Origin of the sequence: Halomonas sp. M20, assembly GCF_020622265.1 — a bacterium.
GTDB lineage: Bacteria > Pseudomonadota > Gammaproteobacteria > Pseudomonadales > Halomonadaceae > Modicisalibacter.
This window is the reverse complement of the sequence record NZ_JACNMQ010000001.1, coordinates 514,701-630,043: the sequence shown is the minus strand read 5'-3', so window position 1 is coordinate 630,043 and position 115,343 is coordinate 514,701. Positions and strand designations below refer to the sequence as shown.

General features: G+C 58.4%; 88 protein-coding genes, 3 pseudogenes and 1 riboswitch (2 of these 92 cut by a window edge). Of the genes and pseudogenes, 31 read left to right on the top strand and 60 right to left on the bottom strand.

Features of this window, described 5'->3' with window-relative positions; all coding sequences use genetic code 11:
• Together H7850_RS02935 and H7850_RS02930 are read right to left on the bottom strand one after the other, a co-directional pair.
• Nucleotides 1-1,130, bottom strand: the 5' portion of a protein-coding gene (locus H7850_RS02935; protein ID WP_227367891.1) for a Na(+)-translocating NADH-quinone reductase subunit A. 220 nt of this gene lie to the left of the window's left edge; only the first 1,130 of its 1,350 coding nucleotides appear in the window; the start codon lies at nt 1,128-1,130; its stop codon lies off the left edge, out of view.
• 295 nt (nt 1,131-1,425) lie between these two features.
• The gene (locus H7850_RS02930) at nt 1,426-2,880 is read right to left on the bottom strand and encodes a glyceraldehyde-3-phosphate dehydrogenase (protein ID WP_227367890.1); all 1,455 of its coding nucleotides are present in this window, start codon (nt 2,878-2,880) and stop codon (nt 1,426-1,428) included.
• Between the two features lie 215 nt (nt 2,881-3,095).
• Here H7850_RS02930 and mfd point away from each other — a divergent pair, with 215 nt between their 5' ends.
• The gene (gene mfd, locus H7850_RS02925) at nt 3,096-6,545 is read left to right on the top strand and encodes a transcription-repair coupling factor (protein ID WP_227367889.1); all 3,450 of its coding nucleotides are present in this window, start codon (nt 3,096-3,098) and stop codon (nt 6,543-6,545) included.
• Between the two features lie 130 nt (nt 6,546-6,675).
• A complete protein-coding gene (locus tag H7850_RS02920) occupies nt 6,676-7,773 on the top strand; it encodes a L,D-transpeptidase family protein (protein ID WP_227367888.1) in 1,098 nt (365 codons plus the stop codon).
• 130 nt (nt 7,774-7,903) lie between these two features.
• On the opposite strand, the gene H7850_RS02915 is transcribed toward H7850_RS02920, so the two are convergent.
• The 23 genes from H7850_RS02915 to H7850_RS02805 all read right to left on the bottom strand — a co-directional run bounded on the left by H7850_RS02915 (nt 7,904) and on the right by H7850_RS02805 (nt 41,589).
• Nucleotides 7,904-8,167 carry an Lpp/OprI family alanine-zipper lipoprotein gene (locus tag H7850_RS02915; protein ID WP_227367887.1) on the bottom strand — a complete coding sequence of 88 codons (264 nt, stop codon included), beginning with the start codon at nt 8,165-8,167 and terminating at the stop codon, nt 7,904-7,906.
• Nucleotides 8,168-8,245: 78 nt separating this feature from the next.
• Complete coding sequence (locus H7850_RS02910; protein ID WP_227367886.1) at nt 8,246-8,797, bottom strand: L,D-transpeptidase family protein; 552 nt, start codon at nt 8,795-8,797, stop codon at nt 8,246-8,248.
• Nucleotides 8,798-8,986: 189 nt separating this feature from the next.
• Nucleotides 8,987-9,364 (bottom strand): GtrA family protein, encoded by a 378-nt coding sequence (locus H7850_RS02905; protein WP_227367885.1) that lies wholly within the window; start codon nt 9,362-9,364, stop codon nt 8,987-8,989.
• Nucleotides 9,361-10,410, bottom strand: a complete 1,050-nt coding sequence (locus tag H7850_RS02900) for a glycosyltransferase family 2 protein (protein WP_227367884.1) — start codon at nt 10,408-10,410, stop codon at nt 9,361-9,363. Before H7850_RS02900 ends, H7850_RS02905 begins: the two co-directional genes overlap by 4 nt.
• A gap of 48 nt (nt 10,411-10,458) precedes the next feature.
• Nucleotides 10,459-12,063, bottom strand: coding sequence for a hypothetical protein (locus H7850_RS02895; protein ID WP_227367883.1), 1,605 nt, complete (start codon nt 12,061-12,063; stop codon nt 10,459-10,461).
• A gap of 94 nt (nt 12,064-12,157) precedes the next feature.
• Nucleotides 12,158-13,879, bottom strand: a complete 1,722-nt coding sequence (locus H7850_RS02890; RefSeq protein ID WP_227367882.1) for a DUF6311 domain-containing protein — start codon at nt 13,877-13,879, stop codon at nt 12,158-12,160.
• 135 nt (nt 13,880-14,014) lie between these two features.
• Nucleotides 14,015-15,133 (bottom strand): DUF4214 domain-containing protein, encoded by a 1,119-nt coding sequence (locus H7850_RS02885; protein ID WP_227367881.1) that lies wholly within the window; start codon nt 15,131-15,133, stop codon nt 14,015-14,017.
• A gap of 329 nt (nt 15,134-15,462) precedes the next feature.
• A complete protein-coding gene (locus tag H7850_RS02880; protein WP_227367880.1) occupies nt 15,463-17,307 on the bottom strand; it encodes a DUF4214 domain-containing protein in 1,845 nt (614 codons plus the stop codon).
• A 653-nt stretch (nt 17,308-17,960) separates the two neighbouring features.
• The gene (locus H7850_RS02875; protein WP_227367879.1) at nt 17,961-20,138 is read right to left on the bottom strand and encodes a DUF4214 domain-containing protein; all 2,178 of its coding nucleotides are present in this window, start codon (nt 20,136-20,138) and stop codon (nt 17,961-17,963) included.
• A gap of 294 nt (nt 20,139-20,432) precedes the next feature.
• A complete protein-coding gene (locus H7850_RS02870; RefSeq protein WP_227367878.1) occupies nt 20,433-22,955 on the bottom strand; it encodes a glycosyltransferase family 4 protein in 2,523 nt (840 codons plus the stop codon).
• Nucleotides 22,956-23,006: 51 nt separating this feature from the next.
• A complete protein-coding gene (locus H7850_RS02865; RefSeq protein ID WP_227367877.1) occupies nt 23,007-24,038 on the bottom strand; it encodes a glycosyltransferase family 4 protein in 1,032 nt (343 codons plus the stop codon).
• Nucleotides 24,035-25,645, bottom strand: a complete 1,611-nt coding sequence (locus tag H7850_RS02860) for a class I SAM-dependent methyltransferase (protein WP_227367876.1) — start codon at nt 25,643-25,645, stop codon at nt 24,035-24,037. Before H7850_RS02860 ends, H7850_RS02865 begins: the two co-directional genes overlap by 4 nt.
• A gap of 12 nt (nt 25,646-25,657) precedes the next feature.
• Nucleotides 25,658-26,884 (bottom strand): ABC transporter ATP-binding protein, encoded by a 1,227-nt coding sequence (locus tag H7850_RS02855; RefSeq protein WP_227367875.1) that lies wholly within the window; start codon nt 26,882-26,884, stop codon nt 25,658-25,660.
• A gap of 11 nt (nt 26,885-26,895) precedes the next feature.
• Nucleotides 26,896-27,699, bottom strand: coding sequence for an ABC transporter permease (locus tag H7850_RS02850; RefSeq protein WP_227367874.1), 804 nt, complete (start codon nt 27,697-27,699; stop codon nt 26,896-26,898).
• Between the two features lie 5 nt (nt 27,700-27,704).
• Nucleotides 27,705-28,937, bottom strand: coding sequence for a glycosyltransferase family 4 protein (locus H7850_RS02845; protein ID WP_227367873.1), 1,233 nt, complete (start codon nt 28,935-28,937; stop codon nt 27,705-27,707).
• Entirely contained in the window at nt 28,934-30,178 is a 1,245-nt protein-coding gene (locus H7850_RS18220) for a glycosyltransferase family 4 protein (protein ID WP_319799258.1), read from the bottom strand. Before H7850_RS18220 ends, H7850_RS02845 begins: the two co-directional genes overlap by 4 nt.
• Nucleotides 30,179-30,194: 16 nt before the next feature.
• Nucleotides 30,195-31,667, bottom strand: a complete 1,473-nt coding sequence (locus H7850_RS02835) for a mannose-1-phosphate guanylyltransferase/mannose-6-phosphate isomerase (RefSeq protein ID WP_227367872.1) — start codon at nt 31,665-31,667, stop codon at nt 30,195-30,197.
• Between the two features lie 219 nt (nt 31,668-31,886).
• On the bottom strand, nt 31,887-33,425 hold the full coding sequence (locus H7850_RS02830; protein ID WP_227367871.1) for a TolC family outer membrane protein: 1,539 nt from the start codon (nt 33,423-33,425) through the stop codon (nt 31,887-31,889).
• 6 nt (nt 33,426-33,431) lie between these two features.
• A complete protein-coding gene (locus tag H7850_RS02825; RefSeq protein ID WP_227367870.1) occupies nt 33,432-34,820 on the bottom strand; it encodes an HlyD family type I secretion periplasmic adaptor subunit in 1,389 nt (462 codons plus the stop codon).
• Nucleotides 34,817-36,604 carry a type I secretion system permease/ATPase gene (locus H7850_RS02820; RefSeq protein WP_227367869.1) on the bottom strand — a complete coding sequence of 596 codons (1,788 nt, stop codon included), beginning with the start codon at nt 36,602-36,604 and terminating at the stop codon, nt 34,817-34,819. Before H7850_RS02820 ends, H7850_RS02825 begins: the two co-directional genes overlap by 4 nt.
• A 197-nt stretch (nt 36,605-36,801) precedes the next feature.
• Nucleotides 36,802-38,076 carry a serine hydroxymethyltransferase gene (glyA, locus tag H7850_RS02815; RefSeq protein ID WP_227367868.1) on the bottom strand — a complete coding sequence of 425 codons (1,275 nt, stop codon included), beginning with the start codon at nt 38,074-38,076 and terminating at the stop codon, nt 36,802-36,804.
• A 199-nt stretch (nt 38,077-38,275) separates the two neighbouring features.
• Nucleotides 38,276-40,828, bottom strand: a complete 2,553-nt coding sequence (locus H7850_RS02810; protein ID WP_227367867.1) for an ABC transporter permease — start codon at nt 40,826-40,828, stop codon at nt 38,276-38,278.
• A 44-nt stretch (nt 40,829-40,872) separates the two neighbouring features.
• Nucleotides 40,873-41,589 carry an ABC transporter ATP-binding protein gene (locus H7850_RS02805; protein WP_227367866.1) on the bottom strand — a complete coding sequence of 239 codons (717 nt, stop codon included), beginning with the start codon at nt 41,587-41,589 and terminating at the stop codon, nt 40,873-40,875.
• On the opposite strand from H7850_RS02805, the gene H7850_RS02800 reads away from it, so the two are divergent.
• A complete protein-coding gene (locus tag H7850_RS02800) occupies nt 41,588-42,253 on the top strand; it encodes an arylesterase (protein WP_319799257.1) in 666 nt (221 codons plus the stop codon). The genes H7850_RS02805 and H7850_RS02800 overlap by 2 nt on opposite strands.
• Before the next feature lie 4 nt (nt 42,254-42,257).
• Here the strand turns inward: H7850_RS02800 and H7850_RS02795 are convergent, their stop codons facing one another.
• Nucleotides 42,258-43,145, bottom strand: coding sequence for a DMT family transporter (locus tag H7850_RS02795; protein ID WP_227367865.1), 888 nt, complete (start codon nt 43,143-43,145; stop codon nt 42,258-42,260).
• A gap of 113 nt (nt 43,146-43,258) precedes the next feature.
• On the opposite strand from H7850_RS02795, the gene H7850_RS02790 reads away from it, so the two are divergent.
• On the top strand, nt 43,259-44,278 hold the full coding sequence (locus H7850_RS02790; protein WP_227367864.1) for a zinc transporter ZntB: 1,020 nt from the start codon (nt 43,259-43,261) through the stop codon (nt 44,276-44,278).
• An 18-nt stretch (nt 44,279-44,296) separates the two neighbouring features.
• Here the strand turns inward: H7850_RS02790 and H7850_RS02785 are convergent, their stop codons facing one another.
• Nucleotides 44,297-44,566: a SelT/SelW/SelH family protein gene (locus H7850_RS02785; protein ID WP_227367863.1), complete on the bottom strand. Its 270-nt coding sequence runs from the start codon at nt 44,564-44,566 to the stop codon at nt 44,297-44,299.
• A gap of 98 nt (nt 44,567-44,664) precedes the next feature.
• Between H7850_RS02785 and H7850_RS02780 the strand changes: the two genes are divergently transcribed.
• From H7850_RS02780 to H7850_RS02760, 5 genes are all read left to right on the top strand, one after another.
• Nucleotides 44,665-45,978: an MFS transporter gene (locus tag H7850_RS02780; RefSeq protein WP_227367862.1), complete on the top strand. Its 1,314-nt coding sequence runs from the start codon at nt 44,665-44,667 to the stop codon at nt 45,976-45,978.
• Nucleotides 45,979-46,083: 105 nt separating this feature from the next.
• On the top strand, nt 46,084-46,515 hold the full coding sequence (locus H7850_RS02775; RefSeq protein ID WP_227367861.1) for a PAS domain-containing protein: 432 nt from the start codon (nt 46,084-46,086) through the stop codon (nt 46,513-46,515).
• Nucleotides 46,516-46,618: 103 nt separating this feature from the next.
• Nucleotides 46,619-46,813 carry a PA3496 family putative envelope integrity protein gene (locus H7850_RS02770; protein ID WP_227367860.1) on the top strand — a complete coding sequence of 65 codons (195 nt, stop codon included), beginning with the start codon at nt 46,619-46,621 and terminating at the stop codon, nt 46,811-46,813.
• Nucleotides 46,814-47,008: 195 nt separating this feature from the next.
• Nucleotides 47,009-48,670, top strand: coding sequence for an energy-dependent translational throttle protein EttA (gene ettA / locus H7850_RS02765; RefSeq protein WP_227367859.1), 1,662 nt, complete (start codon nt 47,009-47,011; stop codon nt 48,668-48,670).
• Between the two features lie 159 nt (nt 48,671-48,829).
• Nucleotides 48,830-50,167 (top strand): DUF2254 domain-containing protein, encoded by a 1,338-nt coding sequence (locus tag H7850_RS02760; RefSeq protein ID WP_227367858.1) that lies wholly within the window; start codon nt 48,830-48,832, stop codon nt 50,165-50,167.
• Between the two features lie 144 nt (nt 50,168-50,311).
• Here H7850_RS02760 and lpxL read toward each other — a convergent pair whose 3' ends face one another.
• From lpxL to H7850_RS02700, 12 genes are all read right to left on the bottom strand, one after another.
• Nucleotides 50,312-51,226 carry an LpxL/LpxP family Kdo(2)-lipid IV(A) lauroyl/palmitoleoyl acyltransferase gene (gene lpxL, locus H7850_RS02755; RefSeq protein ID WP_227367857.1) on the bottom strand — a complete coding sequence of 305 codons (915 nt, stop codon included), beginning with the start codon at nt 51,224-51,226 and terminating at the stop codon, nt 50,312-50,314.
• Nucleotides 51,227-51,255: 29 nt separating this feature from the next.
• Nucleotides 51,256-52,404, bottom strand: a complete 1,149-nt coding sequence (gene alr / locus H7850_RS02750) for an alanine racemase (protein WP_227367856.1) — start codon at nt 52,402-52,404, stop codon at nt 51,256-51,258.
• 169 nt (nt 52,405-52,573) lie between these two features.
• The gene (locus H7850_RS02745) at nt 52,574-54,049 is read right to left on the bottom strand and encodes a TolC family outer membrane protein (protein WP_227367855.1); all 1,476 of its coding nucleotides are present in this window, start codon (nt 54,047-54,049) and stop codon (nt 52,574-52,576) included.
• A gap of 252 nt (nt 54,050-54,301) precedes the next feature.
• Nucleotides 54,302-55,276, bottom strand: a complete 975-nt coding sequence (gene rpoS / locus H7850_RS02740) for an RNA polymerase sigma factor RpoS (protein WP_227367854.1) — start codon at nt 55,274-55,276, stop codon at nt 54,302-54,304.
• A 128-nt stretch (nt 55,277-55,404) separates the two neighbouring features.
• A complete protein-coding gene (locus H7850_RS02735; protein WP_227367853.1) occupies nt 55,405-56,670 on the bottom strand; it encodes a peptidoglycan DD-metalloendopeptidase family protein in 1,266 nt (421 codons plus the stop codon).
• A 6-nt stretch (nt 56,671-56,676) separates the two neighbouring features.
• Nucleotides 56,677-57,606 (bottom strand): DUF368 domain-containing protein, encoded by a 930-nt coding sequence (locus H7850_RS02730; protein ID WP_227367852.1) that lies wholly within the window; start codon nt 57,604-57,606, stop codon nt 56,677-56,679.
• A complete protein-coding gene (locus tag H7850_RS02725; RefSeq protein WP_227367851.1) occupies nt 57,603-58,277 on the bottom strand; it encodes a protein-L-isoaspartate(D-aspartate) O-methyltransferase in 675 nt (224 codons plus the stop codon). Before H7850_RS02725 ends, H7850_RS02730 begins: the two co-directional genes overlap by 4 nt.
• Nucleotides 58,255-59,010, bottom strand: a complete 756-nt coding sequence (gene surE, locus H7850_RS02720) for a 5'/3'-nucleotidase SurE (protein ID WP_227367850.1) — start codon at nt 59,008-59,010, stop codon at nt 58,255-58,257. The genes H7850_RS02725 and surE overlap by 23 nt, the downstream gene beginning before the upstream one ends.
• 94 nt (nt 59,011-59,104) lie before the next feature.
• Nucleotides 59,105-60,157, bottom strand: a complete 1,053-nt coding sequence (gene truD, locus H7850_RS02715; RefSeq protein ID WP_227367849.1) for a tRNA pseudouridine(13) synthase TruD — start codon at nt 60,155-60,157, stop codon at nt 59,105-59,107.
• On the bottom strand, nt 60,154-60,663 hold the full coding sequence (gene ispF, locus H7850_RS02710; protein WP_227367848.1) for a 2-C-methyl-D-erythritol 2,4-cyclodiphosphate synthase: 510 nt from the start codon (nt 60,661-60,663) through the stop codon (nt 60,154-60,156). The genes truD and ispF overlap by 4 nt, the downstream gene beginning before the upstream one ends.
• A gap of 26 nt (nt 60,664-60,689) precedes the next feature.
• Nucleotides 60,690-61,421 carry a 2-C-methyl-D-erythritol 4-phosphate cytidylyltransferase gene (ispD, locus tag H7850_RS02705; protein ID WP_227367847.1) on the bottom strand — a complete coding sequence of 244 codons (732 nt, stop codon included), beginning with the start codon at nt 61,419-61,421 and terminating at the stop codon, nt 60,690-60,692.
• Entirely contained in the window at nt 61,418-61,732 is a 315-nt protein-coding gene (locus H7850_RS02700; protein WP_227367846.1) for an FtsB family cell division protein, read from the bottom strand. Before H7850_RS02700 ends, ispD begins: the two co-directional genes overlap by 4 nt.
• 168 nt (nt 61,733-61,900) lie before the next feature.
• Here H7850_RS02700 and H7850_RS02695 point away from each other — a divergent pair, with 168 nt between their 5' ends.
• Nucleotides 61,901-62,212: an NGG1p interacting factor NIF3 gene (locus tag H7850_RS02695; RefSeq protein WP_227367845.1), complete on the top strand. Its 312-nt coding sequence runs from the start codon at nt 61,901-61,903 to the stop codon at nt 62,210-62,212.
• Between the two features lie 72 nt (nt 62,213-62,284).
• Here the strand turns inward: H7850_RS02695 and H7850_RS02690 are convergent, their stop codons facing one another.
• The gene (locus H7850_RS02690; RefSeq protein ID WP_227367844.1) at nt 62,285-62,842 is read right to left on the bottom strand and encodes an NUDIX hydrolase; all 558 of its coding nucleotides are present in this window, start codon (nt 62,840-62,842) and stop codon (nt 62,285-62,287) included.
• Between the two features lie 72 nt (nt 62,843-62,914).
• Between H7850_RS02690 and H7850_RS02685 the strand changes: the two genes are divergently transcribed.
• Complete coding sequence (locus H7850_RS02685; RefSeq protein ID WP_227367843.1) at nt 62,915-63,556, top strand: CoA pyrophosphatase; 642 nt, start codon at nt 62,915-62,917, stop codon at nt 63,554-63,556.
• A gap of 22 nt (nt 63,557-63,578) precedes the next feature.
• Entirely contained in the window at nt 63,579-64,226 is a 648-nt protein-coding gene (locus tag H7850_RS02680) for a 2OG-Fe(II) oxygenase (RefSeq protein ID WP_413614139.1), read from the top strand.
• A 49-nt stretch (nt 64,227-64,275) separates the two neighbouring features.
• Here H7850_RS02680 and H7850_RS02675 read toward each other — a convergent pair whose 3' ends face one another.
• The 5 genes from H7850_RS02675 to H7850_RS02655 all read right to left on the bottom strand — a co-directional run bounded on the left by H7850_RS02675 (nt 64,276) and on the right by H7850_RS02655 (nt 69,721).
• Complete coding sequence (locus H7850_RS02675) at nt 64,276-65,181, bottom strand: hypothetical protein (protein ID WP_227367842.1); 906 nt, start codon at nt 65,179-65,181, stop codon at nt 64,276-64,278.
• A gap of 464 nt (nt 65,182-65,645) precedes the next feature.
• On the bottom strand, nt 65,646-66,260 hold the full coding sequence (locus tag H7850_RS02670) for an undecaprenyl diphosphate synthase family protein (RefSeq protein WP_227367841.1): 615 nt from the start codon (nt 66,258-66,260) through the stop codon (nt 65,646-65,648).
• 161 nt (nt 66,261-66,421) lie between these two features.
• Nucleotides 66,422-67,630, bottom strand: a complete 1,209-nt coding sequence (locus H7850_RS02665) for a CynX/NimT family MFS transporter (RefSeq protein ID WP_227367840.1) — start codon at nt 67,628-67,630, stop codon at nt 66,422-66,424.
• Between the two features lie 49 nt (nt 67,631-67,679).
• Nucleotides 67,680-69,050 (bottom strand): heavy metal sensor histidine kinase, encoded by a 1,371-nt coding sequence (locus H7850_RS02660; protein ID WP_227367839.1) that lies wholly within the window; start codon nt 69,048-69,050, stop codon nt 67,680-67,682.
• On the bottom strand, nt 69,050-69,721 hold the full coding sequence (locus tag H7850_RS02655; RefSeq protein ID WP_227367838.1) for a heavy metal response regulator transcription factor: 672 nt from the start codon (nt 69,719-69,721) through the stop codon (nt 69,050-69,052). Before H7850_RS02655 ends, H7850_RS02660 begins: the two co-directional genes overlap by 1 nt.
• Before the next feature lie 184 nt (nt 69,722-69,905).
• On the opposite strand from H7850_RS02655, the gene H7850_RS02650 reads away from it, so the two are divergent.
• Nucleotides 69,906-70,409, top strand: a complete 504-nt coding sequence (locus tag H7850_RS02650) for a GlcG/HbpS family heme-binding protein (RefSeq protein WP_227367837.1) — start codon at nt 69,906-69,908, stop codon at nt 70,407-70,409.
• A 27-nt stretch (nt 70,410-70,436) separates the two neighbouring features.
• Nucleotides 70,437-70,850, top strand: coding sequence for a hydroxyisourate hydrolase (gene uraH / locus H7850_RS02645; RefSeq protein WP_227367836.1), 414 nt, complete (start codon nt 70,437-70,439; stop codon nt 70,848-70,850).
• A 222-nt stretch (nt 70,851-71,072) separates the two neighbouring features.
• Here uraH and H7850_RS02640 read toward each other — a convergent pair whose 3' ends face one another.
• Nucleotides 71,073-72,470 (bottom strand): solute carrier family 23 protein, encoded by a 1,398-nt coding sequence (locus H7850_RS02640; RefSeq protein WP_227367835.1) that lies wholly within the window; start codon nt 72,468-72,470, stop codon nt 71,073-71,075.
• Nucleotides 72,471-72,740: 270 nt separating this feature from the next.
• Between H7850_RS02640 and H7850_RS02635 the strand changes: the two are divergent.
• Nucleotides 72,741-72,863 (top strand): annotated as a pseudogene (locus H7850_RS02635) (hypothetical protein); the annotation flags it as partial.
• Between the two features lie 73 nt (nt 72,864-72,936).
• On the opposite strand, the gene H7850_RS02630 reads toward H7850_RS02635, so the two are convergent.
• The 3 genes from H7850_RS02630 to H7850_RS02620 form a co-directional block, all read right to left on the bottom strand.
• The gene (locus H7850_RS02630; RefSeq protein WP_227367834.1) at nt 72,937-73,740 is read right to left on the bottom strand and encodes an enoyl-CoA hydratase-related protein; all 804 of its coding nucleotides are present in this window, start codon (nt 73,738-73,740) and stop codon (nt 72,937-72,939) included.
• A gap of 161 nt (nt 73,741-73,901) precedes the next feature.
• Nucleotides 73,902-74,786: an N-acyl homoserine lactonase family protein gene (locus H7850_RS02625; RefSeq protein ID WP_227367833.1), complete on the bottom strand. Its 885-nt coding sequence runs from the start codon at nt 74,784-74,786 to the stop codon at nt 73,902-73,904.
• A 333-nt stretch (nt 74,787-75,119) separates the two neighbouring features.
• Nucleotides 75,120-75,806 (bottom strand): winged helix-turn-helix transcriptional regulator, encoded by a 687-nt coding sequence (locus H7850_RS02620; RefSeq protein ID WP_227367832.1) that lies wholly within the window; start codon nt 75,804-75,806, stop codon nt 75,120-75,122.
• Between the two features lie 214 nt (nt 75,807-76,020).
• Between H7850_RS02620 and H7850_RS02615 the strand changes: the two genes are divergently transcribed.
• The 3 genes from H7850_RS02615 to H7850_RS02605 are packed head-to-tail and all read left to right on the top strand — an operon-like array spanning nt 76,021 to nt 78,775.
• Entirely contained in the window at nt 76,021-76,539 is a 519-nt protein-coding gene (locus H7850_RS02615; protein WP_227367831.1) for a carboxymuconolactone decarboxylase family protein, read from the top strand.
• Complete coding sequence (locus H7850_RS02610) at nt 76,532-78,022, top strand: cytochrome-c peroxidase (RefSeq protein ID WP_227367830.1); 1,491 nt, start codon at nt 76,532-76,534, stop codon at nt 78,020-78,022. The genes H7850_RS02615 and H7850_RS02610 overlap by 8 nt, the downstream gene beginning before the upstream one ends.
• Nucleotides 78,023-78,058: 36 nt before the next feature.
• Nucleotides 78,059-78,775: a hypothetical protein gene (locus H7850_RS02605; protein ID WP_227367829.1), complete on the top strand. Its 717-nt coding sequence runs from the start codon at nt 78,059-78,061 to the stop codon at nt 78,773-78,775.
• A 251-nt stretch (nt 78,776-79,026) separates the two neighbouring features.
• Here the strand turns inward: H7850_RS02605 and H7850_RS18215 are convergent.
• The 5 genes and pseudogenes from H7850_RS18215 to H7850_RS18310 all read right to left on the bottom strand — a co-directional run.
• Nucleotides 79,027-79,251: pseudogene (locus H7850_RS18215) on the bottom strand (cupin domain-containing protein); the annotation flags it as partial.
• A 12-nt stretch (nt 79,252-79,263) separates the two neighbouring features.
• Nucleotides 79,264-79,392 (bottom strand): hypothetical protein, encoded by a 129-nt coding sequence (locus H7850_RS18210; protein ID WP_319799256.1) that lies wholly within the window; start codon nt 79,390-79,392, stop codon nt 79,264-79,266.
• Between the two features lie 643 nt (nt 79,393-80,035).
• Nucleotides 80,036-80,362 (bottom strand): hypothetical protein, encoded by a 327-nt coding sequence (locus tag H7850_RS02595; protein WP_227367828.1) that lies wholly within the window; start codon nt 80,360-80,362, stop codon nt 80,036-80,038.
• Between the two features lie 94 nt (nt 80,363-80,456).
• Entirely contained in the window at nt 80,457-80,666 is a 210-nt protein-coding gene (locus H7850_RS02590; protein WP_227367827.1) for an addiction module protein, read from the bottom strand.
• Between the two features lie 461 nt (nt 80,667-81,127).
• A pseudogene (locus H7850_RS18310) lies at nt 81,128-81,291 on the bottom strand (IS30 family transposase); the annotation flags it as partial.
• Between the two features lie 150 nt (nt 81,292-81,441).
• On the opposite strand from H7850_RS18310, the gene H7850_RS02580 reads away from it, so the two are divergent.
• The 5 genes from H7850_RS02580 (at nt 81,442) to H7850_RS02560 (ending at nt 99,409) form a co-directional block, all read left to right on the top strand.
• Nucleotides 81,442-92,361, top strand: coding sequence for an Ig-like domain-containing protein (locus tag H7850_RS02580; protein WP_227367826.1), 10,920 nt, complete (start codon nt 81,442-81,444; stop codon nt 92,359-92,361).
• Nucleotides 92,362-92,424: 63 nt separating this feature from the next.
• Nucleotides 92,425-94,596 (top strand): type I secretion C-terminal target domain-containing protein, encoded by a 2,172-nt coding sequence (locus H7850_RS02575; RefSeq protein WP_227367825.1) that lies wholly within the window; start codon nt 92,425-92,427, stop codon nt 94,594-94,596.
• Between the two features lie 119 nt (nt 94,597-94,715).
• Nucleotides 94,716-96,092 carry a TolC family protein gene (locus tag H7850_RS02570; protein WP_227367824.1) on the top strand — a complete coding sequence of 459 codons (1,377 nt, stop codon included), beginning with the start codon at nt 94,716-94,718 and terminating at the stop codon, nt 96,090-96,092.
• On the top strand, nt 96,089-98,224 hold the full coding sequence (locus tag H7850_RS02565) for a type I secretion system permease/ATPase (RefSeq protein ID WP_227367823.1): 2,136 nt from the start codon (nt 96,089-96,091) through the stop codon (nt 98,222-98,224). Before H7850_RS02570 ends, H7850_RS02565 begins: the two co-directional genes overlap by 4 nt.
• Nucleotides 98,225-99,409, top strand: a complete 1,185-nt coding sequence (locus tag H7850_RS02560) for an HlyD family type I secretion periplasmic adaptor subunit (protein WP_227367822.1) — start codon at nt 98,225-98,227, stop codon at nt 99,407-99,409.
• Nucleotides 99,410-99,494: 85 nt separating this feature from the next.
• Here the strand turns inward: H7850_RS02560 and H7850_RS02555 are convergent, their stop codons facing one another.
• The 6 genes from H7850_RS02555 to H7850_RS02530 all read right to left on the bottom strand — a co-directional run bounded on the left by H7850_RS02555 (nt 99,495) and on the right by H7850_RS02530 (nt 106,907).
• A complete protein-coding gene (locus H7850_RS02555) occupies nt 99,495-100,268 on the bottom strand; it encodes an enoyl-CoA hydratase/isomerase family protein (protein WP_227367821.1) in 774 nt (257 codons plus the stop codon).
• A gap of 42 nt (nt 100,269-100,310) precedes the next feature.
• A complete protein-coding gene (locus H7850_RS02550; protein WP_227367820.1) occupies nt 100,311-101,159 on the bottom strand; it encodes a 3-hydroxybutyryl-CoA dehydrogenase in 849 nt (282 codons plus the stop codon).
• 32 nt (nt 101,160-101,191) lie between these two features.
• Complete coding sequence (locus H7850_RS02545; protein WP_227367819.1) at nt 101,192-102,820, bottom strand: acyl-CoA synthetase; 1,629 nt, start codon at nt 102,818-102,820, stop codon at nt 101,192-101,194.
• A gap of 14 nt (nt 102,821-102,834) precedes the next feature.
• Entirely contained in the window at nt 102,835-104,628 is a 1,794-nt protein-coding gene (locus H7850_RS02540) for an acyl-CoA dehydrogenase (protein WP_227367818.1), read from the bottom strand.
• Nucleotides 104,629-104,768: 140 nt separating this feature from the next.
• Nucleotides 104,769-106,169 carry an MFS transporter gene (locus tag H7850_RS02535; protein WP_227367817.1) on the bottom strand — a complete coding sequence of 467 codons (1,401 nt, stop codon included), beginning with the start codon at nt 106,167-106,169 and terminating at the stop codon, nt 104,769-104,771.
• Between the two features lie 93 nt (nt 106,170-106,262).
• Entirely contained in the window at nt 106,263-106,907 is a 645-nt protein-coding gene (locus H7850_RS02530; protein WP_227367816.1) for a class I SAM-dependent methyltransferase, read from the bottom strand.
• A gap of 37 nt (nt 106,908-106,944) precedes the next feature.
• Here H7850_RS02530 and H7850_RS02525 point away from each other — a divergent pair, with 37 nt between their 5' ends.
• The 8 genes from H7850_RS02525 to H7850_RS02490 all read left to right on the top strand — a co-directional run.
• Nucleotides 106,945-107,325 carry a VOC family protein gene (locus H7850_RS02525; protein ID WP_227367815.1) on the top strand — a complete coding sequence of 127 codons (381 nt, stop codon included), beginning with the start codon at nt 106,945-106,947 and terminating at the stop codon, nt 107,323-107,325.
• Nucleotides 107,326-107,388: 63 nt separating this feature from the next.
• Nucleotides 107,389-108,327 carry a lysophospholipid acyltransferase family protein gene (locus tag H7850_RS02520; protein ID WP_227367814.1) on the top strand — a complete coding sequence of 313 codons (939 nt, stop codon included), beginning with the start codon at nt 107,389-107,391 and terminating at the stop codon, nt 108,325-108,327.
• Between the two features lie 64 nt (nt 108,328-108,391).
• On the top strand, nt 108,392-109,639 hold the full coding sequence (locus H7850_RS02515) for a PQQ-dependent sugar dehydrogenase (RefSeq protein WP_227367813.1): 1,248 nt from the start codon (nt 108,392-108,394) through the stop codon (nt 109,637-109,639).
• A 74-nt stretch (nt 109,640-109,713) separates the two neighbouring features.
• Nucleotides 109,714-110,073: a DUF4870 family protein gene (locus tag H7850_RS02510; protein ID WP_413614136.1), complete on the top strand. Its 360-nt coding sequence runs from the start codon at nt 109,714-109,716 to the stop codon at nt 110,071-110,073.
• A 52-nt stretch (nt 110,074-110,125) separates the two neighbouring features.
• Nucleotides 110,126-110,267, top strand: a riboswitch (TPP riboswitch).
• Between the two features lie 61 nt (nt 110,268-110,328).
• Nucleotides 110,329-110,997: a thiaminase II gene (gene tenA, locus H7850_RS02505; protein WP_227367811.1), complete on the top strand. Its 669-nt coding sequence runs from the start codon at nt 110,329-110,331 to the stop codon at nt 110,995-110,997.
• A gap of 71 nt (nt 110,998-111,068) precedes the next feature.
• The gene (gene thiC, locus H7850_RS02500; RefSeq protein ID WP_227367810.1) at nt 111,069-112,958 is read left to right on the top strand and encodes a phosphomethylpyrimidine synthase ThiC; all 1,890 of its coding nucleotides are present in this window, start codon (nt 111,069-111,071) and stop codon (nt 112,956-112,958) included.
• 182 nt (nt 112,959-113,140) lie between these two features.
• Nucleotides 113,141-114,244, top strand: coding sequence for a L,D-transpeptidase family protein (locus tag H7850_RS02495; protein ID WP_227367809.1), 1,104 nt, complete (start codon nt 113,141-113,143; stop codon nt 114,242-114,244).
• Nucleotides 114,245-114,459: 215 nt separating this feature from the next.
• Nucleotides 114,460-115,343 carry the 5' portion of an aminotransferase class V-fold PLP-dependent enzyme gene (locus H7850_RS02490; protein ID WP_227367808.1) on the top strand. The gene runs 241 nt beyond the window's last position, so only the first 884 of its 1,125 coding nucleotides appear in the window; it begins with the start codon at nt 114,460-114,462; its stop codon lies beyond the right edge, outside the window.

The following is a 115,343-nucleotide window of genomic DNA, read 5'->3' as shown; positions in this document are numbered from 1 at the left end:
ATGGCACGCTCGGAACCGTTGGTCGAGGTGTCCGGCGCGTACTTGGGAAGGCCCAGGAACTGGGAGATGTAGATACCCATGACCGAATGGCGGTTGCGACCGGGCGACAACCAACCCATGAAGGCGCGCTTGTTGTTCTCTTCGAGCAGCGAGAACTGGGAATGAAAACGCCCCAGGAAACGGCGCGAGCCTTCTGCGGTAAAACCACCGAATACCGAACCGGAAATCACACGGGTTTCTTCAGGTTCGATGATTTCATTCTCGAGTAGTTCCGCGCTGCTGGCACCGACCCGAGTCCGAAGCAGACGTGGCTGCTGGGCGCGAGGGCCGCCAACCGCGACTATCCGCCGCAGATCCAGTCGCCCTTCGGTGAACAGGGTGCCGATCGCCATGACATCCTGATAGCCGACGTACCAGACCTGGCGCTTCAGGCCCACCGGGGAGAGGAAGTGGATATGCGTACCCGGCAGCCCCGCCGGATGCAGACCGGCAAAGCTTTCGACCTGGACCCCATCGACATCGCTTCCCGGTAAATCCACGTCAGGTGCCTGACACAGATACACCTTACCTGGCGTCAGATGCTTGAGCACCTTGAGACCACTGGCAAACGCCTGGGGGTTTTCGTTGATGATGATCGCAGGATCCGCAGACAGCGGATGTGTGTCGATGGCAGTGACGAAAATATCCGCCGGTACCGCCTCGAGCTCAGGAGTACGCGAGAAGGGACGCGTGCGCAGCGCTGTCCAGAGTCCGGACTCGACCAGCTGATCTACTACCACTTGACGTTCGAGCGTGGCCAGAGCATTGGCCCCGTGCGCCTTGAACTCGATCGCCTCTTCAGCATCATCGAGGCGAATCACCACCGACAGCAGCATGCGCCGCTCACCGCGATTGATAGCGACCACCTCCCCGGCGCCAGGCGAGGTGAAGCGTACTCCAGGAATTTTCTTGTCGGTAAACAGAAGTTGGCCCTGTTTGACCCGATCTCCTTCCTTGACCTCCATCGTCGGCTTCATACCGACATAGTCAGGCCCCAGAATCGCCACATGACGAACGGGCGTGGCTTCATGGATACGCTGCTCCGGATCCCCGACGATCGGGAGATCCAGGCCTCGTTTGACTTCGATCATAGTCTCGCCCAGTTATCTGTTCTGATAGTAGAAATAACGATAAATACAGTGAGCATCAGCTCTAGCCTGCGGTCATGTCATGCCGTATTCCGCCTGAAATGATTGGGCGGCTTCGTTTTTCTTATATCAGAGGGTTGTCTTGTACGGCTCACACTTGGAGGAACCGCAGCAAAAAGTCGCTCTCATTATAAAGAGGCACGACTGGAAAGACCACATGATCAAAGGTCGGGTTTGAAGGATAGAACAGGGTCTAAACGACCGATCGCCCCCATGAAGGGGGGCGATGAAGAGGCATTTAGTCGCGAGCGACCGGCAGGTATTTGAAACGAACATTGGACATGTATTGCAAGAGCCGCACGACCTGGCAGCTATAACCGAACTCGTTGTCGTACCAGACATACAGCACTGCATTGGTATCGTCGACGATGGTCGCCTTGGCGTCCACGATGCCCGCATGACGATTGCCGACAAAATCCGAGGAAACCACTTCGGGAGAGTCGACATAGTCGATCTGCTTGTGCATCGGCGAATGCAATGCTATCTGGCGCAGATAGTCGTTGACGCTGTTGGTATCCGCGCTCTTCTCCAGGTTGAGATTGAGAATCGCCATGGAGACGTTGGGTGTCGGCACACGAATGGCATTGCCGGTCAGCTTGTTGGAAAGCTCGGGTAGCGCCTTGGCCACTGCCTTGGCAGCCCCGGTCTCGGTCAACACCATGTTCAGCGGCGCACTACGACCGCGACGATCACCCTTGTGGTAATTGTCGATCAGATTCTGATCGTTGGTATAGGAGTGCACCGTCTCCACGTGGCCATGCTTGATGCCGTACTCGTCATTGATTGCCTTGAGTACCGGCACGATGGCGTTGGTGGTACACGAGGCAGCAGAAATGATGCGCTCGCCGTCATCGATATCGCTGTGATTGATGCCATAGACGACGTTCTTGAGATTGCCCTTGCCTGGCGCCGTGAGCAGCACCTTGGTGACACCCTTGCACTGCAAGTGCTGGGAAAGTCCCTCTTCATCCCGCCACTTACCAGTATTGTCGACCACGATGGCATTGTTGATGCCATAGGCGGTGTAATCGATTTCCGTAGGGGAATCCGCGTGGATGACCTTGATGTAGTTGCCATTGGCGATCAGGGCACTGTTTTCCTGGTCGACGCTGATCGATCCACCGAATGGACCATGCACCGAGTCGCGACGTAGAAGGCTTGCACGCTTCTCGAGGTCGTCACCAGAGCCACGCACGACGATGGCACGCAGTCGCAGCAGATTACCGCCGCCCGCCTTCTCGATCAGAATGCGCGCCAGAATGCGGCCGATACGACCGAAGCCATAAAGCACCACGTCCTTAGGCTCGCCTCCCATGCCGTTGGCGCTGTGCCCGCCGACGATGTCCGAAAGCTCTTCTTTCAGATACGCTTCGACATCATCGCGACCGCTATTCTTGAAAGCGACTGCCAACCGGCCAAGATCGATGTGCGCCGGGGCCAGATCGAGTTCGGTCATTGTCTTGATCAAAGGGAAGGTATCGCGAACGGAGAGTTCGGTTCCTTCGACCCGCTTCACATAGCGGTGATTCTTGAGGATACGCAGAACCGAACGATTGATCAGTGAACGGCCGTAGAGCGATGGCACGACGTTATACTTGCGATAGAGTTTGCCGAGCAGCGGAATCATCTCTTCTGCAAGCGCTTCATTGTCCTGCCATTCCTGGAAATAGTTATCGAGCTTTTCCTGACTCACGGGGCCTTACCTCACTGATGCATGAATAATTTGACGGCTATTATCCTTATCCCCTGGGGATGACCGCAATCGCTGTATGGTCGCAGGTGCTGTAGGCCCACTACAGAAACCAGGATTTGACTACAAGCGGCGATTAGCGCAAGAGCGCTTTCTCGCTACCGCTTCAAGACTGTTATCATTCTACTCACCCTCAAAGCCTTGCGTTCAAATCGTCGATGTCGAATTTTTCTCCGTTAGCGCCACCTCAACCCGCCGGATCACGCGAAACCCTTTATTGGCACGCCCCGGAAGGCTGCGCCACCGCCCTGGCACTGGCCCGGCTGGCTGATAGCGCACCGCTTCTGGTGGTTACCCGAGACACCGCCGCCGTACAGCGCCTGGAAAGTGCCCTGCGTTTTTTTGCCAGCGTGCCGGTACTGCCCTTCCCTGACTGGGAAACGCTGCCCTACGACAGTTTTTCACCCCACCAGGATATTGTATCCGAGCGCCTGCGCACCCTGCGCCGGCTTCAGGAGTCCAAGGATGGCATCGTGCTGGTGCCGATCAACACTCTGATGCAGCGCTTGCCCCCGAGCGACTATATAGCCGGTCGGGTGCTGACCTTAAGCGTCGGCATGACCATCGACCGTGAAGGCTTTCGTGAAAAGCTCTCCCGAGCGGGCTATCGCGCCGTGGAAACAGTCTACGAGCCTGGCGAATACGCCCTGCGCGGCGCTCTGATCGACCTGTATCCCATGGGCAGCACGGCCCCACTGCGCATCGATCTTTTCGATGACGAGATCGACACCCTGCGCTATTTCGACCCGGATACCCAGCGCAGCGGTGACAAGGTCGAGGGAGTCGAGCTGCTGCCGGCGCATGAATATTCGCTGTCACGCTCCGCCATCGCCTGTTTTCGGGAAGGTTTCGAGACGCTCTTCGACGTCGACCCGCGCCAATGCCCGCTCTACAACGATGCTCTGAAAGGCATTCCCGCCCCGGGGCTCGAACAGTATCTGCCGCTGTTTTTTGAGGAGACCGCGAGTCTGTTCGATCACTTGGCGGAAGGCACCCAGGTGGCCATGCTACCGGAGGTATTCGAGGCAGCAGAGCATCACTGGGCAGCCATTCAGAGCCGCTACGAGAACTTGGGGGTCGATCCCACGCGGCCCCTGTTGCCGCCGGCCCGGGCGTTCATTCCGGTACCGGACGTGTTTGCGGCAATCAAGGCCAAGCCCCGGGTCGCCCTGGTCACGGAGGACGAACATGCCCATGCCCACCGCCCCTTGACCCAGGCTCCGCCACGCGTCGCCATCAATGCCCGAGCCCAGAAGCCGCTGGCGACCCTTGAAGAATTTCTATCCTCTCACCGGGATACCCGAGTGCTGTTCATTGCCGAGTCTCGCGGCCGTCGGGAAGCGCTGGAAGAAACCCTTGGCGTACTGCAGCTGGAATTGCCCCATGTCGACGGCTGGCAGGAGTTTCTGGACGGTGACACGCCGCTTGCCATCACCGAAAGCGAGCTTGATGAAGGTTTATGGCTTGCGGACCCAGCCCTGGTCATCGTGACCGAAACGGAGCTGTTCGGTGAAGTAGTGCGCCAGACCCGACGCCGTGAGAAAGCCACCGATGACAACGAACTGGCGGTACGCCATCTTTCCGAGCTTCGCGTGGGCGCTCCAGTGGTACACCAAACCCACGGCGTGGGCCGCTATCAAGGGCTTGAGGCTCTCGATGCAGGCGGTCGGGCGGCGGAATTCGTGGCGCTGGAATACGCTAACGGGGCCAAGCTCTATGTGCCCGTGGACAACCTGCATCTCATCTCCCGCTACGCCGGCGCCTCTGATGAGCTGGCACCCTTGCACAAGCTGGGCTCGGACACCTGGGACAAGGCCAAGAAAAAGGCCGCGGAGAAGGTTCGTGACACTGCCGCTGAGCTGCTCGATGTCTATGCCCGACGGGAGGCTCGGGAAGGTTTTGCCTGTGCCGAACCCGGGGAAGAGTACCAGCGCTTCGCTGCCAGCTTCCCTTTTGAAGAGACACCGGATCAGCGTGCCGCCATCCATGCGGTGATCGGCGACATGATCGCTCCTCGCCCCATGGATCGAGTGGTCTGCGGCGATGTCGGGTTCGGCAAGACCGAAGTCGCCATGCGCGCCGCTTTCCTGGCAGTTCACTCCGAGCGCCAGGTGGTGGTGCTGGTGCCCACCACCCTGCTGGCTCAGCAGCACTTCGACAATTTCCGCGACCGCTTTGCCGACACCGCCGTACAGATCGAACTTATCTCGCGCTTTACCGGCGGCAAGGGCCAGGCCGAGTCCATGAAACGTATCGAGGATGGGCGTGCCGACATCGTCATCGGCACCCATAAACTGCTATCGAAGTCGATCAAGCTGCCCAACATGGGGCTACTCATCATCGACGAAGAGCATCGTTTCGGGGTGGCGCAGAAGGAGCGTCTAAAGAGCCTGCGCGCCGAGGTGGACATTCTCACCCTGACTGCAACACCGATCCCTCGCACCCTGAACATGGCCATGAGCGGCATGCGAGATCTGTCGATCATCGCTACCCCACCGGCCCGGCGCCTGTCGGTAAAAACCTTCGTTCAACAGCGCAACGAACCCATCATCAAGGAAGCGATCCTGCGGGAGATCCTGCGCGGCGGTCAGGTCTATTTCCTGCACAATGAGGTCAAGACCATCGAGCAGGCGGCCCAAAAGGTGCGAGACATGGTGCCGGATGCTCGGGTCGCAGTGGCCCATGGCCAGCTTCCCGAACGCTCTCTGGAGCGCATCATGTCGGAGTTCTATCACAAGCGCTTCAACGTGCTGGTGTGCTCGACCATCATCGAGACCGGTATCGACGTGCCCAGTGCCAATACCATCCTCATCGAGCGCGCCGATAAGTTCGGCCTGGCTCAGCTTCATCAATTGCGCGGGCGTGTGGGCCGGAGCCATCACCAGGCCTACGCCTATCTGCTGACGCCGCCGCCCAAGGCGATCACCAAGGACGCCCTGAAACGGCTCGAAGCCATCAGCCAGGCGGAAGACCTGGGAGCCGGCTTCACCTTGGCCAGCCACGACATGGAGATTCGTGGCGCCGGCGAACTGCTTGGCGATGAGCAGAGCGGGCAGATGGAGACCATCGGCTACAGCCTCTACATGCAGATGCTCGACCGGGCAGTGAAAGCGATACGCGCCGGCAAGACCCCCAACATCGAGGCGCCGCTGGACGAAGGGGTGGAAGTCAGCCTCAATTTGCCTGCGTTGATTCCCGACGATTATCTGCATGATGTGCAACAGCGCCTGGTCATGTACAAACGTATCAGCAATGCGGAGAACGAAGCGGATCTCAGGGAGCTGCAGGTCGAGATGATCGATCGCTTTGGCCTGCTGCCGGCGCCGGTCAAGACACTGTTCCGCCAGACCCAGCTGCGCCAGCGTGCCGAACGCTTAGGGATCGTGCGCCTGGAGGCAGGCCCGGAGCGCGGTCGTGTGATCTTCGGCAGCGCGCCGATGGTGGAGCCGATGACCCTGGTGGATCTGATTCAGCGCGATCCGGTGCATTACCGGCTGGATGGCGCGGACACGCTGCGCTTCGAGCTCGAGATGGAAACGCCCGAGGCGCGTCTGCAAGCCATCGACTCTCTACTCGATACATTGAATCGCAAGGCGCAGGCGGCGTGAAAGCGCGCCTCGCCAGTGCCGACGGCAACACGACGAGATAACGGTTTCCCTGTCAAGAATCAGGTTGGCGAAATATACTCAACAAGATGGCGACTGCCACTGAATCATCGGATTGGACAGGTCACACACTATGCGCTTAATACAGACATCGTCGCGAATTGGATTGGTCTTCAGCCTGCTTGCATCGCCTTCTTTCTTGCTGGCTGCGGAAGACGCGAATACAAGAACAGATATCAACGAGGATACGACTCGGCAAGCGGGCATCGAACACTATTTGCTGCAAGACAACAGTGATGTGGTCGGTCAGGTGCAAACGGTCAAGGCGCGCCAGGACGACACCTTGATCGACATCGGCCGACGCTTTGGCATCGGCTACGAAGAGATGCGGCGTGCCAACCCGGACGTCAGCGTGTGGCTTCCCGGCGAGGGTACGGAGGTTCTCATTCCAACCCGTTTCATCCTGCCACCGGGCCCGCGGGAGGGTGTGGTGGTCAATATTGCCGAGATGCGACTCTATTACTATCCACCGACCAAAGAAGGAGAAACTCCCGAGGTCGAAACCTACCCGGTAAGCGTCGGGCGCATGGACTGGAAGACACCGCTGGGTGAGACGACGATCACTGCCAAGGCCAAGGATCCTGCCTGGTATCCGCCCGCATCGATCATCAAGGAGCATGCGGAGGATGGACGATCACTGGGACGTGTCGTCCCTCCCGGCCCTGACAATCCGCTGGGTAGGCACGTGCTGCGCTTGAATATCCCCGGCTATCTCATTCATGGCACCAACCGCCCGGAGGGGGTCGGAATGCAGGTGACCCATGGCTGCATCCGCATGCTGCCAGAGGATATCGACAGCCTGTTTTCTCGCTTGCCGGTAGGCACGAAGGTGCGCCTGATCAACTCCTCCATCAAGACCGGCTGGTCGCAAAGTGGCATTTTAAACGTCCAGACATACCCTTCTCTGGATGAGAAAGACACACCCACAAAACGCATCGATGACGCCTTTACAGCGGTGACGACGGTCGTCGAAGGCAAGCGGTATCCGGTAGATTTTGCACGCCTGAAACGCGTGGCTGAAAACGCCACCGGCATGACCGAATCGCTGGTGCTGGTGGAGCCTCCTTTCGAGATAGAGCGCAGAATCAACGATCCTCTCTACGACAATCTCGAACTTCGCGAATCGCTCTATAGCCATCTTGAGATGGGTACAAAAAACGACGACGCCTGAACCCGGCGCCACTCTTTTTTAGAAATGCTACTTCCAGAAATTACTCTGAAACAAGAAAGCCCTGCTTAGGCAGGGCTTTCTTGGTGCAATCCACGTCACGGCATCTCGGTGAGATACCATGATATAAGGATCACTTACGCATGGAGCGCTCGAACATGCGGTCCATTTCCTGCTTGTTTTGCTGGCTCTGCTGCAGAGCCTGCTGAGCAGTACGCTGAGCCTGCTGAGCGGTGCTCATTGCTTCCTGAGCAATAGTGCGAGTTTCCTGGCTCTTCATTTCAGACTGGCTCATCTGACCGCTTTTTTCTTCGCTAGCATTGGACGAGCAGCCTGCCATGACGGCCAGTGCCAAACCAGCAGCAGCGATCTTAAGCGTAGTGCGAGTAGTTTTCATACTGTTCTCCTTGGATCTTCCTTGGGTTACTTACTTTTCCTGCGTAGGCAGGCTTTCTTGCAACTTCTCTTTCACAACCTAGCGGATGATAACTTTCGTGCCAAGTTTCACCAAGTCCGTCAGGCGTTCTATTTGCTGGTTGGTCACTGCAACGCAGCCATCCGTCCAGTTAAAACGCCGGTGAAGAACTGGATCACTTTCCCCTAAACCGTGAATACCGATGTTGCCACCGAGCACCGTATCCTGAGGCGGTGCCCCGTGGCGCCGATAGTACGATAGGTAATCATAGAATTCATCATCGCTCAATATGTCCGCTTCTCGCGCCTCACGGGCATGGGCAAGCGTAGGATAATCGAGACCCAGGAAAATATTGAAGCGACTATCGAGGTTGATCCAGTTGACGTGGAACTCTCCCGTCGGGGTTGCTCTATCGCCACTGAAACGCAACCTTCTGGCGCCACCGCGCCCAAGGGAAACCGGCGAGAACCGCTCGATTTCCTGATCACCGCGATAGACGTGCAAGGTCGATGCTTGATCGTCCACTAGCAGCCAGATGGCTTGATCGTCGGAACCAGCATATAACCCTGGGATATGTAGCAACAGTAATAAGAACAGCAGTAACCTGCGCATCGGTTAATTCTTCACGACTCTTTTGTATAGTTTGAACGGCATTTAATCACTCAAGAAGGCTTGATAACAATACGCCAGCCCCTGGTAAATAACGCAGCATACAGATTCCCATGAGCAGATGCTCGACAAATCGCGTAGCGTCCACGCTATCGGAAATCCGTTTTTAAATGCTTCACAAAAAACAGACTCTCAAGCGAAGGCCCAGAACCGTGCGGCCACATACATCAACAATGGCACCGTAAAGGTCGCAATCACGATGGCTAGAAAGCCATCGACGGGCGTCGAGGCAATCAACGCGCCCAGCACCCCATTGTTCAAGGCAAAACCCGCCAAGGCGAGCACGAAGAAGCGATCCCCGCGCCCCGCCTTGCGAAAGGTAAATCGCCGATGCCCCCAGAACGACACCTGAAAAGCCACCAGAAAGGCTACCAGGTTAGCCAAAAAAGGAGAGGTATTCGGCCACAACCAGAGCGCCAGACCAGCTACAGAAAGATGCACCAAGGTCGCAAGGCCACCTACCCCGCCAAAGCGCAATAAGGTTCCCGATTCATTGATCAGCCATTTCATCGGTTCATGCTGCTCCCTACCACATCGCGATTTACAGGCTCATGTGGCTCGCTGGTGGAAACATTATCTTGAGGACTGATCTCGGCGACCAAATAAAGTGGACGCTGCTTAGTTTCCATAAATAGACGCGCCACGTACTCGCCGAGGATGCCAACAGACAGCAGCTGCATACCGCCAAAAAACAGCACAGCCGACATCACCGATGCATAGCCTGGGGTGTCACGACCAAAGAGCAGAGCTTTGACGACAATCACCAGGATATAGATGAACGACAAGAGCGCGATACCGCCGCCAATATAGCTCCACATGCGCAGTGGCCAGGTCGAGAAGCTTACCAGGCCATCCAGTGCAAAGTTCCAGAGCTTCCAGTAGTTGAACTTGCTCGCGCCGGTCTGGCGCGATGGTTGTTGGTAGGGAATACCAATTGAACGAAACCCCACCCAGGAATACAGCCCTTTCATGAAGCGATTACGCTCGGGCAATTGCTTGAGCGCATCGACAATGCACCGGTCCAACAAGCGAAAATCACCGGCACTCGGTGGAATTTCCGTATGCGATAACCGGTTGAACACCCGATAGAACAATCCTGATGTCTGGCGTTTGGCTGCGGTTTCCTCGTTATCCTCATGACGCAAGCCATACACCATGTCATAGCCTTGCTCGCGCCACAGGCGCACGAATTCCAATATCGTCTCGGGAGGGTGTTGCAAATCCACGTCGATGGGTACGACCGCTTCGCCGCGAGCATGCTCGAGCCCCGCGGTCATGGCGATTTCCTTGCCGAAGTTACGCGTGAAGGAAAGATAGCGTATGCGCCCGTCTCTGGTTGACGCCTCGCGCAGCTTCTGCAAGGTGGCGTCTTTCGAACCATCATCGACGAAAAGAATTTCCAGTTCGGGAATGTGACCCTCAAGAACGTTAAGCACCGCCTCGATGAAAGGATCGATGGAATCCTCCTCATTCATCACCGGTACAACCAAGCTGAGCAACCAGGAAACGTCCTCGCACCCTTGCGTCGAGGACGCCCGCTCGAAATCTTTATCCATTACTCTCTCTAGCATTGAGATTAGCCTGTACTGGAGGTTGTCCTCTCTTCACAGCAGGCATAATTTGAAGGTTTTAAGCATGGCGCTGCGCTGGCATTCAGGACTCGGATCGTCATTTACCAGAATGACCATATCGCCTGCCTGTGCTTCCGCATAGCCCGAACGCCGCGCCACTTCTGCCGCGTCCAGTCGAGCACCATGAACAACTTCGAAGTGCCTAGCGCCCTGCTTCACCAGCAAAAAATCAAGCAAGCGCTGATGTTCAAGTTCTCCAGGACTCACCGCCTTGTACACCCTACCCGACCATTCCTGCTCTTCCAGCACTGAAGCGACCGCCCTGCGCTGGCTATCAGCATCAGCCACCCAATCCGGGGCCAGGCTACGCGTACCCGCATACCACGCGTCGGCAGTTTGCAGCGCTACTGCCACAAATGCCACTAACCACCATCCCATCACACGCCATCGCCGTGCGCCAGTTCGCCAAGCGCCCCACCACAGACCGGTCAGAACGATCAGAAGAAATGCAAAGGGTGCAGCAAAACGACCGGTCACGCGAAAACGTTCGTACAACGGATCGAACAGCCCAGGAATTTCCGGCGACAAAAGAACATGACCTGCCACTCGTAGCTCGAACGTCATGGCATAAAGCATTAACGCAAAGCATGCCACCAATAGCCGGAAAATCCGTTGGCGCTGCCACCCTGTACCCAGGACCGGCTGCGACACGGGTGAAAGCCGCCGGGAAACTAACGTCATGCATAGCGAGGCAAGCAACAATCCCCAGGTTCCAGTACCCAGATAAAGAATGGCATCACCTTGAGGGGCCTCCCGAATATCGTAGAGATTGCCCGCAATGCCCCACCCCAATGATTTGGTGTATGCCCCTAGATCCAGAGAATAAGCTTTTGCTCCTAGGGTAGTCGCGTGCCCATCTGCGAATACCCCTACGATATAAAGCAGCAGAGCCGGCCACAGCAGCGCCGCCAGGGCTGCCAACCAACGCCGCTCGAAAGCCAGCATCACGAGAATAATAGTGATGGCCATGGCGCCCAGATAAGCATGACTCAAGATGGCGATGCCCGCGGCTGCCAGAAACTCCCAACGCTGCCAACCCCGCGACGCGTCGTTCAGTACCGGAACGCAGCACATCGCCCACAGCACCACCCAATAGGAACCCAGCGCGATATGCTGAGCACCGATCATGCGCACCAGCATGATCAGAGTAAATACCAGAAGTATCGTGATCAGCCAGCGAACCGGCTCCTCCTCCGCCACCTTCGTGGCCAGACGCCGGGCCATCACGGCAAACAAGAGTACATTGACGACGATCAGCCAATGGAAAGCGAGAAAGGCCCCTGTGAGTGACAGCACCGTCTTCGAGAGCAAGGCAAACCAGGGCGCGCCATCGCTGAAGAAGATATTGACCCCGCCGAAATTCGGGCTCGCACCAAGAGGCCAGCGCCAGGCATCTCGCACAAAAATCTCGAAGGCAGCGGCGGCATTGGGGTAATCCGTATCGATCATCAGGCCACCCGCGATCACATTCAGCGGGTTGCCCATGGTCAGCACAATGCACACTATGCCCAGCAGCAATGCCAGCATCATGCCCTGCCAGGTCGACAGCCCCATTGAAGAGGCGCTCTGTTCAGTCAAGCCGGAGTCCTTATTATCGGTTCAATTTTTTGAATTTATTTCTAAGCAATTGCCAGTCGGGGCTTAAATCACCCCTTGGCATTTCCAGGATGGCTTATTTGACACGAACGACGAGGGTGACGCCATCTATCTCGAAGCACTTCGCCTTGTCTATTTCACAGGCATGCTGCGCCAACGCATCGTCAGTAATGGCATAGAGAGTGCCGAGTTCCAGCCGACCCTGCTCAAGCGTCATTACCTCGGGTCTGGTGGCATTTACCAGTGCCTTGGTATTCACCCTAGCCAAATAGGCGACATTCAACGGCAAATCATGGCGCACAGCCAACCACATATAGGGTTTGAGAGCACCCAAATCATCGCCGGGAAGATAAGCAATACGCTCACTATCCTTGAGCCAAGCCTTCACCTGAGGATCGTTAATGACGGCAAACGGTGGCCCGGAAGCGGCAGCAGCGACTCGCTGATTCAGATTGTCGCGAATGAAATCGTGGGTATCCGCAAGATCCAGCCACTGCAACAATACCGCGACCCCTAGTATCGCTGACACTGTACGCCGGCGCGTCTTGTGCAAAAGAATCACCAACGCCAGCAACACCAAGCCATACAATAGCGGCCACACCAGTCGACCGCTGGAGCGCAGGTACTGAGTCAATATCCGGGTCCATTCAGGGTACGGTATGTCCGTTACCATCTTGCCAATGACCAGGCGATCCCCCAAGGCAAACAGGAACAACCCCACCATCGCCACCCCTAGCACCCGGGTTTCAAGACGTAGCTCTTTAAGCTCGTTCCACTCGCCCCGGCGCACTGCTACCAGCAGCCCTGCAGTAAGCAATACCAGGACGCCAACACCCGCATAGGCCTGCCCTTCGTACTGTCCCTGAATACGGGTAATCCAGCCGGGAATAAGCCGGGAAGCACCATCCAGATCGCCATCGAAGAACCAGGCTGCGGAGAGCGGATTCAGATAGGTCAAAAACTCCGCGGAATAGTAGCCGAAACCGGTATTTCGCCCCACCTCCAGGCCATACTGCAGATACCCCGCGCCCCACATGATCGCAAGCACCGAGACGGCGCTAATCCAGCCCGCCGCCAACAGGAAAAATAGCCCCGTCCACTGCCTCGCTCGGCCCTTACGCCACAGCTGGCACGCCCACCAGGCGAACCACAGCGTGCCCACCATGAAAAAGAGATAGAAATGCACCAGTACCGCCGCCGCCAGCAGCAACAGCCAACGTAGCAGCACCCACCCTCCCGCTGGTCGCAGGGATAGCGACCAAAGCACGACCAGCAGAATCAACCAGTGCGCAGTCAACGCCTCATGCCCATGGGCGCCCAGGCCACGTAGGGTCACTATGGGTAGCATCGCCACAAGAGCCGCAAGCAGCACCGCATTCAGCGGACGCGCCCCGAGACGTTGGGCTAGCACACAGGCCAAGGCTGCATTCAAGGTTAGATTGGCCAGCATGACCAGCCCCTGATACTGGAACGGGTCCGGCAGCCAGGAATGAAACAACTTCAAAGGAAGTGCAATCAAGGGAATGGAGTCGGTGAACACGATGCTGGAATCGATCAGCGTACCCAGCTGGGGAATGGCCCCTAAGGGCCAGCGCCACTCGTCCCGCCGAAAAGCGTCCCAGCCGATGAAATGCTGAAACGGATCACCTTCGGTCAACAGCCAATGCACGTTGGTCGGATCGATGACCCCCCAGCCATACAGATAGAACGCCAGACTTGCGCCAAATAAAGCGGCAAGAAGAACAGCCACTATTGATGCAGTGCGGGAAGTCGAGAAAAACAGAGAAGAAGCCGGCATGATCGTGGCGTCCTTGCATCACCTGTTACTGGAGAAAATCAAGGCGCCCATACTACTGGAAATCAAGAGTATTTGAGGAACAACTTACGCGAATCAAAACCCGCCCAGGGATCGGGCGGGTGGCAGAATAGCTTCTTAAGCAATAACGCCTTCGTTGAGCAAGAAGCCTCCGTCATATTGTCCTACCAAAAGGGCCTGATGTTCCTCGCTTTCGGAGAAACTACCCACGATGTCAGCACGGCTTACGCCTTGCTCCAGCTGGTTGACGTAATACTCTCGACCGCCTCCATCGGCCTCACGATCAAGAACGTTCTGGTAGAGTAAATCGACGTATTCGTCATTGCCGAGATCGTCGACATCACCGAAATTGGCCGTAAACTCCTCGGAATTCAGCAAAGAATTAGCAATATCCGTATGGCTTACCCCTTCGTCCATTTGATTGGTGTAGAAGCTCAATCCTTCCTGATCTGCGGCTCTATTCAGCACTGAGTCGTAGATGCGATACGTCTTACCGGTGCTGCCCTGAGCGTCGAAAGCAACTACATCATTGGATATACCAAGGCGTCCATCGCTTAAATCCGCCATTGCCTGCTGCGCATCGATCCGCTCTATTTCTCCGGCCGCAATGGGCAGTACCGCCTTGTAGCCGGCGGTCCCATCGGCTTCTCCTTCGGTGCCTTCGCCCTGGCCGCCGTTCAGCGTCAGGCCGTGCAACACAATTTCTCGCTGGTCCAGGTTCTGTGCCGTCAACACCTCATCCAGTGACGCGCCCTCACCATCCTTGTTCATGGCTCCAGCATCCAACTCATTCAGATTGTAGGAAGCCGTTTGTACAAAGCTATTACCGGAGGCGTTGGGGAAGTCGGGAATGGCGCCCCCTGCAGGATCGGTCAAGGCAAGCTGAATAGGGCCATATACTTCGCCCCCTTCTGCCAATTCGACGACGCCATCGCCATCGGCATCCTGAGCCAGCGTCGGAGCGACGGAGTTCTGAGCGCTACCGTCCGCTTTCGTTGCGAACCCGTGGATATGCTGGGGGTGGGGCACGCCGGACTCTACCCCCTTTCCCGTCGTCACTACCGTCAGTACGTTGGTATCCGAATTTAATGCCAGAAAGGCACCGCCTGCTACGCCGCTGCTATTCAACGCCGTATAGTCGACCTTGAAGAACGTATCCGACTCAACTAGGTCCTGGTAGACCCCGCTCAGCGACCCCAGCTGTTCCTGTGATATAGTTTTTTGTGCATTGTTCATTGCTGTTTCTCTTTATTAGGGGATTTGGGAGCCTCGTCTGTTTTTGTATCGTGCAAAGCGTTTGTTTGCTTTTTAAGTGGCTCCACAGAGAGCATGGGCAAAGATGTTTTTACCTACAACAAGCGTTGTTAAATCCACAAAAAAGCATGTTTTTCCTGGTGAAAACTCACTACATATCTACAGATGTCGACAACTTCCAGTTTTAGGCACTTAGTACTCTGCATGTATCGCGCGCCGAATCCTTCAAATAGCTTGCAGTCAATACCCAGCTAAAAAAACGCCCCTCGTAAGGGGCGTCGGTAGTTCCTGCCGTTGCTTGCCGAATAGTATCAGCCGGTCAGCATGGTGCCATCGACGGAATTCGAAGGCGTACCCACCAGCTCCACTGCAAAATCGGTACCGCTGAGTCCCGGTTGAGCGTCATTTTCGGCATACAGATAGGTGCTGCCTCCAAAACCGAAGTACACGGTATTACCGCCTGCAGAACCGGCGGCCGCTTGAAACGCTGCGTCAAGGTTCTGAGCACCGGCTACATTGGCAGGAATCGCATCGACATTGACCAGTTCATCGGCGTTGACGTCGAAGTTCTCCAGTCGATCCATGTCACGCCGGGTCGAAGCATCGCGAATCTCCAGACGATCCGCTCCGCTTCCCAGCTTGACAGTCTCCGCACGGTAGCTGGCGCCTTTGAGTTCAAGAGTGCCTTTCATTGCCGACGCATCGATGACATCGAAGCCACGACCGCTATCGTCATAATCGACAGGCGCGTTGCCTGACAGCTTCAAGGTACCGCCCTGCAATGCATCTAGAGCCGAGGCATTCACCTTGAGTTCGAGTTCCTGATTAACTCTCGGCTGATCCGGTGAAAAGCGCGAAGAAACGCTGACCGTCTCGCCTGCATTGTTAAGAAGCAGGCTGGAATCATTGGGGGCATCGACCTGGGCGTTGGCAACGACCTGCTGATTCGCTGCCAGATTATTGACGGTGCCCAGTCCATCCAGGGTGATGGTACCTACCCCGGGTAGCTCGGCGGCATTGATCTTGACGTAATTGTCGAATTCTACCGTCTCGATGCCTTTGACCTTCTGGCCGAACGCGGTAAGGGGTGTATTGCTGCTGCTACCGGTAACGACCAGGGTATCGTTACCACCGCCGCCGTCGAGGATGAAACTGCCATCCACGGCATTGATGTTGATACGATCGTCCGCGCTGCCGGTCTTGATATCCGTAGCGCGATTGAGATAGCGCTCGGCGATGTCGATGCTGCCGCTCATGCGCGAAGCATCCACATTGACGTCGCCTTGGACGTTGAGCCCTTGGGTGGCGCCTTTCAAGTTCAGGTTGCCTGGGCCATCGAGAATCAAGGTCTGCAGCCCGTTGGCAGCCGAAGAACCGATATCCAGCGTCGAGTTACCATTCGCACTGGCCTTGAGTACCGTGGCCAGGGTTTGATCGTTGGTAAAGACTGTTGCGCTGGAGTTAACGAGGTTCAGCTTGTCCAGCGCTACTCTATCGAGGTTGAGCTGCACGTTACTGTTGACGACATCGACGCGCTTGCTTGGATCGAGCCCATTGAGATTGATGGTTTGATCGGAGTTGACGCCCTCGAAGCGGATACCCTTGCTATCCGCCACGGAATAACTGCTCTCGATCGGCGCACCCTCGACGGTAAATGCCGGGCCACTGCCGTACTGGCCTTTCAGACCATTGACCTGCGCCGGGGTAGTGCCGGCATTGATGCCATCCACCAGATTCTCGGCTTCCTGACGGTTGTAGGCGTCACCGGCCCGGTTGGCGGTATAGGACTGCGCTACCGCCACCTTGTTATCGATGACCGTCCTGTCGCTACCTTGTGCGGCATTGGCGATGGTGACGGCAATCTCAGCCAGGGTCTTCTCACCACGGGCGAGTTGATCGGCATAATAAGCCTGCCCTTCCGGGTCGGCGTTACGGCTGAACAACTGTTGATAAAGTGAATTTACCAACGCGGGATTGCCCATATTACCGTATTGACCGGTAAACTCCTTGGACGTCCCGAACGCGTTGATGATTGCGCCTTGGCCTTGCTCATCGGCGCGATTGGCCCAGTATTGCAGACCGGCAGCATCCGCTGGGCGACCATAGTAAGAGACATACGAGCGTTGTACGAAATCTAACGACGCTTTGGTAGCCATTAATCTTCCTCAACTAGTTCCATGTTTTGGTTCAGACTCGACATGCATGACACAATGGATGCCATGAGTAATAGTCGAGCCTTCGGCTAAACTCCAGGTGCCAGCATAGCGTTTGAATATAAAAAATAATAGTTCATCGGTGACAGGACTCAGGATCGAAGATACCTCACTCCTGTTTCCAATATTTCGATAAGAAACACCCATACGAGAACCGCCGGTAATCCTCAGCATTCCAGAGCTCGCCGGCATTCGTTTTCGAACCGGACTCCCTCAAAGACTGCAATTTGACTACTCCCGACCAGAACAGCCAGGGGCCAAAGAAAGGCAAGAAAGCGGCGTTAGTTCAGGCTATCTCTCCTCGAGAAATCGCCTCGACGCCGTAGACCGGCTCATCGGCATTCACACCAAAGCAACAGTTAATATGTCGCCGACCCCGCCACCGTCAGGACTGAAGACATTTTCCATCAGCATCAGTGCACCTTCGCCGTTATCGCTTTGACGGAAGAAACTCCCTAGCTGCTAGCAGAGGATAACTTCTATAGGCGATTTGATCATTCTGGATCCTACAACTATACACATAAAAAACCGGCGCCTGATGGCGCCGGTGTGAAGGGCTCTACACTCGTTTTCCTGTAATGGTTCAGCTATCGCTATCAGGCAATCGTCTCGAACGAGCCGTGAGCAACGCCAGTCACATCGATGTCCGCGCCTACATCGCTTGTCGTAAGGGCCGCTGTATCGGGCTCGTTAGCTTGAACTGAATCGGCGAGGTTTTCTATCGAGTCGAGCTCGAAGGATTGATCATCGCTGGCCGGAGCGGTTTCAAAAGCGTCATAGGTGAGGCTGTCATTGTCACCCTGCAGTGAAAACGGCTGACCGCCCTCTTCGCCGTCAGTGAGCTCCGCAAGAGTTTGCTTGGCGTCGGCCAAATCAGCCTCGAGCTTGTCGGTAGTACCGTTGGCCTCAATATCCTCATTGAGCTTCGCCTCAGCCTGAGTAACGGCGTCTTTGAGATCAGCGCGGTCTTTCAAGTTCTGCTGAGCAATACTCAACGCTTGGTCAAGCGCTTCCAGACTTCCGTCTGCGTCTACATCGGTTTGCAACTCCGCCTGAGCAGCACTGAGTTCGGCCTGTTGCTTTTCGAGCATTCCGACCAGACCGGCAAACTCATTATAGGCATCAATTGTCTGTACATCTCCTGAGCTGGTGCCGCCGCCACCTTCAGCCGGTACCGCAGTTTGGTTGCCGTTGACACTATCAAAGTCGCCGCCGGTGGCTTCCACCTGGTTTTCTAGTGCTTCAAGCTCACCGGTCAGTTCGGCATAGAAACCGCTAGAATTATTCGGGTTGTATTCAGTCAGGGTAAAAGCGTCGATGGCGTCCGCCTTGGCAACGTCATAGTCTGCTTTCAGACTATCTAAAACGTCCTGAGAGGCGCCTTCGTTGAAGGCTTTGGTCAGTGCATTGTTGGCATCTTGAAACTCGCGTTCCAGTAGCTTGAAGTCGTTATAGGCCTGGGCTGCCGCTTCCGAAGATGATTGATCGCTCTCCTGTTTCTGAGCAACGCCGTCGATGATCGTGCCGCCCGAGTCGATAACAGCTTGTTTCAGCGCTTCGCGTTCCGCCGTAATTTCCTCGGGAGTAGCATTCTCACCGGTAATGCTGGTCTCGCTGAAGGCACTATCGACAGCATCCTGAGCTGCGTTTACATCTGCCTGCTCGGCAGTGATGTTCTGTTCGAGAATCTTGCGCTGTTCAATCGCTTGTTGCGCGTTATTTAGAGCCTGCTGCAATGAATTGGCATCACCTGTCGCTTCCTCATCGCTCTGCAGTGCATTTCGAGCCTGCTCCAGACTTTCCTCGAGTCCAGCGCGATTGTTCAGGGTCGCATCAAGTTCTTCGATACGCTGCTCCAGCGCGGCAATATCGTCGCTATTATCGCCACCACCAGTATCACCGCCGCCTGTGTCACCGCCATCAGTATCACCACCACCGGCATTGTCTGTGTTTCCATCGGTATACTTCTGAGCTGCCTCAACACGGCGGTCAAAGAACTCCGCATCGCTGCCCGAGGCTGCATTCTTGATGGTCAAGGCGATTTCCGCCAAGCTCTTTTCACCGCGATCCAGCACGCCGGCGTAGTAGTCAAGGCCGCCTTTGTCGCCATCTCGATCGAATAGCTGCTGGTACAGGGTGTTGACCAGCTCGCGGTTGTCCATGCCGCTGAATTTGTCCTGGTACTCCTGGGAGTCGCCGAAGGCGTTGACGATGGCACCCTGCCCCTGAGCATCTGCCATCTCGGCCCAGAAGCGCTGACCGGCGGCATCCGCAGGGCGACCATAGTAGGCCACGTACATTTCCTGAACGAAATCGAGGCTGGCATCGCTGGGAATGCTGACATTCGCAATGGCGTCGCGACCCGCTTCCGTACTGTAGCTATCGCTGTTTTCATTGGTGTAGCGCTGGGCTTCCGCGACTCGGGCATCGAAGAACTTGGCATCACTGCCTTGGGCCGCGTTCTTGATGGTCAGGGCGATGTGCGCCAGACTCTTTTCACCGCTATCCAGCAGACCGGCGTAATATTCGACACCTTCTGCATCGCCGTCACGACCGAACAGCTGCTGATAAAGGTTATTGACCAGTTCCGCGCTTTCGAGATTGCCGAACTCGTTTTGATACTCTTTGGAATTGCCGAAGGCTTCAACGATGCTTCCCTGGCCCGCGGCATCGGCACGCTCGGCCCAGTAGCGCTGACCGTCGCTTTCCGCCGGGCGGCCATAGTAGGCGACGTAGAGTTGTTGTACGAAATTCAGATTCGCTTGAGTTGCCATAATATTCTTCACCCCTGTGCGCGGACCCTTGACTAGATCCTCTAATGAAAACTCTTACTCCAGGCCGTTTTACGAACGACTCTTGGCGTTTTCAGAGGTGATACCACTTACGTTACCGATTGTTAAACATTGTAACTTAAAATGGTTCTATTTATGGGTATTGTTAATCCAGCGCTTCGAAGCGGTAGGAAATCAGGCTAATCAGATTAATGACTTCTATAATCAGTCGAGATTAAAAAAGCCGATGCAAGAGCATCGGCTTTCAGGGCTATTCAGGCGAAGATAAATCTCGCATCACGTGTGTAATTCAGTAGCCAAATGCTTCACCGCCTGAGGCCAGGAGAAGTGCCGCTCTGTGAGCTGCCGGGCATGCTCCACCCGGGTCTCCCGGTCTTCATCGCCGCTTGCGATCAGCTCCTGCAACGCCTTGGCAAAGTGTTCTGCTTCGGCAATCCATACCGCCTCTTCAGAGAACTCAAGGCCGCGATTGCCAAACGGTGTGGTCAACACCGGTACGCCACAGGCGGTGTAATCCAGCATCTTCAGGTTGCTGCCGGATCCGCTGAACATGGGGTTGAGCGCCACGTCCACACTTGCCAGCAGTATCCGTAGCTGGGCGTCGTCTACCCTGCCGAGTGCGCGCACGTTGGGGGGCAGATAGCGAAAGTCCGGGTGCTGGCACAGGCTGCCCGCGAGATAGAAGGCGACCTTGGGGCAGGCCGGGGCCAGGCGACGGCAGATGAACGCCGCGGCTTCCAGGTTGGGACCGTGAAAGCTGCCCAGAAACAGCGCTACCGGCCGGGTCTGACGCAATCGCTTCTGCCAGCGCCGGCGAGCGGCGGTATCGACGAAGGGTAACCGTTCGAGATCCGCGCAGTTGTTGACCACCAGCCCCTTGTCTGCAGGCAGATCGTAACGCTCGCGAAAGCGCATCAGGTCGCCTTCCGCGCAGGCCAGGATGTTGTCGCTCTCCTGACAGGCTAGCCGCTCCGCGGCTTCCACTTGGGTTATGGCCTCTTCCGCTTCGGCCACGTCTTTTTCCAGAGCGTCATGAATGATGCCGCGCTTCAAATCCGTTTCGACGTTATGGGATTCGTACAGCCAGGGGCCCTCGAAATGGGCTTTAAGGGCATGCACCAGATAGGGATGGGCGCAAACCCCAAGAGTGGCGGTCGCCGCGTGGGCTTTCAGGGCACGAATGAAGGCGGGGTTGTGTTCCCAGCCGTGAATGGCGGCGATATCATCAACGGAAGCCCGCAGGGCCTTGCTCAGCGACTTCTGCTGCCGCGCCTGAGTGGGGCTCAAAGGAATGCCATGCTCGAAAAGCCCTGGCGCGATTTCAGTGCATTTTTCCGGGAAATCCTGGGGGAGGAGCACCAGCAGGGTAACCCGAACCCCCAGCTCCTTGGCGATATGCCGATAGAGATGGTACATGCGGCTCTGCCCGCCCCCCATGGGCGGATAGACGGAATAAGTATTGAGCACCAGCCAATGGCCCTTGACGGTACCGGGGATGCCCGGGGCTGTCATGTTCGACGCACTGGCGGCGCCTAGCCCTGGCACCACGGGAAAGGCCGGCGGCGCCTGATCCGCATTCGGGGTATCGCTTAGCAATTCGCGTACCGTATCCGCCCAGTTGACGTGGGCCACCCGGGCCTTGGCGGCCTTGCCCATCTTTTCAGTGCGCTGGGGATTTTCGACCGCCTGGGTGATGGCATCCGCCAGGGCGCCCGGCTCTGGGGCCACGCTCCAGCCGGTCACGCCGTGTTCGACGAACTCATTGACGCCGCCGGTATCCGTGCAGGTAATCACCGCCTTGGCCGCCCCCATGGCCTCCACGGTGATCAAGCCGTAGTCTTCGTCATAAGGCAAGAACGGTACTGCCAGGGCGTCCTGGTACTGCTCCACCACGTCGCTGTCCCGCACGAAGCCGAGAAAGCGCACTCGCGGGTCGTCCTTCGCCATCTCTTTAAGCTCGGCTTCCATGGGGCCGGTGCCGGCGATGCGCAGCTCGCAGTCCACGTCGGTCTGCAGAAAAGCCCGCAGCAGCAGTTCGATGCGCTTGGGGCCGTCCAGACGGCTGACTGTGAAAAGGTAGTCGTAGTGGCGCCCTTCGAACACCGGTAGATCCGAGGGGTGATGAATGATCTGGATCGGCACGCCTTCCGGGAAGTAGTCGGCGCGGCGAGTGACATTGCGGGAAATGGCGGCGTAGCGGGAAATCGCCTTGGGGGTAAGCGCGATGGCATCCAGATGATGCACGATGGCCCGAGTCAACGGACCGGGGAAATGCAGAAGGCCGTCCCGCACGCTCTTGGGCAGAGTGCGATCGTGCATCAAGCCCTGCACCCGGGCGAACAGTTCCGGCAGCTGGGCACGCTCCGGGGTGGACTCGAGTAAGCGCTGAAGCCCTTTCAAACGCGGATGATGACGCAGAAGGCGGATGCCGCGCCGACCCTTCTCTACCGGCCAGGCGTCGGGTTCGAAGGCATCGAAGTTCGCCCGCTCCGGCCAGGGGTAGGTGTCGTAAAGCCCGCGGAGGGTGTGCTGCAGGTACACATGATGCTCGGGGTGTTCGATCATCCAGGCCGGGTACTTGGTGGAGATCACCCGATCGAAGTGCGAAAGGTCCAGCTCGGCAAAGCGCTGATAGCTTGTCATCAGCTCCGGAAAGTTGCGCTCCGGGCTCGGCAGCTTGATCAGCTCCATCTGGTGATCGCTGAGCTGGTTGGCGTGGTGCAAGAGCCCCCACCAGAGCTTTTCCGCGCCGCCCACGGTAAAGGGTACGGCGCTTGGGGCAACAAGTGCGATCTTCATTCCCTGATCCTTTTCATTCCTTGCATCTTGTTCATTCCCAACCCTTCCTTGTCAGGTTCTGTCCAGCAGGTGCTCCACTACCTGGGGCCAGCCGATGCCGGCGCGATGATAGGCACTAAGCCCGGCCCGGCCCATTTCCGCGCTGCGCTCCCGGTTGGCATAGGCCTCATCGATGGTGGCGGCGATGGCGGCAGGCTCCGGGGGCAGCACCCAGCCGGTTTCGTCGTGTTCGACAAACTCCTTTGGGCCGCCGCTGTCCTCGCAGGTGATCACCGGCTTGCTGGAGAGCATGGCTTCCAGGGTAATGTAGCCGTAGTCCTCGTCCTTGGGGCCGAAGAACACCGCCAGGGAGTGGGCATACCAGGCGCGTTTTTCCGCCTCGCTGAAGCGCCCGGTGAGCCGTACCCGATCAGAAAGCTTGTACTTCTCGATGAGCCGCTGATAGCGCTCTGCCTGCCCGCCGCTGCCGGCGATCAGGATGCGCACCGGGCTTTTCAGGTGCCGTGCTGCCTCGATCAACAAGTCCTGACGCTTCAGGCTTTCCAGGCGGCTGGGGCAGAACACATAGCCCCAGTCCTCGTCGCAGTAGAAGCGCTCTGCATCGAAGGGCGGATGATACAGCGGCCTGGCGGTCAGGTCGTTGTAGGTGGCCATGCGCTCCGCGACTCGCCGGGAGTTGGCGAACAGCGCCTTGGCCCGACCGAGGTGGCGTTTGTCGAAGGCGTGAATAGCCTTGCGCAGTTCCCGCTGCTCTTTGGTCGCGTTGTCGTCTTCCCACAGTTCGTACATGGCCCGATGCTGATGCATCACCCACACCACGTGTTCCGGGTGGTTCACGCCGTAGCCGGGAAACTGCAGGCTGATGGTTCTGTCGATGGCCTGGCCGTTGGGGGCGGTGAAGTCCAGGGTCTCGACATACTCCATCAGTCTATGAATATCGCTTTCCGGCTGAAAACGAAACGGAAAGCGCAGCAGCTCCGCCTCATGGCCGTGCTCTTTCAGGGCGCGAGTCACGCCCTCGATGTGATAATCCGCGCCACCGTGCAAGAAAGGCACCAGATTGGCGGTGACCAGCACTCTCATGCGCGCGTCTCCTGACCCGTGTTCCGGGCTACCTCGTTACCCGCCACCTCGTCGTTGGACGCCCCGATTTCGTCATCCCGACGGTCGCTGTACGTTTCACTTGTATCCTTTTGTCCCGGCAGCTCCGCAGGGGCCGTCTTGAGTCCAACCACGGCGAAATCCTGGGGGCCGCACAGATGGCCGTTGACGCGCTCCGTAAGCGGGTCGTTGCCGGGCACCTTGGCCTTTTCCGGGTAAGGGTTGAAGCGGCGCACTTCCACTTCTGCGAAACCGTGATAGGTCAGCAGGAACGACATGGCGGTCGGGGTGAGCGGATTGAGATGGGTGGGATCATGATAGAAGGTGTGGCTACCCACCAGAATGTTCTCGGGATTCGGGGTCTCGAGGATCAGTACGCCCCCTGGCGCCAGCACCCGCTGGGCTTCATCCACCAAGGCATAGAGCACGTCAAAGGGTAGATGCTCGGCGATGTGGAAGGCGCTGATCAAGGCGTGGCTACCCTCCGGCTGGCGGCGCAGCTCGGCGATGGCGTCGTCGTGAACCACATCGAAGCCGAGGGTATGGCAGTGATCCACCATGGCAACGTTGAGATCAACGCCCCGGGCCGCAAAGCCCTCGCTGGCCAGCAGCTTGAGCCATTCGCCGCGGCCACAACCCACGTCCAGGGCTTTTTTACCGGCTTGGCGGGCAGTATCGATCTGGGGTTGATACTGGCGTAGATGGGCGGCGATCTGGGCTTCGCTGCCGCGACAGGCGTCCTCGAAGGCCAGATAGTAGGCATCGATCAGATCCTGGGACAGCGCCTCGGCCTGCTTTGGGCTGGCAGGCAGCTGAGCCGGATCTGCCACCAGACGCTCCACGGCACGGCGCTGATGTTGCAGGGCGCTCCATAGACCGGGCTGATGGCGCTCCAGCTCGTCGATGCGTTCCGCTTCTTTGGCAAACGCATCCTGCATCTGCTCCTTGATCTCCTCACGCCCTTGTTCGAGTTCGGCATCCTGTCGCCGCACGTCGTTTTCAAGCTCGATCAGAATGTCCTGCAAGATAGTATTACGCCGTGCCTGTTCCGCTTCGAGTCGGGCCAGACGTTCCCGGGCGCGCCATTGCGGCCGCATGATGATGTTTACCAGCCGATAGCCCAGGCGCAGCGGTGGGCGCGCAAGTTTGCCCAGCGGCCCCAGCCGGCCGGCGACTCTCAAAGGCAGTCTGAGCACCCGCTGCCTGGGAATGACGATGCCCTTGGTGGCCAGATGCTGGCGACACTCGCTGGCGCACAGAAGGTCTGCTAGCACATAGAGTCGACCGCTGCGGGGCAACTCGCTCAAATAGTTCTGCAGCCCCACCGGATCGACATCCCGGCCCATCAGCAGGCGGTAACTGCGCTGCAGGAAGGCGGGATCGTTGGACAGCGGTGTGACGAGTTCTTCAAGACGCGGATGCCAGGGGTTCTTGATGGGAATCTCGGGTTCCGCGTTCAGGCGCTCCAGCAACTGCTTACGATCGACGCTGGGGGGCGGCTCCGCAGAAGGGTCGTCGATATCGAGCTGACGCGCCACGCTCTTGAGGCGATCGATCAGGCTGTCGATGTCGTTGAAGGTCTTGGACATGAGCGTTCGTTCCTAAGGCTGCTGGCTGGCAGTATCCGGGGTTTGCGCCGGGGCCAGCTGTAATTCCATGGGCAGGCGGCAGACACCGGAGAACAGGTGCTGCTTGTAGCCGGCCACTTCGAACTGCAGATAGCTGTCGCACCACCAATAGCAGTCTTCCAGATGATGTTCACGGCTGTGCAGGGCAACGGTGACGGTGTACTTGCCCGGGGCGATATCCGCCTTGACGCGCAGATGCACCTGCTGGGACTGGGCCTGTTTCAGCGACAGGGACTGGTCAAGCTGGAAGGTGTTGACGCCAAAGATGTCCTGACCGAAGCGATCCCGTATCAGCAGGCCCAGGGTAGCGTCCTCAACGTCGGTACTGGCCTTCAAAGTCAGGCACACGTCCAGCATTTCGCCGCTGGCGATGGTGGCGCTATGACTGTCGTCCCCTATGACTTCGCCGTGGATGACGCGAATCTCGCCGCTGCCATAGGCGCCGTGATGGCGATCCTGATGACGCCCTTCTTCCTCTTCCGCCTGACGGGCCATGATGCGGTTGTAACGATTGACCGCATCGTCCGCATCACCGTTAAAGACAACATGGCCGTCTTCCAGCACCAGGGCCCGATCGCAGAGCATCTTGACCGCATTGAGGTCATGGGAGACAAACAGGATCGAGCCGCCGCTGTCCTTGAACTCACGAATGCGCTTCATGCACTTCTGCTGGAAATAGCCATCTCCTACCGACAAGGCTTCATCTACCAGAAAGCAGCGCGGATCCGCGTGAATGGCAATGGAAAACGCCAGGCGCATGGTCATGCCGGAGGAGTAGGTGCGCAGCGGCTCATCGATGTAGCTGCCAAGCTCCGAGAACTCGATGATGGCATCGCGTCTAGCCTCGATTTCATCATGGGTCATGCCCAGCATCAGGGCGTTGGCGTTAATGTTCTGACGGCCGGTGAGCTCCACGTTGAAGCCGGTGCCCAGCTCCAAAAGGCCGGTAATGCGTCCGTCGATGTCGATGGTGCCGCTGTCCGGCAAGAGTACCCCGGTGAGCAGCTTGAGCAGCGTCGATTTGCCGGCGCCGTTTCGGCCCAGCACACCCAGCACTTCGCCAGGAGCAACCTGGAAGCTGATGTCCTTCAGGGCATGGTAGCTGGTATGGCGGTTTTTCCCGGTAACGGCCTCGAGAAAGCGGTCGATGGGTCGATGAAACAGCTTGAAGGACTTGTTGAGGCCTTGAATCTCGATCATGTCAGGCTCACTTACAGACAATCGCGCAGATCGCGTTCGGTTCTGCCCAAAAGCCACAGGGAGAGCGACAGCACCCCGGCGGTGACCAGCGCAAACAGCGCAATATGGGACAGATCCGGCAGACGCTGATACATGATCAGGTCGCGATAGGAATTGACCAGGGTATAAAACGGATTGAGCTGCATCCAGGGCAGCGCCCAGGGCGGAATGATCTGAGGCACATAGACAATGGGGGTGATCCAGAACCACACCTGCAGCACCACGGCGACCACTTCCTTGATATCCTTCAAATACACCGCCATGATCGCAAGCCCAAGGCCCACCGCATAGACGCTTGCGCACTGCAGGGCAAAAATTAGCGGCACGCCCAGCCAGTAGAGTGTGATGGGAAAATCGATCAGCACTAGAAAGCCAATGAAGAAGCACATGCTGATGGCATAGACGATGGTTTCCGCCAGCAGCACAGCGAGCGGCAGCGCCAGCAGGGAGATGTTCACCTTGGTAACCAGATTGCTCTGGTCGCGAAAAAGATTGGTGATGCGCGCAAGGCTGTTGGCGAAGGCAGCCCAGGCCAGCACCCCACAGATAAGATAGATGCTGTAGGAGTACTGATCGATTTCGGCGCCGAAGCCTTCGAGCTTGGCTCCCATGATACGGGAGAACACCAGCACAAAGACCAGAATATTGACCAGCGGACCGATGAAGGTCCAGGTGGCGCCCAGCAGCGACCCGGAATGGCGGTCAATGAGATCCTGTCGAGCCAGATGCAGTATCACCGGTATGCTGGCGCGCAGAGCGCGAAGGTGCTGTCGCATGGCGTTCAATGACTCATGGCATGACGAAAGGAGGCACGCAGGTTAGCCGCGCTGTGCTGCCAAGTAAAATGCCCGGCACGCACTCGTCCCGCTTCCCGCAATGACCGCCCCAGGGCGCTGTCATCCTGCAATCGTTCCAGGGCCTGGCGAATGGCGCCGGCATCATCTGGATCGACCTTGAGAGCGGCCTCCGCCGCGACCTCGCGAGTGGCGGTACGATCCGCAGTGACCACCGGCACACCCGCGGCCATGGCCTCGATGACCGGCATGCCGAAGCCTTCATAACGCGACATATATGCAAACAATGTGGCATTTGCATACAGCGCCGGTAGATCCGCATCCTGAATGTAACCCAGCTGGCGCAGGCGACCATCCTCAAGCGCGTCCAGCGCCTTTCGAGACAGCTGTTGATTGCCCCAGCCACGCTGCCCTACCAAGAGTAGTGGGCATTCCCGCTGGCGCTCTAGCGATTGATCAAGAAAGGCGTCGAGCAGGCGCGGCAAATTCTTGCGTGGCTCGAGTGTTCCAACGCTCAGACAGTAATGCGCCGGCAGATCGTGACACTTGCGCACTCGTTCACGCTGGTGGGTATCCACGTCAAAAAAACGCTCGCCGACACCGGGAGAGACGATATCGATACGGGCCGGGTCAATGTCATAGAGTGCGGTCAGTTCATCTGAGGTGAACTGGGAAACCACATTGATGCGGGTGGCGCCGTCCAGGCTGGCCTGTAAATGGCGTTCGAGAAAGGCGATGCGATCGCTTGGGTGATACTCGGGAAAACGGCGATGGGAAAGATCGTGAACCGTGACCACGCTCCTGCCAGGCCAGGGCAGGCGCACATAGTTGGGCTCCCAGTAGAGCGCTTCTTCAGGGCTTGCCTGCCGAGTTGCATAGCGGCGCAATTGCAGCCCCGTGGCCTTGTGATACAGATAGCGAGTGGCGCCATTACGCAGATAGCGCCGGGCCCATTGAGACAGGCGCCCTTCCGGTGCCGACGATGGCCTTTCGGCCTCGGCGGCGGGAGGATTATTGGCATCAATATTGCCGCCCAGCAGCGGATGATCACTGCTCAAGTGAACGATACGCGGCCCGAGAAGCCCGGCTATTTCGCCAGCCTCGCTCATTCCAGAACCGGCAACTGGCACTCTTGTCAGCTCTCTTGCAAGCTCGCGCGTGTAGTGGCCGATGCCAGTGAGGGGTTTAAGTAGCGGTTCCAGATTGATGATCAGATTCATGATGGTTCGCGGGGCAACACTGCCGTTTCCAGTAGCCCTGCGGTCTCCAATAAAGAATGCAGGCGCTCCCAGAAGTTTTCTTCAGAAAAGCGCTCCGCGTTGCGCCGACAGGCCTGAGGCGAAAACTGGCGCACCTCAAATCCAAGAATCGCCTCGCGCAGGCTTTGGGGGGTGTGATGCTCGAAGAATACGCCGGTGGCATTCTCGTCGCTCGGGTGACTCGCCGGGCGCACCGTCTCCCGTGCACCGCCCCGACCAAAAGCGATCACCGGAGTGCCGCAGGCCTGAGCCTCTAGAGGCAGGATGCCGAAGTCTTCGTTGGCGGCGAAAATGAACCCTCGGGCCCGGGAAAGATAATCCTGCAGTACTTCATCCTCGCAGTAGCCCAGCACCTCGATGTTGGCCGCGCCCTGGGCCATCTTGGTCAAGCGTTTCCGCTCCGGCCCATCGCCAATGATCACCAGGCGCCGCTCGGGTAGCGCCAGAAAGGTCTCGAGGATTAGGTCCAGCCGTTTGTAGGGCACCAGCCGGGACGCTGCCAGATAAAAATCCTCTCGCAGGCCGGCATTGCACTCGAGCCGGTTGACCGCTACCGGTGGATGAAGCACTTGGGCGTCGCGCCGATAATACTTTTTGATGCGCCCGGCCACATTGGCGGAGTTGGCCCAGAAGTGATCCACCTGAGTCGACGAGAAGTAATCCCACTGGCGCAGCCGATGGAGCACATGACGGGCCAGCCAGGAGAGCGGGAACTTCAGACCCGCATCTTTCAAATAGCGCTCCTTCATGTCCCAGGCGTAGCGAATCGGGGTGTGGCAATAGCAGATATGGGTCTGCTGCGGATGAGAGACCACGCCCTTTGCCACCGCATGACTCGATGAGATGACCAAATCATAGTCGGCCACGTCGAACTGCTCGATGGCAAAGGGCATCAAAGGCAAAAAGTGTCGGTAGTGCTTTTTTGCCAAGGGAAGGCGCTGCAGGAAACTGGTGGTGATCCTGTGCCCTTCCAGCCAGCCGCGCTGTGGTCCCGGAAGAGTATCGACGAGGGTAAAGATATCCGCCTGAGGCCATGCCCGCAAAAGCGCCTCGAGTACCTTTTCGGCACCGCCATTGGTGATCAGCCAATCGTGGATGATTGCGACCCGCCAGGGTGACGTTGCCTGGCGCACCTGCGCTAGGGGCGAGGTGGTTGCCACCTGAAGCGCGGCTTTCTCAGGCGTGTCTGCGCACCCTTCCATGGATATGTCGCTTCCTTCAGGCATTCTGTTCCTCGGAAGCCGCGTGGGTAGCCACTCGCCCATAGACATCGTTGAACCGTACGATATCGTCCTCCCCCAGGTAGCTGCCGGTCTGCACTTCGATCAAACGCAGGGGAATGACACCGGGGTTCTCGAGCCGATGCACCGTGCCCAGGGAGATATAGGTGGACTCATCCTCGGAGAGCAGAAAGCTTTTCATGCTCTCGGCGTCGCCGTGCCCTTGGCCCTGAGTCACCTTGGCGGTGCCCTGTACAACGACCCAATGCTCGGCGCGGTGGTGATGCATCTGTAGGGATAGGGCCTGGCCCGGATTGACCACAATCTCCTTCACCTGAAAGCCCTCGCTGATGACCATGGTGCGGTAATGGCCCCAGGGGCGATACACGCATTGATGCACTTGGCCTTCACTGCGATGCTGCGTCTTCAGGATATTCACGATCTGCTTGGTGTCCTGCACATGGTCGCGGCCCGCCACCAGCACCGCGTCATCGGTCTCGACGATGATCAGATCCTGAACCCCTACCGCCGCGACCAGGCGCGAATCGCTGCGCACGAAGCTGCCGCTGACATCGTGCAGCAGCACGTCGCCTTGGATGGCGTTGCCGTTATCATCCTTGGTGTTGCTGCTGAGCGCATGAATGGCGTCCCAGGCGCCGATGTCGTTCCAACCCGGATCCATAGGCACTAGCGCCGCACGTCGGGTGTGTTCCATGACCGCATAGTCGATGGAATCGCTGGGGCACTCCGCGAAAGCCTTGGCACCGATACGCAGAAAGTCCAGATCTTCCTGGCGCTGGGCGAAGGCGGCGTTGCAGCATTCAAGAATTTTCGGCGCGTGCTCGGCGATTTCCGTCAGATACTGCCTGGCGCCGAATAGGAAGATGCCACTGTTCCAAAGGTAATCGCCACTATCCAGATACTGCTGGGCCCGATCCCGGTCGGGTTTCTCGACAAAGGTATCGACCCGATAGCCCACCCCCAGCGCCTCGCCCTTGCTGATATAGCCGTAGCCGGTATTGGGAGAGTGCGGCGTGATGCCGAAGGTCACCAGACACCCCTCTTTTACCAGGGAGCGGCCTTGCTCAACCGCCGCGACAAAGGCTTCGGGCTGCTCGATGACATGATCCGCGGGCATGACCAGCAGTTGCAGTTCTTCATCAATTTCGAGGGCCGCCAGGGCCGCCAAAGTCAACGCCGGGGCAGTATTGCGCCCATCCGGCTCCAGCAGGATGCGTGAGCCGGTAATGCCAAGCTGCTGCAGCTGTTCTGCTACCAGAAAACGATGCTGCTCGTTGCACACCAGCAGCGGGGGCAAGCACTCGGGGATGTTTTCGGTGCGGCGAATAGTTTCCTGCAACAGCGTCAACGTTTCCGAGTTGAGCTTGAGAAATTGCTTTGGGTAGTGCTCCCGGGACACCGGCCACAAACGGGAACCGGAACCGCCGGACAATATGACGGGTAGTATCATGAATGCTCCAGCGTCAAGGCCTATAGGGGCCGAGGGTTTCGCCGATTGCGGGCAGAAGCAGGCCGTCGGCGATGCTCGACAGAGGGTACTCGACGGGATTGTAGAGTATTCGAGACGAAAGACACCAAAAAACATGTCCACAATAACGACGATGGCGGCATCGAAGCCGCGCATCACCATTCATAGCATGTCATTGTTCGCGTGGCGAAGCATCAAGCCCTATCCCGATATGCGCGACAGCAGCGATGTCACCTCGACTAGATCCTGGGTATCCAAGCCCCCCACGGCTGCTTCCAGATTCAAGTTATCAAGCAGATACTGGCGGACGACTTCAACGAACTGAATGCGCAGATCATAGAGCTCCGCGCGGGCATCGAGCACATCCACCAGATCGCGCAGACCCAGTTTCTCACCCTTCTCGGCGGCTTCCAGGAAAAGACGACTGGACTCGATAGAGCGTTTGAGCGCCTCGATCTGTCGCACGTCGCCATTTAGGCTACGCAGCCGTTTACGCACTTCCTGGCGCGCCAGGTTGAGAGTGTTCGTATAGGTCGCTTCGCTTGCAAGTGCCGTCAGTTCTCCCTGACGAACGCTCGCGCTGGTATACCCTCCCCGATAGATGGGCACATTGAGCTCGACGTTTGCGGAGGTATTTTCGCTCTCGCGAAAGGGGTCGTTGGAACTGCGATCCGAGTAAGCCAGGTTGAGATTCAGTTCCGGATAGTGGCCGGCGCGGCGTATTGCGGTATCTTCCCGGGCTACCTGCTGCTGCTGTTTGGCCAGCTGCACCTCGACATTGCCACCGGTGCGGGAAAGCCAGTCCTTTTCCTCGCCCCAGTCGCTGGCCACCTTCAAGCTTCCGAGATCTCCCAGCTTCACCCCGGAAAATTCCGGCAACTGCCCCGTAAGACGCTGCAGGTCGCTCAAAGCGTTGTCCAGCTCGTTCTCCGCACGAATCTGATCGGCGACGGCCTGATCGCGCCGGGACTGGGACTCGAACAGATTGATGCGATCCCCCACGCCCAGGTCGTAGGCGCGCTGGGCCTGCTTTACCTGAAGGGTGAGTGCTTCCCGCTTGGAATCGAGCAGCCCCAGCTTGCGCGAGGCAAGATAGGCGTCGAGATAGGCCTCGGCGACGCCCAGAGCCAGATCCCGCTCGGCAACCGCCACTTGAAGCTCCGCGGCGCTCTCCTGCGCTTCAGCCTTGTCGACCTGACGCCAGCGTTCGAGGCTGAACAGCGGCTGGGTAACCTGTATCTGCCAGGTGGTGTCGTCGGTTCTGCCTAGGTAGCGGGTTTCATTGTCCGGATCGGTGAACTCATTGGCCGGGTCGAAATCCGGATTGCCGGTGTAGTAGTTATCCGAGTCCTGATAGATGTAAGCGGCGCTGGCATCGACTTGAGGTCTCAATCCCGCCTTGGCCTGGGGCACTTGTTGGGCGGTTGCCTGCATGTCGTAGCGCTGACTGGCAAGCTGTGCATCGTGACCCAGCGCGAGACCGAACAGCGCCGAAAGCGAAGGCAAGGCAGCAACGACATTTTCGCCTTCCACGGGGAAGGCGCCGGTACCGACGTTCTCCTGAGCCTGGGGCACTTGAGCTTGAGGCATTCGAGCTTGAGCCACTTGAGCCTGAGCTTGTCGAACCTCGGCTTGCTCATAGAAAGAAGCGTCTTGAGCGCTCGCCAACGGAGTCAGCAATGCGCCCAAGGTCACCCCAACCAGGGGTAGCAACGGATACGGCTTTTTCGGGGCGGACACGACGAACTATTCCTCCTGCATGGCGCGTGCCAGCATATCGGTGATGGGCTTGGCGATGTAACTGGCGAACGTGCGTTCACCGGTGCGAATCATGACTTCTGCAGGCATCCCCGCCAGAAGCTGCATGTTTTCGGTCATGTCTTTCGCGCCCTGTTCCGTCACCTTGATGCGCGCCTTGTAGTAGTAGGCACCGGTGGCCTCGTCCTGGAAGGTATCCGCACTGAGGTGGATGACTTCGCCTTCGATGACGTTACTCAGACGCTGATTGAAAGCGCTGAAGCGTATTTCAGCCTCCTGGCCACGATAGACGTTGTCCACGTCCCGATCCGGCACCCGGGCTTCGACCACGAATCCATCGCCGGAGGGCACCACTTCCATGATCGGGTCTCCGGGTTTGACCACGGCGCCCAGGGTATGCACCTGCAGGCCCACCACGGTACCGGAGACCGGAGCCAGAACGGTGGTGCGCTCGACCTGATCGCTCAGAGCGGTGATGCGCTCTTCCGCATCGGCAATGCTGACCTGGGCTTCCCGCAGGCGTTCGCCGATCTCTTTTTGAAACTCTTGCCGTTTGACTTGTTTTTGTACCTTGTTCTCACTGATCTGGGACTTCAGCCGGGCGATCTCCGATCGGTGCTGAGCGATCTCGCCTTCGTATTGCAGAATCTGGCGCTCGAGCTCCCGCACCCGCTGATTGTCACCCAGCCCCTCCTTGTACAAAGAACGGTAGTCGCCAGCCTCTTCTTTCAAGGAGTTGAGCCGGGAGCGATTGTTGCCGATCATCGACTCGAAGCCCTGAATCTGTTCGCGCATCTGCACGACTTGCTCGTCCAGCGCTTCCAGGGTGCCTTGCAGCGCATCCCGACGAGCGGCGAACAGCGCGTTTTGTACCGCCAGCACTTCATTGACCCGCTGGGAGTCGCTGCCGAGCAGCTCATCGGGGAAATCCAGGGAGTCGCTTCCCTTCTGTTCCGCCAGCAGCCGCACCTCTGCGGCCCGATTGATCAGATATTGAGAGCGGGCGATCTGCAGCTGCGAAAGCGCCTGGGTATTGTTCAATATCACTACCGGCTCCCCGGCCTCTACGTGATCGCCGTCCCTGACCAGGATTTTCTTGACGATGCCGCCCTCGAAATGTTGCACCGTCTTCTTGAAGGATTCGACGGACACGGAGCCGGGTGCCACGACTGCCACCGCCAGATCGGCGGTGGCCGCCCAGCCGCCGAAACCGCCGAAAGCCACCAGCAGAATGCCATACCCCAGACGCCGATAGCGCTTGTCCGAAGTGGGTAGCTTCCCGGTGGGCCCCGCGGCGCTGTCGGGCAGAGCCTGCTTGGGTGTGACGTCGACGCTGCGATCGTCGCTATCGCCTGAAGCGTTGGTCTTGTCGTTCATTGCCCCTGCTCCTCGGATTGCGCATCCTTGCTTGTCTGGGCTGGTCGAACCTTGGCCAGACGCGCATTCTGTGACTGACCTACCTGCCCGGCCTTGGCGGGATTCTGCTGCTTGGCAAACTGAGCAAAAACCTGATCGCGTGGTCCGTACATGCTGACCTGCCCATCCTTGAGTACCAGCAGATTATCCATGCTCTTCAAAATGCTGGTGCGATGGCTGATGACAAAGAGTGTGACGCCTTCCGCCTTTAGGGCCTGCAGCGCCCGAGCCAGAGCCCGCTCACCGCTGTCGTCGAGATTGGAATTGGGTTCATCCAGCACCACCAGCACCGGATTGCCATACAGCGCCCGAGCAAGGCCTATGCGCTGGCGCTGCCCTCCTGAGAGCACACCACTGGAGGCACGAATGACGGTATCGTAGCCGTTGGGCAACTGCAGGATCATCTCGTGCACGCCGGCCTTCTGCGCCGCCTCGACCACCTTCTGCGGATCTACCTCGGCGAATCGCGCGATGTTCTCGCTGATGGTACCGTCGAACAGTTCGATATCCTGAGGCAGATAGCCGATATAGGGCCCCAGTTCGTCCCGGTTCCACTGTGTAATATCCGCACCGTCCAGACGCACCTTGCCCACCTGGGAAGGCCAGATGCCCAGTATCACCCGGGCCAGGGTGGATTTACCCGCCGCGCTAGGGCCAATGATGCCGACATGCTCGCCCTTGGCCACGTTGAAATTGATGCCGCGAATGGTCGCCATGCGCACACCGGGAGGCGCCGCCGCCACGGATTCGATGGCCACGTCGCCGACCGGTGCAGGCAGGGACATGCGCCGGTTCTCTTCGGGAATCTGCTCAAGCAGTTCGTTCAAGCGCTGATAGGCGGTACGCGAGGCGACAAACCCTTTCCAGCTACCGATCATCTGATCGATGGGCGCAAGTGCGCGACCCATCAGAATCGAACCGGCGATCATCATGCCCGGGGTCATGCTGCCCTGCAGCACTAGATACGCCCCTAGGCCGAGAATCAGTGACTGGAACAGCAGCCTGAGTATCTTGGAGGCATTGGTCAGGGCACCAGCCCGGTCGCTTGCCTGGGACTGCTTGGTTAGAAACTCGTAGTGCTTGCCGGCCCAGCGCCCCATGATGCCGGGCAGCATGCCCATGGCGTGCAGCACCTCGGAATTGCGCAGGTTGCTGTTGGCCAGATCCTGGGCCTGAATGTTTTCGCTGTTGGCCTCTGCCAGCAGTTTCTTGGTGGCTTTCTCGTTGGCGATCGCCAGCGTCAGCAGCACGAGACCCGCACAGGTGGCGAAGATGCCAAGCCAGGGGTGAAAGAGAAACAGCACCGCCAGATAGACCGGCACCCAAGGGGCATCGAAGAACGCAAACAGTCCATTGCCGGTCAGAAACTGACGCACGCTGGTCAGGTCATTCAAGGGTTGCGCGGTCTGCTGACCCTGGGCCAGCACACTACGCCGGAACATGGCGGTATAAAGGCGCTGGCTGATAGAGGTATCGAGCCGGTTGCCGACCCGGATCAGGATGCGTGAACGCACCAGCTCGAGTCCCCCCATTACCGCGAACAAGAACACCACTACCAGGGTAAGCATGAGTAGCGTTGCTTCGCTGCGGGAGGTGATGACCCGATCGTATACTTGCAGCATGTAGAGAGGAGGTACCAGCATGAGAAGGTTGATGAACATGCTGAAGAACCCCACCGTCATGAAAGAGCCTCTGCAGGCTTTCAACACACGTTGCAGGTCGGTGGCTTCTTTGCGGATGGCCATGGGCGCGGCTCGCTATCGGTGAGAGTTAGGGATGTTCCATGGGGCGCGACATGGATCTGACAGGCCCAGCGGGAGACAAGAGTATCAGATAATCCATATTGAAATGAGAGGCAAAATAGCACCATAAGACGCGCTATTTAACCTTTGCGTCTTATGGCTTTTAAATTAAAAATCTAACGAAAATTAGCGTAAGGACATCATTTTAGTTCGCCCCGGTAGACTGGATAGCGGGCACAGATGGTCTCGACCTTCTCTTTTATCTCGGCTTCTGCTGCACTCGAATCCCCCTTGGCCAAGGCATCGAGGATATCGCAGATCCAGCCGGTCAACTCCTTGCATTCGCTTTCACCGAAACCTCGGGTGGTCACCGCTGGCGTACCGATACGCAACCCGGAAGTGACGAAAGGACTCTGGGGATCACCCGGCACGGCGTTCTTGTTGACCGTGATATGAGCCCGTCCCAGGGCGGCATCCGCATCCTTGCCGGTAATGCCTTGCTTGATCAACGACAGCAGGAAGAGATGATCCTCGGTGCCGCCGGAAACGATATCGTAGTCGCGTTCCATGAACACCTTGGCCATGACCTGGGCATTCTTGACCACCTGCTGCTGGTACTCCTTGAACTCCTGGCTCATGGCTTCCTTGAAACACACCGCCTTGGCGGCGATGACATGCATCAGAGGGCCACCCTGGCTGCCCGGGAACACCGCCGATTGTAGCTTCTTCTCCATGTCCGCATCGCCTTCGGCGGAAAGGATCAGACCGCCCCGGGGGCCCCGCAGCGTCTTGTGGGTGGTCGTGGTGACCACGTGCGCATGGGGCAACGGGCTCGGGTAGACACCGGTAGCGACCAGCCCGGCAATATGGGCCATGTCAACCAGTAAAAAGGCATTTACCTCATCGGCAATCTCACGAAAGCGCTTCCAGTCGATGATCTGGGAATAGGCCGAGAAGCCGGCGATTATCATCTTCGGCTTATGCTCTTTGGCCAATGACGCGACCTGGTCGTAGTCGATACGCCCGCTGTCATCGAGGCCGTACTGCACGGCGTTGTAGTGCTTGCCGGAAAAATTCGGCTTGGCACCGTGGGTCAGGTGGCCGCCGGCATCCAGACTCATGCCAAGAATGGTATCGCCGGGCTTGACCAGCGCCTGGAAAACCGCCGCATTGGCCTGGGAACCGGAATGAGGCTGTACATTGGCGTAGCTTGCATCGAACAGCTTCTTGGCATAATCGATGGCCAGATCCTCGACCACGTCCACGTATTCACAGCCGCCATAGTAGCGCTTGCCGGGATAGCCCTCAGCGTACTTGTTGGTCAGCTGAGTGCCTTGGGCTTCCATGACCCGGGGGCTGGCGTAGTTCTCGGAAGCGATCAGCTCGATATGAGCCTCCTGACGCGCGACTTCCTTCTCCATCGCATCGAGCAGGGCGTCATCGAAACCGGCAATCTGCATGTCACGGGTGAACATCGGCTAGTATCCTCGAGTCGAAAAAAACAAGAATTTCATGGTAGCTCAGCGGCGCGCGTCTTTCATGCGAAAGATTCTCAATTGTGCCTGAGAAATACTAAACTCAAGCAGGAGTCGCTCGTCGACGGATAAATCGTCCTCTTCCCTAACCGGCGACCCTGGTCTGGCAGGCGTTCATTGCAGTGAACGATGGGGCCATTCACGCCTCCCCCAGCAGCCCCAGGCTCGCCATAGGTGTTTGACGACGCACACCACGAGACAGGGCGTGACCGATAAGACCGATGAGCAGGGCACCGCCGATAGGCAGAATCAACCACATCAACCAGTGTATTCGCGGCGCCAGGTCAAGCCAGCCAATGTACACCCCCGCGGCAGCGGCTTCCGCAAGCAGCGCGCCCATCAAGCCGCTAGTGAACCCCAGCAACGCGAACTCGACCCCCTGCACCCGGGAAATTAACCGGTCGCCGGCACCGAATACCCGCAGCAGGCCGCTTTCATGAGTGCGCAGGGTATGGCTGGCAGTCAAGGCGGCGTAGAGCACGCTCACCCCGGCCAGCAGCACGAAGGCCAGTACGAACTCCACTGCTCGGGTCACTTGGGACAACAGCTCCCGAACCCGGCCGAGAATGGCTTCGACGTTGATCAACGACACCCCTGGATAGGCGGATACCAGCTTGCCCGGCACATTGCTGCCATCTTCCACATGAAAGGCGGTGATGTAGCTGTGCCCGAAGCGCTCCAGCGTACCGGGAGGAAAGACCACATAGAAATTGGGTCGAAAGCTGTCCCAGTCGACCTCCCGTAGACTGGTAATTTCACCGGTAACGTCCGACCCACCGATGGAGAAGGTCAGCGTATCGCCGAGCGCAATCCCGAAGCGCTCCGCGAGGCCGCTCTCCATTGAAATCGGCACGGGCTGATCGCTCTCGGGAGAAGCCGCAACGTTTCGAGCGAACCACTGCCCCTTGAGAATACGATTGCCTTCCGGCACCTCATTCTGCCAGGTCAGATTGAGCTCCCGGTGCAAAGCGTTGTCACCGCGGCTCTCCGGGGGCACGACCTCCCGGGGCGATTGATCGTTGATCGCCACGATGCGCCCTCGCACCATCGGGTACAGGGCACTTCGGGTATCCGCCGCGTCCCCTAGAATATCGATGAAGCCCTCGCGCTCGCTGGGCTGAATGTTGATGGCGAAATAGTTTGGGGTATCTTCGGGTAGTTGGGCCTGCCAAGTGGTCACCAGGTCACCGCGTACCATGGTGATGATCGCCATGGCGGCAAAGGTCACCGCAAAGGCCAGCAGTTGGCCGAGACTCGCCTGACGCCGACGCGCCAGTTGCCGCGCGCCCAATCTAAGGGCCTGGGCACCATCGCTTGCGCCGTTGCCGAAACGCCCGGCCAGACGCAGTACCAGTCCCAATAGCAGCCAACCCAGCCCCCATAGCAGCACCAGCGCCACCAGACCGCCCAGCAACAAACCGAGGGAGAGCATGAAATCGCCGGAATAGAGCCACAGCAGGCCACCAAACACCAAGCTGGCGACACCGACCACCAGCCAAGCGGATGCCGGCAATGGATCAAGTTCACGACGCAGCACCTTCAGCGCGCTGACCCGCTTCAATCGCAGCAAGGTCGGACCGGCGAAGCCCACCAGCACCGCAAGCGCGGTCAAGATGCCAAGCAACAGCGGCAATATGCCCGGGGGCGGCAGCTCCAGAGGGAGAAAACGTGTCAGCAGCGCCAGCAATCCCGCTTGCCCTGCCAGACCAAGCAGTGCGCCGAGGATCGAGGCGGAAAGCGCCAGCCACAGCAATTGCATGGCGAATAACTGGGTCAGCTGACGCTGGGAGGCACCGAAGCAACGTAGCAAGGCGGCGGTATCCAAATGGCGATCCACATAGCGCCTCGTTGCCATGGCCACCGCCACCCCGGCCAGCAGCACCGCCGCCAATCCCGCCAGGCTCAAATACTTCTCGGCCCGTTCCAGGGCGTTGCCGAGCTGGGGACGGTCCTCGCGCACATCCTCGACTTCAACGCCTTCCCGCGCGAGTCGGGCCAGCAGATTGTCGACCCCAGCCACCGCTTCCGGCGGCCCCTTGGCCAGTAGTTCATACTCGACCCGGGAGCCCGGGCGCACCAGTCCGGTGGCCTCGAGATCGTCAATGTGCATCATCAAGCGTGGATTGAAGCTGCCGAAACCGGCGGATTGATCGGGTTCACGCTCGATCAGTCCGCTCACCCTGAGCTGCATCTGACCAAGCTGAAATGACTCACCAATCGTGATATCCAACAATTGCGCCAGGCGTGGCGCGATCCATGCATTCCCTGATGACGGCCCATGGGCCAATTCTTCGACACCGTCGCCCAGATCCACCAGCACCTTGCCATACAGTGGATAAGCCTCATCAACCACCTTGAGGCTCGCCGGTTGAAACGAGTCGTCGCGGCTGGCCATCGACACTAGATCGACCTGGTCCGCTAGGCTCAGGCCCGCGGCTTCAAGCTCACGCCGCAGATCCTCACCGAAGGGCTTGCTCTGCTCCAGCTTGATATCGCCGCCCATCAGTTGGCCCGCCTGCCGGGTCAGTCCCCGATCGAGCCGATCGAGAAAGAAACCGATCATGGTCGAGGCCGCGACCGCCAGGGCCAAGGCCACGAACAAGGCACGCACGTCGTTTGCGCGCAGGTCTCGTTTCAACCCTTTCAAGGACAGCCCTAGTAAACCAGCCTCGCTCGTTTTCTCTTTGTTCACAGCGCCATTCGTGTCTGAATCAGCATTTCCGCTCATTTCTTTGCTCATGCCTCCACCTCGTCCCGATGAAGGACGGCCAGGTGGCCAGCATCGAGCTTGAGACAGCGATCGCAGCGTCGCGCCAGATGATGATCATGCGTGACCAGCACCAGCGTAGTACCCGCTTCTCGGTTGAGTTCGAACAATAGATCGATGACCTTTCCCCCGGTGCCGCGATCGAGATTACCCGTGGGCTCATCGGCAAAAACCAGTTCCGGCGCAGTGACAAAGGCACGGGCCACTGCAACTCGCTGCTGCTCGCCGCCAGAAAGCTGCTTGGGCAGATGGTTCATGCGCTCCCCCAAGCCTACCCGGGTCAGCCACTCCCGACCTCTGATCTGGTGATCGCTGCCCGGCAACAATTCCAACGGCAGCAATACGTTCTCCAAAGCGGTCAAAGTCGGCAACAGCTGGAAGTTCTGAAACACGAAACCAACCCGCCCGGCACGCAATCCTGCGCGACCATCTTCATCAAGATCCTTCAACGACTGTCCAAATAGATCGAGTTCGCCGCTGGTCGGGATATCTAGCCCTGCCAGCAAGCCCAGCAAGGTGGACTTTCCAGCGCCGGAACTGCCCAGGATCGCCACGCTCTCGCCGGGAAACACTTCGAGATCGAGGCTACTTAGAATATCCAGCCGGCGTTCGCCGCTGATAACCTGCTTGCCAAGGCCCTTGGCATGTAGAATTGCACTCATTTCACGCGTTTGGGAGTTGGACATGATGCACGCTTTCCCTGTGGTTACACGGTTCCTGAACAGAAGCCTGACGTTGGCGCTGCTGTTGCCATTACTGCTATGGATGAGCATGGCAAATGCCGCCACTACGACGCTACTGGTGATGGGCGATAGTCTCAGCGCCGCCTACGGTATCGAGCGCCAGGCCGGCTGGGTCAATCTACTGAGCCAGCGCCTGGGTGACGAAGTCAAGGTGGTCAATGCCAGTATCAGCGGCGAGACCACCTCTGGCGGAGTGACTCGCCTGCCTGAGCTACTCGGACAACACGCTCCAGACATCGTTCTGATCGAGCTGGGGGGCAACGACGGGCTGCGCGGCCTTTCCCCCAAGCAGATGCGCCGTAATCTTTCGACCATGATCGAGGCCAGCCAAGAGGCCGATGCCGAGGTACTGCTGGTGGGCATCGAGATACCGCCCAACTATGGACAAGCCTATACCCAGGCTTTTAAGACGGTCTATCGCGACCTGGCCGAGCAATACGAGGTGCCACTGGTGCCCTTCCTGCTCGATGGTATTGCCCTGAAGGATGATCTGATGCAGGACGATGGCATCCACCCTACCGCCGAAGCCCAACCACGCATGCTTGAGAATGTCTGGCCCGAGTTGAAAGCGCTGCTGCCAAAGCAAGTTGCCGCTACAGCGGAATAGTGACTTACGCCTGAACCGGCGCGGATGCCTTCTGCAGCTGTTGCAATCCCAGGCCACCGAGAATCAATACCAGCCCGATCAGGGTCGAAGCGAGAATCGGCTCGCCAACGACGACATGCAGCAACAGCAGCGACACCGGCGGCGACAGGAAGATCAAGTTGGAAACCTTGGCGGTTCGCGACACCTTATGCACCGCCATCTGCCACAGCACGAAAGCGATGCCCATCTCGAATAGCCCTACGTAAACGCCCGCTCCCAGACTGCTCCAGCCATGCCAGGTAAACCCCGGCCCGATGAGGACGAGAAGCGTCAGAATCGGCAAACCCACGCTGAAGTTCTGCCACTGGGCTACCAAAGGCTCTCGATGATCCTTGGCGTTGAACAGCCAATACAGTGCCCAGAGCAGCGTCGAGATCAAGGCAAAGCCGACTCCTAGCGGATCGGCAAAGGCCACCTCAAAAACCGCCCCGCGAGTGGCGATGACCCAGACGCCGGCGTAGGCGATCAACCCGGCGAGAATATCCATGCGCGTAAGACGCTGGCCGAGAATCGGCACGGCGAGAAAGCCCATGGCCAGCGCCCAAGTGTAGTTCAGCGCCATGGCCTCTTGCCCCGGCAGCCGATCGTAGGCGGCGAACAACACCAGATAGTAGGCCACTGGGTTCATCAAACCGGCCCACAGCGCGGTGCGCCAGCCACTGCCCAGGGCCAGCCGCAATTGGCCGCGCTGAATGACCAGCGCGCCGATCAGCAACCAGGAGACCAGCGCCGCGATCCAGATCAGTTCCACCGGCGTCATGCTCGCCAAAGCCAGCTTGAACGCGGTCGCCACCGTGGACCACAGCGCCACCGCCGCAACCCCGTATAGCATCGCCTGCCGATCCTGTGTCATGCCTACTCCCTGTCTGCCATGGGTTTACGCTAAAGTAGCCAGCCTAACCGCCTTGCATCGTTCAGACGAGCATGGCAATGACTGAACCACTGATTTCAATAAGGAATCCCGTCATGGCGGCATTCAACGACAACCTGCCGACGACGACCGATACACCTCCCCCACAGGCCGGCGCTTTCGTCACCGCTTATCAGCTGGATGGTACTGGCGGAGGCACCGAGCTCGACAACGCACAGCTGCACGCAATGTGGCACAGCGAGGAGGCCGCGTTATGGCTGCATTTGGATTTTCGTCATGACGACGTCATGACCTATCTGCACTCTCTGGCGGAGCTCGACGAGGCGGTCATCGAGGCGCTGCTCGAGGAAGATACACGGCCTCGCGTGGCACGTTTCGGACGCGGTGTCGTGACCACGTTGCGCGGCATCAACTTCAACCCCGGCGCGGCTAGGGACGATCTGATCTCGCTGCGGGTGTGGATGACCCCCAAGCGCCTAATCACGTTGCGCCGGCGCCCTCTGCATGCGGTCAGTGTGGTGCGCGAACGTATCGACGATGGCAACGGCGCCGAGTCGATTCCAGACCTGACAGCCTGGCTGACGGAAACGCTCGTCGATCAGGTGGGCGATGTGACTCATCAGCTCGATGGACGCTTGGCGGAACTGGAAGAAGCTCAGCTGAGCGACCCTGAATACGTGAACAACGACGACTTGACGCGGATTCGTCGCTCCTTGATCAACCTGCGCCGCTTCATGGGCCCTCAGCGAGACTGTCTGGCGCAGCTGGCCCAGGGCCCTCTTTGGCTCGATGAGGAAACCAAGGTGTCGCTCCGGGAGAGTGCCAACCAGCTTTCACGCTACACCGAAGACTTCAATGCCATGCAGGAGCGCGCCCATATCCTTCAGGAGCAGTTCTGGAGCGAACACAACGAACAGCTCAACCAACGCATGTACATGCTCGCCGTCGTCACCACGGTGTTTCTACCACTGAGCTTTCTCACCGGCCTGCTTGGAGTCAACGTCGGCGGCCTGCCCGGCACCGACAACCCTTATGCCTTCGCGATGTTCGTGGTAATCAATCTCCTCGTCGGCATGGCGGTGATGGCGTTGCTCAAGCGCAAGCACTGGTGGTAAGCGCGTCAATAAAAGACATCAGCGATCAATATGGCCCAGATCTCTACCTGGATCAAGCTGATCGCGGACTCGGCGCTTGAGTTCTTTTATATCAGGGAAGCCCCCATCGCGCTTGCGCTCCCAGATCACCTGGTCATCGAAAATCACCTCAAAGTGGCCGCCATGACTAGGCGCCAGGGCGACTTCGTCGAGATCTTCGCCGAAGGTGGAAAGCAACTCCTGGGCATACCAGCCTGCCCGGAGAAGCCAATGGCATTGCGTGCAATAATGAATCCGTACTCGAGCCATCGTAATCTCCTCTCATGACGTAATAGTGGCTCATCATAACAATCTGTCGATGATTAAACGTGTCGATAGGTGTCGACAATTCATCATGGAGGATATGCATGGCCAGCACCCCCATTACTCAGTCCCGTTTTTACGAGTGGCTGACCGGCGATGAAGATAGCCGCCTGTGCAAGGACATCTCGGACGAGGCCTGCAACGAACAACCGGGCAACTTCTTTCGCCATCTTTTCGCCTCTCTGGGTAACAAGCTGGCGGATGAGTTCTCCAGTGCGCGGCTAGTATTGCCCTGGTTACTGGGAGCGATCGGCGCCCCGCTGTGGATGGTGGGACTGCTGGTGCCCATTCGCGAAGCCGGTTCTCTTCTGCCCCAGATCTTCATCGCCGGATTCATTCGCCACATGCCCCAGCGCAAGTGGGTGTGGGTCGCCGGCGGCGCACTTCAAGCACTTTGTGCAGCGGTGTTGGCAGTACTGGCACTAACGAGCAGTGGCGGCTTGGGGGGCGCCCTGGTGCTGATCGTGCTGATCGTGCTTTCCCTGGCTCGGGGGCTTTCTTCCATTGCCACCAAGGATGTGCTGGGCAAGACCATCGCCAAACAGCGTCGCGGCAATCTGATGGGCTGGAGCGGCAGTGTCGCCGGCGCCATGACGCTGCTTGCGGGCGGCGTACTGATGCTATTCGACGATAGTGACGGTGAGGCCGTGCTGGCGATACTGCTGGCTATCGCCGCTTTAGGCTGGGCGATCAATGCCGTTTGCGCCGCCGCCATTCGCGAAGACCGAGGCGCCACGGAAGGTGGCGAAAATGCTTGGGCCAGCATTCGCCAAGGCCTAAAGCTACTGCGTCAGGACCGGACCTTTCTGCATTTCAACCTGACCCGGGCGCTACTGCTCTCGAGTGCCCTTGCCCTGCCCTATATTGCGCTACTCGGCCAGCAACAAAGTGACGAGGATCTGGGCGGCCTCGGTGTACTTGTCGTCATCTCGGGGCTTGCCAGCATGCTGTCAAGCCCGTTCTGGGGCAAGCGCGCAGATATCTCGAGCCACAAGGTAATGCGTGATGCCGGTGCCATGGCGGGGGTGTGCTGTCTGGCAGCAGCCGGAATCGCCTGGATACCCGGAGACTGGACTGGATCGGTCTGGCCCTTCGCCCTCGTCTATGGCGTACTGGTCATCGCCCATGCGGGGGTCAGACTAGGGCGCAAGACCTACGTGGTGGACATGGCGGGTCGCGATGACCGTGCACTCTACGTCGCTTTATCGAATACATTGACCGGACTTCTGATGCTTGTCGTGGGCGCTATAATTGGTGTGTTGGCTCAATGGCTGGGAAGCACCGGTTTATTGTTGGTACTTTCCCTGTGCGCTTTTGCCGCTGCATTTACCGCACAACGTCTACCAAGGGTCGAATAGTGTCGACAAAGCGTTGAAAACATTATTAAGGCTGGCCATGATAGTTAGGGAGGGCCTCTTCGAAGGCTCACCGCACCCTATGATCTGCCACAGGACCGCCAGCGCATGAAAAGAGCTGCAATGATCGACGCCGCACTGCTGGAGCGTATCGTCGATGCATCCGTGGATGGCATCGTGGTCGCCGAGCAGGAGGGCGACGATACCATTCTCATCTACGTCAACCAGGGATTCGAGCGCCTCACCGGCTATAGCGCTGACGAGATTCTCTATCAGGACTGTCGTTTCCTGCAAAAGAGCGATCACGATCAGCCCGGCCTGGACAATATTCGTCGCGCCATCGCCGATCAGCACCCTTGTCGAGAAGTGCTGCGCAACTATCGCAAGGATGGCAGCCTTTTCTGGAATGAGTTATCGATCACCCCGGTATTCGATGAGCAAGACCAGCTTACCTATTTTATCGGTGTGCAAAAGGATGTCACCGAGCATATGCATGCTTTGGAAAAACTCGCGGTGCTGCAAGCCAGTCAAAGCTCATAAAACTTTGGGTTTTTCCGTGAAACGCTTGTCATTACCTCCAACCAGCGCTATACAGCCAACAAAGGGGCTATCTCTAATATAGAACGCTAGCGGAGGGTCGAGCATGAGCGACGATACGCTTGGTGACGAACAACTCGACGATCAAGATGTTTATGAACCTGACAACGATGCCCAGCATCATCGTTCCCCGAGTCCACGCAACGATACATTGCGTCTGCGCCGCCAGGTCGAGGCATTACTGGAAGAGCGTCGGTTGAAGCGGGCAATAGAAGACGACTGGGACTTGGAAGAAGAATAACATTTGACGCCGCGACATGCTCAGCATTGCGCCAGCTCGATTATCTCGGCTGTCGAAATTCATTGACCGAGCGTTTCATGCTGGGCTTCTCATAAAGTTCCTTCCCTGACCGATCTCTTCACGGGCTGGCCTTTCCCTGGTGCGACCACTATCATCAAAGCCACCTAAATCCCAACATGATGGCAATGGATTTCCATGGCGCAATACGTCTACACCATGAATCGGGTGGGCAAGGTCGTGCCCCCGAAGCGCGAGATTCTCAAGAACATCTCGTTGTCCTTTTTCCCTGGCGCCAAGATCGGCGTCCTCGGTCTCAACGGCTCGGGCAAGTCGACGCTGCTGCGGATCATGGCAGGGGTCGATACCGAATATAACGGTGAGGCTCGGCCAATGCCGGGCCTCAACATCGGCTATCTGCCTCAGGAACCCGAGCTCGACGACAGCAAGAGCGTACGCGAAACCGTCGAGGAAGCCGTGGGCGAGATCAAGAAGGCCCAGGAGCAACTTGATGCCGTCTATGTTGCTTACGCCGAGCCGGATGCAGATTTCGATGCCCTGGCCGCGGAACAGGCACGTCTGGAAAATCTGATCGAGGCCGCTGATGCCCACAACCTGGAGCGCAAGCTCGAGGTTGCCGCCGAGGCTCTTCGCCTGCCGCCCTGGGACGCCAACGTTGGCGTACTCTCTGGGGGCGAGCGTCGCCGTGTGGCACTATGCCGGCTGCTGCTTTCCAGCCCGGACATGCTGCTGCTCGATGAGCCCACCAACCACCTGGATGCGGAATCCGTGGCCTGGCTCGAGCGCTTCTTGCACGACTACCCAGGCACCGTGGTGGCCATTACCCACGATCGTTATTTCCTCGACAACGTAGCGGGCTGGATTCTCGAACTCGACCGCGGCCAGGGCATTCCTTTTGAAGGCAACTACTCGAACTGGCTCGAGGCCAAGGAGAAACGCCTGGCACAGGAAGCCAAGCAGGAAGCCTTCCGGCAGAAGGCCATCAAGGACGAGCTCGACTGGGTGCGCAGTAATGCCAAGGGACGCCAGGCCAAGAGCAAGGCACGCCTCAATCGCTTCGAGGAGATGCAGTCCGGCGACTATCAGAAGCGCAACGAGACCAACGAGATCTATATTCCGCCCGGGCCGCGTCTGGGTGACAAGGTGATCGAACTGCACGACGTGGCCAAGCGTTACGACGACAAACTACTGTTCGAGCACCTGTCGTTTCAGGTGCCCAAGGGCGCCATCGTCGGAATCGTCGGTGGCAATGGTGCGGGCAAGTCCTCGCTGTTCCGCATGATCAACGGCGTCGAGCAGCCGGATGAAGGCGAAATCGTCATCGGCGATACCGTCCAGATCGCCTACGTCGAGCAACTGCGCGATGCTCTCGATAACAAGCAGACCGTATGGGAGGCGGTTTCCGAAGGCCAGGACATACTCAACATCAACGGCTATGAGGTATCTTCGCGAGCCTATGTGGGGCGCTTCAACTTCAAGGGCAACGATCAGCAGAAACGCCTGTCTGAACTGTCCGGGGGCGAGCGCGGCCGCTTGCAGCTGGCCCAGACCTTGAAGCAAGGCGCCAACGTCTTGCTGCTTGACGAACCCTCCAACGATCTGGATATCGAAACCCTGCGCGCCCTGGAAGAAGCGCTGCTAGCCTTTCCAGGCTGCACTCTGGTGATTTCCCACGATCGCTGGTTCCTGGATCGTATCGCCACTCACATTCTTGCCTATGAAGGGGACTCCCAGGTGGTGTTCTTCGAGGGCAACTACAGTGATTACGAAGCGGACCATAAGAAGCGCGTGGGCAACGACACGCCAAAGCGTATGAAGTACAAGCGTATCGATGCCTGATGCCAGTAACGTTGGCTGAACTGTTTAACTAAACTATATATTCCGTTCATCCAGACTATCTACCCAGATAGGGCTTCTTCTCGATATCGGGAAGAAGCCTTTTTTTCATCGGTGAAGCGGGCGAGATCACAACAATATTGCGGGTACAAGGAATAACCAATGCCTTCCAAGAGCGCTAATCCGTTGCAGATTCTGAAGAGCTTTCGCTACAGCATCGCATTCCTACCCAGCCTGCTGGGGCTGATCTATTTTGCGCTTGCGCTGGGTGTCGTCGTTCCCTACGTCGACCCAGCCGCGCTACCGGATTTTCTCGACTGGCTCAAGTTCAAGGAACAGGGGACTGCAAGCGCTCTGCTATCGACCCTGATCGCCGGCATGATCTCGCTGATGGTATTCAGCTTTTCCATGGTCATGACGGTACTGTCCCAGGCCGGCAACAACTTCTCCCACAAGCTGGTGTTTGGTCTGGTCTCCGAGCGCCCTTACCAGCGGGTTCTGGGCCATTATCTTGGCACCATCCTGTTCATTCTCATCCTGCTGACCGTGCCGCTGAAAGGAGAAGTTCCAAGCCTTTGGCGCTCCCTGGGTATTTATCTCGGTGTGATCATGGTGATGCACTGCCTGGGTCTGTTCGTCTTTTTCATTCATCGTGTCTCTCAGTCGGTACAGATCAATGCGATTACCGCGGGTCTTTACGATGAAACCCGCGGTGCGCTTGCACAACTCGAATCTCGAGAAGACTCCGAACGCTGGCGCTACATGAGCACGCCCCCGATCATCGACGAGAGTAGCCATATCGTTCTTTCCAACTACAGCGGCTATATCCAGCAGATGGATATCGAGGCGGTGGCAACGCTTGCCGAGCGTATCGATGGCGTCGTGCACCTCAATTTTTCCTTCGGCGACTACACTGTCAAAGATTTCCCTCTGTTCAAGGTCGAAAGCACTGAGCCGCCTAGTGAGAAATGGCGCGCATCGCTATTGGGCGAGCTGGTCTATGTTCAGGGGGAATCGCCCAAGGATATTTATCGGGACGGCCTGACTCAACTGATGGAAATCGCTATCAAGGCGCTATCGCCAGGCATAAACGATCCCGGTACCGCGCGGCTGTGCATTCACCAGTTGACTGGGCTATTGACTCGCCGGCTCAATCTCACCCCTTGCAACATGCTCACCGATGAAAAAGGCCATACCCGGGTGACCTGGCACGAAGAGCGCTTCGATAGTCTGCTTTACCGGGTATTCTCGCCCATCTTCACCTATGGCAAGGAGGACCTGAGCATCAACTTGGCGCTACTACAGGCGCTGAAAACCTTGTCCTTGTACGCCAGAACGGTAGAACTCGATGCGCTCCAGGCTCATGCGCAGCGTGTCATGACAGCCTTGGAAAGGCTTGCCCAGGACGGCCTGGATCGGCAGTTCATCAATGAGCGCATTAACAACGGCGAGCACCGCCTGGAATTGCCGACACTACTGCCTGAGTCGGCTCTCTCTTGAAAACCTTTGTTGCCGTCGACATTGGCCGAAGACCGTATCGAGGAGAGGAAGCAGATGATCGATGTCATGAAGGAATAGTCGCAGGATGCAGTAACCAATGAGCCCCGTTCAGGACGGGGCTCATTTCATTTCTCACCTTCACCTTCAATATAGGCTCGGCTCGCCGGGCGGGCGGGTCTTGAAGCGCCGATGCAACCACAGATATTGCTCTGGGTGACGCCGAATCGCCGACTCGATGACCGTGTTGATGCGGGTAGCGTCCTCAATCTCATTACCGCTGGGGAAGTTTTCCAGAGCCGGCAGGTATTCCAGGGTATAGGTGCGATTGTCCGGGTTACGATGAAAGATCAGCGGCATGACCGGCGCCCCGGTCATGCGAGCGATCTTGCCAGTTAGTTTAATGGTAGCCGCTTCGACACCGAAGAACGGTACAAACACGCTGGCTTCGCGGCCAAAGTCCTGATCCGGCGAGTACCACACCGCGTGCCCACTCTTGAGACGGCGCACCACCCCTCGCAGGTCGCGGCGATCAATGGCCGCGCCAAAAATATGACGGCGCGCCCGGGTCATGAAGCGCTCGAATAACGGGTTGTCATGGGGTCGGTATACCACATCCGCAGGAAAGAACAGCGAATGCAAGGCGCCCCCCAGATCCAGAGTGGAGAAGTGAATGCCGATGATCAAAGCGCCCTTGCCTTGCGCCAGCGCCTGCTGCATGTTCCGCTCACCTTGGAAAGTCACGCGATGGCGTAGATGTTCCGGATCGCGGCACCAGCCGGTGGCAGTCTCGAGAATACCGATACCGTTGGCAACGAAGGTTTCCCGCACGAGGCTCGCATGACTCCTCTCGTCGAGTTCGGGAAATGCCAGGCGAAGATTGGTCTCCGTGATATGACGCCGACGCTTGGCAAAGCGCCAGGCCATGAGGCCGATCATCTTGCCTACCCAAAGCTTGAGGGGCCAAGGCAACCAGGCGCCCAATCGCATCAAACCGATGGAAAGCCAGGTAGGCCAGTACCTGGGTGCCATGAAGGAAATGTTGAAAGGAGTTTCTGCCATGCGCCGCGTCGCTTATCCTGAAGCCCGTCTTAAAGCCGAACATTGTAGCGGGCTGAGGCGCCCGCGTCAGGCATCAGCCCAGCCCCATGGTAACGGCGCGGTACGCGCGGCAGTACGCCAGTCAACAAGGTATAGCTGATGGTATCGCAATGACGGGCGACCTCGTCGACAGACAGCACTGCCCCGCTCGCGTCGCGGCCCCACAGGGTGACACGGGTGCCGATTCCCGCCTGCGGGAGGTCGGTGATATCGACGGTCAACATGTCCATGGAGACTTTGCCCGCCAGCACGCTGCGCTGGCCCTCGACCAGTACCGGCGTGCCGTCCCGGGCATGGCGGTCGTAGCCATCGCCATAGCCCGCCGCGACCACCCCGATTCTGGAAGGCGCCGGGGTTATCCAGCGCCCGCCATATCCTACCGGTTCTCCAGCGCCCAGTTCCTGCACCGCAATGATCTCGGATCGCAGCGTCATCACCGGCTTGAGGCCGCGACTGGCATCATTGGCGCCTTCCAGGGGGTCGCTGCCATAAAGCATGACCCCCGGACGATTCCAGGCACCGTAAGCCTCGGGCCAGGCCAAGGTGGCCGGCGAATTGGCCAGACAGGTGGGGGCGTTCAGCGCTGATGCCCAGTCGTTCAACAGCTGCAATTGGCGCTGAAAATAACGCGGTTCCAGCGCATCCGCCGTGGCGAAATGGCTCATCAGATGCAGATCACAAACCCGGTCCGACGCATCGAGCAGACGCTGCCAGACACCTTCGATATGCTGTTCGGAAAAGCCAAGGCGGTGCATGCCGGAATCCATCTTGACCCAGACCGGTATCGGCCGGCCGGGGCGATAGGCTAGCAAAGCCTCGACCTGCCATTCGCTGTGGACTGCCGTCCATAGCCCCAGCGACTCGATCAGCGGCAACTCCTCGCGCTGGAAAAAGCCTTCCAATAGCACGATGGGTTTGTCGATACCGCCCTGGCGTAGAGCCTGGGCTTCTTCGATACAGGCGACTGCAAACGCCGGCGTCAGATCGTCGAGGGCATGAGCACAGGCCACGGCGCCATGTCCGTAGGCATCCGCCTTTATTACCGCCAGGGACTGACTATGGGGCGCAAGCGCCTGGGCCAGACGATAATTATGACGCAGTGCGTCTAGATCTATTTCGGCAATCAAGGGGCGGCTCACGGCTTCAGACTCCGAAAATTAGCGTTAGGGAAACACTGTATAAATGTCTGCGCGTCCTAAGTACTGCGTTGCGCGGTGCTCAAAATCGTCACATATACCCCATATGCTCCGGTTTTTGCGCTCCGGGCGCCTTGTGCTTGAACCGCTCGTTGATTTATTTAGCGCTTCCTTAGCGCGATGAAGGCGGCGTGGGTCGCTCGCCGATGTTCATGAGTGCATCGTCATCAATGTCGTCTTCGGAATAGCTTAGGCTGACTGACAGATCCTCTCGCAGCCAATCATTGAGCGCGCGAATGTCGCGGGTATCCAGTACCCCGGCGGCACGACGCAGCTGCACTAGATCCGTCACATAGTCGTAGCGGGATTCCGCATAGTTGGCCAGCGCATTGTAAAGGCTCTGTTCAGCGTCGAGTACGTCGACGATGTTACGCGTACCCACTTCATACCCGGAGCGCGTCGCTTCGAGAGCGCTGCGGTTGGAGATGATCGCCTGGCGTCGAGCCTCGACGGTAGACACATCATTGTTGACTTCCGTCAGCAGTGAGCGCACCTGCTGCACGGTTTCGCGCCGCTGAGACTCGAAATCGTACTGCGAGGCTTCCAAGCGATAGCTAGCCTGATTGACCTGGGCGCTGGTTCTGCCGCCGGTGAAGATGGGCAGGTTGGCTCTAAGACCGATCTGGCTCTGAGAGTTGTGTCCCTCCAGATAGTCGATATCGGTCTCGGAGTAATCGTAGCTGGCAAAAGCATCGACAGTCGGCAAATGCCCCGAGCGCGCTATGTCCACGTTGCGATTGGCAACATCGATTGCCGCCTGGGTCGCGAGAAGGGTCGGATTGTTTTCCATGGCCAGCGCCGTCCAGGCGGCGCGAGTGTCCGGCAACGGTGTCTTGATCGGCAGGTCTTCCGAAAGCCCTTCGATACTGTCGTAGCGCTTGCCGGTAAGACGCTCAAGCTGCTCGAAACTGATCTGCAGATCGCTACGAGCCGCGATACGCTCGGCCCGCGCCAGATCTGCCGCTGCCCGAGCCTCTTGTACATCGGTAATAGCGATCAACCCCACCTCGAACTGTTCCCGTGCTTGTTCGAGCTGGCGTCCAATGGCTTTTTCCTGAGCGATACGGGACTCCAGTACATCCTTGGCCCGCAAAATCTCGAAATAGGCCTGGGATACCTGAAAGATCAACTCCTGGCGATCGCTGAGAAGTAAAAAGCCTTGTTGATCGATCTGTTCTTCGGCGCGCTTCAGTTCGAACCAGTTCCTGGCATCGAAAATTGTCTGGGTGGCTTCCAGACCGATACTGGCAGAGTTGTAATCATCGGCACTGACACTATCAAACGTTGAGCCACCGCCAAGCGCAGCCCCTGCCCCTTCACCGACCCCTCCTCCCTGGGTGCCGCCCTGATTCCCGGCGGTTGAGCTCTGGGTTGCCACATCACCCGCGAAGGAGCTTTCCTCGTAGGTTCGATTGTGTGCGAGATTGGCATTGGCACCGATCTGCGGCAGGAGATCGCCGCGCTCCACGTTGCGCTCTTCCTCGACGCTTCGGTAGGTCGAGACCGACGAGGCCAGATCGGCGCTATTTTCCAGCGCGTCGCGGGTGATAGTCAAAATATCCGCCGCCTGTACTTGGGAAGACAACATGACTGCCGCTACCAGAGGCAGCAACGTGTATCGAAATCTATGGGTGTGCGAAGGAGGAGCACCTGAAGCGGGCATCGACATTATCCTTTCTGAGCCTATGCGGAGTGATACATACGATGACGCATGTTTCCCTGCTAATCAATATTTTCAGTCAAAACTGGCCTGCAAAGCACCATGTTGAATGAATGTAAAACGACGAACGCGGGCTCGTGGCCCGCGTTCGTCATCTCCAGCGTACTGAAGAACCAATACTCACTCGAAAATGGCTTCCAAGGTCAAGTTCTGCTTTTCGAGCACTCGACGCAGTTTCTTGAGGGCCTCGACCTGGATCTGACGCACCCGCTCTCGAGTCAGGCCAATCTCCTCGCCTACCTCCTCCAGGGTCGAAGCCTCGTGGCCATGCAAACCAAAGCGCCGCACCACCACTTCCATCTGCTTGTCCGTCAGCTCCGCGAGCCAATCATCGACATGCTGTTTGACATCGACGCTGACCAGCGAGGATTCAGGTCCACGTTCGTTCTCGTCTGCAAGGGTCTCGATCAGCGGCTTATCGCTCTCGCCTCCTAGCGGATAGTCCACGGAGGATATGCGCTCATTGAGGCCCAGCATCTTCTTGACCGTGCCCACGGGCTTGTCGAGGAAATCGGCAATCTCTTCGGCGGTCGCCTCGTGATCGAGCTTTTGAGTCAGCTCCCGTGCGGCGCGCAGATAGATATTGAGTTCCTTAACTACATGGATGGGCAGACGAATGGTACGGGTCTGGTTCATCAGTGCCCGCTCGATAGTCTGTCGAATCCACCAGGTCGCGTAGGTCGAAAAGCGGAAGCCGCGTTCGGGATCGAATTTTTCCACGGCACGGATCAACCCAAGATTGCCCTCTTCGATCAGATCGAGCAATGTCAGCCCGCGATTGAGATAGCGCCGTGCGATCTTGACCACCAGACGCAGATTGGACTCGATCATGCGTTGACGCCCTGCCGGGTCACCGCGTTGGGCCAGGCGTCCGAAATGAACCTCTTCTTGCGGTGTCAGTAGGGGAGAAAAACCGATTTCATTGAGATAGATCTGAGTAGCATCGAGACTTTGATGGTAATTGTTTTCTTCGCGGCTCAGCGCTTTCTCGAATGCCGCCTCCTCCTTGGCCTCCACTTCATCAACGATGACCTCGACTTCGTCATCCACATCATTGAGATCAACTTCCTGAAGATTCCTTTCAATCATGCTCATGTCGCCACCCCGTTATCTGCGTGGAAAAGAGTCATTGACCGGCTCTGTTGTTCTTATGACCCGTCCCGGTGCGATCGCCGACTCAGAGAGCGCGACGATCGTCCTTTTCCTGCAATGAGACGCCCCCTCTAGCGTCGCGGTAGAAACTTGAGGGGGTCCTGAGGCTGGCCATCCTGGCGCACCTCAAAATGCAGCTTGACACCATCGGCATCGGTATCACCCATGGTGGCGATTACCTCTCCGGCTTCGACAACATCGTTTTCACTTACCCTGAGGCTGTCGTTGTACGCGTAGGCACTCAGGAAGCTATCGTTGTGCTTGAGTAGAATCAGATTGCCGTAACCACGTACACCATCCCCTGCGTAGACCACGATGCCGGGCGCCGCCGCCTTGACAGGTTGCCCCTTTTGACCAGCGATATCAATGCCCGCGGTAATACTAGAGCCATCACTGAAACGGCCAACCACTTGCCCCTCCACGGGCCACTGCCACGACACGTTTTCCACGGGGGTATAAGTGCGCTGCTGGGCTGTGGGCGCATCCGCTCCGCCGGCCACTGCCGTGCCCGCATCCGCTGCAGGGCCAGCAACGGTCGCTTCTTCTCGAGCTGCCGTATCATCCGGCTGTCGCGCTGCCTGGTTGTTTTGTTGAGCGTCCTGGCTGGATGGCTGTTGGTTGCCGCTTTGGACAGGCTCTTCCCTTGAGGGGACATTCTCCTGTGTCGAAGGCTGGGATTGTGATCGAGCCTGCGCACGCTGACGTGCCATTGCCTCGCGCTCAGCCCGATCCTGCGCGCTCAACTGTCCGTCGGCGCCGGGGGTGCCGTAGTTATAAATTGGCCCCTGCCCGCTGGTGTCTTGCCCTTCTTCGGCCCTGGCAGTCGCTTGATCGTTCGATGAGGGCGATCTTGAAGGTTCGTCAGAAGATGCCTGCCGGGAAGACGCCTCCGAGGAGGACTCCAGAGGGCGGCTGGTCATGCGCCGGTTGCGCTCGATGGCCTCGGTGTCCGGCGCCAGCCAATCCGGCGCCTGAGTGCCGGCTACTCCTGCCGCTCCGGTAGCGCCAGCAGCCATGTCATTCTGCGCCAGACTGGGATTCGCTACAGCGGCAGGCGTACCGCCTGGGGCTGCCTGCGCATTGCCACCCAACTGCAGCGTCTGGCCCGGCTGCAGGCGATACGGTGGCGTGATGCCATTGATTCTGGCCAGTTCACGGAAATCCATGTTCTGTCGCCAGGCGATACCGTACAGCGTGTCACCCTGTTGTACGGTCACACTCTCGCCACTCTGGGCCTCCCGGGACACGGACAGATCGCGCACGTCGGGAGTGGTATTAGGTCCGGCGCAGCCAGCGACTCCAAGCGCCAATGCGGTTACGAGAAAGGCCTTGCGCATAGGGGTTCAATCCTTTTCGGAAGATAACGGGTAGCGCTCGCCGACCATCAATACCAGCAGCAGCCCCAGCGCCATGAGCAAAAGCCCTGGCAGCAATTGAGCCGAATCACCCGTTAGCGAGGCATAGTCGCCGGGTAACAGGTAGCGATAGTCGAGCGGTATCATTTGCTCATCGGGACCGAGACGATAACTGACCAACTCCCGCCAAGGCCAGAGCAAAGGCAGCGAACCGATGATGAAGCCGACGAGAAGTTGTAGCGTAAGATCGTGAAAATGTCGAAAAAGCCAGGCCAGCAAGCGCGAGAAAAAGAACAGGCCCAAGGCACAGCCTGTACCAAATTGCAGGATCAGCATGATATCGAAACTCTTGATGCCTTCCATGACTGTACCGTAGAGCCCCATGGCCAGCAGCAGGAAGCTACCGGATACCCCAGGCAGCAACATGGCGCTGATGGCGATGGCGCCGCCCGCCACTAGAACGAGGTCACCGAAACCTGCCATCAACGGCATTACCGCGGGGAGCGCCTGAGCCAACAGCAGCCCAACGAAGAGTGGCAGTATGTACCACCAGTGCCAGCTCTCGATCTGGCGTCGTACCACTATTGCCGAAGCCGCCACCAGGCCGAAGAAGAAGGCATTGAGCAGTACCGCATGTGCATCGAGCAGGTAAGTGACCAGATGTGCCACGCTGATCAGGCTCGCCAGTATTCCCGCGACCAAGGGTACCAGAAACGCCAGATTGAGATGCTCGACCAATCCTGCCATGCCATGCCGGCGCCAAGCGCCGAAGGCATCGGGCCCGAAGCGACGAATGGTGAAGATCAGCTCTTCGTAGATGCCGGTCACGAAGGCAATGGTGCCTCCAGACACGCCCGGCACCGCATCCGCGGCGCCCATTCCGGCTCCCTTGAAAAATAGCGCCAGCGCTCGTTTCAACGTATGACCCCTTCCAGAAGCGGCACGAAACGCACTTGCTCGAGCCGCTGATATTCATAGGTACTGCCATGGCGCTGCACCCGGGTCAGCCATTGGCTACCGTCACTATCCTCCAGCGGTGTGATAAGGACGCCGGTATCGCTCAACTGAGCCAATAATGCCTCGGGAAGCTCGCTTGCACAGGCAGTCAGCAAAATCACATCGAAAGGTGCCGCCTCGGGCCAGCCGTGAGCGCCATCGCTCAACCGCAAGCGGGCATTATAAGCCCCTAAGCGAGCCAGGCGAGAACGTGCGCGGACGTGATGCACTCGGATGCGCTCAAGAGACCAGACCTTGTTTACCAACCGTGACAGTATCAGGGTTTGATAGCCCGAACCGGTTCCGATTTCCAGTACCTGGACCGGCTCCTCCTTCAGCGCCAGTTCACTCATGCGCGCCACCATCCAGGGTTGCGACAGCGTCTGACCATGACCGATGGGCAGCGAGGTATCTTCGTAGGCACGATGGGATAAGGCCTCATCCAGAAACAAATGACGCGGCTCCCGGGCCATGACCTCCAAGACCCGCTGATTCTTGATACCGGCACCGACCAACCGCGCGACCATGCGATCCCGGGTGCGCTGAGAAGTCATGCCGATACCACTGAGCTCACCCGGTTCGTGACAACGCATCCAGCCATCCTTGCACATCTTCAAGCGCCGTGTGTCGAGTCAAATCGGTTTGCAACGGCGTGATCGACACATAGCCTGCTTCAATGGCCGCGAAATCAGTATCTGGGCCGTCATCAGCATTGTCGCCGGCAGCGGCAATCCAGTAGCGCACTCGCCCCCGCGGGTCCTTGACCTCCAATGGTCGGGTCGCCGGCCCACGATAGCCCATCCGGGTCACGCGAAATCCCTGCAGTTCTTCCCAGGGTACATCCGGCACATTGACATTGAGCAGGCTGCGCGGCGGTAATGAAAGCGACCCGGCTGCCCCCACCAGGCTCGCGGCAACCCGGCCCGCGGTCTTGAAATGACGCGAACCTACCAAGGACATGGCAATGGCCGGCATGCCCAGGTTACGCCCTTCCATGGCCGCTGCCACGGTACCTGAATAGAGCACGTCGTCTCCCAGGTTGCTGCCGTGATTGATGCCCGAGATGACCAGATCCGGCTTCTCGTCCCAGACCCCGTTCACCCCGAGATACACGCAGTCCGCCGGCGTCCCGTCGACACTATAGAAACCGTTGTCCAACGGCGTCAGCGCCAAGGGACGAGACAGCGTAAGTGAATTGCTGGCGCCGCTCTTGTTCCGATCCGGTGCCACCACTCGCAGTCGCGCGTGGGCACTCAAGGCATCGTAAAGCGCCCGCAGGCCTGGGGCGTGCACCCCATCGTCATTGGATAGCAATAGCTTGCGCATCGCTCCTCCTGAAGTTGTCGCGACGTCTATCGCCGCAACGGCTTTCGTGGTTCATAAATAGCTCATAGACGACCCATTTATCGCCACCCGGCCGTCAAATGAGCGTCGGGTGGCGAATAAGCTCCCGTAGCACTGCGGTGGCAAAGGCCCCACGAGGCAGCTCGAAACACAGGGTCAGATTGTCCTTGTCTCGCGCCATGGTCGGCGCCCCGGGGGCTATTCGCAGTGCCCGCCGAGCCAATCGTACGCCGGCCTCTTCGAGCCCTTTGCACAAATCAGCATGCTCATTGCTCAAGTGCTGCTCGTAGCGGGCGGCTTGATGCTGTGCTAGAGACTCGCCCGTACCCCAAAGCACCCCGGCAGGATGCAGATCAAGCCGCGAGGCTCGCTCAATTAGCGCTTCGTCGCTCTCCTCCGCAACGAATTGACTGGCGCTGCCGTCGAGCATCAGCACATCGCCGGCAAGGGGCGTAGCCCAATCTCCCTGGCCTACCCGCAGGGCAAGCAGTTCGTTGAACAGATAACTGCGAGCGCTCGAGAGCATCATGCCTTCCCGATCGTCACGTTTGCGCCAGCCACGGCGCAGGATGTCCCTGGCGCGAAATAGATTGCGCCCATCGGGCCCAAAACGCTGGGGCCCAAAATAGTTGGGAACCCCCCGTTCGCAAAGCACCTGCCAGTGCGACGGAAGATAGGGATGATCGACGATGGCTCCGCTCAACCGCAGGGTGAAGCGATTGGCCCGATGGACGCCCCGCTTGAGCTTGCGCGGATGACGATGCCGCTCGAGAATCCGTACCGGCGTATCGCTCAGGCGCTCGATGAGATCCGTCGGCGCCTCACTCCCGGGAAGATGTACTGACAGCCACTGGCGCGTCACCGCCACTCGATCCTTCATTCCCGAGAACCCGATCTGGCGCGGCGTCACTTCGCAGACCCTGGCCAGACGCCGGGCCAGTTCCAGAGTCGTCAGGTCACGCTTTTCCACCCATAACCAAAGATGCTCGCCGTGGCCTTCCGGTTCGAACCCGAGGCATTCCTCGACGAGAAAGTCCTCCGGCACTCGGCGATAATCCCCTGCTGCAAGCGGCCCACCATGAACGCAAGGCCAGGCAGGTGGCCAGATCGCGTCGCCCGTCTCAGTCACCGCATCGTCCCTGAGCTTTCATCCTTGGCATCACACTTGAACAGCACTACCACCGCATTTGCCGCCATCCCTTCTTCCCGGCCGGTAAATCCCAGCCGCTCACTGGTGGTCGCCTTGACATTGACCGCATCCAGCGTCACTTCGAGATCCGCTGCCAGGGTGGCATTCATGGCACCGATATGGGGCGCCAGCTTGGGCGCCTGGGCAATGACCGTGGCATCCAGGTTACCCAGTCGATAACCCGCCTCGTTCACCAGGCTCAGCACATGGCGCAGCAAGGCACGGCTGTCGGCGCCGGCCCAGCGCGGGTCCGTATCGGGAAAATGCCGCCCGATATCACCCAGGGCGCAGGCACCGAGCAGCGCATCACATACCGCGTGAATTAGCACGTCTCCATCGGAATGCGCGATGAAACCACGACGATAAGGGATACGCACCCCGCCGATCACCAGATGATCGCCTTCGCCGAAGGCATGTACATCGAATCCATGGCCAATACGAATCATGTCAGCTTCCTATTCATAGCAATCATCTATTCAGCCTCATCTACCACAGCCCCGGTCATCGCTTCTGCCTGGGCCGCCAGAATATGCGTCGCCAGCAGCAGGTCTTCAGGATGCGTGATCTTCAGGTTGTCGCGTCGGCCGGCAATCAGACGAGGCGCCAGGCCTTGAGCTTCGATCGCCGATGCCTCGTCGGTGACCCGAATGCCTTTATCGAGGGCGCCATGAAGCGCCTCTCGCAACACTCCATAGCGAAACCCCTGGGGCGTCAACGCATGCCAGAGTCCGTCCCGGGATTCGGTGACGGTCACCCTGCCCGCTTCGTCGGCACGCTTCATGGTGTCCGCTACGGGTACAGCCAGAAGCCCACCGACGGGCTCATCAACGAGCGTTTCAAGAAGATGCTGCAAGTCGTCGGGGTGCACGCAGGGGCGCGCCACATCATGCACGAGCACCAGATCGTTTTCAGCAGCCTCCGGGGCTAGATCGTCAAGCGCCTGCAGCACAGAATCCACTCGCTCGACCCCACCGGCGACGCGTTGCCAATCACCAAAGGGCACCCAGCATGGATCAAACCAGGCATCGTCTTCATCCAGACACAAACGCAGCGACGCCTGGGGATAAGCCTGATGCAAACGTGACAAGGTACGGGCCAGAACGGGCTTTTCACCGATGGAAAGATATTGCTTCGGGCGATCGGCGCCCATGCGTCGCCCTTGACCGGCGGCGGGCACGATCAACCATAATCTTTCGACCGTCACTGTACTCCTCCGGCGGAAGATGAGCCGTCCCGGGTTTCTACATCCGGCACCCAGAAGAACTGTTCATCCTCGCGAACCATGCCGATATCGCTGCGCGCTCGCTCATCAATGGCATCGAGCCCGTTCTTGAGATCGACGACCTCTGCCGCCAGACGCTGATTGTTGGCAAGCGATATGGCATTCTCCGCGGCCAGCGCATCGGTTCGGCCACGAATATGCGCCAATTCCCGTAGACCTCCCTCGCCAAACCACAGGCTATACTGCAGCAAGACGAACAGACCCATCAGTACGATTGCGAGCCACTTGAGCATCGTAATATCCCGTTCGTTCGCGGAAAGAAAAATTGCAGGCGCATTGCCTAAAATATCGGCGGCCATTATGCCATCATCCCTAACACTGCGCAGGCCAATTAGCGCATAAAAATCATCGCAGTCCTTTCTCGACAGTGTCTCAAAAAACCTCAATATTGGGAGCGACTCATGTATAAATTGGCTTTTTTCGTTCCTCTTGACGTCGCTGAAGCCGTCAAGGAGGCGGTCTTCTTGAGTGGCGCGGGCTGCATTGGTAATTATGAAGCCTGCTGCTTCCAGACCCGTGGCAGCGGACAGTTTCGTCCTACCAAGGGCGCTGAACCGCATATCGGCAACGTCGGCGAACTGGAACATGTGGAGGAGCTCAAAGTGGAACTGGTATGCAGCGACGATGTGATAGCGGATGCCGTTGCCAAGCTCAAGGCTGCGCACCCCTACGAGGAACCGGCCTATGACGTATGGAAGCTGGCGGATTTTTGACGCTACAAGAAAACCGCCTCCCTGAAACAATTCGGGGAGGCGGCGATACAGCGGGCACCCATGCTTGCCCTCTCAGGCACTGCCGAAGTAGCGCTCGCGGTCGTCACGACCGATATCGCTGATATGCAACGGGAAAACACCCTCATTACGATCCCCGAAGTAGTGATGCAGGGTGCGCTCGATGGTAGGAAAAGCCAGTTCGTTCCAGGGAATGTCTTGCTCGTCGAACAGCGCAACCTCGAGACTTTCCGGACCTGAGGCAAAATCACTGGTCAGGTCGGCACGAAAGATCATATAGACCTGGTTGATATGCGGCAGGTTGATCAAGGTGTAGAGATCATGAATCCTGACCTCGGCGCAGGCTTCCTCGAGGGTTTCGCGTGCCGCCGCCTCGACGGTGGTCTCGGCGTTTTCCATGTAGCCCGCGGGTAGCGTCCAGTACCCCTTGCGCGGGGAAATGGCCCGGCGGCACAGGAGCACCTGGCCGTCACGCACCGGCAGCGTACCCGCAACGATGCGTGGATTCTGATAGTGAATGGTGCCGCAGGCATCGCACAGGTAGCGAGGACGATCGTCTTCTTCAGGAATGGCAAAACGTACCGCATGCCCGCAATGACTACAGAAGTTCATCAATACCTCACGCGCGTCACTTGACGCTTTTCGGGGGGCTGAGTACAAGTAATGAAACTCGATGGAAGCCCCATGTTAGAGAAACTCTACGAACGCCTGCAAGCACACACACCGCGCAAACTGGGTTTGGCTCTGCCTCAGGCTGCCGTGCTCATTCCTATTGTCGACCGCCCGGAGCCAACGCTGCTCTTCACTCGCCGGGCAGCGCATCTCAAGCAACATGGCGGCCAGGTCGCCTTCCCCGGGGGCAAGCGCGAACCCGACGATCCCGATCTATTGACTACCGCGTTACGCGAGGCCGAAGAAGAAATTGCCCTGGCTTCTAAACAGGTAAGGCTGTTTGGGCGTCTAAGCGATCTGATTTCACTGCATGGCATTCGCGTAACGCCCTTCGTCGGGCTGATTCCGGCGGATCTGCCGCTGCGTCCGGAGTTCGGCGAACTGGACGTCATCTTCGAAGCGCCGTTGGCAATGTTCCTCGAGGATCGCCGCAACCACACCGATGTCATCAGCGTCGGCGAACGATTACTCTATGTCCCCAGCTATCAGGAAGGTGAGCATGTGATCTGGGGGCTTTCGGCAATGATGCTGGTGGAGCTGCTGGCGGTGGGTTTCGGTCAGAGCATCAGCCTCGACCGACCGCCCCCGGACAGCCGTTTGAACTACCGGCTGGAAGCCCGGCAACCGGTGTTTGGCGATGGCACGAATGCCTGACAAGATGCCCCAGACTCCCGACATGCATTGGACGCTGGATGACCACGCCCTGGCCCGATTGGTCGACGACCTTGTCGATCAAGGCTGGTTCGTCGGGGAGCGCTTCATCTCCAGCAAACTTTGCCAGGCACTCCATGACGAATTGCATACGCTGGCCGCCCACGAAGCGCTCAGCGACGCTGGCATCGGACGCGGCGGCCAGCATCAGTTACGACACGACATTCGTGGCGATGCCATTCACTGGCTGGACCTGAAAAGCCAGGCTCAGCGCCACTATCTGGCATTGATGGACGATCTACAACAGCAGATCAACCGGGCGCTCTATCTGGGATTGTTCGAGTTCGAGGCCCATTTCGCCCACTACCCGCCGGGCGCCTTCTACAAGACGCACTTCGATAGTTTCCAGGGTCGCGCCAATCGCATCGTCTCCACGGTACTCTACCTCAACCCCGACTGGCCCGCGGAGGGTGGCGGCGAAATGGCCATCTACTCAAGTGACGACGAACAGCGCGAACTGACCCGAGTTCCGCCCGAGGCCGGCACCTTCGTCTGTTTTCTTTCCGATCAAGTACCCCATGCGGTGCTGCCGACTCGCCATCCCCGCGCCAGCATCGCCGGATGGTTTCGTCGCAACACCTCCATGGAGGGTCTAATCGATCCGGCACGCTAACGCCTCCTCTACCAAGAACCGCTTATTCCCTCGCGTCTACGTGACTTACTCAAACCGATGTGACGTTGAGACACTCCCAGCGTGCCTCGAAGGAGGCCATCGTCAGATAGTCGTTCGAGGTCACTCCGACCGCAGTCGGCGTCGCCGGGTCGGTCAGATTCGTCAGCACCGCCGCAGGAAGTGGTTCCGCACCGGCAGTGACGAAGCCGGGGGTAGCGGCGGCACGCAGCCCCCCAATTGCGACATCGCTACCGTCGAGTAGCGTCGCCTCGGGCGTGGCCTGTATTGGTCTATCATTATCCGATGGGTTTTCCACCGTGATCGATTCGACCAACGGCGTCTGGGTGTCCGATGGCGAACCGATTTCTACGATCTCGATGGCACTGATCTTGGGGTTCTGATCGATGTGGTTGAAGGCCAGGGCGAGGGTGGCATCGCTAGCGACCAGCGTCTGCACGCTAGCCCGCGGGCGGATACCCACGTGCATGGCGTCTCGCGCGATACTAGCGTTACCCACCACGGTGCCGCCGGCAACCTTCTTGATCTGGAAGATCGGCGCGTTCCCTCCGGGAATCACGTTGCCGCCCAGATCATAGAGACCGTCACGCTGCTGGTCCGGGACGAAGTCCTCTTCGGCGGTTCGAGCATCCTGGTTGGGGATGACGCCATCCAATGCCGCGCCCATCAGGCCGGTGTCGAGAATCGTGCCCGGATAGGGGCTCTGGATAGGGTTGAACTCGAGCAGAGTCTGACCGCCAGCCTCGAGTGGGAAGTCATTTTCGGCGCTGAACTCGAAGGGGTCGTGGAGATAGTCGACGCCATCCAGATCCTGGTCCGTGAGGTTCGTCGCCTCGCTGTCCGCCAGGGGGACCGTACCATTGTTGAGCTGACAGATCTCGATGAAGGGCCCGTTTTGCTTGAAGATTGCCGCCCATACCGAACCCTGGAAGGCCATCTAGCCCCGAAAGGGGTGATATCGTCGCCGATGGAGGCCAATTCTAGCGGGGCGCCGCCGGCGGCCAGGGTGGGAACATTGCAAATATACTGCCGCCCCGAGTTGACATCGGTCTGTACCGGCAGGGCCTTGAGATGATCCAGGTCGACCTCGAGGATCGCGCCACCGTGTAAGCGGTCTCCTGCTGGCCAGCAAAGTTGTTGGAAGGTGCTCCAGCATTGGTGTTGCCGCCGTTAGCGACGAGCAGACGCCCGCTGAGCAGGTTGCCGGTGCCACCCGAAGTCTGAATGATCTCGAGACCGTTAAGATCGAGGCTGCTGCTGGCAAAATGCAAGCAATTCCTTGGGCACCTATTGCAACCGGCGCCTAAACAGTAGTGGTTTCAGTGGTGCTTTGCTGGAACTGGTAACCCCAGCCACGGCTCTCGGGAAGCTCGTCCCTAGCGAAGGGGTTTAGCAAATAACCTACCCGCCCAGGGTCTGGTCCTGATGTTTGAACCAGGCCAGGGCCTGATCGAGGTGCCCAGGCTCGAAGTCCGGCCAGTAATCATCGACGACGAAGAAATCGGCATACACGGATTGCACCGGCAAGAAGCCGCTGAGCCGCCGCCCGCCTCCCCAGCGCACGATCAGATCCAGTTGAGATACATCCCGGGAACGAATCTCTCCTTCCTTTAGCCCATCCAGATCCCACTCCCAATGATAGTTCGCCAGAAAATTGACCTTGATGCCCTCGCCTTGGCGAGTCTGGAACTCCCGCAGCTCATCCGGCAACTGCTTCGAGCCATATTTACCCACCACCAGTAGGGCCGCGCCGCGCCGGGCGATCTCTAGCGCGAACTCAACGCAGGCAGAGCGGAAAGCCTGTATCTGGGGTGAGGCTCTCTTGGTGTTGTCCTGGGTAAAGCCATACACGGAGACTTCGGGAATACCCAGTTTCTTGCACTGCTCGAACAGGGCGAGCCCCGGCTCGATGCCGAATCGATACCCCTCCTCCTTGGAAAGCCCCCGCTGGACAGCCCAGCGCCGATTGCCGTCCGGGATGAAGCCTACATGGTTGGGCAGAGCACGTTTTGCCATTCTTCTCAATCCATTGAAGTGTCATATTGTACAAGCGCCGTTTGTCACACTCCTGACAGGAGCCTGGCCTTGCGAAGCAGGGAATACAGCTGATTATTGTCTAGCTTGCAGTATGATTGTCCGCCGATACGCGACGCAAGTATTGTGCGCTCACCTCGGAGTCAGGCCTGACCTAACCCAAGACTTTCGTACTGTGACGGCCTGAAAACCAGGGTCAGCGCCATCATGGTGGCAGCGCCCAAGGCCAGCATTATCCAGACCGCAACAAAATTGCCGGTGGTTTGGCGCAGGGCGCCGCTCACCCAGGGCGACATCGCGTTGACCATGAAGCCGATACCCTGCATGAAGGCAGCAAGCTGCCCTGCGATGTGCGGCGCCGGGTGGTGATCCAGAGCCAGTATCAAGCCTAATCCAAAGCAGGCCCCCAGACCGAAACCGGCAACCGCGACCCAGATCAACGCACCGGGGCCCGGCAGCAGGATCAACCCCAGATAACCAATCAATTGCGCCAATAGGCTAACGATCAATAACCCTCGGCGATCAATGCCACGCTGGCGTTGAGCAAGCATAGGCATCGTCAACGCTGCTGCCACCTGGAATATCGTCATCCAGGCCAATAGTAAACCACTGTTGGAGGTGTTCCACCCCAACTGCTGGTAATAAGCTGGAAGCCAGGCAATCACGCTGGAATACCCAGCATTGATAATGCCGAAATAGAGCGCCAGCACCCAGGCACGAGGAAACCGCCAGAGCCGGTTAGCGGCCACGGGGGAGCGACTGCCGCGCGGCTGAGCCACTTTCCACAGCCAGCCTGCCAGGGCAATCAGTGCGGGGATGAACCAGAACCCTACTCCCAGGGACCAGGAATCCATCTGTGTCGCAATACGCGGGCTAAGCCAGGCGGCCAGGCCGCCCCCGCTCATCAAGGACGCAGAATAGATGCCCATGGCCAGGGGAACACGCCCGGGAAAATCGCGCTTGATACGACCCGGCAACAGCGTCTGAATGATGGCTATACCCACACCGCCTATCAGTGCCGTCCCCAGCAAGGTTGCCGCGCTGGGGTTGACGATGCGGATCAGGCAGCCGAACAAGATAAGCATCAACCCGAGCGATACGCCCCGCCCCTCGCCAAGTCGGGCAGCCAGTCTGGCGCTCATCAATGCCACCAATCCCATGCACATAAAAGGCAGCGTGGTGAGCAAGCCAACAGACTGGAAGCTCATACCGGTATCGGCTCTGATAGCCCCTTGCAACGGGCTGATGGAGGCAATCAGCGGCCGCAGGTTGAGCCCCAGCATTACTAGCAGCGCCAGGCCACCTACCAGATCAAAAGACGATGACGCGCCATCCTGTTTAGTTGAATCCATGTTGCTGTGATAATTCATGGCGCTCTTTCAGACATCCTTTTTGCAGCATTTATAAATTCTCGTCTTTTGGAAACATCATTATGAATGACGTGCCTTCCGCCTCGCTCTCGACATGAACACTGCCACCATGCCACTGGGCGATCGAGCGTACGATCGCCAACCCTAGCCCGCCTGAATCTCCCGCACCGGTGCGTGCCGGATCGCAGCGATAAAAACGATCGAAGATACGGGCTTGATCCGCTGGATCAATGGGCTTCCCCTCGTTGTGCACCTTGATTGCCACCTTGTCGTCTACTGCATCACTGGCGATACGAATGGGCGTTCCTTCATGGCCATAGCGCAAGGCGTTGGCGAGCAGATTGGCCAGCGCCCGACGCAGCAGGTCAGGATTCGCCCGCACGGCACCGCTGGTCTGATTGATGAGCGCGCGGTCGTCATCCGCCGCCATTCCTTCGAAATACTCGCACAGCTGTTCGACGAGTTGGCCAAGATCGACGCTTTCCTGGATCATCTTCACCGAAGGGCTTTCGGTGCGGGCCAGAAACAGCATGCTATTGATCATACGAGACAGCCGCTCATACTCCTCGATATGGGACGCCAGCAGATATTGATACTCTTCTGGGGGTCGCTCCTGGCGCAGCACCTGCTGGGTATGCCCTAGCAAATTGTTCAGTGGCGTGCGCATCTCGTGGGCAAGATCCTCGGAGAATCGTGACAGCTGGGCAAATCCTTCCTCCAAGCGAGCCAGCATCTGATTCAGGGCAGCACTCAAATAACGCAGTTCCTCGACTTCGCTGTCGCTCTCCAGACGCAGGTTAAGATGCTGAACATCGATAGTTGCAGCCCGTCTGGCAAGTCTTCTCACCGGGCGCAACCCCCGGCGACTGATCCCCCATCCCGACAGGAACGCCAACAAGGCCCCTACGCCCAAGGACGACCAGAGCTTGTAGCGATAAGCCGCCAACATCTGATCCCGTTCATGAAGCAGTTTGCCCGCCACCATGGTGAGCCCCTTGCCATCCTGCTCGACGCTCTGCCACGCCAGGCGCGCGCGATGCGCCTTAGGGTAATCACCGAGTCGTACTTCAGCCGATTCTGGCATATCGGGCACCGCAAGACCGGCGGGATTAACCTCGATCAGCACATTCCCCCGGGCATCGAGAATCCACAGCAAGCTCTCGCGATTGCCCAGCATATTGGCATAAAGCTGCGGACGACGACGCAGCGCTGCCACGCTTTCACCGTCCTCAAGCAGGACTTCCATGCGTTCCAGCCGCCCCAGCAGCATCTGGTCGTCCCGCCAGGCGATCTCCCGGGTCAGGGACTGATAGAGATAAAAGCCGATGCTGCCCAACAGCACCATGCTGACGAGGGCGAACATCAGGGCCAGGCGAACACTCAACGAACGCGGCCAGCGCATCAATTCTGGGCCTCCAACACATAGCCCATGCCGCGCACCGTATGAATCAGCTTGATGTCGTAGGGATCGTCGACCTTGGCCCGCAGCCGCCGTACCGCCACCTCGACCACATTGGTATCGCTGTCGAAATTCATCTGCCACACCTGAGAGGCGATATAGGTACGCGACAACACCTCGCCCTCCCGTTCCAGCAGCAGATGCAGCAGCGCAAACTCCTTGTTGGTCAACGTCAAGCGCTCTTCTTTTCGCACCACCCGCCGGCGCAGCACGTCCATGTGCAGATCCGCCACCTGGAAATGCTCCGACTGCCGGGGCGGCACACGACGCAGCAAAGTACGCACTCGGGCCAACAGTTCGACGAAAGAAAAGGGTTTGATCAAGTAATCGTCCGCGCCAAGTTCCAGTCCCTTGACGCGATACTCGACCTCATCCCGGGCCGTGAGGAACAGCACCGGTGTCTGATGTCGGCGGCGAATGAGCTGAAGAAGCTGCCAACCGTCGAGCCCCGGGAGCATCACATCGAGAATGATCAGATCGAATTCGAACTCTTCAATGAGGTGTTGGCCGTCGTGGCCGTTTCGCGCCACGTCTACTACATAGCCGGACTCACCCAACCCTTTACGCAGATAGTCGGCAGTCTTGACCTCATCTTCCACCACTAGAATGCGCATATGATCGGCTCTTCGGAAAGGGCTTGGTTGAAAGGGCTTTGTTTGCTTAGCAGGAGCTTTATTTTGCAGAGGCAAGGCTAGCCGGATTGACGTTTCTTGCCCATTACAAAGTTGTAATGTTCGCGTAAGGAGACTGACGAAGGCCTGGTGGCATGATGGCGCAGTCATCAACCGGGAGGTATCCATGACCCTACGACTTGCCAGCCTATCCTTGCTAGGCGCCACCCTTCTGGCCGGAACTGCCATGGCGGATTCGATGCCGGGCCTTCAGCACAGGGACATGTCCCTGAAGCTAGCCAATCGGCTGGTAGATGCTACGCTTGAAGCCTGTCATGGCGATGATCGCACGGCCGTGGTAGCCGTTCTGGATCGCGGCGGCAACCTGGTTGCCTTGCAGCGTGACGATAATATCGGGCCGCACAATACCTTGGCTGCTCAGCGCAAGGCATATACGTCCATTTCGACCAAGTCGACCAGTCGCAAGATGGCCGAGATTGCACAAAACGACGCTTCTTCGGCCAATTTGACCACCATCGATGAATTGCTGCTACTCGGCGGCGGCGTACCGGTTCGTGTAGAAAACGAGGTCATCGGCGCCATTGGTGTCGCTGGCGCAAGCGGTTCCGCCATCGATGAAGGCTGCGCCATACAGGCCATCGATAACGTACTACCCAACCAGAAGCAATAGTAGCAAACACTTATTTTAGGAGAAAAAATGAAAGCACTATCTTCCGTAGTTGCCGGTATAGCACTATGTGGCGCAGCCACACTGGCCCAGGCCGCGGACAACCCCTTGAGTGTGCATGTGCTCAACATTCAGGACGGCAAACCATCTGGCGGTGTCAAAGTGATGCTAGAGAAACAGACCAACTCGGGCTGGGAAACACTCAACCAGGCAACAACCGAAGAGGATTCTGGACGTATCAGTGCCTTGTTCCCGGAAGACCAGGAATTCGAGTCCGGCGTCTACCGCGTGACTTTCGAGACCGGCGACTACTTCGACGCCCAGGGCGCCGAGACTTTCTTCCCGGAAATCCCGGTACCTTTCACGGTAGAAGACACCAGCCAGCACTACCATATTCCACTGCTGCTGAGCCCTTACGGCTACTCCACCTACCGTGGCAGCTAGGGCAGCGCCCCAGGCTCTACTAATGGTAGTTGTTGCCTAGAAAAACGCTCTGAAATGAACCACACCCCAAACGTTGGACATCCGTTGCAACGTTTGAGGTGTTTTCATGAGCAAGCACAGTAAACCATTCCAGCTCAAGATCGTGATGCCTTGTCTATCGGATGATGACTGCTTCCAAGACAACGCCGAGCGCCATGGCGCAGATTTGACCCTGTTATGCGCTTACTGCTTTGCGTCCTTGAATGCCTTGTTTTCGTCCACTGCTTCATCGGGTATAGAGCGCTTCGCCTCTCGGCCGAACAGGTTTTGCTTCTCCACGAGAAAATAGAGCACCACTCCAGCAGTCAAGCCCCAACCGGCGCCATATACTGCCAGTACCACAGCCATCGTACCCGCCACCCCGCGCTCGGCGGTGGTTTTGGTCTGCTCGATGCCCACCATCAGGCAGATGTAACCAGTCAGCAGCAAGGTCAAGGAGAGCGCGATGGGCAGCACAGGCTGAAACATGCTGACCAGTGGTAAAGCGAACAGGGCGATAAAGCCAGTGATCCAGAAAGTCCCCCCACCACTGTAGATGGATTCCATGGCGTTGCGGCCATACTTGTAGCGCTCGGCCATGGTCGCGGTCACGGCGGTCCAGATTGGCCCGGCCAGACCTGGGTAAGGCGCCAGGAAGGCATGCATGAGGTTGCGAATGGCGGTGACATGGTGAATTCGATCGGTACTGTAGTCGATCTTCTCATCAGTGCGTAGATGATCGACCCGTGCCATCAGGGTGCGACCCACCACAATGTCACCGAAGGCAATGACATAGGCGATCACCGCGGTAGGCACCGCCAGCAGAAAGACATCCAGGCTTGGGAAGCCCACCATGAACGGCAGGTAAGTCCACATGTCACCGAAATTGGGTTGAGTGATGCCCCACTCGATGTTCGGAAGCGGGTATTCGCCAATCGCCCAGGCCACCAGGATGGCGATGACCATGCCCGGTACCATGCCATAGTTGGAAATTCTGCGAATCATGGCGTGACTCTGAACCCAGCCTCGAAATGCCGCGGAGAACAGCATGAAGACCGCGACCAGCATGCCAATGATCAGTGAAATCGGCGTTTCCGCCAGTCGCCCCCCTTCCTGAATCTCGCCAGTGATGGCAGCAATACCGGCCCCTATGATGATCCCTGCCTGTAACGAGTTGGGCACCAGATGCACCAGTTTTCGGCCCAGCCCGGTCACCCCCAGGAGGAAAAAGATCAGGAACACTAGAAACTGCAGGGCAAACAGCGCCTGGATGGCTTCCGTACCCGGCTCGAAGTCCCCCAGGAAAACCAGCACCACGGGGATCGCAGGGGTGATCCAGCCAGGCACCATGGGTACACCCAGCAACGCCGGCAGCATGAAACCGATGCCACACACCACCACGAAGGCAAGAGCTATGTCGTAGGGCAGGCCCAGGTACTGCTCGAGCAATGGGATCATGGCCAGGCTGACGACGAACATGATCAGCGCCTGGATCATTTCCGCCATTTCCCAGCGGTAATGGATGAAGGGTACGCGGATCTTGAACGGCCCCGCAGGCCAGCAGGGTTGCTCTTCACCATCTTTGCGTTGTTTTAATTGCATGCGGATCTCCTGATCGCTAGGCAGTAGCGAGCGTATTAGCGGATAAGTGATGGGTGGTGCATGACATTTCCCTGCCGACACAACGTCCTGCAATGCAGAACGTGATCCAGTGGCAAGGCGCGTATCAGCAGTGAACCTCGAAGTCACCGAAGCCCTGCATAGCCAGCACAATCACAGGGTGCTCTACTCGGCCCACCAGCAGCCACTGATGAACAGTATAGCCAGTGCTCTAGCGCTTGATCGCATAAAAGAGTTACTACCGCCGGCCTGTTGGGCGGCGATGGTCTCCCCGATAAAGCCCAGACCGGCGACTGGTTCGAAACCCGCTATACCGACACCTTCTTCCCGGAAACCCCGGTGCCCTTTACGATGGAGGACACTAGCCAGCACTACCACATTCCACTGAATGGGCTCTCCACAAATAATATCCCCACACCACGTTCGCTTGGCTTCCGCTGGACGAATGCTATTTACCTACGAATTTCGGACGACGTTTCTCGACAAAGGCTGCTACACCTTCCAGCGCATCCAGGGTTGGAGCTATACGCGCGAACGCCGCTTCTTCGATCGCAAGACCATCGTCAATCGACGCATCCATGCCGCGATGGATCGCTGCGAGTGCGGCCGCCAGTGTCAGTGGAGGTTTGGTGGCAAGCTCATTCGCCAGCGCTATTGCCTCTCCCAGTAGATCAGCGTCCGCCACGACACGATTGATCAAGCCTAGGCTGGCTGCCTCCTTTGAGGTGAACACGCGCCCGGTCAGGATCAACTCAATCGCCGCCTTCCGCCCGACATTGCGCGGCAAGCGCTGAGTACCCCCAAAGGTCGGAATTATCCCGATATTAATCTCGGCCTTCGAGAATGTAGCGGTCTCAGCCGAAAGCGCGATGTGAGCAGATTCCGTCAGTTCGCACCCGCCGCCGAACGCAATTCCATTTACCGCTGCGATAATCGGCTTGGGGAAGGATTCCACGCGCCGGGTCATCTGATGGCCGGGACGCATGAAGTGCATGACGGCATCCGCCGGCCCATTCCGCATATGTTTCTGAAACGCCGCAATGTCGGCTCCGGCACTGAACGCTCGTCCAGCTCCCGTTATCACGATGGCGCGGACGGATGAGTCGAGTTCGATGCTATTCAACGCATGCATTAAGTCGGAAATTAACTCGTTGCTAAGTGCGTTAAGCTTGTCGGGTCGGTTTAGCGTCAAGATCGCCACTGCGTCACGATCCTCACGTAATAAAACTGGGGACGATTGCTGCTCGCTCATGATCATATCTCCTTGATGTCGCCTCGGATCATAGGATTTTCACATGCCATGTTTTCTCAGCCGTCAACCACTTTATGCTCCTGACCGATAGGGGTATTTACGCGATGATGCCTCTTGCCGCATAACGGCAAAGCTCAGCCGACGCTGAACCGCACAGCGGTTCAGCGATCGACTTGAGCGCCTTGTCCGGCGAGACTGGACGATAAGTACTCCTGCGCCGCGAAGTCGTGGCACGGCAAGATAACGAGCTCCGGTAAGCGCTGCTTGAGACCGCGTACCTTTGCATACGAGGAAAGCAGTTGAGCCTTGTCTCCGGTACCGGGTAGTTGATCCTTCATCAGCAACTCCGCTTCATACGCCAGGTCACCGATCAGCAGCACGGGCGCTCTGCCCTTGATCCGAGCCAACATGGAAATTGACCCCGGCGTGTGCCCAGGCGTGGGTAGCAGGATCAGCGAGCCGTCATTCATCACGTCATGACAACCGCCAAACGGCGCCAGGAGGGGGTCATCAGTGTGTTCGAAGTCCACGAGTTGCCATCGGGCTCCGGGACGCTGCACATGCTCCCTGAAGATGAAGTCTCTCTCTGGGTGAGGTCCGGACAGCTGGTCCCACTCATTGCGACTGACAAGAAGATCTGCGTGCGGAACCTTGGCAATGCCTCCGACATGATCAAAGTGCAAGTGCGAGACGACAACCTTGCGGACATCGGCTACGTCAAATCCCAAACCGGCCAGCTTGTTTGTCAGCGTCTCATCCGGTTGCAATCTGAGCCGAAACAACCTGCGCATGAAGAACCGCCCTATGGCACTGTCGACGTAATTCGGATTCGTCAGAATGGCGGTGTCCAGCCCAGCATCGAACAAGATCAAGCCTTCGGGATGCTCGATCACAAATACGTTGATTGGCACTTCGACCCAGTTGTCCGAGAACAAGACCCACCACATCCGCGGGAGCCTGGTTCCATATCGGTGTTCCGCGTGTATGCTGCCGGTGCCCGTCGAAAAGACATGCAAGCCTCTGATAAGGCTATCTTCCTCGGTCATTGGTGATGCCTCTCCAGACTCGAGCCCTGCTCTAGACGGGTCATTTGCGCCCAGCAGTGATTGAGTAGCCTGCACGAATATTGAATAAACATGCCAACACGTTCAATCGAATGAACACGCCATCATCATGGCCACGAACTTCCTGTCGAACAACGAGTTCGCGATGGACTCGCTTTCCCCTCTTGTACTAGCGGAAGACTCCAGTGGCTCAGCCTATGACTGTAAGCTCGTGACCCTTGCGTAACGCGTCGACCTCCCGCTAATCATCATTAACAAGAAATTGCCCAGTACCTTCGTCTCATGTATCCCGAGGCCCTATAACCTTGTGCTCTATCAGAGGATATTCTCGGCTGGCGGCAACTCCTGAAAGATGCTGTTTTCCATCCATGTCGCCACGTTATCCACCAAATACCGGTTCCCGATGATGGATATTTCCTTGCTCCGCTTGGCCTTGCGATAGGAGCTCCTCCCCATCCAGATATCGGCCATCGTGCTGACGGTGGTCGTGAAGTACACATCCACGTCCTTGCCTGGGTCCTTGTCGCAAGCGTCCACCTCGCCGTCAGTGGCAATGAGCCACCAGTCCGCCTTGTCCGTCATGTCGGTGAAGCTGAACCGGATCACGGTCTCGACCTCGGGAAGCTTGTCGGTTCGCACACTGCGCTGCAGATACAGCATCAGCAGCTCGACGTCGTAATCCTGAGCGCGCAGGTTCGATCTCGCCCAGCGCATGCCCCACTCCCCGAGCGACAGGAGTATGGGCCGAAGCTCCTTGCATGACTCGGTCGGGAAATATTCATAGCTGCGCTGGCCCGAGGTCTTCTTGCGGAAGATCATGCCGCGGTCCTCGAGATCAGTCAGACGTCGAGTCAGCAACGACGGCGAAATGGTACCCAAACCACGCTGCAATTCGGAAAACCTGCGACTTCCCATCAGGATCTCCCGAATGATCAGGATGGTCCATTTCTCGCCGATGATCTCGGAGGCCTTGGCGATCGGGCAGAACTGGCCGTACTCCATTCTGCGGCTCCTGTCGCCGGCACTTCAGAACCGAGAGTGCACTACTTCCCATAGTGTAGTGCGCTCCTACACAACGTGAACTGTCGCCTGCAATGGCTCTTCTCCACGCTGAACTAACTGGCCCACAACTCCGTGCCCAGCGGTCTAGCCACGAAGGAGAGTCCAAATGAACAGCTTTCAAATCCATACCCCATCCACAGCGTCCGCGGCCTCCGTGCCCATTTTGTCCGGCATCACCGACAAGATCGGCTTCTTGCCCAACGTGTTCGCGATTCTCGGGGGCAACACCCCGGCACTGACGGCATTCATGACGCTGAACCAGCAGTTCGGTGCCAGCAGTTTCACCCCACTCGAACGCGAGATCATCCAGACCGCGGTCAGCGTCCGCAACGACGGAGCTTACTGCGTCGCTGGCCACTCGGCTTTCGCGCATTTCCAAGCCCTGGACGAAGCCGAAATCGCGGCCGTTCGCAGCGGCGCCGCCCTCTCCGATCCCAGGCTCGAGGCCCTACGCCGCTTCGCCGAGCGTCTCCTTGATACCAAGGGCCGCCACGCAGAGGCGGATGTGCGAGCATTCCTTGCCGCCGGATACGATGCGGATCAGGTCTACGACGTGATTCTCGGTATCACCGTCAAGGTATTCAGCAACCTGGCTAGCAGCGTTACCAATATTCCGCTGGATGACGCCTTCGCGCCCTTCGCGTGGTCGGCGCACGAGAACGACAATGAGTAGGTTGCCGGCCTTCGCCACGGCCCTGGCCGGCCTGATCCTCGGCGTGGTCGTTATCCTGGTCCTCGCAGCCGCCACTCTGGAGGCGGATAGTCGCGAGACCGGGCCTGGTATCGCGCCAGTCACCGATGCCGACTTCTACGACGACGGTCGTCCATCGTCGGCGAAAGTGGCGCTCGGACAGGCGCTGTTCTTCGACAAGCTTCTGTCAGGCAATCGCAACATTGCCTGCGCCACCTGCCACCACCCCCGACACGCCTCGACCGATCAGGTATCGCTGGGGCTCGGCACCGGCGCCTCGGGGCTCGGGCTGGAACGGACCGCCGGGGCGAACCAGCCGGTTTTCGGTCGCGTGCCGCGCAACAGCCCGGCGCTCTTCAACCGTGGCGCCCGCGAGTTCGCGACGATGTTCCACGACGGTCGTGTGGAGCAAGATGCGAACGGAACCTGGCCAAGCGGCTTCTGGACACCGGCCCGCGAACAGCTGCCCGCGGGTCTCGACAACGTGCTGGCGGCGCAGGCCATGTTCCCGGTGCTTTCATCCGTCGAGATGGCCGGTCACAAGGGCGAGAACGAGATCGCCGATGCAGTGGCCGCCAACCGCCTGAACGAGGCCTGGAACCTGCTGGCGGCAAGACTGCGCACCGTCCCCGCCTACGTGGCACTGTTCCGTGATGCCTATCGGGAGATCGCGACGGCCGAGGACATCAGCTTCGTGCACGCCGCCAACGCCATCGCGGCCTTCGAGGCGACGGCGTTTCGCGCCGACGCAAGTCCGTTCGACCGCTATCTGCGCAGCGGCGATACGAGCGTGCTGGGCACCCCCGCCGAACGCGGCATGCAGCTCTTCTACGGCAAGGCCGGCTGCAGCAGTTGCCATTCCGGTCCGTTCCAGACCGACCAGGCGTTTCACGCCGTCGCCATGCCGCAGATCGGCCCCGGCAAGGGCGATGGTGCCGACGAAAGCTACTGGCAGGAAACCGGCTTTCCGGTTCGGCTGGAGGATCGCGGCCGCTACCGCGTGACCTACGATAGCGCCGATCTGTACAAGTTCCGCACCCCCAGCCTGCGCAATGTCGAGCTGACCGGCCCCTGGGGTCATGCCGGCGCCTATGCCTCGCTCGAGGCGGTGGTGCGCCACATGCTCGATCCGGTGGCGAGTCTCGACGCCTACGCCATCGATCAAGCGATCCTGGCCACGCCTGAAGCGGTGATCGCCATCAGTGGTAGCGGCGCCACGCTGCGCTTCGACCCGGTCAATCCCGCGCGTCTCGGCGATTACCGCAAACGCGATGGCTGGGTGCAGGCCACTCCTGCCTTGCGTGGCGCCATCGCCGCTGCCAACGAACTGCCGTCACGTGCACTCGGCGACGACGAGATCGATGATCTCATCGCCTTCCTGAAGGCACTGACCGACCCGACGAGCCGCGAACTGGACCACCTCGTCCCCGCGGCCGTGCCCAGCGGCCTGCCGGTCGCTGATTAAACCTCAACCGTACGTATGGCCAAAAGGTACAAACAAATGAAAACCTTTATTGAATACGCCACCACCGCCTGCGCCGTTGCCACGCTCGCCACCCCCGCCTGGTCGGAAACGGCCCGCTACGACGATCCCGTCAACATCGATCTGACCTTCGTCTATCACATCGATGCCGACATGGCCGAACAGGATGTGTTCGTCGTCCGAGAAGCCGGCGCCACCGAGGTATTCCGCGCTACCGCAGCCGACCGCGACATGGGCCAGCCGCTCTATGCCTCGGCGCAACCGCAAGCGCATTCGCCGTTCGATATCGAGGCACTCGGACCTTACCCCAAGGGCGCAGCCATCGATATGACGCTTGGCGAATGGTTCGGCGCCTCGGGCAGCGGTAGCTACAGTTGCGAGGATGGCGCAGCGGAGATCGATGTAGCATTCGACGGGCTGGTGCCCGAGGGCGTCTACACGATGTGGCACTTCTTCATGGCCATGCCGCCAACCGACCCGTTCATCGGCACCTACGACCTGCCACTCGGAAGCCGTGACGGCAGCGACAGCGTGTTCACCGCTGACGCCGACGGCACGGCACGCTTCCAGCGCAGCTTCAAGCCCTGCCTGCAGCTAGGCGGCGAACATCTGATGTCGGGGCTGGCAATTGCCTGGCACAGCGATGGCCAGACCTATGGCGTGAAGCCCGGCGAATTCGGTCTCAACAGCCACATCCAACTGTTCCTCGGCCTGCCGCCCCGTGCCGGCATGTGACGTCCACCGCCGCCGCGCCCGATGAGGGCGTGGTGGCACTGCTATTGAGTTCCGCCACCAATGTCGCTTAAGCCAAGCGACTTGCCAAGGTCGGAATGGATGCGGCGATTGCTTCCAGATGCTGCTCAACTTCTGCCTGAAGGCGGACTGTAGTGACGCTTATTGCTATACCTCCGAACTCATCGACTACAATGTATTACAGCAAAGCTAACGAAGGTCCGCTAAAGAATCCAAAGCCTAAGTTAGCTTGCTTAAATCCAGACATCGTTCTGGGCCGTGTGCTCGCCGAAATCATTGCCAGTGTTTAGAACTCCTCGTGGCTCGATAAGAAGAATTTTAACTTCGTTTTCCGCATATGGCTTGTGTTCGACCCCTTTCGGGACAACGTACATCTCACCCTGCGATAGATTTACAGAGCCGTCTCGGAAATCAATTCGCAGATCCCCTTCCAAGACAATAAACGTTTCGTCTGTATCCTCGTGCTGGTGTCAAACGAAGTCACCCTCGACCTTCACTACCTTGAACTGATAGTCATTCATCTCGGCGATTACTTTCGGCGTCCACTGCTCTTGAAACAGGGACAGCTTCTCAGCAAAATTAATTGCGATGTGGCTCATTAATTTTTCCTCTTTGTAGCCAACGCCCGGCTCATGCGTTGGTTTGGGACTGTGAAGCACCGGGAAAGGAATCGTCGTGCAGCCGTTTGTTGAAAGCCAATCTAGCTAAAAGCCTATTCTGATTACTTTGATGAAAATCCCAGAATCGGTTACAGAATGTTTCTTACTGTCTTTGAAGCTAAAAACTGTACACTTATAAGGAGTCATTTAGATCTGCTAAGCATGAAAATCTACTTGTAAAGTATCAATTGCCTTTCGGGCAGCTGCTAACGACATGTACCTTTGTAAAATTATTTGAACCCCAAAAAAATCTAATAATTACTAGAAGATTTACACGAATATTGAATAAACGTGCTGGCATCTTCAAGCTAATGAACATGTCATCACTATGACCGCCAATCTATTAATTTTACTTTGGATACGAATTTTTAGCAGCATATCAAAAATTCGCGAACTAGCCAGCTTGACGATCATTCTGGTTGTCGTCGTCATGCATGTGATTTACCTGCGTAGCCTATGTCACATAGTGGAAAAGTGACACCATACAAAATGCCGCCTCAGAGTTTTGAATAACCCAATTACAACGTGCGGCGACAACGGCTTTCATTCTAGCCCAGACCACGCAATCGTCTTGAATGAAGTATCAAGTTTGCGAACCGGAAAGCTCGGCATACCAGTCGGCATAGGGCGTATTCTTGGCCAGGTAACGATTGAAGTCCTTGGCACCATCCGTCCACCACACTGGACCGCGCTCGCCCAACCCGACTTTGGCAGCATCCACGGCTTTTCTTGCGGCAGTCAGGCGTTCTTCATCCTCCTCTTTACGGGCGATCTTTACCTCGCGTCGCGCCGTCATCAAGTCCTGTACTAGCGCTTCGCGCTCATGTTCGGGCAGGTGAGGATTGCTCGCGCGCCAGAGGCGACCGCGAACGACGATGTAGCGGCCATCCGGTGTGATAGGTGGTTTCAAGTCGTACGACCTTCAATGGTTGGAAATAGTAGAGTTATAACGAAGACTTGCTTTAAGTTTTGCTACGTCTTCGACCGGAAGCGAATCTCCATCGTCATAGTTTGCTTCGAATGTCAGACAACACCGAATCAGCGCTCCGGCCCGTGTCACCATCCGCTTCAAAAGCGTCCAGTCGTCTATTCAGCGCTTGTCGCTGCTCCTGGGTGAATGGTAGCACCTGCTGATTAGACTCAATGCTATCCCAAAGATCCTCGACCAGCTGGATTCGTTGCTCAATGGGAAGATCATGTAACGAGGCATTCATGGTGACCACTCCTCTCTAAGGTGGTGTCTACAAAATGCCTGCACTTGGCAATATAGCGTTGAAATTGATCTGGTGCGCCAGCCCCGTCTAAATGCTCATTTACACCCAGTAAACTGCGCTTTTTCGTTCAATTTCGCCTTGTCTTGCCTTCGTTCGCCTGTTTTGTAAACACGGCGGCCTCAAGTTCCAAACGCGACACTATTGGCGTGTGTCTGGTCCAGCGACTGATTTCTTGAGAATGTCCACGTAAGCCTCCGGCGGCATCCGCCTGTTCAAGGTCTTACGTAGCTGTGTGTTCAGCGAATCAGCAATCGTATCGAGCTCGTCCTGGCTGTATACCGAGAGGTTAGTACCCTTTAGCAGGTGCTACCGCTGTAGGCCGTTGGTATTGAGAAGGTAACCATGATCAGATCGCCCTCTCAGTGACCGGGCATCAGGCGGTCCTTCATCTTGGGCTATCACAGGTGAATGCTGACCAGATCAGGAATCTGACCACGTCAATCCTTGCCACCCTTGCCATGGCTGCGTGTGGTCGGCGTTTACCCTTGCCTTGTCTCAGGCAAGCGATAAGCTCTTTCTTGAAGCTATCGCGGGGTATTGCATGGAGCGCGTTGTAAATGGCCTTGGGAGAGGCCTAGCGCTGAGTATCATCAGGAAACATGCTTTTTTCATTAAATAACTAGTATCTTTTCATTAGATACATTTAACTATTCGCAGGTTCAGCCAATTGCATGCAAACAATTAGGCTGTATTGGTAATAAGAAAGAAGGTTGTTATGCCAATTTCAGCTAAAATTAGCCGCCTCGTTCAAGACGTAACCAAAGTACCCGCTACTGTAGTGGCTGACTCAACAATAACACTTCAACAGCCTAGCAATGTATTACTGAGTCTTTCTCCTGACCAGGTTGTCAGTATTGTTCGCAGTGGGAATAGCCTGCTTGTAGAAACAATTGATGGCCAGTTGATTTCGATAAATAACTTTTATGGCCCCGTTCCTACTTATACAAGCCAGTTACATTTACTAGGTGAAGAACAACAACTGTTACTGGCTGAACTTGGCCCAACTGCTGATACGGGACTTGTTCCCGCCGAATATACGCCACTGGGAGAATTTGATGCTTACGAAGCTATTACTGCCATTCAGAGTGGCTCAGCTGGTGGGACAGGGCTTACTACGACTGGTTTAATCGCAGGAGGAGGAACCATAGCAACAGCCGGTACCATTGCATCAAACAGCCAAGGAAGAAATAGTAACGATAATGAGAACTCTCCCCTCGATGGAGGCAACAATGAAGAGGGGGAAAAAGTCAGGCTAGAACCACCAACTATAAACCCTACCAATGGTGAAACAATTTCAGGAACAGCAGGTTCCGACATCAGCATCATCATACGTGATGGTGATGGAAACCTAATTGGTAAAACGACATCCGACATAAACGGAGATTGGTTCTTTGGGCCCGAACCTAAACTCGCAGACGGAACGAGGGTCATCGTAAGGGCGGGTGACGACGACAACCTAAGCTCACCTGTCTATGAAATCGTCGATGCGATCGCACCGACAATAGACGACAACTTCGTCATCTTCGCTGAGAAGATATTTTCTGCAGACGATGCGGAAAGCCTGGCCCTGAGCGGACGGATAGAACCCGGGGCAGTCATAAAATCGCTAACCATCAGTGATAGCAACGGCAATACGGTTACCATCGATCCGGCAACGATCACGTTGAATGAGGATGGCACCTTCAGTGTAGCGAGCCAGAATGGCTCTACGTTGGCCGAGGGAGAATTAACTGCCAATCTGTCCGTTTCCGACGCCGCAGGCAACATAGCTACATTCAGCGACACCGCGACACTGGATCTAACCCTGCCCGAAACACCGACCATCAATCCGACCAGAGGCGATACCCTCACCGGTACTGCAGAGCCGGGAAGTACCGTCGTGCTCACCGATGGCGAGGGCAATTCACTCGGCGAAGCCCTCGCCGACGATAATGGCGACTGGTCATTCCAGCCGGCATTTTCTTTAGCGAACAGTACCGAAGTCACTGCCACCACCACGGATACCGCCGGCAATATCAGCGAACCGGCCACTATGGTGATCGATCGTACGCGTCCTGAGGTCCCGGTGATTCGAACAGCGAGCGATGACGTCCTCCCTGAAACCCAAACCCTCTTCAACGGTGACAGTACCAATAATAGCACTCCGAGTTTATCCGGCCGCGCTGAGGCAGGCAGCACCATTATCGTGTTCGGCAATGGCAGTACGCTCGGCACTGCCATTGCCGATCAATATGGGGCATGGTCCTTCACCCCAACCAACCCGCTCTACGATGGAGATGTGAGATTTACCGCCAAGTCCACCGATGCCGCGGGAAATATCTCGTTCGAAAGCTCCCTATTCACACTGTCAATCGATACCCAGCCGCCCGAGCCGCCGGTCATCGACCCTACCAATGGGGAAATCCTGACTGGCAGCGCCGAAGCGGGGAACGCGGTCAATCTAACGGATAGCGATGGTAACCACATCGCAACCGTCGTAGCTGATAGAAACGGCAACTGGTCGTACGCGTTAGATATCCCGCTGGAAGACAGCATCAACTTCAGTGCGACCGCTATCGATGCCGCCGGGAATATCAGCTCACCGAGAACCGCAACGGTCGATGTCGATCTCACTGATAATCTGCCACCCGCAAACCCCATCATCCTGATGTCTATCGACGCAACCGATCCCGTTACCGGTGAGCTTGGCGACGGGTCGAGTACCAATGAAGGCACCCCGACGCTGGTGGGCATGGCAGAAGCGACAAACATCGTGCAGGTCTGGGCCAATGCGACGATGCTCGGCACGACCCAGGCCGACAGCTTCGGCAACTGGCGCTTCACGCTGAATAACCGTCTGGCGAACGGCAATATTTCTTTCACCGCCACTTCCGTCGATCCAGAGGGCAACGTCTCTGCTCCCAGCGCCAGCTATGCACTGATCATCGATACCGACGCCCCCGACGCCCCAACGCTAGACAGCTTAACAGACGATACCGCCCCTATGACCGACGAGTTGGCCCCGGACGAAAGCACCAATGATTCCTTACCGGCACTAGGCGGCACGGCAGAGGCCGGGAGTACCGTCACTATTCTCGCCAATGGCTCGGCTATAGGCACGACCACGGCCGACGAGCAGGGCAGCTGGCAGTTCACACCGGAAAATACCCTGAGCGATGGCGGTTACCGATTTACAGTAACAGCTACCGATGCAGCCGGTAACGTCTCCAACCCCAGCGACATTTTCGAGTTGATCGTCGATACCTTGGCGCCCACGGCACCGACCCTCGACCCGACGAACGGCACCACCGTCAGCGGCACCGGCGAAGCCGGTAGCACTATCACATTGACCGACGCCGCAGGCAGTGCAATCGGCGACCCCGTCATGATCGGCACGAATGGCGTCTGGTCGGTGATACTTGCACCCCCATTAGTAGAAGGCGCCGTCATCTCTGCGATCGCTAGCGACAGCGCCGGCAATACTAGTGATTCGGTCAGCGCCGTGGTCGATGCCACCAGACCGGAAGCTCCCATGTTTACGGTCAGCGACGATATCACCCCAGTGACCGGCGTGCTCGCCGATGGCGATAGCACCAACGATGCAACCCCGACACTCACCGGCAGCGCCGAATCTGACAGTGTCATCACGATTTTTGCCAACGGCAGCGAAATCGGCACCGCGAATTCAGACGGCGATGGCAACTGGACGTTCACTCCCGATGGAGCAGTGTCTGAAGGCAGCGTGACCTTTACGGCAACGGCGACAGACGCCACGGGCAATGTGTCGGACTCAAGTGCCAGTGTGACGCTGACCATCGATACGCTAGCACCCGCGCCACAGAATCAATCCATCGCCTTCATGGATGGTGGAGACGGCAGCCTCTCTGCACCAGAAGCTGACAACGTCAGGTTCAGTGGTCGCATAGCGACCGGCAATGAGGTGGTTTCGCTTATCATCAGCGATACTGATGGCAATGAGCTCGGCGTCGATATCACCGACATCACGGTCGATGCAGATGGCTCGCTCACAGCCACTCCACAGGACCTGAGCGGTCTCAACGATGGGAAGTTGACGGCAACGTTGACGGTGAATGACGCCGCAGGAAACGCGACCAACGTTGTCGCGTCATCCTTGCTGGATACCTTGGCACCCGATATCGGTACTAGCGACCTCGAAACCAACGATACGGCTCCCGCGCTATCGGGCAACGTGAACGACCCTGCCGCTGTAGTGGTTGTCACTCTCGATGGCATCGACTACCCCGCCATCAATAATGGTGATGGCACCTGGACGCTCCCCAACAATGCCTTGTCCGAATTACCCGAAGGCAATACCCATATCAGCGTCACAGCCACCGATCCGGCCGGCAATGTCAGCCAACCGATAACGAGCACGATCACCGTCGATCTCGAACCCCCCGACGTCACAATCGAGGACCTGACAACCAACGATCCGAGCCCGACCCTGACCGGCAACGTCAGTGACCCCACAGCCAACGTTATAGTGACGATCGACGAGCAGGATTACCTCGCCACCAATAACGGCGACGGCACCTGGCGCTTGGCCGACGACACCCTGCCACAGCTGACCGATGGCGATACAACCGTCATCGTTACCGTGACGGTCGCCGATGCCGCTGGCAATACAGCTATCGCTACCGGCACCGTCACATTCGATACTCAGGCGCCCACAGTCTCGGTCGAGAACTTGGTCACGAATGACACCACTCCGGCACTGACCGGTACAGTCAACGATGAAGATGCAGTCGTTACCGTCACCGTCGATGGCACCGATTATATCGCCAACAACAATCAAGACGGCACATGGACCCTGGCCGACGATACTCTAGCGGCACTCGTTACAGGCAACAACGCAGTCAGCGTCATCGCCACCGACCCGGCCGGCAACCTTAGTCAGCCGGCAACGGGCTCGGTCACCGTCGACCTTGAAACGCCTACCGTGACTCTCGATGACTTGGTGACTAGCCACACCACGCCGGATCTCAGTGGTAACGTCAGCGATCCCGCCGCCACCGTTACAGTGAAGATTGATGAGCAGGATTACATCGCCACCAATAATGGAGACGGCACCTGGACATTGAATGGCGATGCACTGCCAGAACTAAATGAAGGCGAAAACGCCATCACCGTCACGGTAACGGCCGCCGATGGAACCGAGAACAAGGGGTTCGACACCGCCACGATCACCGTCGACCTGAGCGATCCGTCGGTAACGGTGAATGACACGACTACCAATGACACCACTCCGACACTCAACGGCACGGTCGACGATCCAACCGCCAAAATCAGCGTCACGGTCGATGGTGATGTCTACACGGCAAACAACAACGGCGACGGTACCTGGACGCTGGCCGGCGATACCCTGCCGTCACTGGGCGATGGCGACTATACCGTCGAAGTCACCGCCACCGATATCGCGGGCAATGCCAGCCCGACGACGAGCGGCATGCTGACCATCGACATCGGCACGCCGTCGCTCACCTTCGAGAATCTATTTACCAACGACACCACGCCGGCACTCAGCGGTGCCGTCGACGACCCGACCGCCACGGTGACCCTCACCCTCGACGGCATTGATTACATTGCGACCAACAATGGCGATGGCTCTTGGTCGTTGCCCAGTGGGACGCTGAATGCGCTTGATCCCGGCGAGACCGCGGTCAGCGTGACGGCGACCGATCCGGCCGGTAACGAATCGATCACAAGCGGAACAGTGGCCGTCGACCTGACGGCGCCAATAGTCACCTTCGATGGACTGGCCACCAACGACACGAAACCTGAACTCACCGGGACGATCGACGATCCGACCGCCTCGGTCACCGTGACAGTTGGCGTCACCGAGTACACCGCTACCAACAATGGAGACGGTAGCTGGACGCTGGCCGACGACACTCTGGCGGCGCTGGACCCGGGCGGCAACACGATCGGCGTCACCGCTATCGACCAGGCCGGCAATGTCAGCCAACCGGCAACGGGTACGGTTGACGTCGATATCGAAACGCCCACGGTCACATTCGACGATTTGCTGACCAATGACACTACACCGGATATCAGTGGCAGCGTCAGCGACCCTACCGCCATTGTTACCGTCACCATCGACGGGCAGGATTACCGCGCCGATAACGATGGCAATGGCGGCTGGGCGCTGAGCGGTGACGTGCTGCCTCCGCTGGAGTATGGCGCAAACCCGATCGTCGTTACTGTCAGTGGCATCGATGAAACCGGTAACACCGGTATCGATACCGGCACGATCATTATCGACATGACAACGCCGAGTGTTACCGTCGAGGCTCTCAGTAGCAACGACACCACGCCGACACTCAACGGCACGGTTGACGATCCGAATGCCACAGTCACCGTTACGGTCGATGATAAGAGCTATACCGCCATCAACAACGGCGATGGCACCTGGACGTTGGCCGACAACACGTTACCGACGTTGGGCGAGGGTGACTACGAGGTCTCCGTCACGGCCATCGACCTGGCGGGCAATGCCAGTCCGACAGTGGTCGGCGCCCTGAGCATCGATACTGGGGCGCCAACCGTTTCGTTTGACGACCTTGCCACTAATGAAGTCACACCGACGTTGTCAGGCAGCATCGACGATCCGACCGCCACGGTGCGCGTGGCGATCGACGGAGGCGAGTACAACGCAACCAACAACGGCGATGGCACATGGACGCTCGACGATGCCAGTCCGACGCTGGCTGAAAACGACTATGAGGTATCCGTCGCGGCCACCGATGCCGCAGGCAACACCGCGATCAATACCGGCACGCTAGTCATCGACCTGACCGCACCCAGCGTCACGTTCGAAGATCTTGATACTAACGATAGAACGCCGGCACTCAGCGGCACGGTCAACGACCCGACTGCCACGGTGTCAATCTTCATCGATGGCAATGAATACACCGCAATCAACAACGGCGACGGCAGCTGGACGTTGGGCGATAACTCCGTGGCGCCAGCGCTGGACGAAGGCGACCATGAGGTCTCCGTGACCGCTACTGATGCGGCAGGCAATACCGGCCCAGCCACCACGGGAACGCTTACCATCGACAACAGCGCTCTTGTCGTCTCGCTCGATGATCTGACGACCAGCGACACCACCCCGGCGCTATCGGGCATCGTGACCGATCCTGACGCCAGCGTGACCGTTACGGTCAATGGCATCGATTACGAGGCTGATAACAACGGCGACGGCACCTGGACACTCGCCGACAATACCCTGCCGGTTCTAGCCGAGAACGTTTACAGCGTCTCCGTCGCTGCCACCGACGCAGCCAATAACACGGTGACGGATACCGGTACGTTGAGTGTCGACACGACGGCCCCCTTGCTCACCGTCGACGACTTCATTACCAACGATACTACTCCAGTACTAACCGGCACGGTTGACGATACCAACGCCACGGTCACCGTCACTATCAATGACGTCGACTACACGGCCACTAATAACGGGGACGGCACCTGGATACTGGCCGACGATACCTTGCCGATGCTCGGCGAAGGCAACCATGAGATCAGCGTTACGGCCACTGACATGGCCGGCAATGGCACTACCGATACCGGCGCCCTAACCATCGACACCGGCGTACCGAACGTGACGTTCGATGACGTCATCACTAACGACGCCAAGCCGATGTTTGCCGGCACGATCGATGACCCGACTGCCACAGTGTCAGTCTTCATCGATGGGAACGAATACACCGCAACCAACAACGGCGATGGTTCCTGGACGCTAGCCGATAACGCTCTGCCAGAGTTAGGCGAGGGTGACTATGAGGTCTCCATCGCAGCTACTGATGAGGCCGGCAATATCGCGATAGATAGCGCCACCTTGACCATCGACCTAAGCGCACCAAGCGCGGCTTTCGAGGATGTCAGTACCAACGACACGACTCCGGCACTCCACGGAGGGGTCGACGATCCAGCCGCCACGGTCACCGTTACGGTCGATGGCGAGAGCTACACGGCCAGCAACAACGGCGATGGCACCTGGACGCTGGCCGACGATACCCTGCCGCCACTGAACGATGGCGACTATACCGTCGCTGTCATCGCCACCGATATCGCGGGCAATACGGGTCCGACGACGAGCGGCACCCTGACCATCGACACCGTTACGCCAACGCTCACGGTAGAGGACCTCGTCACCGACGACACCAAACCGGCACTCAGCGGCACCGTCGACGACCCGACTGCCACGGTGACCGTCAGCGTCGACGGAGTCGAGTACTTCGCCACCAATAACGGTGATGGCACCTGGACGCTGGCCGATGAGACGCTCGAAGCGCTTGCTCCCGGCGAGACCGCGGTCAGCGTAACGGCAACCGATCCGGCTGGTAACGAGTCGGTCGCAAGCGCCACGTTAACTCTCGATCAGGACGCACCAACGGCCACCATCGACGACTTGGTCACGAGCGATACGACACCGGCACTCAGCGGTAGCGTCGATGACCCCGACGCCTCGATCACCATCACGCTCGGCGATACCGAATACACCGCCACCAACAACGGCGACGGTACCTGGACGCTGGCCGACGATGCCCTGCCGTCACTGGGTGACGGCGGCTATACTGTTGCCGTCACCGCCACGGATGCAGCTGGCAACACCGGTCCGACGAAGAGCGGCACGCTAACCGTCGATACCCTCACGCCGACGCTCACGGTCGATGACCTCGTCACCAATGACACCACGCCCTCAATCAGCGGTACGGTCGACGACCCCACTGCCACGGTGATCATCACCGTCGACAGCGCCGAATACGCCGGCACCAACAACGGCGATGGCACTTGGACCCTGGCCGACGACAGCCTGACGGAGTTGCCTGAAGGCGACACCGAAATCAGCGTGACGGCAACGGATCCGGCCGGTAACGAATCGATCGCAAGCGCCACGGTAACCCTTGATCGCGACGCGCCGACAGCCACCATCGACGACTTGGTCACGAGCGACACGACGCCAGCGCTCAGCGGTAGGGTCGACGATCCAGCCGCCACGGTCACTGTTACGGTCGATGGCGAGAGCTACGCGGCCAGCAACAACGGCGATGGCACCTGGACACTGGCCGACGATATCCTGCCACCGCTGGACGATGGCGACTATACCGTCGCCGTTGCCGCCACTGATATCGCGGGCAATACCAGCCCGACAACGAGCGGCCTGCTGACAGTCGACACCGGCACGCCGACGCTCACGATCGACAGCCTGATAACCAACGACACCACGCCGGCACTCAACGGCATGGTGGATGACCCTGACGCGAACGTCATCGTCACGGTCAGGGGCACGGACTACATCGCCACCAACAACGGCGATGGCACCTGGACCCTGGACAATGACTCGCTGGGAGCGCTCGTACCCAGCGTAACCGAGGTCAGCGTGACAGCAACGGACCCGGCCGGCAACAGCGCCATCGGGTTCGGTACGATTACGCTCGACCAGGCGGCGCCGGCGGTCACCGTGACCGACCTCGTAACCAACGACACGACGCCACTTCTGAGCGGAACTGTCGACGACTTCGACGCCACGGTCACCGTCACGATCGGCGATACGGAGTACACCGCCACCAACAACGGCGATGGCACCTGGACTTTGGCCGACAACACACTTGCTGAACTCGGCTCCGGTGATAACCAGTTCAGCGTTGCGGCGGTCGATCCGGCGGGCAACATCAGTGATCCAGCGACCGGCACCGTGACGGTCGACGTCACAACACCGACGCTAACGGTGAACGACCAGACCACCAATGACACCACACCCGCGCTTATGGGCATCGTCGATGACCCGGAGGCTACGATCGTCGTCACGGTCGGCGAAATGGACTATATCGCCACCAATAACGATGACGGCACCTGGACGCTGGCCGACGATGCCCTAGCGCCCCTGAGTGAGGGTGATACCGATGTCAGCGTCAGCGCTATCGACCCGGTGGGCAATCAGGCACTCGCCTACGGCACGATCACGGTCGATCTGACCGCGCCGACGGTCACCTTTGATGATCTGACCACTAATGACACCACCCCGGTATTGAGCGGTACGGTGAATGATAGTGCTGCCACCGTGACGGTCATGGTCGGAGGCATGGATTACTACGCCACCAACAATGGGGATGGTACCTGGACGCTAGCCAGCGACGAACTGACGGCCCTGAATGAGGGCGAAACCGAAGTTTCGGTCACCGCAACGGATCTGGCCGGCAATACCACCACCCCGGCCACTGGCATCGTCCGCGTCGACATCACAGCGCCCACGGTCACGCTCGAAGCTTTGATCACCAACGACGATACCCCCGCACTGTCCGGCACTATCGACGACCCGGTGGCTGACATCGTCGTGGATATTGACGGTGTCGACTATGCCGCCACCAACAATGGGGACGGCACCTGGACACTCGCCGACGATACCTTGGCTACCCTGCCCGAGGGCGAAGTCTCGGTCACGGTGCACGCCATCGACCCAGCCGGCAATAGCGATACCATTACCAACTCGATCACCGTCGACGTTACTGTGCCAGATGAGGGGGGCAACACCATTGCCTTCGTCGATGGCGGCGATGGGTTGCTCTCTCCAGGAGAGATCGGCAGCGTGACACTAGGCGGGGAGGTCGAAAGCGGTGCGACCGTCACCTCGCTGATCATCAGCGACAACGAAGGCACTACCCTAACTATCGACTCTGCTGACATCAGTGTCGATACCGGCGGCAACCTCAGCGTTACCGCTCAAGACTTAAGCGGTCTTAACGATGGCCAGTTAACTGCCATGCTCTTGATCACGGATGCAGCCGGCAACACCGGTACAGTCATCGATACCACTACGCTAGATACCACCGCGCCGACAATCGACGCCACCGCCGCCAATGTCAGCGAGGTTGGACTAGAGTCCACGGCCTCCATTGGGGTTTTCGGCATCATGGCTATCGGTGACAGCGGCAGCGGCGTGACTTCGATCGAGATCAATGGCCCAGCAGGCGTGACCTCGGCTGGGGATGCCGTGGTCTGGAGCGGCATTTTCAACAATGACGTCTACAACCTTAACGGAACCGCGAGCGGTATCACCGTTGCCACCCTGACTATCAGTACCAGCGGGGCGTATACCTATACTCAATCGCAGGCGTTCGATCATCCGCTCGCCGGCGAGGATATACTAGCGCTCGGATTCGACGTCACCGCCAGTGACCGACTCGGTAACCAGACGAGCGGTGAGCTGACGCTCAACTTGGCCGACGACGCTCCTACTGCCGTGCTACCGGCACAGTTCGAGATCGATACCGGATCGGCAACGGCCTCTGGGAGCTTCGTCGAAAGCTACGGCGCCGATGGCGGATACGTGTCGCAGCTCACCATCGACGACTATACCTTCAGCTATGATCCCGACAGCAATAGCGTCTCGGCTCGCGGCTCATCCGAACTTATCGATCCTTTCGTGCCTTCCGATTACGACAGCAATACAGGTGAACTAACGATCCGTACCGTCAAGGGTGAAACATTGACTGTCGACATGAGGGATGGTTCTTACAACTACGACGCCACGGGTGCCAATTTGCTAGATCCCGAGCCCCAAGCGGATCCGGCAGTGACTCTCGGTGACGATGACAGCTTGCTAGGCTTGGTGGGTGTGGAAGCTCTGTGACTGCTCGACCTCAGCGACAATCAAGCCTTCGCGGCCACTGACGCTAACAATGACATCCGCTCGGTGACCATCTCGCTAACGGCGCTGAACATCAGTCTCGGCGCAGGCTTTCGTGCCTCCCAACGTTTGGCTGATGAGCTTGGACTGACGTTCGATAACTCCAACAATCTTGCGCTACTGGACTTCAGCGCTTCGATAATCATTCGCGCGACCGATAACGGCCCAATCGACAACCAGGCATTGAACGAGTTTCTTGGTTCGGTCTACTTCAGTAGTGGTCTGGCCAATATCGGTCTGGGCTCGACCCTCAAGATCTCGGCGACCGATGTCGCAGGCAATACCAGCAGCTCGTCAAGCAGTGACTTGCTGAGCCTTGGGCTGCTGCAGAGCAACTCGCCCAGTTATCTGGTCCAGGGTGACGCCAATGCCAACACGCTCAGTGGAACGACCGGAAACGACCGTCTCTATGGTTACGCTGGCAACGATTCGTTGAACGGTAATGCGAGTAACGATCTTCTCCGCGGTGGCGCGGGTACCGATACGCTCAATGGTGGGTCCGGCAACGACATCCTGATCGGCGGGACCAGCAACGACACGCTGACCGGCGGTACCGGTAACGATGTGTTCCGCTGGGAATCGGGAAACCAGGGTATGGTTGGCAATCCCGCGAACGACACCATTACCGACTTCGATGGCAGTCGCGTTTCGGCCGGCGGAGATATCCTCGACCTCAGCAATCTACTGCAGGGCGCGGGCCACATCGGCCGCAACGCCGGTAACCTGACCAATTTCCTACATTTCGCCCTTGTAGGAACCGCCACCATCGTCTACATCAGCAGCACCGGGGCGTTTGCCGGAATCGACGATGCAGCGACCAAAGTCACCCAGGCAAATCAGTTCATGACCCTGCAGAACGTCGATCTTATCGGCGAGCTCAGTAGCGACCAAGCGGTGATCGAGAAGCTTCTGATACAGGGCAATCTGCTAGTCGATAATGCCAACGCCGATACCGATCTTTCCAGTAACGTGTCCACTGGAGTCACCGCTGTTGTCTCGGATAATGACGGCGACACGTCCAGCACCCGCGTCGATTTCGACAGCTCGGGTCAAACAGTGCCAGCGCCTACTCCCGGCAACACGGCTCCGGTCGTGCAAGTCAATTCAGCCTCGCTGCTGGGCATTGCGGGTGTCGATCTGCTGGGCCTGATTGACTTCAGTGACCAGGATCTGTTTGCTGCAGATGCCAACGGCAATCTGCAATCGGTCACGATTGCCTACCGGCCGCTGCTCAGTGTCAACCTGACGGCGCTGCAATTGACCGCTTCGCAGCAATTGGCTGACGAGTTGGGCTTGAGCGTTAGCGTAAACAGCGAACCAGGCCTGCTGGGGCTCGTGGCCCCATCCTCGACCCTGACGATTACTGCTACCGATGGCGGGGCGATCAACAATCTAGCCGTCAACGAGCTGCTTGCCACCGTCGCCTTTAGTGACCCCGCGGCGCTGCTAGGCTTGAGCCTCGACCTGCAGCTATCGGTACTGAATGCCACTACCATTACCGCTACCGACAGCAACGGCCAAAGCGCCTCGGATTCCCTCGGTGGCCTTGCCGATCTAAACGTCTTAACCACGCTACTGGGCTACAACGATGGCATTTTCGAGGGCGATAGCGGCAATGACGTGCTGACGGGGGGTAACGGCAGTCAACGCCTTTACGGCTATGAAGGCGAGGACACGTTCAACGGTGGCGACGACAACGACCTTATTCGGGGCGGCGCCGGTAATGACATGCTGAATGGCGGAGGCGGTAACGATCTGCTTATCGACGGCAATGGTGCCGACAGTTTCGATGGCGGCACTGGAAACGACCTATTGGTCGCCACCGGGAATGGCTTCGCGTCGATCGAGGGTGGCGACGGTTTTGACAGCCTCTTGCTGGACGGCGGCATCAGCCTCGACTTCGTCAAAGACGCTTATGGAACGATAAACAACATCGAGCGCCTTGATATGGGCCGCGGAGATGGCGTCAGCCGTGTCACCTTAATCAGCGAGGATGTCGATGCCATGACTGACGACAACAACGTTCTGCAGATGACCGGTGACGAACAGGACACGCTCAATATCCAGGGCGCCTCGCTCAATGGCGAAGTCATAATAGGTGGCACGGCCTATGACCAATACACCTTCGGTGATGCCACCATTCGGGTCGAGCAAGACACCGTCATGGTGGAAACCTGACATTATCTTAACGACAAGCCGGCGACGGCGACACCGCCGTCGCCGAATGAGTACCGCGGGCAAAAGGAATAACGAGTATCCGCACGTTACAACAACTCGATTGGAAGCGGGCATTGAGTATGCTGGCGATGACCGTCAGCTTTACGCCAGCATTGGCCAATGGACAGGGCTGGACTTGGTGGAACACGATTGATCACGGTGCCCCTGTCGCAACGGACCCACCCTCTACCCAGTGGCTCTCATCGCCGCCTGCACCCATGCCTGCGCCGAAGGGTACGCTCCCGAACGCCACATCATCGGCAGACAAGTTAACGCTCGAAGCCGCCGTCCAGCGCGGCCTAGCGGACAACCCTGCCGTGCGGGCGGCGCTTGCCGATGTAAAAAGCGCAAGCACCGAAGTCGACATTGCCGAATGGGGCTACTTTCCCGAAGTCGACCTTTCGGCCGGGCCGGAGGAGCTCCCTTTCAGCGAGTTCGGCTACGACGCCTCGGCACGCCAGACGCTGTACGACTGGGGGCGTATCGACAGTCGGGTCGAGAGTGCCAACGCCAGTGAGCGCGAGGCCCGACAAGCGCTCGAAGTCGCCGTAGAAGAAGCCGCTCTCGATATCGCCGACGTTTACCTGGATGCACTAGCGGCTAAACGCCGGCTGGAACTGGCGCAGACGTATGTCGACGATCTCGAAAAGCTGGCTAGGCTCACCTGGGATCGTGGCAGCAGCGGCTATACCGATCGCAGTGAGCAAGGTCGCATAGCGCTGGATCTGGCACAGGCACGTGACGAACTAGCCACCGAGCGTGGTGAGCTCAACGATGCACGCCACCAGTTCAGAGTCCTGGTCGGCGTTGCTCCCCTAGACTTGGAACTCCCTGATCCCGTTGCACTGACCGACCGTCTCGACGATGACGCGACGCTGAATGAGTGGATCGTCCATGCCCCCGCCTATCGTCAGACGGTTGCGGTCGCGGATCAGGCACAAGCGGAACTCGAAGAGTCTCGTGCCACATTGAAACCCCAGCTCAATCTGGAAGGCTCGCTGCAACGTCGTCAGATCGGCGGCGACCTGCAAAGCGACTCAGTGATCGGCTTGCGCCTGCGCATGGACACGCTGCAGGGCTTAGCCAACTTTCATAGGCCTGAGGCAGCGCGACAACGACTTGAGGTGGCCCGTTATCGAATTGATGACCAGCGCCGAGAAATTCGCCGTAGCGTACTCACCTTGATCGAGAATACAGAGGTCTACCGACAGCGCCAACAAGCACTGAAGGAACAGGTTCAACAGGCGCAGGCAGTTAGCGAACTCTATACGGAACAGTTCTCGGTAGCGCTACGCGATATCAATGACCTGCTTACCATCCGCCAGGAAGAATTTTCAGCCAGGCGCCAGCTCATCGACATAGCAATCCAGCAAAAGCGCATGCAGTACCGTGCAGCCTCGCAACTGGGTTTGATCAAACCCCTGATTGCGGGCAGCTTGAGGAAAGAAACACCATGAGTCTTGCTGCATCCAAACGCCCTGACAGTTACGACGATCCTTTGCGCGAAGGGCTGGCCCTGCTTTGCAGCCAACTGGGTCGCCCCACCTCCGTCGCCGAAATAGGAGACGGTCTGCCACTCGAACAGGGTCGCCTGCCACTTCGAGAGGTCACTCGTGCCCTACGCCGGGCCGGTGTCAATGCACGCGTGGTCAGCCGTTCTCTAAAAAGCTTCTCGCCACGCCTGCTACCGGCCCTACTTGTTTTGGAAGATGGCGAGACGGTCTTATTGCAGTCGTTTGATGCTCATGAAGCCAGAGTCGCGTTGCCCGAAGCCGGCGGTGGCGAGGAAGTGCTTACTCGTGAGGCATTGGAGCAGCTCTACAGTGGTGTCGCGATATTCGCCCGCCCCATTCCCTGCAGCGATAATCGCGCCGGCAATTTTGCTAAAGCAGCCCCTACCCACTGGCTGAAAGGCCCCCTGCGAGCCTGCATACCAGCTTACGCCGAGATCGGTGTCGCCGCGCTGGCCGCCAATCTGCTGGCCATCTCCACCGCCCTGTTTGCCATGCAGGTCTATGATCGCGTGGTGCCTAATGCCGCTTTCGACACGCTGTGGGTCTTGGCCAGCGGCGTCGCGCTCGCCGTACTGCTCGAATTCATGCTCAAGGGGCTCCGCGCTCACTTGCTGGAAGTGATCGGCAAACGCCTTGATCTGGAACTCTCCTCGAAGCTATTCGAGCAAGCAGTCCGGATGCGACTGATGGCCAAGCCACCATCCACGGGTGCCTTTACCAGTCAGATCAGGGAGTTCGAAGCTGTCCGGGAATTCTTTACCTCGGCAACCGCAGGCGCGATCAGCGACATTCCTTTCGTCGCCATCTTCATATTGATCATCGCCTGGATCGGTGGCCCGATAGCCTTCGTGCCGGTGGTAGCGATTGTCGGCATGATCATTCCCGGCCTCTTGTTGCAACGCTATTTGGCCCGGCTCGCGCGGGAAAACCTGCGCGAAGGTGCAGTGAAAAATGGCGTACTGCTGGAGTCCATCGGCCAGTTGGAAACCGTCAAGGCAACCCGGGCCGAGGGCCGTAACCTGGCGCTTTGGGAATTGCTGTCTGCACAGCTCTCGACTGCCTCGATCCGGCTGCGTTCAGTCACCAGCATGCTGACCCACTCCGTCTCGCTGCTGCAGCAGTTGGCCTACATCGGCATCGTCATCGTCGGGGTCTACCGCATCAGCGCTGGCGAGATGACTATCGGTGCACTGATTGCCTGTTCGATTCTTGGCTCCCGTGCCATTGCACCAATGGGGCAGGCGAGCGCCCTGCTCGCCCGCTGGCAGCACGTCAAGGCGGCCGTCGAAGGGCTAGACGAGTTGATGCAGGCACCCAACGAACAGGGCTCGGGGCATAAGGTGCGCAAGCCGAACCTCAGGGGCAACTATCATTTGGAAAATGTCGTTGTGTGTCACGATGAGGAAGGTCCCGAGGCGTTGCAACTGACCGAGCTTTCCATCGAGCCAGGCTCGAGGATTGCCCTGCTCGGCGGCAACGGCGCCGGGAAGTCGACACTCCTACGCTTACTATCCGGCTTCGTCGATCCAACCAGTGGGAGCGTCATGCTGGACGATGTAAATATCGCCCAAGTCGAATCCGCCGATCGCCGCCAAGCCATCGGCTATCTACCGCAAGACATTGCCCTGTTCTATGGAACGCTGCGTGACAATTTGACCCTAGATGGTGCTGCCTATGATGACGAAGAAATCTTCCAGGCGCTCGACGGTGTCGGCCTGGGACGTTTCGTTCGCGCTCATCCGCTGGGGCTGGAGCTACCGATCTCTTCCAGCAGCAGCGTATCCGGCGGTCAGCGTCAGGCTATCGGACTGGCTCGCCTAGTGCTTCAAGATCCCCGCATCGTGCTCCTTGACGAGCCCACAGCCTCCTTCGATCAGGCCAACGAGAAGCGGACGGTCGACTTCCTCAAGCGTTGGATGCAAGGCCGTACCCTGGTTGTATCGACTCACAAAAAACCATTGCTCGAACTGACCGAGCGCGCCATCGTCCTACGCGATGGCAAGTTGGCCATGCAGGGCAACATTGACCAGGTCGTAAGCGGCAACCGGGTCGCAGCCACGCAGGAAGGACACTAAATGGCTATGACACTTAGCGATGCTGATCTTCAGCGTCAACTTGGCGATCCGCAGGCTAATCTACGCCATCCGCTCGCTAGGCCCGTGGTTTGGGCAGTTTTGGTCTGTCTGATCAGTTTCATTGGCTGGTCTGCCTGGGCCAACATCGCCGTGGTCACCCACGGCGAAGGTCGTGTCGTTCCCGTCAGTCGAATCCAATCCATCCAGAGTTTGGAGGGGGGCATCATCGATGAGCTTCTGGTCCGTGAGGGTGACATCGTCGACAAGGGTCAATTACTGATTCGGCTCAGCGGGACCCGGTTCCGCAGCGCTTACCAGGAGACCGAAAATCAGGTCATGGCGCTAAAGGCTGCAATCGCTCGACTACAGGCTGAGGTCTTAGAACAGGACAACATCGAATTTCCGGACGCAATCGACTCGCAGAGTTCGCTTGCCCAATCGGAGGGAGAGCTGTTCCACGCGCGCCGAGAGAAATTGGAAAAGGCCATTGCTTCATTGGGGAACGAGATCGGCATGGCGAGACGCAGGCTCAATCTGATCGAGCCGCTGGTCCAGCGCAAGGCGGTCAGTCAAATGGAAGCGCTCGAACTGCAGCAAGACATCGCTTCTTTACACGGCAAACTCGCCGAGATCCAAAACAGCTATGTACAGGATGCCTACACCGAGCTGACGGACAAAAAAGGCGAACTCTCCTCCTTGGAGCAGGTGCTAGTGCAGCGTCGTGACCAATATCAGCGCACTGGAATTCGCTCGCCCGTACATGGCCGTGTCAATGCCATCAATTACACCACCCAAGGCGGCGTGGTTCCCCCGGGGGAGACCATCATGGAGGTGATTCCGTTAGAGGATCAGTTACTGATCGAAGCGAAGATAAAGCCGCAGGATGTCGCCTTTCTAGCGCCGGGCATGCTTACCAGTGTTAAGATCACCGCCTACGACTACACCATTTATGGCGATCTCGACGGAACGGTCGAACAAATCAGCGCAGATACCATTGAGGAAGAAACACTGCGTGGTACGGAGGCCTACTACAAAGTCTATATTCGCACCGAGAGTGGCTCACTCACGCATAATGGCGAAACCTTGCCAATTATTCCCGGCATGATCGCCGAGGTGGATATTCAGACCGGTGAACGAAGTGTTCTGGATTACCTCCTCAAGCCGCTGCTCAAGGCCAAGCTTTAAAGTTAATTCAGCCGAAATGCAAACAAAGCATTACGGCAATGGCGTCTCCGCCATTGCCGTAATTAACCACCAAAAAATACTCTGTTCAGAAGTTCGGCTTGCGCTTCTCTACGAACGCGCCCATGCCCTCGCTTTGCTCTTCACCGGCAAAGCCCAGGGCGAAGAGGCTGGTTTCCAGCGCCAGGGCGCTGTCCAGGTCCTGATCCATGCCGTCATGAATGGCTTGCTTGGCGGCGCGAATTGCCTGGCGACCATTGCCGGCAAATTGCTTGGTGAGCTCTTCCGCCACGGCATCGAGTTCACCCGCCGGTACCACGCGATTGACCAGGCCGATGCGCAGGGCCTCAGCAGCATCAATCTTGCGTCCGGTGGTGATCAGGTCCAGCGCCAAGGCAGGGCCGACCCGGCGCGGCAATCGCTGGGTGCCGCCAAAGCCGGGGATCACGCCCAGACCCACTTCCGGCTGGCCGAAGATGGCATTGTCGCTGGCGATGGCCCAGTCGCAGGCCAGGGCCAGCTCGCAGCCGCCACCCAGGCAGAAGCCGTTGACCAAGGCCACGACCGGCACTGGTAGACGTTCGAGTCGCTTGATCGTGGTCAGTGCCTGGCTGGCGAAGACCCGCGCTTCTTCCGGAGTCTTGTCGCGCATCTCGCTGATGTCGGCCCCGGCAACGAAGGATTTCTCGCCAGCCCCGGTGATCAGGACAGCGCGCAGATCGCTGCGCTGTTCAAGCTCGACCAGCACCTGGTTGAGTTCCGCGATCAGTGCGGAGTTCAGCGCATTGAGTGCCTTGGGCCGATTCAGGGTCAAGCGTACCACCCCTTCTTTTTCGGTCACGTCGATCAGTTTTTCGCTCATAAAACCTCCTTATTCGTCGCTGTGCTCAACTATTTGTATCCACTATTCATAATTGTAAAAGCCGCGCCCGCTCTTGCGGCCCAGATAGCCCGCGGCCACCATGCGCTTGAGCAGCGGGCAGGGTCGATACTTGGGATCGCCGAAGCCTTCCTGCAGCACTTCCATGATGGAGAGGCACACATCCAATCCGATCAGGTCGGCCAGGGCCAGCGGTCCCATGGGGTGGGCGGCGCCGAGCTTCATGGCTTGATCGATCGCCTCGGGGGTAGCGGCATTTTCCTGCACCAGGAAGGCGGCCTCGTTGATCATGGGCACCAGCAGGCGGTTGACCGCAAAGCCCGGGGAATCGGCGATGGGTACGGCAGTCTTGCCCATCTTCTCGGCAAGCTGCTCGATCTTCTTCACCGTGGCATCAGAGGTCTGTTCGGCGCGAATCACCTCGACCAGTTTGAGCATCGGCACCGGATTGAAGAAGTGCATGCCTACCACCCGCTCAGGGTGTTCACACACCGCCGCCAACTGGGTCAGGGACAATGATGAGGTGTTGGAGGCAAGAATCACGTCCTTGCCCAGTTGACTGAGATCGCGAAACAGCCGTTCCTTGAGTTCCTCGTTCTCCGGAGCCGCCTCGATGACGATCTCGCAGCCTTTGAGAGCGTCGAGCTTGGAGGTGGTCTCGAGGCGTTTCAGAGCGCTATCGCGATCGTCAGCAGACAGGCGTTCCTTGGCGACCAGCTTGTCCAGGCCTTTACCAATGCCGCCCTTGGCGCGTTCAAGCTGCTCATCGGCGACATCGTACAATTGCACCTCGCAGCCGCTGCTGGCCAATACCTGGGCGATCCCCTGCCCCATGGTGCCGGCACCGACGACGCCGATTCGATTGCTGCTCATCCGTGTGTCTCCTTTGTATTACTGCTGAACCATCATTGCTTGCGCGCTTCGTCGCGCAGCAGGAATTTCTGGATCTTGCCCGTGGAGGTCTTGGGTAATTCGCCAAATATCACGTAGCGCGGCACCTTGAAACGGGCCAGATGCTCACGGCAATAGGCGATGATATCCTCGGCGGTGGTTTCTTCATGACCGGGCTTGAGTTTGACAAAGGCACAGGGCGTCTCGCCCCATTTTTCGTCCGGGCGCGCCACCACTGCGGCTTCCTCTACCGCCGGATGGGCGTAGATGGCATTTTCCACTTCGATGGTGGAGATATTCTCGCCGCCGGAAATGATGATGTCCTTGAGGCGGTCCTTGATTTCGATGTAGCCATCCGCATGCCACACCGCCAGATCGCCGGTGTGGTACCAACCACCTTGGAGTGCCGCCTGAGTGGCCTTCACATCCTTCAGATAGCCTTTCATGACGTTGTTGCCCCGCATCATAATCTCGCCGATCGTCTCGCCGTCCTTGGGCACCGGCTCGAGGGTTTCGGAGTCGGCGACGCAAAGTGCCTCCAGCATGTGACCGCGTACGCCCTGACGCGCCTTGATCTTGGCACGCGCCTCCAGCGGTAGTTCGTTCCAGGATTCGCGCCAGGCACATACCGTGACCGGCCCGTAAACTTCGGTCAAACCGTAAACGTGGGTTACTTCAATGCCCAGAGTTTCGATTCCGGAAATCACCGTGGCCGGCGGCGCGGCCCCGGCCACGGTGACCTTGACCGGATGCTCCAGCATACGCTTGTGCTGTTCGGACAGATTGACCAGGCCGTTGAGTATGATCGGCGCGCCGCTGAAGTGGGTGACCTCTTCGTCGACCAGCAGCTCCATGACCTTCCGTGCCTCGACCCTGCGCAGGCAGATATTGGTGCCCGCTGCTGCGGCAATGGTCCAGGGAAAGCACCAGCCGTTGCAGTGGAACATCGGCAGGGTCCATAGGTAGACCGGATGGTGCGGCATGGCCCATTCAAGGATATTGCTCACCGCGTTCAAGTGGGCGCCGCGATGATGATAGACCACGCCCTTGGGTTTGCCAGTGGTGCCGGACGTATAGTTGAGCGAGATGGCCTGCCATTCGTCTTCGGGCAGACGATACGGCGACTCAGGGTCGCCCTCGACCAATAGGTCCTCGTACTCGATCTCGCCGATGCGCCGAGCCTCGCCTTCGAACAGAGCGTCCGCCACATCGACGACCAGCGGCTTATCATCCAGTTTGGCCACCGCCTCTTCGATGACATCGGCGAACTCTGGATCGACCAGAATCGCTTTAGCCTCGCCGTGGGCGAGCATGTAGGCGATGGCTTCGGCGTCCAGGCGAATGTTCAGGGTGTTGAGTACGCAGCCTGCCAGGGGTACGCCGAAGTGGGCCTCGAACATGGGCGGCACGTTGGGCAGCATGGCGGCCACGGTTTGACCCGGCTGAATGCCGCGCCCGGCAAGCGCCGAAGCCAGACGCCGGCAGCGCTGCCAGGTGGTGAGCCAGTCACGGCGCAGTTCGCCGTGGACCACCGCCGGGTAGTCTGGATAAATCTGGGCGGTGCGTTCGATGAAGGTCAGCGGCGATAGCGCCACATGATTGGCCGGCGTCTGGGGCAGGCCTTGCTCGAAGATACTGGACATGGTGATGCCTCCTCTCAATGGCTTGCAGGCTCAAAATCCAACAGCGTGGTCATGCCCGCCTCGATCACCGTCCGCTGGGCGCGCCCCACCGGCAGCCAGTGGCGCAGGGCGAAGTCGGCGCTTGCCAACTTGGCACGGTAGAAAGCGTCATCGCCCTTGCCGTTCTCCAGGGCTGATTGGGCAACTAACGCGGCGCGCCCCATTTGCCAGGCACACAGCACATGGCCGGCCAGTGACAGGAACGGCGTGGCATAGGCCTGGATGGCATCGGGGCCGTTATCCGCATCGCCGCCCTCTTCCAGAAGAATCGCCATGGCAGCCCGCAGATCCGCCGCACCAGTGGCCAAACTATCGCCCTGCGCCTTCAACATCGCGTGGTCGGAAAGCGACTGGGCGGTGGTCTCGACTTCATCTATCAAGGCGCATAGCGCTGCCCCACCATCGCGTTGCAGTTTGCGACCCGCCAGATCCAGCGCCTGGATGCCGTTGGTGCCTTCATAGATCGGCGCGATACGCACGTCTCGCAGTAACTGAGCCGCACCGGCTTCTTCGATGAATCCCATGCCACCGTGTACCTGAATGCCAAGGGAGGTGATATCTATAGCCTGATCCGTCGAGAACGCCTTGACCACCGGGATCAGCATGTCCACCCGGCCCTGGGCATGCCGGCGCGTCTCATCGTCGGTAGCATAGCGGGCCTGATCCATTTGAGCGGCGCAGAACAGCGCCAATGCCCGCAGGCCGTCCGTACGGGCGCGCATGGAAAGCAACATGCGACGTACATCCAGGTGATCGGCAATGGTGCAGGAGGCTCCGCCTCGCGCCTTGGGGGTGCGCCCTTGCACACGCTCCAGCGCATAACCCAGCGCCTGCTGGCAGGCACGTTCGGCCACGCCGATGCCTTCGACACCGACCTTATGGCGTGCCTCGTTCATCATCGTGAACATGTGATTCAAACCGCGGCCGGATTCGCCCACCAGATAGCCGATGGCACCGTCCTTTTCGCCGAAGCTCAGGGTGCAGGTAGGTGAGGCATGAATGCCCATCTTGTGCTCGAGAGAGGCGCAGACCACATCATTGCGCTCCCCCAGGCTGCCATCGTCATTGACCAGGTATTTGGGCACCAAAAACAGCGAGATGCCCTTGTTGCCTTCGGCGGCGTCTGGCGTCCGAGCGAGAACGAAGTGCACGATGTTCTCCGCCATATCGTGCTCGCCCCAGGTGATATAGATTTTCTGGCCAGTAAGACGGTAACGATCGTCCTCCAGAACGGCCTTGGTGCGTACCTGGGACAAATCCGAGCCGGCCTGGGATTCGGTCAGGTTCATGGTGCCGGTCCATTCGCCGCTCACCAGCTTCTCCAGATAAAGCGCCTTGAGCTTGTCGTCTCCGTGCTGGGCCAGCGCTTCGATGGCGCCGGCGGTGAGCATCGGGCACAGGCCAAGGGCCATGTTGGCACCATGCAGCATCTCCTGCACGGCGCTGGCCACTACCTCCGGCAGGCCCTGGCCACCCAAGGCTTCCGAGACACCGATGCCATTCCAGCCCCCGTCGATATAGGCGCGATAGGCATCAATGAAGCCCTGCGGAGTACTTACCTGATCGTCCTCGAGCCGCACGCCCTGGCGATCACCGCTGTGATTGAGCGGCGCCCAGACCTCGTTGGCCAGCTTTGCCGCCTCTTCCAGCACCGCCTCGATCAGATCGGGGCTGGTCTCGTCAAAATGGGGAAGGCTCAAGGAACCATGCTCGAGCAGTTCTTCAAGCACGAAACGATAGTCGCGCACTGGTGCCGTATAAGAAATCATGAAAGCCTCCTGACCATAAGGAATACATCTGATGGTAGAGGCCTTGGCGCTTATTGACCACTAGCCAAACGCCGCAACCAAAAGCGCCCGACGGGCATATCGTCGGGCGCTGGCTCACTGCAAGCCGTAGTCAGAAGGGGTCAGGAAAACCGTACCGGTAGTGACGTGTCGATACCGGACGATGCATCCGTATCCGTATCGAAGTAGCTGATCGTCGCATCCTCCTCTCGGGGCGGACCGACAAACGCCTCGGCCACCTCGATATTCGGCACGACCCGAGAGAGATCTTCGTAGTGCTCGTGCTCGGTGGCGCCTTGCACCAGCTCCTCGGTGATATGAAGTTCGGCGCCGATCACAGTCATTGGAGCATTGGAGGCGAACGGTGCCACCGGTATCGGTGCGGGCCGCACGCTGCGGCGCCAGGTAAAGAACAGCACCAGGAACACGCCAAGGCTACCCAGCGACCAGAACAAGCCAGCGTCCCCGAACCAGCTCATGACGGGTGTGACCAAGGGCGGGCTGATGGTGGAGCCAAGCGCATTGATCAACAGCAGGCCCTGGCTCATGCGCACTAGGGCCCCGGCCGGCGCACGATCCGCGGCATGGCTGAGCGCCACTGGATAAAGCGCAAAGACACCGCCCCCAAGCAGGAACAGAAGGCCTGCTAGCATCCACTGCTTTTGCGGCAGCATGATCATGCCCAATGAAATCAGTGCGAAGAAGGCGCCAAGGAGAATTAGCACCAGCTGGCGGTCGTGGCGGTCCGACCAGCGCCCGATGGGGTACTGCAACAGCATGGCGCCCAATACCATTATCGCCATCATCTGGCCGATACGCGCGACCGACAACCCTAGGCCTTGCAGATACAAAGGCAATAGCGCATACACCGCTGCCACGGCGAGACCCGAACCAAACGTCGCGGTGACGCCTGTGGGCGTGATGATGATCAAGCGATGGGGTGGCAATGGCTCGGCCTGCTCGATCAACGGCGATACCCGTGGGAGCACCGCCATGGGGAGCACCGAAAGCGCGGCCAGCATGCCGATTACCATGAAAGGAGCGGTCACGCCCATGGCGTCCGTCACCCCCAGCAATAGCTGGCCGATCGCCCCCGCCGCGTAGAGCGCGATCATGTACAGCGCCAGCAGGCGCCCTCGTACTTTTTGTTCGCTGGAAGTCAATAGCCAGCTTTCGATGACAAGATAGACGCCGACCGTGGCCCAGCCGCCGATCAAACGCAGCACAAACCAAGCGTAAGGGTCGAACCAGAGCCCTTGCAACAATACCGTCACGGCAACCAGCGATGCGAAACTGCCATAGGCACGAATATGGCCAATACGCAGCAACAGGCGATCGTTGAACATCGCGCCAAAGGCCAAGCCGATGTAATAAGCCGAGGAAACCCATCCGATGATGACGGTAGACTCGCCCGCGGCGTCCAGGCGCAGTGTGATCAAGGTGGCAAGAAACCCATTGCCGATCGCCAGGATGAATAGTCCCAATAAAGGGGCTAACGCCATGGCCAGTAGCTGCCGTGACATGAATAAAGAGGCCTCTTGGAAAGAGCGTGCCTTGCCGCGCGATCTTATGCGCGCTTCAAGGCGCTGATGACGCGATAGCGCACTGAATACGGACTATCGCTTCTGCATGATCACTACATCGGCGGCGGGAAAGGAAACTTGCAGATCCAGGCGTTTACCCAGCCAACGCAAGCTCGTTTCGCTGAAGAAACTGATATGGGTCGGGTCCTGGATATAGTGCCAATCGGCGAAGGCTTTTCGGGAGATCACGCGCTTGGTCATCAGCCCCAACCAGCCACCGGGATGAAGCCGCTCGGAGAGCTCCATTAACACCTGACCCGGCGACGCCAGATGCTCGATCACCTCGGAGGCAGTGATGAAGTCGTAAGAGCGCTCAAGGACGTCTCGATCCGGGGCGTAGTAGAGATCGTAAAGCGCCATGGGGTGCCCCGACTCTTCGAACATCACCGACAGCGTCGGCCCTGGCCCGCAGCCAAAATCCAGCCCTTGGGCACCGGGGGGCAACCGGGCTTGTAACGGGATGAACAGCCGCGACAGAAAACGACGATAGCCCATATCATGGGGCGAGTTACGATGGCGGTCATACACCGCCTTCTCGGCCTCAGAGCCAAGCTGCTGGCAAGCAGCCACGAAGACCAACGCACAGCGCTGGCACTGCCAGTAGTCCCGGCGCCGATCCTGATGATAATGCAGGATGTCATCATGAATGCACAGAGGGCACGACAGTAGTTGGGTCAACGTCGTATCCTTATTCTGAATGCACGTGGAGCTTGCTATGTTAACTGGCCTGGATCACTTGGTCGTCACCGTCACCGATATTTCTCGCGCGGTGGATTTCTATACCCGCGTGCTGGGATTGGAGGCCCGTTACCAGGAGGCGGCGCGGGTCGATCTCATTCTGGGGGATATGGCGCTACGCCTGCACCAGACCGATACCGCCTCGAATCCCAAGGCGAGTACCCCTACTCCCGGCAGTATCGACTTGTGCGTGCGAAGCGTGCTACCTCTGGAAGAGGTGCAGACGCATCTCGAGACGCTAAAAATTCCCATCGAGGAAGGGCCGGTTCCACGGCGGGGCGTTCAGGGGCCTATCATTTCTTTGTATCTGCGCGATCCGGACGGTAATCTGATTGAAATCTGCCGTCCTGATCGTTGATGATTCCCATCGTCACCCGATCATTTTTTTCATACTGAACATAATGTTTCCTCTTTCGCTTTCATGACCAAGAAAAAGAAGCCTGCTCATAAGCTTCGTGCCCAGGCCATCATTTTGTTGTGGCGCCTACTGGCGAAGTGTTCCCCTCACGCGCTATGGCGCCTGGCGAGAGTGATCGGCCCTCAGATTCATCGCTTCAGCCAACGCGAACGCTATGTCACGAACGTCAATCTCAAGGACGTTTATCCTGAACTCGATCGCCCCGAACGACATGCCCGAAGCAGGGAAAGCCTTGTTCACTCGACCGCCACCATGCTTGAGCTGGGCTTTGCTTGGATGGCACCGCCGTCTCGTATCGAAGCCTCCATCCTAGAAGTGCATGGTCGCGAGCTTCTCGATGAGGCTCGGGGGCAAGGGTGCGGTGTGATCGTCCTGGCGCCTCACTTCGGTAATTGGGAAATACTCAACTTCTGGCTATCGAGCCATTTTCCCTTTACTGCCATGTACGAGCCCCCCAGGATCTGCGCTCTGGAGCCTACCATCCGTCATGGACGCGAGCGCATGGGAGCGGCCCTGGTGCCCACCAACTCCCGCGGGGTGGCGTCCCTGCTCAAGGCACTCAAGCGCAGTGAAGCAGTCGGCATCCTGCCAGATCAGGTTCCCAGTTGGGGCAGCGGCGTGTTCGCCGACTTCTATCACCGCCCGGCCTATACCGCTACGCTACTGCCCAAGCTGGTAGCCCGCACGCAATCGCGGGTGGTCACCGGTGTGGCCTTGCGTCTTTCGGGTCGCGGCTTCGCGATTCATTTTCTGCCAGCGGACGAGCGCGTCTATTCCGCGGATGAAACGGTATCGGCACGAGGCGTCAATGCCTGCGTCGAAGACGCCATTGCGCTAGCGCCAGTGCAGTATCAATGGGAATACAAACGCTACCGCAAGACACCGGAGCAGGAACAGAATCATCCTGAACACAAGAAGTTCCGCATTTACCAAAAACGATAGCGCTTACCCTGAAAGTCGTTGTCTACACTGATTGGATACGGATAAAAGTCAAGGAGTCCACGATATGGCCCTGGATTCACGTTTCAATCAGCGCCCTGCTTTCGCCGCTGCAAACCTCGCCCTTTTTGCACTAATCGCTTCGTCATCGCTGAATGCCCAACAAAATCATGATGGGCTTGTCCCGGTAGATGTCGCCAATACCAACCATCAACTCATGGCACCACCGGGCACCACCATCAGCAAGGTCGCCGACCTGGCAGTGCCACGCTTGATCAGCCTGGGTAGAGACGGTGAAATGTTCATCGGCAGCCAGGCGGGGCGGGTTTATCGACTATCGCCCCCCTATGAGCAGGGGGAGATACTGGTTCGATTCGACGACTACCCGCACAGCGTGTCCCAGCGCGGCGAGAAACTCTATGTGGCCACCACCGACGCGTTGCTGGCAGCGGATTACCGTCCGGGTGATAAACCCGGCGAGAATGACTTCGCGAGAGTCGTGCGAATCCCCGGTGGCGGGGGCCACAGCTCTCGCACCCTGGTAACGGGCCCGGACGAGCGGCTGTATGTGGCACTGGGTATTCAGGGCAACTGCTCGAATCAGTATATCGGCGACGATTATCGCTTCGAGAATCAGCGTGGCGGCATCATGGTGCTCGATGAAAGAGGCGATTCTCCACAGTGGCAGCCTTACGCCACCGGCTTGCGCAACCCGGTCGGGCTGGCCTTCGATCATCAGGGCACGCTTTACGCTACCAACAACGGGCCGGATCACTGGGGCTATGAGGAACCTCGTGAAGTACTGGTGCGTGCCGAACAGGGGAATTTCTTTGGCATGCCCTGGTTCCAGTGGATAGAGGGCGAGTATCGGCGTGACGATTGCATCAATGGCGAATCGCCACGTCCCGTCGAAGACATCAGTAACTTCGTAGCGACTTTTCCTGCCCGTAGCGCTCCCATGGATTTGAGTTTCGTCCCGCAAGGAAGCTCACTTGGATTGGATGCAGTGGTAGCCGTGCGCGGTAGCTGGGCCACGAAACCGGATGGCGGCGCCTCCGGCGATCCGGCAACACGGCGCGAGCCTTTGATTGCGGGCATTGCGCTCGACTCCTCGGGCAATGGGCAGATTCACGAACTGCTGACCGGCTTTCAAGACGAACAGGGCAATCGTTGGGCACGCCCCGTCGGTATTGCCTTTACCGATAGCAGTACGTTCTATTTCACTTCCGACAGCGGCGAAACCGGCCTTTATCGGGTTTCCTTCGCAAATGACAACCTGGCCATGGGTAATCTGCTCAGCAAACCGGACGATTGAAGATCGCATAAAAAGCGGCACTCGAACTACAGCTCGGACCATGGGAAGATAGCGGCCATACACTATCTTCGGAGATGGCGATGTCCACTTCCCCGGTCGCGACGAAGGATGAAATCAGCGTCCCTCAAATCATCTACGTGCTGTATCTGGCAGGATTGATTACCGCCAATGTCACCCTATTGATTGGCGTGATCATGGCCTACGTCTATCGAGGTGACGCTTCGCCCTGGCTGAAAGAACATTATCGTTATCAGATCCGTACTTTCTGGATCGGTACGCTCTACTCCATCATTGCCTTCATACTCAGTCTGATTCTAGTGGGAATATTGATTTGGCCACTGCTGTTGGTGTGGTTGATCGTGCGCTGCGTCATCGGCCTGCGCGACCTGCGCCGTCGCCAACCGCCGGCCAATCCGGGCAGTTGGCTGTGGTAACGATATCTACGTCAGGCCTTTTAAATTACGGCTGACTTGCTAGACTGAACGCACTTGCTTGACGGGGTGCCGGCGAATCCGGCTGAGAGGTGTAGCTTTTTTAAAAGCGTGAGCACCGACCCGTTGAACCTGATCCGGCTAATGTCTGCGAAAGCAGGCGGGTACCGGCGTAGGGATTCAAGCGGTGGATCTTGCCATATTCCCCCACTTCGATTTTCCCGCGCCTCCGGATCGTCATTTCGCCTGGAGGACACCATGAGCTACCGTTTCGACGACCTGAAAGCCGCCTGCCAGGACGAATGGCACGCCTACATTCAGCACGATTTCGTGCGCCAGCTCGGCGCCGGCACCCTGCCCCGGGACGCCTTTCGCCACTATCTGCAGCAGGACTATCTGTTCCTGATCCACTTCGCCCGCGCCTACGCCCTGGCGGTCTACAAGAGCCGCAACATGGCCGAGTTGCGCCATGGCTTCGAAGGCCTCAAAACCCTCATCGATGTCGAACTCGACCTGCACCGGGACTATTGCCGGGTGTGGGGCATCAGCGAAGACGATCTGGCACGCCTGCCCGAAGCCAAGGCCACTCTGGCCTATACCCGCTACGTCCTGGATACCGGCAATCGCGGCGATCTGCTCGACATGCACGTGGCGCTGGCCCCGTGCCTGGTGGGATACGGCGAGATCGCCAACTACCTCAACGCCCAGCGTGATACCCGGCGCGGCGAGGCAAACCCCTTCGATGCCTGGATCGCCATGTACGAAAGCGACGACTTCCAGGCCGCCACGGGCGCCGAGGTCGAATGGCTGGACGCCCGCCTCACCACTGTGACCAGCGATCGCTTCGACGAACTCGCCTCCATCTTCCGAGACGCCACCCGGCTGGAAATCGACTTCTGGCAGATGGGGCTGGACCAAGCCTTCTAACAACGCCTTCGTCACAACCGCTCCTGCTCCTGTTACACCCCACACCAATAGCCATAAAGAGGAACAATCCAATGCCCAAGACCGCCCACTTTCTCAACGAAACCGCCCAGGTCGACCAGGCCGCCGTCAAGCCGCTTCCCGGCTCGCGCAAGCTCTATGTCGAAGGCTCGCGCCCGGATATTCGCGTGCCCTTTCGCGAGATCAGCCTGTCGCCGACCCGCACCACCGGGGAGGACGAACAGAATCCGCCGCTGCTGGTCTACGATACTTCCGGCCCCTACACGGACCCGCAGGCGAATATAGACCTGCGCCGTGGCCTGATTGAACTGCGCCGAGACTGGATAGAGGAACGCGACGATACGGAATTCCTCGACGGCCCCTCCTCCGAATATGGCCAGCGCCGAGCCAACGACCCGATGCTCGCCCCGCTGCGCTTCGACTTGACCCGCACCCCACGTCGAGCCAAGCCGGACCACAACGTCACCCAGTTGCATTATGCCCGCCAGGGCATCATCACCCCGGAAATGGAATTTATCGCCATCCGCGAGAACCAGCGTCTTCAGGCCTTGGGTACAGAGGAAGTCGAACGCATCCTCGATCACCAGCATCCAGGGCAGAACTTCGGTGCCAACCTGCCCGAGGAGATCACCCCGGAGTTCGTGCGAGACGAGGTCGCGGCAGGCCGGGCGATCATTCCTTGCAACATCAACCACCCGGAAACCGAGCCGATGATCATCGGGCGCAACTTCCTGGTGAAGATCAACGGCAACCTGGGTAACTCCGCGGTGTCTTCCTCTATCGAGGAGGAAGTCGACAAGATGACCTGGGGCATCCGCTGGGGCTCGGACACCATCATGGATCTGTCCACCGGGCAGAACATTCACGAGACCCGGGAATGGATCATCCGCAACTCGCCGGTGCCCATCGGCACGGTTCCCATCTACCAAGCACTGGAGAAGGTCAAGGGCGTGGCCGAGGACCTGACCTGGGAAGTGTTCCGGGACACCTTGATCGAACAGGCCGAGCAGGGCGTGGACTACTTCACCATCCACGCTGGGGTGCTGCTGCGCTACGTGCCGCTGACGGCCAAGCGCACCACCGGCATCGTCTCCCGGGGTGGCTCGATCATGGCCAAGTGGTGCCTGTTCCATCACCAGGAAAGTTTCCTTTATACCCATTTCGAGGAAATCTGCGAGATCTGCAAACAGTATGACGTTGCTTTCTCGCTGGGCGACGGCCTGCGCCCGGGCTCCGTGGCGGACGCCAACGACGAGGCGCAAATGGCGGAACTCAAGACCCTGGGCGAGCTGACCCATATCGCCTGGAAGCACGATGTCCAGGTGATGATCGAGGGCCCCGGCCACGTGCCCATGCACCTGGTCAAGGAGAACATGGACAAGCAGCTCGAATACTGCGACGAGGCACCCTTTTATACCCTGGGGCCGCTGGTCACGGATATCGCACCAGGTTACGACCACATCACCTCCGGCATCGGCGCGGCGATGATCGGCTGGTACGGCTGCGCCATGCTCTGCTACGTGACTCCCAAGGAACACCTGGGCTTGCCCAACAAGGACGACGTCAAGACCGGCATCATCACCTACAAGATCGCCGCCCACGCGGCGGATCTCGCCAAGGGTCACCCCGCCGCCCAACGCCGCGACAACGCACTCAGCAAGGCGCGCTTCGAGTTCCGCTGGGAAGATCAGTTCAACCTGGGCCTGGACCCGGATACCGCCCGCGAATACCATGACGAGACCCTACCCAAGGACTCCGCCAAAATGGCGCACTTCTGCTCGATGTGCGGACCCAAGTTCTGTTCCATGAAGATCAGCCAGGAAGTACGCGACTATGCCAGGGAAAATGGCCTGGAAGGTGATCGGGAGGCGGTAATGAAAGGCATGGAGGAACAAGCTGCGAAGTTCCGTGAGGAAGGTGCCGCACTCTACAAGGAAGTCTGAGCCTTGCTTTTGCCGTGAAAGGCGTTAAGGCTGCTTGTCATCACCGGTCCCAGACCGGTGATGATTTCGCTATTATGCTGACGCCCGCTGGACCTCGCTGGCCCGATGGGTTAAAGTTACATAACTTTACTTTTAGACAGTGCTCGCGCTCCCCCCTTTCATCACCAGCAAGGTTCGACTAGATGCACCCACGGCGACGACAACTGAAAGGCTGGGCGCTACTCGGCGCGCTGGCATTCTCCGCTACCACCCTGGCCGAACAGGACACAGCGCAACACCGCTACCCCCTGCCCGAGCAGGGCGAAATCGTGGGCCAGACAACCACCGTCACGGCTTCGCAAGACGATACCTTGCTCGATCTTGGCCTGGGTAATAACGTCGGGTACAACGCGATCACCCAGGCAAACCCGGATACCAGTATCTGGCTACCGGGGGAAGGCACCGAGGTATTACTGCCTACCCGCTATATTCTGCCGCCCGGGCCCCGGGAAGGCATCGTGATCAATCTCGCCGAGCTGAGGCTCTACTACTACTCCGGTGAGCCCGCTAGCGTCGAAACCTACCCCATCGGTATCGGGCGCATGGACTGGAAAACGCCGCTGGGTACCACTCAGATTACCGCCAAGGTAGAGCAGCCAAGCTGGTACCCGCCACAAAGCGTTATCGCCGAACATGCCGAAAACGGGGACATACTGCCTCGGGTCGTACCGCCCGGCCCTGACAACCCGCTGGGCGACTATGCCATCATCCTGGGCATACCGGGCTATCTGATTCATGGCACCAACCGTCCGGATGGGGTCGGCATGCGCGTGTCCCACGGCTGCATTCGGATGCTGTCCGACGATATCGAGAATCTCATTTACCGGGTACCGAAAGGAACGACGGTTCGCCTGATCAATCAGCCGGTCAAATTTGGCTGGACTGCCGAGAATCTGCTTGAGATACAAGCGTATTCCGTACCCGAAGAGACACCGGAAGCCAAGGCGATACGCATCGGCAAGGCTACCGAGACTGCCATCGAGCAGGCTAACGCCCGGGGCTTTCTGATCGATAATGCCATTCTGAAAAAGGAGCTGGAAAACCCCAGCGGTATTGCCACCTCGCTGCTGCTATCCAGTCGCCCGTTCCCGCTGGAAACGACCTTCTACGATCGACTGCTTCTGCATTACGCGCTTTATAGCCAGCTTGCGGCGACGGTCGGCAACACCGACAAACTCGATGCGGAACCCCTTGCAGAAAGCGTCATGACTGCACCGGTAGAAGCACGCCCCGTTGAAACGCGCTAGGCTATGTCTGAAAAGTGCCTGCGCTCGCTCATACAGCGTTAAAAACCGACTCAAAGTACTCATTTACACCGCGTAAACTCCGTCTTTTCGTCGGTTTTTGCCTTGTCTGGCCATCGCTCGTCGACTTTTCAGATACAGCCTAGTCGTTACCGATGTTTACGCATATCCTAGAGTGTTGAAGTCATCGCTACCGCTAATGATATGGAGGTACAGAAATGCCCGGTTTACGGCCCGATGTCGATCCCAACGGCCTGCTCGAGTATTCGGTGGTCTACAGCGATCGCTCCCTCAACCACATGTCCAAGGCCTTTCAGGCTGTGGTCAACGACGTACTGGGCATGCTCAAGAATGTTTACAGCGCTCACAGCGCCATCATCATGCCCGGCAGCGGCACCTTCGGCATGGAGGCCGTGGCTCGGCAATTCGCTCAGGATCGCAAGGTACTGGTGATTCGCAACGGCTGGTTCAGCTACCGCTGGACACAGATCTTCGAAATGGGAAACATCCCGGCGCAATCCACCGTGATGAAGGCGCGTCGCATTGAGGAAGGCAAGCAGGCTCCTTTCACTCCGGCACCCATCGAGGAGGTCGTGGCCAGTATCGAGGAGCAGCGGCCGGATCTGGTATTCGCCCCTCATGTCGAGACGTCTGCAGGCATGATTTTACCCCAGGACTATCTCAAGCAGGTGGCGGATGCGGTTCACAAGGTAAATGGCCTGTTCGTGCTCGACTGCATCGCCTCCGGCACTGCTTGGGTCGACATGCAGTCAAGCGGGGTAGACGTCTTGATCAGCGCCCCGCAAAAGGGCTGGAGCGGCTCACCGGGTTGTGCCATGGTCATGCTCTCCGAGCGCGCCGAAGCACGACTTCAGGAGACCAACAGCAGCAGTTTTGCGGCAGATCTACGCAAGTGGCGCGACATCATGACAGCCTATGAAAATGGCGGCCATGCCTATCATGCCACCCTGCCCACGGACGGCCTGGCTCAGCTGCGAGACGTTATGAAAGAGACCCAGGATTACGGTTTCGACAAGGTATGCGACGAACAGTGGGAGCTGGGCAAAGGCGTGCGCACCATGCTAAGCAATCACGGCTTCAA

What these genes read in the sequence shown, in the direction of transcription:
- mfd (WP_227367889.1), top strand. Translation starts at nt 3,096, where the DNA reads ATGTCGAATTTTTCTCCGTTAGCGCCACCTCAACCCGCCGGATCACGC.
- H7850_RS02920 (WP_227367888.1), top strand. Translation starts at nt 6,676, where the DNA reads ATGCGCTTAATACAGACATCGTCGCGAATTGGATTGGTCTTCAGCCTG.
- H7850_RS02915 (WP_227367887.1), bottom strand. Translation starts at nt 8,167, where the DNA reads ATGAAAACTACTCGCACTACGCTTAAGATCGCTGCTGCTGGTTTGGCA.
- H7850_RS02910 (WP_227367886.1), bottom strand. Translation starts at nt 8,797, where the DNA reads ATGCGCAGGTTACTGCTGTTCTTATTACTGTTGCTACATATCCCAGGG.
- H7850_RS02905 (WP_227367885.1), bottom strand. Translation starts at nt 9,364, where the DNA reads ATGAAATGGCTGATCAATGAATCGGGAACCTTATTGCGCTTTGGCGGG.
- H7850_RS02900 (WP_227367884.1), bottom strand. Translation starts at nt 10,410, where the DNA reads ATGGATAAAGATTTCGAGCGGGCGTCCTCGACGCAAGGGTGCGAGGAC.
- H7850_RS02890 (WP_227367882.1), bottom strand. Translation starts at nt 13,879, where the DNA reads ATGCCGGCTTCTTCTCTGTTTTTCTCGACTTCCCGCACTGCATCAATA.
- H7850_RS02885 (WP_227367881.1), bottom strand. Translation starts at nt 15,133, where the DNA reads ATGAACAATGCACAAAAAACTATATCACAGGAACAGCTGGGGTCGCTG.
- H7850_RS02880 (WP_227367880.1), bottom strand. Translation starts at nt 17,307, where the DNA reads ATGGCTACCAAAGCGTCGTTAGATTTCGTACAACGCTCGTATGTCTCT.
- H7850_RS02875 (WP_227367879.1), bottom strand. Translation starts at nt 20,138, where the DNA reads ATGGCAACTCAAGCGAATCTGAATTTCGTACAACAACTCTACGTCGCC.
- H7850_RS02870 (WP_227367878.1), bottom strand. Translation starts at nt 22,955, where the DNA reads ATGAAGATCGCACTTGTTGCCCCAAGCGCCGTACCCTTTACCGTGGGC.
- H7850_RS02865 (WP_227367877.1), bottom strand. Translation starts at nt 24,038, where the DNA reads ATGAGAGTGCTGGTCACCGCCAATCTGGTGCCTTTCTTGCACGGTGGC.
- H7850_RS02860 (WP_227367876.1), bottom strand. Translation starts at nt 25,645, where the DNA reads ATGTCCAAGACCTTCAACGACATCGACAGCCTGATCGATCGCCTCAAG.
- H7850_RS02855 (WP_227367875.1), bottom strand. Translation starts at nt 26,884, where the DNA reads ATGATCGAGATTCAAGGCCTCAACAAGTCCTTCAAGCTGTTTCATCGA.
- H7850_RS02850 (WP_227367874.1), bottom strand. Translation starts at nt 27,699, where the DNA reads ATGCGACAGCACCTTCGCGCTCTGCGCGCCAGCATACCGGTGATACTG.
- H7850_RS02845 (WP_227367873.1), bottom strand. Translation starts at nt 28,937, where the DNA reads ATGAATCTGATCATCAATCTGGAACCGCTACTTAAACCCCTCACTGGC.
- H7850_RS18220 (WP_319799258.1), bottom strand. Translation starts at nt 30,178, where the DNA reads ATGGAAGGGTGCGCAGACACGCCTGAGAAAGCCGCGCTTCAGGTGGCA.
- H7850_RS02835 (WP_227367872.1), bottom strand. Translation starts at nt 31,667, where the DNA reads ATGATACTACCCGTCATATTGTCCGGCGGTTCCGGTTCCCGTTTGTGG.
- H7850_RS02825 (WP_227367870.1), bottom strand. Translation starts at nt 34,820, where the DNA reads ATGAACGACAAGACCAACGCTTCAGGCGATAGCGACGATCGCAGCGTC.
- H7850_RS02820 (WP_227367869.1), bottom strand. Translation starts at nt 36,604, where the DNA reads ATGGCCATCCGCAAAGAAGCCACCGACCTGCAACGTGTGTTGAAAGCC.
- glyA (WP_227367868.1), bottom strand. Translation starts at nt 38,076, where the DNA reads ATGTTCACCCGTGACATGCAGATTGCCGGTTTCGATGACGCCCTGCTC.
- H7850_RS02800 (WP_319799257.1), top strand. Translation starts at nt 41,588, where the DNA reads ATGATGCACGCTTTCCCTGTGGTTACACGGTTCCTGAACAGAAGCCTG.
- H7850_RS02805 (WP_227367866.1), bottom strand. Translation starts at nt 41,589, where the DNA reads ATGTCCAACTCCCAAACGCGTGAAATGAGTGCAATTCTACATGCCAAG.
- H7850_RS02795 (WP_227367865.1), bottom strand. Translation starts at nt 43,145, where the DNA reads ATGACACAGGATCGGCAGGCGATGCTATACGGGGTTGCGGCGGTGGCG.
- H7850_RS02790 (WP_227367864.1), top strand. Translation starts at nt 43,259, where the DNA reads ATGGCGGCATTCAACGACAACCTGCCGACGACGACCGATACACCTCCC.
- H7850_RS02785 (WP_227367863.1), bottom strand. Translation starts at nt 44,566, where the DNA reads ATGGCTCGAGTACGGATTCATTATTGCACGCAATGCCATTGGCTTCTC.
- H7850_RS02780 (WP_227367862.1), top strand. Translation starts at nt 44,665, where the DNA reads ATGGCCAGCACCCCCATTACTCAGTCCCGTTTTTACGAGTGGCTGACC.
- H7850_RS02775 (WP_227367861.1), top strand. Translation starts at nt 46,084, where the DNA reads ATGAAAAGAGCTGCAATGATCGACGCCGCACTGCTGGAGCGTATCGTC.
- H7850_RS02770 (WP_227367860.1), top strand. Translation starts at nt 46,619, where the DNA reads ATGAGCGACGATACGCTTGGTGACGAACAACTCGACGATCAAGATGTT.
- ettA (WP_227367859.1), top strand. Translation starts at nt 47,009, where the DNA reads ATGGCGCAATACGTCTACACCATGAATCGGGTGGGCAAGGTCGTGCCC.
- H7850_RS02760 (WP_227367858.1), top strand. Translation starts at nt 48,830, where the DNA reads ATGCCTTCCAAGAGCGCTAATCCGTTGCAGATTCTGAAGAGCTTTCGC.
- lpxL (WP_227367857.1), bottom strand. Translation starts at nt 51,226, where the DNA reads ATGGCAGAAACTCCTTTCAACATTTCCTTCATGGCACCCAGGTACTGG.
- H7850_RS02745 (WP_227367855.1), bottom strand. Translation starts at nt 54,049, where the DNA reads ATGTTGTCTTCCCAAGTACAGGCGGCGGATATTTTGACTATCACCCGC.
- rpoS (WP_227367854.1), bottom strand. Translation starts at nt 55,276, where the DNA reads ATGAGCATGATTGAAAGGAATCTTCAGGAAGTTGATCTCAATGATGTG.
- H7850_RS02735 (WP_227367853.1), bottom strand. Translation starts at nt 56,670, where the DNA reads ATGCGCAAGGCCTTTCTCGTAACCGCATTGGCGCTTGGAGTCGCTGGC.
- H7850_RS02725 (WP_227367851.1), bottom strand. Translation starts at nt 58,277, where the DNA reads ATGCGTTGTCACGAACCGGGTGAGCTCAGTGGTATCGGCATGACTTCT.
- surE (WP_227367850.1), bottom strand. Translation starts at nt 59,010, where the DNA reads ATGCGCAAGCTATTGCTATCCAATGACGATGGGGTGCACGCCCCAGGC.
- ispF (WP_227367848.1), bottom strand. Translation starts at nt 60,663, where the DNA reads ATGATTCGTATTGGCCATGGATTCGATGTACATGCCTTCGGCGAAGGC.
- H7850_RS02700 (WP_227367846.1), bottom strand. Translation starts at nt 61,732, where the DNA reads ATGCTCAAGTGGCTCGCAATCGTACTGATGGGTCTGTTCGTCTTGCTG.
- H7850_RS02695 (WP_227367845.1), top strand. Translation starts at nt 61,901, where the DNA reads ATGTATAAATTGGCTTTTTTCGTTCCTCTTGACGTCGCTGAAGCCGTC.
- H7850_RS02690 (WP_227367844.1), bottom strand. Translation starts at nt 62,842, where the DNA reads ATGAACTTCTGTAGTCATTGCGGGCATGCGGTACGTTTTGCCATTCCT.
- H7850_RS02685 (WP_227367843.1), top strand. Translation starts at nt 62,915, where the DNA reads ATGTTAGAGAAACTCTACGAACGCCTGCAAGCACACACACCGCGCAAA.
- H7850_RS02680 (WP_413614139.1), top strand. Translation starts at nt 63,579, where the DNA reads ATGCATTGGACGCTGGATGACCACGCCCTGGCCCGATTGGTCGACGAC.
- H7850_RS02675 (WP_227367842.1), bottom strand. Translation starts at nt 65,181, where the DNA reads ATGGCCTTCCAGGGTTCGGTATGGGCGGCAATCTTCAAGCAAAACGGG.
- H7850_RS02670 (WP_227367841.1), bottom strand. Translation starts at nt 66,260, where the DNA reads ATGGCAAAACGTGCTCTGCCCAACCATGTAGGCTTCATCCCGGACGGC.
- H7850_RS02665 (WP_227367840.1), bottom strand. Translation starts at nt 67,630, where the DNA reads ATGGATTCAACTAAACAGGATGGCGCGTCATCGTCTTTTGATCTGGTA.
- H7850_RS02660 (WP_227367839.1), bottom strand. Translation starts at nt 69,050, where the DNA reads ATGCGCTGGCCGCGTTCGTTGAGTGTTCGCCTGGCCCTGATGTTCGCC.
- H7850_RS02655 (WP_227367838.1), bottom strand. Translation starts at nt 69,721, where the DNA reads ATGCGCATTCTAGTGGTGGAAGATGAGGTCAAGACTGCCGACTATCTG.
- H7850_RS02650 (WP_227367837.1), top strand. Translation starts at nt 69,906, where the DNA reads ATGACCCTACGACTTGCCAGCCTATCCTTGCTAGGCGCCACCCTTCTG.
- uraH (WP_227367836.1), top strand. Translation starts at nt 70,437, where the DNA reads ATGAAAGCACTATCTTCCGTAGTTGCCGGTATAGCACTATGTGGCGCA.
- H7850_RS02640 (WP_227367835.1), bottom strand. Translation starts at nt 72,470, where the DNA reads ATGCAATTAAAACAACGCAAAGATGGTGAAGAGCAACCCTGCTGGCCT.
- H7850_RS02630 (WP_227367834.1), bottom strand. Translation starts at nt 73,740, where the DNA reads ATGAGCGAGCAGCAATCGTCCCCAGTTTTATTACGTGAGGATCGTGAC.
- H7850_RS02625 (WP_227367833.1), bottom strand. Translation starts at nt 74,786, where the DNA reads ATGACCGAGGAAGATAGCCTTATCAGAGGCTTGCATGTCTTTTCGACG.
- H7850_RS02620 (WP_227367832.1), bottom strand. Translation starts at nt 75,806, where the DNA reads ATGGAGTACGGCCAGTTCTGCCCGATCGCCAAGGCCTCCGAGATCATC.
- H7850_RS02610 (WP_227367830.1), top strand. Translation starts at nt 76,532, where the DNA reads ATGAGTAGGTTGCCGGCCTTCGCCACGGCCCTGGCCGGCCTGATCCTC.
- H7850_RS02605 (WP_227367829.1), top strand. Translation starts at nt 78,059, where the DNA reads ATGAAAACCTTTATTGAATACGCCACCACCGCCTGCGCCGTTGCCACG.
- H7850_RS18210 (WP_319799256.1), bottom strand. Translation starts at nt 79,392, where the DNA reads ATGAGCCACATCGCAATTAATTTTGCTGAGAAGCTGTCCCTGTTTCAA.
- H7850_RS02590 (WP_227367827.1), bottom strand. Translation starts at nt 80,666, where the DNA reads ATGAATGCCTCGTTACATGATCTTCCCATTGAGCAACGAATCCAGCTG.
- H7850_RS02580 (WP_227367826.1), top strand. Translation starts at nt 81,442, where the DNA reads ATGCCAATTTCAGCTAAAATTAGCCGCCTCGTTCAAGACGTAACCAAA.
- H7850_RS02570 (WP_227367824.1), top strand. Translation starts at nt 94,716, where the DNA reads ATGCTGGCGATGACCGTCAGCTTTACGCCAGCATTGGCCAATGGACAG.
- H7850_RS02565 (WP_227367823.1), top strand. Translation starts at nt 96,089, where the DNA reads ATGAGTCTTGCTGCATCCAAACGCCCTGACAGTTACGACGATCCTTTG.
- H7850_RS02560 (WP_227367822.1), top strand. Translation starts at nt 98,225, where the DNA reads ATGGCTATGACACTTAGCGATGCTGATCTTCAGCGTCAACTTGGCGAT.
- H7850_RS02555 (WP_227367821.1), bottom strand. Translation starts at nt 100,268, where the DNA reads ATGAGCGAAAAACTGATCGACGTGACCGAAAAAGAAGGGGTGGTACGC.
- H7850_RS02550 (WP_227367820.1), bottom strand. Translation starts at nt 101,159, where the DNA reads ATGAGCAGCAATCGAATCGGCGTCGTCGGTGCCGGCACCATGGGGCAG.
- H7850_RS02545 (WP_227367819.1), bottom strand. Translation starts at nt 102,820, where the DNA reads ATGTCCAGTATCTTCGAGCAAGGCCTGCCCCAGACGCCGGCCAATCAT.
- H7850_RS02540 (WP_227367818.1), bottom strand. Translation starts at nt 104,628, where the DNA reads ATGATTTCTTATACGGCACCAGTGCGCGACTATCGTTTCGTGCTTGAA.
- H7850_RS02535 (WP_227367817.1), bottom strand. Translation starts at nt 106,169, where the DNA reads ATGTCACGGCAGCTACTGGCCATGGCGTTAGCCCCTTTATTGGGACTA.
- H7850_RS02525 (WP_227367815.1), top strand. Translation starts at nt 106,945, where the DNA reads ATGTTAACTGGCCTGGATCACTTGGTCGTCACCGTCACCGATATTTCT.
- H7850_RS02520 (WP_227367814.1), top strand. Translation starts at nt 107,389, where the DNA reads ATGACCAAGAAAAAGAAGCCTGCTCATAAGCTTCGTGCCCAGGCCATC.
- H7850_RS02515 (WP_227367813.1), top strand. Translation starts at nt 108,392, where the DNA reads ATGGCCCTGGATTCACGTTTCAATCAGCGCCCTGCTTTCGCCGCTGCA.
- H7850_RS02510 (WP_413614136.1), top strand. Translation starts at nt 109,714, where the DNA reads ATGGCGATGTCCACTTCCCCGGTCGCGACGAAGGATGAAATCAGCGTC.
- tenA (WP_227367811.1), top strand. Translation starts at nt 110,329, where the DNA reads ATGAGCTACCGTTTCGACGACCTGAAAGCCGCCTGCCAGGACGAATGG.
- thiC (WP_227367810.1), top strand. Translation starts at nt 111,069, where the DNA reads ATGCCCAAGACCGCCCACTTTCTCAACGAAACCGCCCAGGTCGACCAG.
- H7850_RS02495 (WP_227367809.1), top strand. Translation starts at nt 113,141, where the DNA reads ATGCACCCACGGCGACGACAACTGAAAGGCTGGGCGCTACTCGGCGCG.